General features: G+C 68.2%; 108 protein-coding genes, 2 pseudogenes and 1 riboswitch (2 of these 111 cut by a window edge). Of the genes and pseudogenes, 34 read left to right on the top strand and 76 right to left on the bottom strand.

The features are described 5' to 3' along the window. Nucleotides 1–441 carry the 3' portion of a class I SAM-dependent methyltransferase gene (locus HWX31_RS06605; RefSeq protein WP_174964001.1) on the top strand. The gene continues 279 nt to the left of window position 1, outside the view, so only the last 441 of its 720 coding nucleotides appear in the window; its start codon lies beyond the left edge, outside the window; it ends in the stop codon at nucleotides 439–441. 68 nt (nucleotides 442–509) lie between these two features. Here the strand turns inward: HWX31_RS06605 and HWX31_RS06600 are convergent, their stop codons facing one another. The 17 genes from HWX31_RS06600 to HWX31_RS06520 are packed head-to-tail and all read right to left on the bottom strand — an operon-like array spanning nucleotide 510 to nucleotide 16,959. After that, nucleotides 510–938 carry a hypothetical protein gene (locus HWX31_RS06600; RefSeq protein WP_059614355.1) on the bottom strand — a complete coding sequence of 143 codons (429 nt, stop codon included), beginning with the start codon at nucleotides 936–938 and terminating at the stop codon, nucleotides 510–512. A 34-nt stretch (nucleotides 939–972) separates the two neighbouring features. Further along, the gene (locus tag HWX31_RS06595) at nucleotides 973–2,193 is read right to left on the bottom strand and encodes a beta-ketoacyl synthase N-terminal-like domain-containing protein (RefSeq protein ID WP_174964002.1); all 1,221 of its coding nucleotides are present in this window, start codon (nucleotides 2,191–2,193) and stop codon (nucleotides 973–975) included. A 14-nt stretch (nucleotides 2,194–2,207) separates the two neighbouring features. Next, complete coding sequence (locus tag HWX31_RS06590) at nucleotides 2,208–3,437, bottom strand: beta-ketoacyl-ACP synthase (RefSeq protein WP_174964003.1); 1,230 nt, start codon at nucleotides 3,435–3,437, stop codon at nucleotides 2,208–2,210. After that, complete coding sequence (locus HWX31_RS06585) at nucleotides 3,437–4,162, bottom strand: 3-ketoacyl-ACP reductase FabG2 (protein ID WP_059614358.1); 726 nt, start codon at nucleotides 4,160–4,162, stop codon at nucleotides 3,437–3,439. Before HWX31_RS06585 ends, HWX31_RS06590 begins: the two co-directional genes overlap by 1 nt. Next, entirely contained in the window at nucleotides 4,159–4,662 is a 504-nt protein-coding gene (locus HWX31_RS06580) for a hotdog family protein (RefSeq protein ID WP_059730029.1), read from the bottom strand. The genes HWX31_RS06585 and HWX31_RS06580 overlap by 4 nt, the downstream gene beginning before the upstream one ends. Before the next feature lies 1 nt (nucleotide 4,663). Further along, entirely contained in the window at nucleotides 4,664–5,845 is a 1,182-nt protein-coding gene (locus HWX31_RS06575) for a beta-ketoacyl-[acyl-carrier-protein] synthase family protein (RefSeq protein WP_174964004.1), read from the bottom strand. Continuing rightward, nucleotides 5,842–8,247, bottom strand: coding sequence for an MMPL family transporter (locus HWX31_RS06570; RefSeq protein WP_174964005.1), 2,406 nt, complete (start codon nucleotides 8,245–8,247; stop codon nucleotides 5,842–5,844). The genes HWX31_RS06575 and HWX31_RS06570 overlap by 4 nt, the downstream gene beginning before the upstream one ends. After that, entirely contained in the window at nucleotides 8,247–8,885 is a 639-nt protein-coding gene (locus HWX31_RS06565) for an outer membrane lipoprotein carrier protein LolA (RefSeq protein ID WP_415493115.1), read from the bottom strand. The genes HWX31_RS06570 and HWX31_RS06565 overlap by 1 nt, the downstream gene beginning before the upstream one ends. Before the next feature lie 35 nt (nucleotides 8,886–8,920). Continuing rightward, complete coding sequence (locus tag HWX31_RS06560; RefSeq protein ID WP_174965314.1) at nucleotides 8,921–9,349, bottom strand: acyl-CoA thioesterase; 429 nt, start codon at nucleotides 9,347–9,349, stop codon at nucleotides 8,921–8,923. Beyond that, entirely contained in the window at nucleotides 9,346–10,935 is a 1,590-nt protein-coding gene (locus HWX31_RS06555) for an HAL/PAL/TAL family ammonia-lyase (protein ID WP_415493110.1), read from the bottom strand. Before HWX31_RS06555 ends, HWX31_RS06560 begins: the two co-directional genes overlap by 4 nt. After that, nucleotides 10,922–12,628: a glycosyltransferase family 2 protein gene (locus tag HWX31_RS06550; protein ID WP_174965339.1), complete on the bottom strand. Its 1,707-nt coding sequence runs from the start codon at nucleotides 12,626–12,628 to the stop codon at nucleotides 10,922–10,924. Before HWX31_RS06550 ends, HWX31_RS06555 begins: the two co-directional genes overlap by 14 nt. Then, complete coding sequence (locus HWX31_RS06545) at nucleotides 12,628–14,325, bottom strand: ApeI family dehydratase (protein WP_174965315.1); 1,698 nt, start codon at nucleotides 14,323–14,325, stop codon at nucleotides 12,628–12,630. Before HWX31_RS06545 ends, HWX31_RS06550 begins: the two co-directional genes overlap by 1 nt. Further along, nucleotides 14,322–14,954 carry a COG4648 family protein gene (locus HWX31_RS06540; protein WP_174965316.1) on the bottom strand — a complete coding sequence of 211 codons (633 nt, stop codon included), beginning with the start codon at nucleotides 14,952–14,954 and terminating at the stop codon, nucleotides 14,322–14,324. Before HWX31_RS06540 ends, HWX31_RS06545 begins: the two co-directional genes overlap by 4 nt. Then, nucleotides 14,954–15,205: an acyl carrier protein gene (locus HWX31_RS06535; protein WP_010092650.1), complete on the bottom strand. Its 252-nt coding sequence runs from the start codon at nucleotides 15,203–15,205 to the stop codon at nucleotides 14,954–14,956. The genes HWX31_RS06540 and HWX31_RS06535 overlap by 1 nt, the downstream gene beginning before the upstream one ends. Before the next feature lie 3 nt (nucleotides 15,206–15,208). Continuing rightward, nucleotides 15,209–15,508: a phosphopantetheine-binding protein gene (locus HWX31_RS06530; protein ID WP_174965317.1), complete on the bottom strand. Its 300-nt coding sequence runs from the start codon at nucleotides 15,506–15,508 to the stop codon at nucleotides 15,209–15,211. After that, on the bottom strand, nucleotides 15,483–16,277 hold the full coding sequence (locus HWX31_RS06525) for a lysophospholipid acyltransferase family protein (RefSeq protein WP_174965318.1): 795 nt from the start codon (nucleotides 16,275–16,277) through the stop codon (nucleotides 15,483–15,485). The genes HWX31_RS06530 and HWX31_RS06525 overlap by 26 nt, the downstream gene beginning before the upstream one ends. Beyond that, entirely contained in the window at nucleotides 16,261–16,959 is a 699-nt protein-coding gene (locus HWX31_RS06520) for a beta-ketoacyl synthase chain length factor (protein WP_174965319.1), read from the bottom strand. Before HWX31_RS06520 ends, HWX31_RS06525 begins: the two co-directional genes overlap by 17 nt. 726 nt (nucleotides 16,960–17,685) lie before the next feature. Here HWX31_RS06520 and HWX31_RS06515 point away from each other — a divergent pair. Next, nucleotides 17,686–18,117 (top strand): hypothetical protein, encoded by a 432-nt coding sequence (locus tag HWX31_RS06515; RefSeq protein WP_059614380.1) that lies wholly within the window; start codon nucleotides 17,686–17,688, stop codon nucleotides 18,115–18,117. 39 nt (nucleotides 18,118–18,156) lie between these two features. Here HWX31_RS06515 and ppx read toward each other — a convergent pair whose 3' ends face one another. Beyond that, nucleotides 18,157–19,674 carry an exopolyphosphatase gene (ppx, locus tag HWX31_RS06510; protein WP_059616256.1) on the bottom strand — a complete coding sequence of 506 codons (1,518 nt, stop codon included), beginning with the start codon at nucleotides 19,672–19,674 and terminating at the stop codon, nucleotides 18,157–18,159. 272 nt (nucleotides 19,675–19,946) lie between these two features. Here ppx and ppk1 point away from each other — a divergent pair, with 272 nt between their 5' ends. Further along, a complete protein-coding gene (gene ppk1 / locus HWX31_RS06505) occupies nucleotides 19,947–22,010 on the top strand; it encodes a polyphosphate kinase 1 (RefSeq protein ID WP_174965320.1) in 2,064 nt (687 codons plus the stop codon). Nucleotides 22,011–22,085: 75 nt separating this feature from the next. Here ppk1 and phoR read toward each other — a convergent pair whose 3' ends face one another. The 11 genes from phoR to HWX31_RS06450 all read right to left on the bottom strand — a co-directional run bounded on the left by phoR (nucleotide 22,086) and on the right by HWX31_RS06450 (nucleotide 34,334). Further along, entirely contained in the window at nucleotides 22,086–23,405 is a 1,320-nt protein-coding gene (gene phoR / locus HWX31_RS06500; RefSeq protein WP_059614384.1) for a phosphate regulon sensor histidine kinase PhoR, read from the bottom strand. Nucleotides 23,406–23,464: 59 nt separating this feature from the next. Then, nucleotides 23,465–24,166: a phosphate regulon transcriptional regulator PhoB gene (gene phoB, locus HWX31_RS06495; RefSeq protein ID WP_010092659.1), complete on the bottom strand. Its 702-nt coding sequence runs from the start codon at nucleotides 24,164–24,166 to the stop codon at nucleotides 23,465–23,467. A gap of 34 nt (nucleotides 24,167–24,200) precedes the next feature. Further along, complete coding sequence (gene phoU, locus HWX31_RS06490; protein ID WP_059614386.1) at nucleotides 24,201–24,905, bottom strand: phosphate signaling complex protein PhoU; 705 nt, start codon at nucleotides 24,903–24,905, stop codon at nucleotides 24,201–24,203. Between the two features lie 18 nt (nucleotides 24,906–24,923). Next, complete coding sequence (gene pstB / locus HWX31_RS06485) at nucleotides 24,924–25,772, bottom strand: phosphate ABC transporter ATP-binding protein PstB (RefSeq protein ID WP_174965321.1); 849 nt, start codon at nucleotides 25,770–25,772, stop codon at nucleotides 24,924–24,926. A gap of 15 nt (nucleotides 25,773–25,787) precedes the next feature. After that, complete coding sequence (gene pstA / locus HWX31_RS06480) at nucleotides 25,788–26,681, bottom strand: phosphate ABC transporter permease PstA (RefSeq protein WP_059749395.1); 894 nt, start codon at nucleotides 26,679–26,681, stop codon at nucleotides 25,788–25,790. After that, a complete protein-coding gene (pstC, locus tag HWX31_RS06475) occupies nucleotides 26,678–27,664 on the bottom strand; it encodes a phosphate ABC transporter permease PstC (RefSeq protein ID WP_174965322.1) in 987 nt (328 codons plus the stop codon). The genes pstA and pstC overlap by 4 nt, the downstream gene beginning before the upstream one ends. Before the next feature lie 94 nt (nucleotides 27,665–27,758). Further along, on the bottom strand, nucleotides 27,759–28,793 hold the full coding sequence (gene pstS / locus HWX31_RS06470; RefSeq protein ID WP_174965323.1) for a phosphate ABC transporter substrate-binding protein PstS: 1,035 nt from the start codon (nucleotides 28,791–28,793) through the stop codon (nucleotides 27,759–27,761). Between the two features lie 462 nt (nucleotides 28,794–29,255). Continuing rightward, nucleotides 29,256–30,611, bottom strand: a complete 1,356-nt coding sequence (gene glmM, locus HWX31_RS06465) for a phosphoglucosamine mutase (RefSeq protein ID WP_059614393.1) — start codon at nucleotides 30,609–30,611, stop codon at nucleotides 29,256–29,258. Between the two features lie 24 nt (nucleotides 30,612–30,635). Then, nucleotides 30,636–31,529, bottom strand: coding sequence for a dihydropteroate synthase (folP, locus tag HWX31_RS06460; protein ID WP_174965324.1), 894 nt, complete (start codon nucleotides 31,527–31,529; stop codon nucleotides 30,636–30,638). A gap of 79 nt (nucleotides 31,530–31,608) precedes the next feature. Beyond that, on the bottom strand, nucleotides 31,609–33,504 hold the full coding sequence (ftsH, locus tag HWX31_RS06455; RefSeq protein ID WP_174965325.1) for an ATP-dependent zinc metalloprotease FtsH: 1,896 nt from the start codon (nucleotides 33,502–33,504) through the stop codon (nucleotides 31,609–31,611). A 167-nt stretch (nucleotides 33,505–33,671) separates the two neighbouring features. Further along, nucleotides 33,672–34,334, bottom strand: a complete 663-nt coding sequence (locus HWX31_RS06450; protein ID WP_059749398.1) for an RlmE family RNA methyltransferase — start codon at nucleotides 34,332–34,334, stop codon at nucleotides 33,672–33,674. A 179-nt stretch (nucleotides 34,335–34,513) separates the two neighbouring features. On the opposite strand from HWX31_RS06450, the gene HWX31_RS06445 reads away from it, so the two are divergent. Then, on the top strand, nucleotides 34,514–35,041 hold the full coding sequence (locus tag HWX31_RS06445) for a YhbY family RNA-binding protein (protein WP_174965326.1): 528 nt from the start codon (nucleotides 34,514–34,516) through the stop codon (nucleotides 35,039–35,041). A 29-nt stretch (nucleotides 35,042–35,070) separates the two neighbouring features. Here the strand turns inward: HWX31_RS06445 and HWX31_RS06440 are convergent, their stop codons facing one another. From HWX31_RS06440 to gloB, 10 genes are all read right to left on the bottom strand, one after another. Further along, the gene (locus HWX31_RS06440) at nucleotides 35,071–35,529 is read right to left on the bottom strand and encodes a DUF4149 domain-containing protein (protein WP_059614399.1); all 459 of its coding nucleotides are present in this window, start codon (nucleotides 35,527–35,529) and stop codon (nucleotides 35,071–35,073) included. A gap of 14 nt (nucleotides 35,530–35,543) precedes the next feature. Continuing rightward, nucleotides 35,544–36,020 carry a transcription elongation factor GreA gene (greA, locus tag HWX31_RS06435; RefSeq protein WP_010092671.1) on the bottom strand — a complete coding sequence of 159 codons (477 nt, stop codon included), beginning with the start codon at nucleotides 36,018–36,020 and terminating at the stop codon, nucleotides 35,544–35,546. 117 nt (nucleotides 36,021–36,137) lie between these two features. Continuing rightward, nucleotides 36,138–39,392 (bottom strand): carbamoyl-phosphate synthase large subunit, encoded by a 3,255-nt coding sequence (carB, locus tag HWX31_RS06430; RefSeq protein WP_174965327.1) that lies wholly within the window; start codon nucleotides 39,390–39,392, stop codon nucleotides 36,138–36,140. A 65-nt stretch (nucleotides 39,393–39,457) separates the two neighbouring features. Further along, on the bottom strand, nucleotides 39,458–40,543 hold the full coding sequence (locus HWX31_RS06425) for a 5-bromo-4-chloroindolyl phosphate hydrolysis family protein (RefSeq protein ID WP_174965328.1): 1,086 nt from the start codon (nucleotides 40,541–40,543) through the stop codon (nucleotides 39,458–39,460). Beyond that, nucleotides 40,543–41,658: a toxic anion resistance protein gene (locus HWX31_RS06420; protein ID WP_174965329.1), complete on the bottom strand. Its 1,116-nt coding sequence runs from the start codon at nucleotides 41,656–41,658 to the stop codon at nucleotides 40,543–40,545. Before HWX31_RS06420 ends, HWX31_RS06425 begins: the two co-directional genes overlap by 1 nt. Before the next feature lie 115 nt (nucleotides 41,659–41,773). Further along, a complete protein-coding gene (leuE, locus tag HWX31_RS06415; protein ID WP_174965330.1) occupies nucleotides 41,774–42,433 on the bottom strand; it encodes a leucine efflux protein LeuE in 660 nt (219 codons plus the stop codon). Nucleotides 42,434–42,460: 27 nt separating this feature from the next. Next, nucleotides 42,461–43,606, bottom strand: a complete 1,146-nt coding sequence (gene carA, locus HWX31_RS06410) for a glutamine-hydrolyzing carbamoyl-phosphate synthase small subunit (protein ID WP_076474632.1) — start codon at nucleotides 43,604–43,606, stop codon at nucleotides 42,461–42,463. 411 nt (nucleotides 43,607–44,017) lie between these two features. After that, entirely contained in the window at nucleotides 44,018–45,244 is a 1,227-nt protein-coding gene (locus HWX31_RS06405) for an MFS transporter (protein WP_174965341.1), read from the bottom strand. 134 nt (nucleotides 45,245–45,378) lie between these two features. Beyond that, on the bottom strand, nucleotides 45,379–46,938 hold the full coding sequence (locus HWX31_RS06400; RefSeq protein ID WP_059659620.1) for a transglycosylase SLT domain-containing protein: 1,560 nt from the start codon (nucleotides 46,936–46,938) through the stop codon (nucleotides 45,379–45,381). Nucleotides 46,939–47,090: 152 nt separating this feature from the next. Beyond that, nucleotides 47,091–47,927 (bottom strand): hydroxyacylglutathione hydrolase, encoded by an 837-nt coding sequence (gene gloB, locus HWX31_RS06395; protein WP_174965331.1) that lies wholly within the window; start codon nucleotides 47,925–47,927, stop codon nucleotides 47,091–47,093. A gap of 18 nt (nucleotides 47,928–47,945) precedes the next feature. On the opposite strand from gloB, the gene HWX31_RS06390 reads away from it, so the two are divergent. The 3 genes from HWX31_RS06390 to dnaQ are packed head-to-tail and all read left to right on the top strand — an operon-like array spanning nucleotide 47,946 to nucleotide 49,958. Then, nucleotides 47,946–48,758, top strand: a complete 813-nt coding sequence (locus HWX31_RS06390; RefSeq protein ID WP_188217589.1) for a class I SAM-dependent methyltransferase — start codon at nucleotides 47,946–47,948, stop codon at nucleotides 48,756–48,758. Then, nucleotides 48,755–49,198 (top strand): ribonuclease HI, encoded by a 444-nt coding sequence (gene rnhA, locus HWX31_RS06385; protein ID WP_059614415.1) that lies wholly within the window; start codon nucleotides 48,755–48,757, stop codon nucleotides 49,196–49,198. The genes HWX31_RS06390 and rnhA overlap by 4 nt, the downstream gene beginning before the upstream one ends. Nucleotides 49,199–49,229: 31 nt before the next feature. Beyond that, nucleotides 49,230–49,958 (top strand): DNA polymerase III subunit epsilon, encoded by a 729-nt coding sequence (gene dnaQ / locus HWX31_RS06380; protein WP_174965332.1) that lies wholly within the window; start codon nucleotides 49,230–49,232, stop codon nucleotides 49,956–49,958. A 27-nt stretch (nucleotides 49,959–49,985) separates the two neighbouring features. Here the strand turns inward: dnaQ and HWX31_RS06375 are convergent, their stop codons facing one another. Then, nucleotides 49,986–50,318 carry a YnfA family protein gene (locus HWX31_RS06375; protein WP_029226596.1) on the bottom strand — a complete coding sequence of 111 codons (333 nt, stop codon included), beginning with the start codon at nucleotides 50,316–50,318 and terminating at the stop codon, nucleotides 49,986–49,988. Nucleotides 50,319–50,790: 472 nt separating this feature from the next. Here HWX31_RS06375 and proP point away from each other — a divergent pair, with 472 nt between their 5' ends. Then, entirely contained in the window at nucleotides 50,791–52,278 is a 1,488-nt protein-coding gene (proP, locus tag HWX31_RS06370) for a glycine betaine/L-proline transporter ProP (RefSeq protein WP_174965333.1), read from the top strand. Nucleotides 52,279–52,403: 125 nt separating this feature from the next. Here proP and HWX31_RS06365 read toward each other — a convergent pair whose 3' ends face one another. Then, nucleotides 52,404–52,610 carry a hypothetical protein gene (locus tag HWX31_RS06365; RefSeq protein ID WP_080400431.1) on the bottom strand — a complete coding sequence of 69 codons (207 nt, stop codon included), beginning with the start codon at nucleotides 52,608–52,610 and terminating at the stop codon, nucleotides 52,404–52,406. A gap of 160 nt (nucleotides 52,611–52,770) precedes the next feature. Next, nucleotides 52,771–53,400: a glutathione S-transferase gene (locus HWX31_RS06360; protein ID WP_174965334.1), complete on the bottom strand. Its 630-nt coding sequence runs from the start codon at nucleotides 53,398–53,400 to the stop codon at nucleotides 52,771–52,773. Between the two features lie 167 nt (nucleotides 53,401–53,567). Here HWX31_RS06360 and HWX31_RS06355 point away from each other — a divergent pair, with 167 nt between their 5' ends. Beyond that, entirely contained in the window at nucleotides 53,568–54,773 is a 1,206-nt protein-coding gene (locus HWX31_RS06355; RefSeq protein ID WP_174965335.1) for a polyhydroxyalkanoate depolymerase, read from the top strand. An 18-nt stretch (nucleotides 54,774–54,791) separates the two neighbouring features. On the opposite strand, the gene HWX31_RS06350 is transcribed toward HWX31_RS06355, so the two are convergent. The 11 genes from HWX31_RS06350 to madL form a co-directional block, all read right to left on the bottom strand. Further along, entirely contained in the window at nucleotides 54,792–55,460 is a 669-nt protein-coding gene (locus tag HWX31_RS06350; RefSeq protein ID WP_174965342.1) for a phosphoribosyltransferase, read from the bottom strand. A 142-nt stretch (nucleotides 55,461–55,602) separates the two neighbouring features. Beyond that, nucleotides 55,603–56,124: a TrmB family transcriptional regulator sugar-binding domain-containing protein gene (locus HWX31_RS06345; protein WP_174965336.1), complete on the bottom strand. Its 522-nt coding sequence runs from the start codon at nucleotides 56,122–56,124 to the stop codon at nucleotides 55,603–55,605. Nucleotides 56,125–56,207: 83 nt separating this feature from the next. Further along, nucleotides 56,208–57,146, bottom strand: coding sequence for an acyltransferase domain-containing protein (locus tag HWX31_RS06340; protein ID WP_174965337.1), 939 nt, complete (start codon nucleotides 57,144–57,146; stop codon nucleotides 56,208–56,210). Then, on the bottom strand, nucleotides 57,143–58,015 hold the full coding sequence (gene mdcB / locus HWX31_RS06335; RefSeq protein ID WP_175933881.1) for a triphosphoribosyl-dephospho-CoA synthase MdcB: 873 nt from the start codon (nucleotides 58,013–58,015) through the stop codon (nucleotides 57,143–57,145). Before mdcB ends, HWX31_RS06340 begins: the two co-directional genes overlap by 4 nt. Then, entirely contained in the window at nucleotides 58,012–58,695 is a 684-nt protein-coding gene (gene mdcG, locus HWX31_RS06330; RefSeq protein WP_415493109.1) for a malonate decarboxylase holo-[acyl-carrier-protein] synthase, read from the bottom strand. Before mdcG ends, mdcB begins: the two co-directional genes overlap by 4 nt. Next, the gene (mdcE, locus tag HWX31_RS06325; RefSeq protein ID WP_174965281.1) at nucleotides 58,670–59,377 is read right to left on the bottom strand and encodes a biotin-independent malonate decarboxylase subunit gamma; all 708 of its coding nucleotides are present in this window, start codon (nucleotides 59,375–59,377) and stop codon (nucleotides 58,670–58,672) included. Before mdcE ends, mdcG begins: the two co-directional genes overlap by 26 nt. After that, entirely contained in the window at nucleotides 59,364–60,299 is a 936-nt protein-coding gene (locus HWX31_RS06320; RefSeq protein ID WP_174965282.1) for a biotin-independent malonate decarboxylase subunit beta, read from the bottom strand. The genes mdcE and HWX31_RS06320 overlap by 14 nt, the downstream gene beginning before the upstream one ends. Next, nucleotides 60,296–60,613: a malonate decarboxylase acyl carrier protein gene (gene mdcC, locus HWX31_RS06315; protein ID WP_174965283.1), complete on the bottom strand. Its 318-nt coding sequence runs from the start codon at nucleotides 60,611–60,613 to the stop codon at nucleotides 60,296–60,298. The genes HWX31_RS06320 and mdcC overlap by 4 nt, the downstream gene beginning before the upstream one ends. 11 nt (nucleotides 60,614–60,624) lie before the next feature. Further along, nucleotides 60,625–62,271: a malonate decarboxylase subunit alpha gene (gene mdcA / locus HWX31_RS06310; protein WP_174965284.1), complete on the bottom strand. Its 1,647-nt coding sequence runs from the start codon at nucleotides 62,269–62,271 to the stop codon at nucleotides 60,625–60,627. 176 nt (nucleotides 62,272–62,447) lie between these two features. Continuing rightward, the gene (gene madM, locus HWX31_RS06305) at nucleotides 62,448–63,215 is read right to left on the bottom strand and encodes a malonate transporter subunit MadM (protein ID WP_059614834.1); all 768 of its coding nucleotides are present in this window, start codon (nucleotides 63,213–63,215) and stop codon (nucleotides 62,448–62,450) included. Nucleotides 63,216–63,226: 11 nt separating this feature from the next. Continuing rightward, complete coding sequence (gene madL, locus HWX31_RS06300) at nucleotides 63,227–63,622, bottom strand: malonate transporter subunit MadL (protein WP_010092696.1); 396 nt, start codon at nucleotides 63,620–63,622, stop codon at nucleotides 63,227–63,229. Between the two features lie 225 nt (nucleotides 63,623–63,847). On the opposite strand from madL, the gene HWX31_RS06295 reads away from it, so the two are divergent. Further along, on the top strand, nucleotides 63,848–64,696 hold the full coding sequence (locus tag HWX31_RS06295) for a LysR substrate-binding domain-containing protein (RefSeq protein ID WP_059766354.1): 849 nt from the start codon (nucleotides 63,848–63,850) through the stop codon (nucleotides 64,694–64,696). A 174-nt stretch (nucleotides 64,697–64,870) separates the two neighbouring features. After that, a complete protein-coding gene (locus HWX31_RS06290) occupies nucleotides 64,871–65,140 on the top strand; it encodes a DUF4148 domain-containing protein (RefSeq protein WP_059614438.1) in 270 nt (89 codons plus the stop codon). Nucleotides 65,141–65,162: 22 nt separating this feature from the next. On the opposite strand, the gene HWX31_RS06285 is transcribed toward HWX31_RS06290, so the two are convergent. Then, nucleotides 65,163–66,086: a 3-hydroxyacyl-CoA dehydrogenase NAD-binding domain-containing protein gene (locus HWX31_RS06285; RefSeq protein WP_174965285.1), complete on the bottom strand. Its 924-nt coding sequence runs from the start codon at nucleotides 66,084–66,086 to the stop codon at nucleotides 65,163–65,165. A 178-nt stretch (nucleotides 66,087–66,264) separates the two neighbouring features. Here HWX31_RS06285 and HWX31_RS06280 point away from each other — a divergent pair, with 178 nt between their 5' ends. Continuing rightward, nucleotides 66,265–66,705, top strand: a complete 441-nt coding sequence (locus HWX31_RS06280; protein ID WP_174965286.1) for an Hsp20/alpha crystallin family protein — start codon at nucleotides 66,265–66,267, stop codon at nucleotides 66,703–66,705. A gap of 16 nt (nucleotides 66,706–66,721) precedes the next feature. Further along, nucleotides 66,722–67,141, top strand: a complete 420-nt coding sequence (locus HWX31_RS06275; protein ID WP_059614445.1) for an Hsp20/alpha crystallin family protein — start codon at nucleotides 66,722–66,724, stop codon at nucleotides 67,139–67,141. Nucleotides 67,142–67,222: 81 nt separating this feature from the next. Here HWX31_RS06275 and HWX31_RS06270 read toward each other — a convergent pair whose 3' ends face one another. Further along, nucleotides 67,223–67,504: a TFIIB-type zinc ribbon-containing protein gene (locus HWX31_RS06270; protein ID WP_174965287.1), complete on the bottom strand. Its 282-nt coding sequence runs from the start codon at nucleotides 67,502–67,504 to the stop codon at nucleotides 67,223–67,225. Between the two features lie 49 nt (nucleotides 67,505–67,553). After that, nucleotides 67,554–68,306, bottom strand: coding sequence for a TerC family protein (locus HWX31_RS06265; protein WP_174965288.1), 753 nt, complete (start codon nucleotides 68,304–68,306; stop codon nucleotides 67,554–67,556). Nucleotides 68,307–68,414: 108 nt separating this feature from the next. Between HWX31_RS06265 and HWX31_RS06260 the strand changes: the two genes are divergently transcribed. Next, nucleotides 68,415–69,305, top strand: coding sequence for a LysR family transcriptional regulator (locus HWX31_RS06260; protein ID WP_059616014.1), 891 nt, complete (start codon nucleotides 68,415–68,417; stop codon nucleotides 69,303–69,305). Nucleotides 69,306–69,479: 174 nt separating this feature from the next. Beyond that, entirely contained in the window at nucleotides 69,480–70,595 is a 1,116-nt protein-coding gene (locus HWX31_RS06255; protein WP_174965289.1) for a DUF2242 domain-containing protein, read from the top strand. A 60-nt stretch (nucleotides 70,596–70,655) separates the two neighbouring features. Here the strand turns inward: HWX31_RS06255 and HWX31_RS06250 are convergent, their stop codons facing one another. Continuing rightward, complete coding sequence (locus HWX31_RS06250; RefSeq protein ID WP_174965290.1) at nucleotides 70,656–71,609, bottom strand: pyridoxal-phosphate dependent enzyme; 954 nt, start codon at nucleotides 71,607–71,609, stop codon at nucleotides 70,656–70,658. A gap of 127 nt (nucleotides 71,610–71,736) precedes the next feature. Between HWX31_RS06250 and HWX31_RS06245 the strand changes: the two genes are divergently transcribed. After that, complete coding sequence (locus HWX31_RS06245; RefSeq protein WP_174965291.1) at nucleotides 71,737–72,636, top strand: LysR family transcriptional regulator; 900 nt, start codon at nucleotides 71,737–71,739, stop codon at nucleotides 72,634–72,636. 37 nt (nucleotides 72,637–72,673) lie between these two features. Here HWX31_RS06245 and HWX31_RS06240 read toward each other — a convergent pair whose 3' ends face one another. Both HWX31_RS06240 and HWX31_RS06235 read right to left on the bottom strand, forming a co-directional pair. After that, nucleotides 72,674–72,811: a hypothetical protein gene (locus tag HWX31_RS06240; protein WP_010092727.1), complete on the bottom strand. Its 138-nt coding sequence runs from the start codon at nucleotides 72,809–72,811 to the stop codon at nucleotides 72,674–72,676. 417 nt (nucleotides 72,812–73,228) lie between these two features. Beyond that, nucleotides 73,229–73,396, bottom strand: coding sequence for a hypothetical protein (locus HWX31_RS06235; RefSeq protein ID WP_157379547.1), 168 nt, complete (start codon nucleotides 73,394–73,396; stop codon nucleotides 73,229–73,231). Between the two features lie 319 nt (nucleotides 73,397–73,715). On the opposite strand from HWX31_RS06235, the gene HWX31_RS06230 reads away from it, so the two are divergent. Then, entirely contained in the window at nucleotides 73,716–74,927 is a 1,212-nt protein-coding gene (locus HWX31_RS06230) for an MFS transporter (protein WP_174965292.1), read from the top strand. A gap of 33 nt (nucleotides 74,928–74,960) precedes the next feature. Here the strand turns inward: HWX31_RS06230 and HWX31_RS06225 are convergent, their stop codons facing one another. The 4 genes from HWX31_RS06225 to speB all read right to left on the bottom strand — a co-directional run bounded on the left by HWX31_RS06225 (nucleotide 74,961) and on the right by speB (nucleotide 79,667). Continuing rightward, nucleotides 74,961–76,031 (bottom strand): porin, encoded by a 1,071-nt coding sequence (locus tag HWX31_RS06225; RefSeq protein WP_174965293.1) that lies wholly within the window; start codon nucleotides 76,029–76,031, stop codon nucleotides 74,961–74,963. Nucleotides 76,032–76,189: 158 nt separating this feature from the next. Beyond that, the gene (locus tag HWX31_RS06220; protein ID WP_174965294.1) at nucleotides 76,190–77,623 is read right to left on the bottom strand and encodes a purine-cytosine permease family protein; all 1,434 of its coding nucleotides are present in this window, start codon (nucleotides 77,621–77,623) and stop codon (nucleotides 76,190–76,192) included. Nucleotides 77,624–77,899: 276 nt separating this feature from the next. Next, complete coding sequence (locus HWX31_RS06215; protein WP_174965295.1) at nucleotides 77,900–78,562, bottom strand: SOS response-associated peptidase family protein; 663 nt, start codon at nucleotides 78,560–78,562, stop codon at nucleotides 77,900–77,902. A gap of 145 nt (nucleotides 78,563–78,707) precedes the next feature. Beyond that, nucleotides 78,708–79,667 (bottom strand): agmatinase, encoded by a 960-nt coding sequence (speB, locus tag HWX31_RS06210; RefSeq protein WP_095399848.1) that lies wholly within the window; start codon nucleotides 79,665–79,667, stop codon nucleotides 78,708–78,710. Between the two features lie 129 nt (nucleotides 79,668–79,796). Between speB and HWX31_RS06205 the strand changes: the two genes are divergently transcribed. Further along, nucleotides 79,797–80,714, top strand: a complete 918-nt coding sequence (locus tag HWX31_RS06205) for a LysR family transcriptional regulator (RefSeq protein ID WP_174965296.1) — start codon at nucleotides 79,797–79,799, stop codon at nucleotides 80,712–80,714. Between the two features lie 66 nt (nucleotides 80,715–80,780). On the opposite strand, the gene HWX31_RS06200 is transcribed toward HWX31_RS06205, so the two are convergent. After that, nucleotides 80,781–82,349 carry a methyl-accepting chemotaxis protein gene (locus HWX31_RS06200; protein ID WP_174965297.1) on the bottom strand — a complete coding sequence of 523 codons (1,569 nt, stop codon included), beginning with the start codon at nucleotides 82,347–82,349 and terminating at the stop codon, nucleotides 80,781–80,783. Between the two features lie 275 nt (nucleotides 82,350–82,624). Between HWX31_RS06200 and HWX31_RS06195 the strand changes: the two genes are divergently transcribed. Both HWX31_RS06195 and HWX31_RS06190 read left to right on the top strand, forming a co-directional pair. Next, nucleotides 82,625–84,160: a catalase gene (locus HWX31_RS06195; RefSeq protein ID WP_174965298.1), complete on the top strand. Its 1,536-nt coding sequence runs from the start codon at nucleotides 82,625–82,627 to the stop codon at nucleotides 84,158–84,160. 105 nt (nucleotides 84,161–84,265) lie between these two features. Continuing rightward, nucleotides 84,266–84,907, top strand: coding sequence for an ankyrin repeat domain-containing protein (locus HWX31_RS06190; RefSeq protein WP_059616243.1), 642 nt, complete (start codon nucleotides 84,266–84,268; stop codon nucleotides 84,905–84,907). A gap of 52 nt (nucleotides 84,908–84,959) precedes the next feature. Here the strand turns inward: HWX31_RS06190 and HWX31_RS06185 are convergent, their stop codons facing one another. Together HWX31_RS06185 and HWX31_RS06180 are read right to left on the bottom strand one after the other, a co-directional pair. Further along, entirely contained in the window at nucleotides 84,960–86,072 is a 1,113-nt protein-coding gene (locus tag HWX31_RS06185; protein WP_174965299.1) for a S1/P1 nuclease, read from the bottom strand. A 323-nt stretch (nucleotides 86,073–86,395) separates the two neighbouring features. Then, nucleotides 86,396–87,295 (bottom strand): LysR family transcriptional regulator, encoded by a 900-nt coding sequence (locus HWX31_RS06180; protein WP_174965300.1) that lies wholly within the window; start codon nucleotides 87,293–87,295, stop codon nucleotides 86,396–86,398. Between the two features lie 369 nt (nucleotides 87,296–87,664). Between HWX31_RS06180 and HWX31_RS06175 the strand changes: the two genes are divergently transcribed. Both HWX31_RS06175 and HWX31_RS06170 read left to right on the top strand, forming a co-directional pair. Beyond that, complete coding sequence (locus HWX31_RS06175) at nucleotides 87,665–88,654, top strand: major royal jelly family protein (protein WP_244143663.1); 990 nt, start codon at nucleotides 87,665–87,667, stop codon at nucleotides 88,652–88,654. A 103-nt stretch (nucleotides 88,655–88,757) separates the two neighbouring features. Beyond that, complete coding sequence (locus tag HWX31_RS06170; protein WP_174965313.1) at nucleotides 88,758–89,555, top strand: glycine betaine ABC transporter substrate-binding protein; 798 nt, start codon at nucleotides 88,758–88,760, stop codon at nucleotides 89,553–89,555. A 255-nt stretch (nucleotides 89,556–89,810) separates the two neighbouring features. On the opposite strand, the gene HWX31_RS06165 is transcribed toward HWX31_RS06170, so the two are convergent. The 5 genes and pseudogenes from HWX31_RS06165 to HWX31_RS06145 form a co-directional block, all read right to left on the bottom strand. After that, on the bottom strand, nucleotides 89,811–90,053 hold the full coding sequence (locus HWX31_RS06165; protein WP_080403911.1) for a hypothetical protein: 243 nt from the start codon (nucleotides 90,051–90,053) through the stop codon (nucleotides 89,811–89,813). A 345-nt stretch (nucleotides 90,054–90,398) separates the two neighbouring features. Beyond that, entirely contained in the window at nucleotides 90,399–90,974 is a 576-nt protein-coding gene (locus tag HWX31_RS06160; RefSeq protein WP_174965302.1) for a hypothetical protein, read from the bottom strand. Between the two features lie 257 nt (nucleotides 90,975–91,231). After that, the gene (locus HWX31_RS06155) at nucleotides 91,232–92,077 is read right to left on the bottom strand and encodes a M48 family metallopeptidase (RefSeq protein WP_174965303.1); all 846 of its coding nucleotides are present in this window, start codon (nucleotides 92,075–92,077) and stop codon (nucleotides 91,232–91,234) included. Nucleotides 92,078–92,330: 253 nt separating this feature from the next. Then, nucleotides 92,331–92,441, bottom strand: a pseudogene (locus HWX31_RS06150) (IS5/IS1182 family transposase); the annotation flags it as partial. An 85-nt stretch (nucleotides 92,442–92,526) separates the two neighbouring features. Continuing rightward, nucleotides 92,527–92,806, bottom strand: a pseudogene (locus tag HWX31_RS06145) (tyrosine-type recombinase/integrase); the annotation flags it as partial. 683 nt (nucleotides 92,807–93,489) lie between these two features. Here HWX31_RS06145 and HWX31_RS06140 point away from each other — a divergent pair. The 7 genes from HWX31_RS06140 (at nucleotide 93,490) to HWX31_RS06110 (ending at nucleotide 100,718) form a co-directional block, all read left to right on the top strand. Continuing rightward, entirely contained in the window at nucleotides 93,490–94,518 is a 1,029-nt protein-coding gene (locus HWX31_RS06140; RefSeq protein ID WP_174965304.1) for a LacI family DNA-binding transcriptional regulator, read from the top strand. A 70-nt stretch (nucleotides 94,519–94,588) separates the two neighbouring features. Further along, nucleotides 94,589–95,617, top strand: coding sequence for an ABC transporter substrate-binding protein (locus HWX31_RS06135; protein WP_059632962.1), 1,029 nt, complete (start codon nucleotides 94,589–94,591; stop codon nucleotides 95,615–95,617). A 16-nt stretch (nucleotides 95,618–95,633) separates the two neighbouring features. Next, on the top strand, nucleotides 95,634–96,458 hold the full coding sequence (locus HWX31_RS06130) for an ABC transporter permease (protein ID WP_059659586.1): 825 nt from the start codon (nucleotides 95,634–95,636) through the stop codon (nucleotides 96,456–96,458). A gap of 10 nt (nucleotides 96,459–96,468) precedes the next feature. After that, entirely contained in the window at nucleotides 96,469–97,353 is an 885-nt protein-coding gene (locus HWX31_RS06125) for an ABC transporter permease (protein ID WP_174965305.1), read from the top strand. A 22-nt stretch (nucleotides 97,354–97,375) separates the two neighbouring features. Next, nucleotides 97,376–98,413, top strand: a complete 1,038-nt coding sequence (locus tag HWX31_RS06120; RefSeq protein ID WP_174965306.1) for an ABC transporter ATP-binding protein — start codon at nucleotides 97,376–97,378, stop codon at nucleotides 98,411–98,413. Between the two features lie 63 nt (nucleotides 98,414–98,476). Further along, nucleotides 98,477–99,301: a phosphodiesterase gene (locus tag HWX31_RS06115; protein WP_174965307.1), complete on the top strand. Its 825-nt coding sequence runs from the start codon at nucleotides 98,477–98,479 to the stop codon at nucleotides 99,299–99,301. A gap of 214 nt (nucleotides 99,302–99,515) precedes the next feature. Further along, entirely contained in the window at nucleotides 99,516–100,718 is a 1,203-nt protein-coding gene (locus tag HWX31_RS06110) for an MFS transporter (protein WP_174965308.1), read from the top strand. 22 nt (nucleotides 100,719–100,740) lie between these two features. Here the strand turns inward: HWX31_RS06110 and HWX31_RS06105 are convergent, their stop codons facing one another. Then, nucleotides 100,741–101,892, bottom strand: coding sequence for an EamA family transporter (locus HWX31_RS06105; protein ID WP_174965309.1), 1,152 nt, complete (start codon nucleotides 101,890–101,892; stop codon nucleotides 100,741–100,743). 298 nt (nucleotides 101,893–102,190) lie between these two features. Further along, a complete protein-coding gene (locus HWX31_RS06100; RefSeq protein ID WP_244143662.1) occupies nucleotides 102,191–103,813 on the bottom strand; it encodes an RICIN domain-containing protein in 1,623 nt (540 codons plus the stop codon). Between the two features lie 699 nt (nucleotides 103,814–104,512). Here HWX31_RS06100 and HWX31_RS06095 point away from each other — a divergent pair. After that, on the top strand, nucleotides 104,513–106,234 hold the full coding sequence (locus HWX31_RS06095) for a methyl-accepting chemotaxis protein (protein WP_175933880.1): 1,722 nt from the start codon (nucleotides 104,513–104,515) through the stop codon (nucleotides 106,232–106,234). Nucleotides 106,235–106,276: 42 nt separating this feature from the next. Here HWX31_RS06095 and HWX31_RS06090 read toward each other — a convergent pair whose 3' ends face one another. From HWX31_RS06090 to HWX31_RS06080, 3 genes are all read right to left on the bottom strand, one after another. Further along, the gene (locus HWX31_RS06090) at nucleotides 106,277–107,065 is read right to left on the bottom strand and encodes a molybdopterin-dependent oxidoreductase (protein WP_174966082.1); all 789 of its coding nucleotides are present in this window, start codon (nucleotides 107,063–107,065) and stop codon (nucleotides 106,277–106,279) included. Between the two features lie 27 nt (nucleotides 107,066–107,092). Then, nucleotides 107,093–107,725, bottom strand: a complete 633-nt coding sequence (locus tag HWX31_RS06085; RefSeq protein WP_076474675.1) for a cytochrome b/b6 domain-containing protein — start codon at nucleotides 107,723–107,725, stop codon at nucleotides 107,093–107,095. 105 nt (nucleotides 107,726–107,830) lie between these two features. Continuing rightward, entirely contained in the window at nucleotides 107,831–108,103 is a 273-nt protein-coding gene (locus HWX31_RS06080; RefSeq protein WP_174966083.1) for a pentapeptide MXKDX repeat protein, read from the bottom strand. A 257-nt stretch (nucleotides 108,104–108,360) separates the two neighbouring features. Next, nucleotides 108,361–108,478, top strand: a riboswitch (TPP riboswitch). A gap of 75 nt (nucleotides 108,479–108,553) precedes the next feature. Here HWX31_RS06080 and thiC point away from each other — a divergent pair. The 4 genes from thiC to HWX31_RS06060 form a co-directional block, all read left to right on the top strand. Then, on the top strand, nucleotides 108,554–110,485 hold the full coding sequence (gene thiC / locus HWX31_RS06075; protein ID WP_059614549.1) for a phosphomethylpyrimidine synthase ThiC: 1,932 nt from the start codon (nucleotides 108,554–108,556) through the stop codon (nucleotides 110,483–110,485). Nucleotides 110,486–110,737: 252 nt separating this feature from the next. After that, nucleotides 110,738–110,950 (top strand): glycine zipper 2TM domain-containing protein, encoded by a 213-nt coding sequence (locus HWX31_RS06070; protein WP_059659578.1) that lies wholly within the window; start codon nucleotides 110,738–110,740, stop codon nucleotides 110,948–110,950. A gap of 287 nt (nucleotides 110,951–111,237) precedes the next feature. Next, nucleotides 111,238–111,492, top strand: coding sequence for a hypothetical protein (locus HWX31_RS06065; RefSeq protein ID WP_174966084.1), 255 nt, complete (start codon nucleotides 111,238–111,240; stop codon nucleotides 111,490–111,492). Nucleotides 111,493–111,626: 134 nt separating this feature from the next. Next, nucleotides 111,627–111,966, top strand: partial view of a DMT family transporter gene (locus tag HWX31_RS06060; RefSeq protein ID WP_174966085.1) — the start only. 575 nt of this gene lie beyond the right edge of the window; only the first 340 of its 915 coding nucleotides appear in the window; the start codon lies at nucleotides 111,627–111,629; its stop codon lies off the right edge, out of view.

Below are 111,966 nucleotides of genomic sequence, written 5' to 3'. Positions count from 1 at the left end.
CGGCACTGCGGCACCACCGTCGACCTGCGCCGCGCCGACTGCGCGCAGCTGCCGCTGGCCGACGCGAGCGTCGACATCGTGTTCTGTCACCAGACCTTCCACCACCTCGTCGAGCAGGAGCGCGCGCTGGCCGAGTTTCGCCGCGTGCTGAAGCCGAACGGCCTGCTGCTGTTCGCCGAATCGACCGACGCCTACATCAAGTCGTGGGTCATCCGGCTGCTGTTCCGGCACCCGATGCACGTGCAGAAGAGCGCGGACGGCTACCTCGCGATGCTGCGCGACGCGGGCTTTTCGTTCGACGAGCTGAACATATCACTGCCGTACCTGTGGTGGAGCCGCGCAAAGGACTTCGGCCTGCTCGAGCGCATCGGCCTCTACACCCCCAAGCCCGGCAAGCGCCGCGAAACGCTCGTCAACGTGGTCGCACGCAAGCCCGCGTAACAGGCGCCCGCCTCCGGGCGGGCGCGTGCCCCGCGGGGCGTCGTCAGCATCGCTCCGCCCCGCGCGCGTTACTGCGCGTCGAGCACCACGACGTCGCCCGACACCGCGAGCGACCCGGCGCTGGGGCTCACGCCGCACGTGTACCGGGCCACCGAATCGGAACGCTGCTCGTGAAAGCGCGTCGTCACGTTGACGACCGCATTCCCGCCACGGCGCTTCGCATAATCGCGCAGACGGCCCAGCGCCTCGGCGAGCGCCTGATCGCACGTCGGCTGCTCCGCTTCGATCGCGCGCTTCACGCGCACCGATTCCGAGCGCGTTCCGATGGTCGTCTTCACCGCCGGATGCGCCTGCGCGCCGAAATACAGCTTCACGCCGGTCGCATCGTGCGCGGTCGCTTCCGCCGGCAGCGGCAGCGTGCGGACTACCGTGCCGCCGCAGCCCGCCAGCAGGGCCGCCGCGATCAACATGCCGGCCAGATGTCTCGTATGCTTCATCGTGCTTGTCCTCATCGCTCAGTCACGTTCAACTTCAATCGCCTTTCCAGGCGTCCAACAACAGGCCCGCGCAACTGCCGCCGAATCCGAACGAGACCGACAGCGCCCGCTCGATCCGCGCGTCGCGCGCGGTACGCACGAGCGGCATGCGGCCGACCGCGGGGTCGGGCGTCCCGTCGACGGCCGTGCCCGCGATAAAACCGTCGCGCATCATCAGGATCGTGTAGATCGCCTCGTGCGCGCCGCTCGCGCCGAGCGGATGGCCGGTCATCCCCTTCGTCGACGAGAACGCGGGCACGTCGTCGCCGAACACGTCCGCGAGCGCCGCCAGTTCCTCGACGTCGCCGAGCGGCGTCGACGGCGCGTGCGTGTTCACGTAGTCGGGACGCCGCGCGTCGCCCTCCATCGCCATCCGCATCGCGCGCGCGATCCCCGGCGCGTGCGGCGTCGCCATGCCCGCGTTGTCGGTGCACTGGCCGAAGCCGACCAGCTCCGCATGGATCCGCGCGCCGCGCGCGCGTGCGTGCTCGAGCGATTCGAGCACGAGGATGCCCGCGCCCGACGCGATCACGAAGCCGTCGCGGCCGATGCCGTAAGGTCTCGACGCCTGGTCCGGCGTGTCGTTGAATCGACCGGACAACACGCCCATCGCATCGAACATCAGCGTCATGTTGTCGTGCAGCGCGTCGCTGCCGCCCGCCAGCACGACGTCCTGGCAGCCGGACCTGATCAGCTGCATCGCCTGCCCGATCGCGAGCGCCGAGCTCGTGCACGCGGACGACGGCGAATACGCGACGCCTTCGATGCCGAACAGCTGGGCGATGCAGGCCGACGCGGTGCTGCTCATCGCCTTGGGCACGACGTAAGGCGGCGTCTTGTCGATGCCGCGCTGCGCGGCAATCGCCATCGCGTCGTCATAGGCGGCCATCGAGCCGATGCCGGAGCCGACGATCGCGCCCGCGCGCGGCGAACGCAATCGCGCGGGATCGAGCGCCGCGTCGTCGATCGCCTTCGCGGCCGCATGCGCGGCGAAGCGCGCGGTGTCGCCCATGAAGCGCTCGTGCTTGCGCGCGAACGGCAGCTCCGCCGCGACACTGGCGACGCCCGCGACCTGGCTGCGGAACCCGCGCGCGCGCCATGCATCGACGCGCGCGAGCGCCGAGCGGCCCGTGCGCAGCGCCGCCGACACGCCGTCGAGCGAATTGCCGAGGCACGACACGATGCCGAGCCCCGTGACGACGACGCGCGCAGGCATCGGGCGGCCGGCCGTCACGCGGCGATGCGCCGGAAGATCAACGACGTGTTGATCCCGCCGAACGCGAAGTTGTTGCTCATCACGAACTCGGCATCGATCTCGCGCGCCGCGCCGACGATGTAGTCGAGCGCCGCGCACGCGGGATCGACGTTCTCCAGGTTCAGCGTCGGCGCATACGCGTTGCGCTTCATCATCTCAATCGTCCACCACGCCTCGAGCGCGCCGCAGGCGCCGAGCGTGTGGCCGACGTAGCTCTTCAGCGAGCTGATCGGCATGCGCTCGCCGAACACCGACGCGGTCGCATGACTCTCGGCGATGTCGCCGCGATCGGTCGACGTGCCGTGCGCGTTCACATACGCGATCGCCGCCGGATCGAGCCCGGCGTCGCGCAGCGCGAGCCGCATCGCGATCGCCATCGTCTCGGCGGTCGGCTGCGTGATGTGCGCGCCGTCGGAATTGCAGCCGAAGCCGACCACCTCCGCATGGATCGTCGCGCCGCGCGCGATCGCGTGCTCGTATTCCTCGAGCACGAGCGTAGCCGCCCCCTCGCCGACCACGAGCCCGTCACGATCGACGTCGAACGGGCGCGGCGTCAGCCCGGCCTCGTCATTGCGCGTGCTGGTCGCGTACAGCGTGTCGAACACCGCGACCGCCGGGCCCGACAGTTCCTCCGCGCCGCCCGCGAGCATCAGCGTCTGCTTGCCGGTCGCGATCGCCTCGTACGCGTAGCCGATCGCCTGGCTGCCCGACGCGCACGCGGACGACGTCGGCACGATCCGGCCTTTCAGATCCCAGAACAGGCTGACGTTGACGGCCGTCGTGTGCGGCATCATCTGCACGTAGCTGTTCGACGTCACGTCGCGCATCGAACCCGTTTCGAGCATCGCGCCGAACGCGCGGATCGGCTCGACCGAGCCCGACGACGACCCGTATGCGACGCCCATCCTGCCGTCCTTGATCGACGGATCGTCCGCGAGACCGGCGTCGGCGAGCGCGAGCTCGCTCGCCCGCACCGCATACATCGACACCGGGCCCATCGAGCGCGTCTTCTTGCGCGGATAATGCGCGGGCTGCACGAAGCCCGGCAGCGGGCACGCGAGCCGCGTGTGCAGCGACTCGTAGCAATCCCACGCCGCGATGCGCTGCACGGCGTTGGCCGCGCCCTTCAGGCGCGCGTCGATCTCCGGCCACGTGTCGCCGAACGCGGTCACGCCGCCCATTCCCGTCACGACCACCCGCTTCATCAGATCATCCCGCCGTTGATGCCGATCACCTGCCGGGTGACGTACGACGCGCCGTCCGACATCAGGAAGCCGACGACCGACGCGACTTCGTCGGGTTGCCCGACGCGCCCCATCGGCACCGTCTTCAACGCATGCTCGAGCGGCACGTCGTCGAGCATGCCGGTATCGACGAGACCGGGCGCCACGCAGTTGACCGTGATGTTGCGCGACGCGAGCTCGACCGCGAGCGCCTTCGTCGCGCCGATCAGGCCGGCCTTCGCCGCGCTGTAGTTGACCTGCCCGCGATTGCCCATCACGCCGGACACCGACGCGATCGTCACGATGCGGCCGCCCTTGCGCAACCGCACCATCGGCATCGTCAGCGGATGGACGACGTTGTAGAAGCCGTCGAGCCCGGTCTCGATCACGACGTCCCAGTCCTCGTCGGACAGCGCCGGAAACGCGCCGTCGCGCGTCACGCCCGCGCTGCAGACAATCCCGTAGTACGCGCCGTGCGCGGCCACGTCGGCCTCGAGCAGTTGCCGGCAGGCCGCGCGGTCGCGCACGTCGAACTGCAGCACATCGGCCGCGCCGCCCTGTTCGCGGATGGTGTCGGCCACGGCTTGCGCCGCGTCGCGGCCGCTGCGGCAATGCACCGTCACCGCGAAGCCGTCCGCCGCCAGTCGCAGCGCGACGGCCCGGCCAATGCCGCGGCTCGCGCCGGTCACGAGAACTCGCCGAGTCATGAATTGAAGCTCCCTTCGATAAAAGACTGAAAATCGTCCGGCTGGTACACCTTGACGATCGCTTCCGCGCAGCATTGGCCGTCGGCATGGATCGCGCATTCGTATGCACCATGCCCTTCGTCGCCGCGCAGCAGTTCGCGCGCCGCGATCCGCAGCGTCGCCCCCGCATCGAACCCGGCCCGATGCGCGCTGTAGCGGTTCGCGCCGAGCAGCACGCCCGGCTTCGCGCGACCGCCCGCGTGCCGCGCCAGCAGCCCGACGTGCGCGGCGATCGCCTGCGCCATCAGCTCGATGCCGATCCACGCGGGCATCGCGCCGTCGTCGTCCGCGTACCACGCGTCGCGGCGCGCGGTCGCACTCACCTCGATCGCGGTTTCGGAACAGCGCTCGATCGTGTCGAGCAACAGCATCGTGCCGCGATGCGGCAGCACGTCCCGCACGTCGCACACGGCGATCTCCGCGCCGTCGTGCAAGGTTTCCATCAACGAACCGGTCTGCATGTCAGCGCCCCAGGATCAGGCTGGCATTGCTGCCGCCGAATGCGAACGAATTGCTCATCACGTACTGGCTTCCGGTGTGGCCGGCGAGCCGGCGTTCTTCCTGCACGAGATCCAGCGCCGGCAGCGCGGGGTCCGGCACGCCGTCCCACACGTGAACCGGCAGCGGCGTGCCGCGCGCAAGCGTCAGCCACGCGAACGCCAGTTCCGTCGCGCCCGCCGCGCCGAGCGTGTGTCCGGTCAGCGGCTTCGTGCCGCTCGCGGGCACGCCGCCGGGAAACACGCGCGCCATCACGCGCGCTTCCATCTCGTCGTTCAGGCGCGTCGCCGTCGCGTGCAGGTTCACGTAACCGAGCGCCGGCGGACTCACGCCCGCATCCGCGAGCGCTTGCCGCAGCGCATCCTCGGCGCCGCGCCCCTCCGGGTCCGGCGCGGAGATGTGATGCGCATCGCTCGATTCGCCGACGCCGGCCAGCCGGATCTCGCCGTCGTCGCGGCTCATCACGAACACGGCCGCGCCTTCGCCGATGTTGATCCCGCAGCGATTGGCGCTCATCGGGTTCGTGCGCGCGGGGCTGACCGACTCCAGCGACGCGAAGCCCTGCATCGTCAGCGCGCACAGCGAATCCGCGCCGCCGACGACGACCGCGTCGCACAGGCGCAGGCGCAGCAGCCGGCGCGCGGCCGCGAACGCCTTCGCGCTCGACGTGCATGCGGTCGACAACGTGTACGCCGGCCCGGCGACGCCGAGCGCCGCGCGCACGAACGGCGCCGCCGTGCCGATTTCCATCTGCCGGTAATCGAACGCCGGCGGCATCGCACCCGATACGGCGCGCTGCGCGAACGCCTCTTCCGCCGCGCTGATGCCGGAGGTGCTCGTGCCGATCACGACGCCGACGCGGCGCGGGCCGTAGCGCGCCACCGCCGCGTCGACGGCCGGCGCGATCTGCGCGAGCGCGGCGAGCAGCAGCCGGTTGTTGCGGCAATCGAAGTGCGCGAGCGGCTCGGGCGGCGCGACGTCGAGCGGCGCGCCGACGCGCCCGGCCCACGCGCCGCCGGGCGCTTCCGCGCACGGCCCCATGCCGGGCGAAACGCCGGCGCGCAATGCGCGGTCGACCGCGTCGACGGTGCCGCCGAGCGCATTGACCATGCCGAGCGCATGCAGATAGACGTGCGCGTGTTTCATGCGGTGGTTTCCTTCGGGGAGGGCATGGCGAGCGGCGCGAACAGCACCGAGAACACGATCCCCATCGCGAGGGTCGTGCCGAAGCCGCGCAACGCGGGCATCGCGCTCGCGCCGAGCATGCCGAACGACAGCAGCGTCGTCGCGGCGGAGAGCAGCACGCCGGTCCACACCGCGCCCAGGTTCGCGGCTTCCCGGATGCAGCCTTCGCGCAGGAAGACCGCATAGTTCGCGCCGACGCCGAGCACGAGCATCAGCGCAAGCCAGTTGAACAATGTGAGCGGGATGCGCAGATAACCGAATACCGCCAGCGTCAGGCCGATCGCGAGCACGATCGGCAGCGTCGTCGCGATCCCGCCGCGCACGCCGTAGCGCCACATCAGCAGCGCGGCGACCACGACGAGCGCGCCGCCCAGCCACCAGCCGCTGTCGACGCGGTACGCGCCGAACAGCTTCGACACGCCCGCCGCCTTGTCGACGTATGTGACGCCGAGCAGCCGGTGCGCGAGTGCGTCGAGCGCCGCGGCATCCGCCGCGTCGACCCGCTCGGGAATCGCCAGCGCCGCATATTCCGGCGCGCCCGCGCCGACGCCGCCGAGCCACAGATGCCGGAACGGCGCCGACCAGCGCGCGGCCAGCCAGCGCTCGACGTCGAGCGTCGCGTGCGCATCGCGCGCGAACGCGTCGACCCACGCCTGCGCGACGTCGTCGCGGAATCCCGCGCGCTCGAGCGTCGCGCGCAGCGCCACCGGCTCGGCGAACACGCGCGCGGCCAGCGCCGCGCGGTTCTGCGCCTGCCGCTTCGCCGACGGCACGAACGTCGCGAGCGACTGCACGCGGCCGACGCGTTGCGCATCCAGCGCCGTCACCAACGCTTCGGAGCGTTCGAGCACGTCCTCGGGCGTGCTGCCCTGGATCACGAAGAACTGCGCGGTGTTCGCCAGCCCGACCGCATCGCGGATCTCGCGCTCCTGGCGCGCGAGGTCCGGATCGCGCTGGGCGAGCAGATGAATGTCGTCGTCGCTCGTCAGCAAGAACCAGCCGGGCGCCGCGACCAGCGCGACGCCCAACGCCGCTGCCAGCGCGCGCCGGCCCGACAGCGCCGCCTGCCAGCGCTCGAGCGCACGCGCGGCGCACGCGAACACGCGTGACGGCGTGCGCTTCGGCGGCCGGGTCAGCATCAGCGGCAGGAAGCCCGTCACCGCCGCGAACGCCGCCGCGATGCCGACGATCGCGAAGCACGCGATCTGCTTGAGCGCCGGGAACGGCACCCACGTCAGGATTGCGTAGCCGAGCAGGCTCGTCGCCAGCGCGACGGCCAGCGCCGGCCGCACGGCGGCCGCGCCGCGCCGCGCATCCCATTGCCCGCCCGACGACAGGTACACGACGAAGTACTGGATCGAGTAATCGACCGCCTCGCCGATCAGGCTCACGCCGAACACCAGCGTCAGCAGATGCAGCTTGCCGAACACGGCAAGCGTGGCCGCGAGCGCGCAGACGATGCCGAACGCGGTCGACGCGAACGCGAGCACCAGCAGGCGCGGCGTGCGGAACACGCTCAGCAGCAGCAGCGCGATGCCGCCCAGCGACACCGCGCCGATCACGTGCACGTCGCGCTCCGCGCTCGCGCGCGCGGCCTGCGCATAGAACACGGCCCCGGTACGGGCGATCCGCACGTCCGGATACGCGGCGGCGAGCGACCGTTCCGACGCGGCCGTCGCGCCGCGCACGGCCTGCTGGATCTTGGATTCGTAGGCCGAGCCGGCGAGCGACGTCATCACGAGCACGCTCGTCGCGCCGTCGCGATGCGAGACCAGCATGCCGTCCTCCAGCGCGAGGCGGGAGGTCGCCAGCGGCAGGTCCGCCAGCCAGTGCTGGAGCCAGCCGAACGGATCGTCCGACACGGCGGTCGGCAGGCCGTCGACGGGCGGGCTGTAGAGCCGTCGCGTCAACGCATCGGCGAGCGCGGCGTCGCCGCGCCCGAGCGACGCGCGGTCGGCATCCGTCAGCAAGCCGAAGCGGGCCGGCAGGTAGGTCGCCGCGATCTGCGACGGATCGAACGGCGGCACCTCGACCGTGACCGAGCGAAACGCGCCGCTGTTCGCGAGCAGCGCGCCGAACTGCTTCGCGGCGGCCTTCGCGCGCGCCGCGTCGCGATCCGTCACGAGATAGACGGTGCGCTCGCCGAGCGCCGCCGACAATCGCTCGACCGCCTGCTCGGCGACCGGATTCGCCTCGGTCGCGGGCAACAGCGCCAGCAGGTTCGTCTGCAGCGGCGACGCTCCGGTGAAGCGCCACAGGCAATAGAGCCCGGCGACGAGCGCGACCAGCAGCCACGCGGCGCGCAGCGCCAGCCGCCGGGCGCGCCCGGCCGGCACGTCGATCGCGTCGCGCGTCGCGCTCATCAGCGCGCTCCGAGCCACGCGCGCTCGGCCGGCGCCGGCGCGTCCACCGGCGTCGCGCGCGCGAATTCGAGTTTCGTCACGTTGCCGTTCGCGAACGTCATGCTGAGCATGCCCAGATACGCGCCGCCGCTCATCTCCAGCACACGGATCGCCTGCGCGAGCTGCGGCTGGTTCGGCCGCAGCGTCATCCGCCAGCGCTCGCGCGTGCCGGTCGCGTCGACGTCGAACTGCGCATAGAGCGCCGACAGGTCGCCGCCGAGCATGTCGCGCATCATTCGCGACACCTGGGCGACGCCGCGGCCGCTCCCGCCCGCCGCGACGAGCCGTCCGTCCGCGCCCACCTCGCGCATGCCGCCGTCGGTGATCACGTAGGTCGCCTTGTACGGCGTATCGATCCGCCATACGACGCCGGACGCGCGGTCGAACAGCATCGATCCCGTGCTGACGAGCGGCTGCTTCATCGCCGCGAGCGTCTGGGTCTGCGTGAAGTCGGCGCGAATGGCGCCGACCCGGTTCAGCCGCGCGGCAATGTCGGCCACGAGCGCCGCGTTCGCCGCGCGCTGCGTGGCGGCCGACGCGGGTGCCGGCGCCGGCGCCGGTGCGCCGGCCTGCGCGGCGGCCGCGCAGGCGACCACCATCCCGGCCGCGGCGCACAGGCCGCGAAGTCGCGCGCTCATTTCCATCGCGCCTCCACCCGTTCGATCAGCGCCGCCGGCGACACGAACTGCGTTTCGTGCGTCTTGCCGTCGATCGCGAGCTGCACCGTATACCCCCTCGTCAGGCGCTCGCCCGACTGCGCGTCGACGATTTCGTAACCGATCTTCAGCCGGTTCTCGAATTCGAGCAGCGTCGCGCGCACATCGACGCGCTGGCCGTAGACCGCGGGCCGCACGTACTTCAGATGCGCTTCGACGACCGGCCACAGATAGCCGGATGCCTGCATCGCCGGATAGTCGTAGTCGATCGCGCGCAGCAGCGCCGCGCGTCCGGCTTCGAAATACTTCAGGTAATGGCCGTGCCAGCAGACGTTCATCGCGTCGACGTCGTGGAACGGCACTTCGACGGCGGCCGTCGCCGTCAACGGGGGACGCGGCGCGCTCATGCGCCCTCCCCGCCGATCGCGTCGCACGCGGCGAGCCGCGCGGTCAGCGCGCGCAGCTCGGCTTCGAGCGGCCGGTCTTCGACGACGAGCGGCGAGTGCCGGCTCACGTCGTCGACGAACGCGCGCAGCGGCGCCGACAGATGCGTGCCGGCGTTCTCCCGCATCCGCAGGCGCACCGCCTGGACGGTCGCGAGCACGTGAGCGGCCGCGACCTGCTCGGTCAGCTCCAGCACGCGCAGGCAGTCGCGCGCGGCGATCGTGCCCATGCTGACCTTGTCCTGGTTGTGCGACTCGGTCGAGCGCGAGAACACGCTCGCCGGCATCGTGTGCTTGAGCGCTTCCGCGGTCCACGCTGACGCGGAGATCTGCACGGCCTTGAAGCCGTGGTTGATCGGCGCGCGATCCGGCGCCGCGCCCGTCAGGTTGCGCGGCAGGCCGTTGCTGAACTTGTCGTCGACGAGCAGCGCGAGCTGGCGGTCCATCAGGTCGGCGAGATTCGCGACCGCGGTCTTCAGCGCATCCATCGCGAACGCGATGTGCCCGCCGTAGAAGTTGCCGCCGTGCAGCACGCGGCCGTCGTCCGGGTCGACCAGCGGATTGTCGTTCGCGCTGTTGAGCTCGTTCTCGACGTCGCGGCGCACCCAGCTCAGCGCGTCGCGCACGACGCCGATCACGTGCGGCGCGCAGCGCACCGAGTAGCGATCCTGCAGCCGGCGGGCGGGCGATTCGTCGCGGCCCGCGAGATCCGCGCGAATCCACGCGGCGGCCTCGGCCTGCCCGACGTGCGGCTTCGCGTCGAACAGCAGCGCGTCGAAATGGGCCGCGCGCCCGTCGAGCGCGACGGTCGTCAGCGCGGTGAGGCGCGCGGCGATCCGCGTCAGGTAGTCGGCCCGCGCGAACGCGAGACACGCGAGGCCCGTCATCACGGCGGTGCCGTTCATCAGCGCGAGCCCTTCCTTCGGCGCGAGCGTCAGCGGCTCGCGGCCGAGCGAGCGCCACACGGCCCGCGCGTCGCACTCGCCGCCGTCGTGGATCACCGTGCGTTCGCCGGCCAGCGCGGCGGCGACGTACGACAGCGGCGTCAGGTCGCCGCTCGCGCCGACCGACCCTTCCGACGGAATGCGCGGCAGGATCCGGTGATTCACCAGGTCGGCAAGGCGCTCGAGCAGCATCAGGCGCACGCCGGAGTAACCGTAGGCAAGCGAATTGAGCCGCGCGGCGACGATCGCGAGCGTCTGCTGCGCATCGAACCACGCGCCCATCCCGCAGCCGTGATAGCGCGTCAGCTGCAGCGGCAGCGCGTCGACGAGCGCCGCGGGCACGTCGACGACGCACGCGTCGCCGTACCCGGTCGTCACGCCGTAGACGGTCCCGCCGTTCGCGAGATGGTCGCGCAGCCATGCCGCGCCGCGCTCGATGCGCGCCTGCCACGCGGGGTCCGCATTGAGCGCGACGCTCGCGCCGTCGCGTGCGATCGCGATCACGTCCTCGATCGTCAGGTGCCGGCCGCCGATCACGACGGCCGCCCGGACCGTTTCGCGCCGGGCCACCTCGATCACACCATTCACCACGTCATGCTCGGCCACGCGGCCCTCCATCGGGCCGCGCCCAGAAATCGAAGAAGTTGAACCATTGATACGGCGCCTTGCGGCAATAGTGCTCGAGCCGCGCCGCATAGCGCTGCGCCCAGACGGCGACCTGCGCGGCCCGCTCGCGGCGCGGCAGCTCGATGCGGTCGGCGAACGGTTCGAAGTACAGACGGTATTCGCGCCCTTCCTTCAGGCAGAAGAACAGGTAGACCGGGCAGCCGAGCGCGTGCGCGAGGATGTACGGCCCCTGCGCGAACGGCGCGTGCGCATCGAGAAAGCGGGCGTCGACGGTCTTGCCCGCGTCGTGCGGCGGCACGCGGTCGCCGACGATCACGAGCAGTTCGCCCGCGTCGATGCGCGCCTGCATCATCATCGCGGTGTCGGGACCGAAATCCGCCACCTCGACGAGCTGCTCGCCGAACGCCGCGTTCGCCTGCGCGAGCACGCTGTTGAAGCGCTTCGCGTGGCTCGTGTAGACGATCGCGGTTACTTTCGCATGCGCGTCGCGCAGCGCCAGCGCGCGCGTCATCTCCAGGTTGCCGAGATGCGCGCCGATCACGAGCGCGCCGCGTCCGCTCGCCGCGAGCGCGTCGAACGCCGCCGCATCGTCGAACCGCACCGCGAGGCGATCGAGCCGGCCGGACCACGCGACGAACTTGTCGAATCCCGATTGCGCGAACGCGAGCATGTGCCGATACGCGGTGCGCCAGCCCGGCTTCGGCGCCGCCACGGCCGGGCACGCGTCGCGCAGACGCGCGAAATAGGCGTGCGACGCGGCGCGCGCCGCGCGGTTCGTCAACGCGAAATAGCCGACGATCGGGTACAGCCAGAGCGACGTGAAGCGCGTGCCGAACCAGCGGCAGCTCCATGCCAGCAACGCCATGCCGGCGCGACTGCCGCGTTCCGGCGTGCGCCACCATGATCGTGCGCGGCCGCCGGCGGCAACGCCCGGCCGCACGCACCGGCGCGCGAGCAGCCACGGCGCGCGCACCAGCATCCCGGCCACCAGCCGCGTATGGCTCGCGCTGATGCGCACGTTGTCCCACAGCACGTCGAAATGCGACACGCCGTCGGCCGGATAGACGACCCGCGTCGGAATCGTGCGGAACGCGAAGCCGCGCCAGTGAAGGCGCACCAGGATCTCGCTGTCGAAGTCCATGCGGGTCGGCATCGACACCGCATCGATCAGCCGGCACACGGCGTCGAGCGGATAGAGCCGGAACCCGCACATCGCATCGGGAATGTCGAGCGACAGCGTCTCGATCCAGACCCAGACGTGCGTCAGGTAGCGGCCGTACAAGCGCGCCTTCGGCACGCTGTGGTCGAAGCGCGGACGGCCGAGGATCACCGCGTCCGGCGCGTCCTGCGCGGCGGCGACGAACGCCGGCACGTCGGCGGCATCGTGCTGGCCGTCCGCGTCGATCTGGATCGCATGCGTATGGCCTTGCGCGCGCGCCGCGCGCAGCCCGGCCATCACCGCCGCCCCCTTGCCGCCGTTGACGGGCAGGCGCAACAGCGTCGTGCATCCCGCGTATTGCGCGGCGAGTGCGGCGAGCGTGTGCTGCGTCGCGGCGTCGCTGCCGTCGTCGACCACGATGATCGGCAGCCCGTGCACGGCGAGCCGCGCGAGCGTCCCGCCGATCGCGTCGCGATGGTTGTAGATCGGAATGACGATGCAGACGTCGATCATCACGCGCTCGCTCCGTACACGATCGTGCCGGACGTGCAATCGCGCTCGCCGCGCCGGAACACGAACTTCACGCAGCCGCGCGCCTGATCGTGCGCGATGCGCAGCGCGAGCACCGCGCCCGGCGGCACCGGAGCCTTGAATTTCAGATGATCGATCGAGCGAACCGTACGCAGCGCCGCGACCTCGCGGCGGGCGAGCCGCACCGCCCAGTCGATCTGCACGACGCCGGGCAGGATCGGCATGCCCGGAAAATGGCCGTCGAAGTGCGCGAGCGTGACGGGCACGCGCAGTTCGTAGTGCCATCCGTCGTCGTCGTGCCGTTCGGCGAGCAGCTCGAAGCCCTCCGGCGTCGGCGCGAACGCGGCGGCGATCGCCGCGGCCGGCAGCTTGCCGCGCGCGTCGAACGGCATCGCGCGCCGGAAACGCCAGTGCCGCGGCAACGCGGCGGCATCGAAGTACGCGCCGAGCGCATGGCGCAACGCGGCGGCGACCGCGACGCGGCCGTCCGCGCGCAACGCGAGCCGCCCCGCTTCGCTCAATACCGCGACCACGCCGACGCGCGCGCGCGACGCGCCCTCGACGACCGTCGCGGCCGCCTGCTCGACGAAGTCGTGCCGGACGATGCGCGCCTCGAGCTCGGGCAGCGAAACGCGCTTGCCGTCGAGCTTGACCACGCGATCGCGGCGGCCCGTCAGCTCGAAGCGGCCATGCGCGTCGAAGCGCGCCGCGTCGTCGGTGCGGTGCCAGCGGTCGTGGCCGAGATGCGCGGAGCGAACGCACAATGCGCCGTCGTCGTCGCAGCGCACGTCGATGCCCGGCATCGGCTGCCATGCCTGCGAGCGGTCCTGGCGCCGCCATGCGATGCCGCCCGTCTCCGTGCTGCCGAAGATCTCGAGCGGCGCGGCGCCGAACGCCGCTGCGTACACCGACGCCGCATCGGCCGGCAACGGGCCGCCCGACGAAAAGAACACGCGCGGCGCAATGCCCGGCATCGGGAATCCCGGCAGCGCGGGCCAGCGCATCAAATGCGACGGCGTCGACACCACGATGCCGTCGCCGTACGCGGCCAGCCGCCGCTGCAGCTGCTGCGGGTCGAGCGACAGCGCGCGGTCGAACGCGCGGCCCGCCGCCAGCGGCCACATGATCCTGAACAGCAGCCCGTAGATGTGATGATGCGGAACGCTCGACAGCGTCACCGCCGTGCCGACCCGCTCGGCCCACTCCCGCTGCAGGGTGCGCACTTCCGCGTCGAACTGGGCGAGCGACTTGCGCAGCGCCTTCGCGTGGCCGCTGCTGCCCGACGTGTACAGCGTGATGGCGGCGTCCGCGTCGATCGCGCGCGACGGAACCGGCACGCCATGCTCCGCGCGGCCGGGCGCGCATGCCGCAAGTGCGTCGTCGTCGAGCAGCATGTCGTACGCATGCGCGAGATCGCGGAGATAACCGGGCGCCGCGCTCGCCGGGATCACCGCTTCGCGTCCCGTCGCCGCGACGGCGAACAGCGCACAGGCGAATTCGTAGGGATCGTCGGTCGAAATCGCGACGCGGCGCGCGCCCGAGGACTCGACCACGCGCGCGATCGCGTCCGCGCGGGCGCGAAGCTCGGCCAGCGTGATGCGCGCGTCGCCGTCGCGGCAGACGACCGTGCCTGCGTCGACATCGGCATCGGCGCACAGGAGGTCGTGCAGCGCGATCATGCGGCCCCCGCGCCGGCCTGCCGGCCCGTCACGAACAGCCGGCGCCAGACCCATTCGCCGGCGATCAGCGCGCCGATCAGCACATAGGCGATCGCACCGTTGTAGAGGGCCCACGCGGCATGGCTCCAGTACAGCGCCGTATAGACGGAGAACGCGCCGTTCAGCACGAAGAACGCGCACCAGACCTGCGTGACGCGCCGCGTATAGCGCACGATGGCCGGCGCGGGATCGGGATGGCTCAGCCGTGCGAACTTCTCGATCATCGACGGGCCGCGCCGCAGCGTCGCGCCGAACGCGGCCAGCAGGCCGGCGCTGACGCAGGCCGGATACAGATGCAGCAGCCGCGCGCTGTCGGTCACAGCAATCGCGACCGACATGCCGGTCAATGCCGCCGCGACGCACCAGTCGAGCGTCGCGAGCCGGTTGAGCGCGGCGGCGAACGGCCCCTTCCCGACCGTGCGCTGCAGCCACAGCAGCGCGAGCAGCAGGCAGCCGACGTAGCGCGGCGCCAGCCCGTGCCACGCGCACAGGATCGCGAGCGGATAAGCCATCGCCAGCGCCGCCCGCGCCACGGCGCCGGCATAGCGCGGCAGCACGGGGCCGGTCGCACGCATGCGCGCCGCCGGCATCATTGCTTGCGGGCGAGCAGCGCGTGAACCGCGGCGATCACGTCGCCGACGGTGCGCACCGACTTGAATTCTTCCGGCTTGATGCGCTGGCCGGTCATCTCCTGCAGCTTGATGGCCAGGTCGACGGCGTCGATGCTGTCGAGATCGAGTTCCTCGAACAGATGCGTGTCGGGCGTCACGCGCTCCGGCTCGATCGCGAAATTCTCGTTGAAGATCGCGCGGATGCGCTCAAGGATTTCTGCGTCGGTCACGTGTCACTCCCCGGTTGCCGGAACGGCGTGGTTCGATTGCTGATGCGCCTGCTGGCTCGCGATGAAGGCGGCCAGCGTATTGATCGAGCGGAAATGCGCTTTGGTGCGCTCGTCGTTCGCGGCGATCGTCAGTTGGAATTTCTTGCGCAGCATGATGCCGACTTCGAGCGCATCGACCGAGTCGAGCCCGACGCCGTCCGTCGAAAACAGCGGTGCGTCGTCGTCGATGTCGTCGACCGTCATGTCGTTGAGATCGAGCATCTCGATCAGCAGCTGCTTAATGTGCAGTTTTAAAGTATCCATGCTGGAACAGGTGTTGGGTGATATGCGTTTCCACCGCGTGCGCGATGTTGCGCGCCGCGATCGACGGCGACTTGTCCTCGGGAATCAGCCGGTCCATGTCGATCGGCTCGAGCACCGTGATCCGCATGCGGAACGCCCGCGACGGCACGTGATACCAGCGCAGCTCCTTCGTGAATACCGGCGGATCGCAATCGATCAGGACCGGCTGGATGCGGCTGCGCGATTGAAGCGCCATGTGCGCGAAGCCGCGCGAAAATGCATGCAGGCGATTGGCGCCCGGGCTGCGCGTGCCTTCGGGAAAAATGATCATCGTGTAGCCGGCCGCCAGTTGCCGCGCGCCGGCATCGACCAGTTCGACCGCATCGGCATTGCTCACGTACTCGGCCGCGCGCACGATGCCCCAAAAACACGGGTTACCCCAATGGCCGCGCTTGACCACGCAGCAGGCCTTCGGCGTCAGTGACAGCAATACCATCACGTCGAGCCAGGTCGGGTGGTTGGCGACGACGATCGACGGCCCGCCGTCGCGCAATCGCGCCGAGCCGGACACCTCGAGCGTCATCACGCCGATGCGCTGCAGCACGGCGACCAGCATGCGGAAGAAATGATGGATGACGAGCGTCACGCCTCGTTGCCGCGAGCGCCGGTGCGGCCAGAGCGTGCCCGCGACGATCGCCAGCAGCGAGAACGCGGAGCCGCACAGCGCGAAGAAGCCGAGGCACGCGCCGGTCGCGAACAGCCGCCAGCCGTAGTCAAGCCGCGTGCGCATGCCAGCTCCATCGCCAGACCGAGTCGCCGTGCTGCCACGTCGCGCTCGCTTGCCCGCTCTGCCCGGACAAGCAGCGCCGGACCGCCGCGCTTTGCGTGGCGTCGGCGCCCTGCCCGCCGGCGCTCTCGGCACGCGCCGTCACGTCGCAGGTCAAATGGCCGCGCGCCGAACCTCGATCGAGCAGGATCGCGAGCGCTTCGCTTTCGGGATCGTCGTCGACAACGCCATAGACGGGATCGGCCGGTTCGTGCGCGTAGACGAGCAGCACCGGCGACGACGCGTCGGTTTCGTATTGCGCGAACGCTTCGAGCAACGCGTAGCCGAGCGTCTCCGGTCCGGCCGCGATCGCGCTGGCGGCGGACCGGTCGCCGCGCGCGATGCCGAACACGCCCGTGACGGCGTTGAGGACCGAAAGACTGAAGGCGGTCGGGGAAACCGGCTCGGCGGCCTGGATGTCTTCGAGAATGCCCGTCGTGCGCGCCAATTCGCCGTGACGCGACGCGAACACGACGCGCAATGCGCGATGTTCACCCGTGCAATCGTGAGCGGATTGCAACGCGAGCCGGGACAAGCGGCTCAATCGGCGGCGCACCATCGGATCGATAAATTCGACACCCGGCACCCCCGCGGTCGAAATCGACGTCCATCTGGCGATTGGCATGGTCCAATGCAAATCGGCCATTGTTGTTCTCGTTGAGGCTTGTTTCTCGGAAGGTGTTTCTTGTAACGATCGCCCCGCTCAGGAAAGCGCACGGCGCTTCGTCGCGGGCACGTCGGGCAGGATGAAGTCGACCGTTATCCCGATGCTCCTGTCCGCCCCCGTCAATGGGAACCGGGCCACCGAAAATACCGGGTTGATATCGACAACCGATTTATCAGGATTATTTACTTCGCATACCTAATACGCCGGCCTCCGCGCGGCGAGGACTTTAGCAGAATTCCCCCGAAAAAACAACGATCGGCATCCAATTCACGGCGAATTGTTAAAGCGATTTATCAAATTCGAATCGCGCCGCACGCCTGATGTGCCAAACTGCCTTAACGCTTTTACGGCAGGTCCGCGTATTTCTGAAGTGAGGAGCGATTCAAATTTCAGTGCGCGGGATTCCCGCCGTCAAGGCCATTCTTCGTGATTTAAATTGTCTGATGAAAATCGGTAAGGCCATGCCGGATGCAACCCTGACGGATCGACGGCATGAATCGGCCACTCGGATTATCTCCGACTCGACAGAATCGTAAGCAAATTGGAATTATTCCGAAAGCGAAAGGATTGCAAGGAAAACGGATCTCGCATCCCTTCGCTGCATGCGACCGCCACTCACGGCCTCCCGCCCGGTCCGCACCGGGAACCTGGCCACGCCATGCGCGGGATCACGCGATAATAGCCGGCAACAACCGACCCAATCGCATGAAATACCTCCTTCAGACCACCCTCTTCTGCGCGCTGCTGACGCTGGCGGCACCGGGCATCGCGTCCGCCAAATCGCTCGACGACGCGCTCGACTGTCATTCCAACGGCCACAAGTTCGTCGCGCCGCTACTCGCCGCCGGCGATATCGAGCGGGAGCCGATGCACGTCGAGTCGAATTCGGTCAACGCGTTCCACACCGAGCACGAGCTGACCGCCTACGGCTTCGGCGTCTACGTCGTGCTCGGCTACCAGGCGAACGACCCGATCTTCCGCCAGGGCAGCGGCACGCCGATCGGCGAATGGGCGTACGGGGTCGTGGTCAAGGGCATGAAGAGCTCGGTCGAGGCGGCCGTGCGCAAGGCGGGCAGCGACGCGACCGTCAAGCAGGCGTTCCCGTTCCTGACGGCAATCGTCTGCGCGTCGGACTGAACGCACCCGGCGCAGCCGCCCCGGGCCGCGCCGCCCGCGTCACGCGCCCGTGTACACCACGCGATACGGGATGCCGACCTTCTCCCATTCCGCCGCCTCCTGGCTGAGGCTGTAGTCGGTCAGCGGATTCTGCTCGACCCACGCGCCCGGCAGGCGCACTTCGTAGCCGCCCTTCTTCATCTGCGTGACCGAAATGTCCGGCAGCCCCGCATCCGTGCGGCGCCGGCACAGCAGCGCGGCCAGCCGCAGGCAGAACAGCAGCGGCCATTCGACCTCGCGCGTCTGCGACAGCTTGCCGAGCTTGCCCGCATGGCCGAGCACGAGCGCGGCGAGCCGCGCCTGGTCGGTGCGCGAGAAACCCGGCATGTCCGCGTTGCTCGCGATGTACGCGGAATGCTTGTGATACGCGCTGTGCGAAATCGACAGGCCGATCTCGTGCAGCGCCGCCGCCCAGCCGAGGAACATCCGGCTTTCCTCGCGGCGCTCGTCGTCCGGCTCGTCCTCGAGCTGGTCGTACAAGCGCACCGCCAGCGCGGCGATCCGCTCGGCCTGTGCGCGATCGACACCGTAGCGGCGCGTGAAGCCCTCGACGGTCACCGCGCGCATGTCCTCGTGCTGCGCGCGGCCGAGCAGGTCGTACAGCACGCCGAGGCGCAGCGCGCCGTCGGTCGTGTCGACGTAGTCGACGCCGAGCTCCTCGAACACCGCGAGCATGATCGCCAGCCCGCCCGCGAGCACCGGCACGCGGTCGGGCTTCAGCGCGACGAGCTTCAGCCGGTTGACGTTCTCGGACTTGATCAGCGCGCGCTTCAGGCGCTCCAGCCCGCCGCGCGAAATCCCGTGCGACACGCCGGGATCGTTGAAGCCGTTCGCCTCGACGAGCTCCGCGAGCGCGCGCGCGGTGCCCGACGAGCCGATCGCCTGGTCCCACCCCGCCTTCTTGTACTCGCCCGAGATGATCTGGATCTCGCGCTTCGCGGCGAGCTCGGCCTGCCGCATCGTGTATTCGTCGACGTTGCCGGCCGGGAAGAACGCGCGGCTGTGGCTCACGCAGCCGATGTACAGGCTTTCCATCACGAGCGGCGTGTAGTGCGAGCCGATGATGAATTCGGTCGAGCCGCCGCCGATGTCGACGACGAGCCGCTTGCCGGCGCTCGCCGGCACCGAATGCGCGGCGCCCGCATAGATCAGGCGCGCCTCTTCGCGGCCCGCGATCACCTCGATCGGGAAGCCGAGCGCCGCTTCGGCCTCGACGAGAAATTCGCCCGCGTTCTTCGCGACGCGCAGCGTGTTGGTCGCCACCGCGCGTACGTGATCCGGATGGAAATCGCGCAGCCGTTCGCCGAATCGCTTGAGCGCCTCCCAGCCACGCTCCTGCGACGCGCGATCGAGCATCTTGTCGCTCGACAGGCCCGCGGCCAGCCGCACCGGCTCGCGCAGCGCGTCGACAGGATAGATCTGGCTGCCTGCCGGCGTCTCCTCGATGCGCCCGACGATCAGCCGGAAGCTGTTCGAGCCGAGATCCACGGCAGCCAGCAAGTGGGGGGTCGTAACCATCAGAAGGGGCTCCGTGCGCATGCGCCGGCGGCAACCGCCGCCGCGATGCAATGATTCAAAGGCGACATTTTAAGCGTGGAACGCGCGCCGGTGTCACGTTCGCCGGGCATGCCCCCGCAGCATTGTATATAGGCGAAACATTTATGAGACGAAAGGTTTCCGGCGTAGAATTTGCCGATACCTAACGACCCGTGTCATCAGCACGTCATCGCACCGTGAGAGTTTCCGAGCGTCCTTTCGAGTCGTTGCCCGATCAGCCCCCTACTCCGCCGATGTCCGTCCGCTACCCGCTTCTCAATCGTGAACTCGGCATCCTGGGATTCAACGAGCGCGTGCTCGCACAGGCGGCCGACCCGCATGTTCCGCTGCTGGAGCGCCTGCGCTTCGTCTGCATCACGAGCAGCAACCTGGACGAATTCTTCGAAGTGCGGATGGCCGGCCTGCAGGAGCAGATCCGCGACAATCCCGGCGCGCTCACGCCCGACGGCATGTCGCTGCAACACGCTTACGACCTCGTCGTCGAGCGCGCGCAGCGGCTCGTGCACCGGCAGTACACGATGCTCCACGAAACGGTGCTGCCGGCGCTCGAACAGGAAGGCATCTACTTCCACAGCAGCGACACGTGGAACGACGAGCAGACCGAGTGGGCGCGGCGCTACTTCTTCGACGAGCTGCTGCCGGTGCTGACGCCGATCGGCCTCGATCCCGCCCACCCGTTTCCGCGCGTGCTGAACAAGAGCCTGAACTTCGTCGTCGAGCTCGAGGGCCGTGACGCGTTCGGCCGCCAGGCCGTGCTCGGCATCGTGCAGGCGCCGCGCGCGCTGCCGCGCGTCGTGCGCATGCCGCAGCCGCTGTCCGGGTTCGAGCACGGCTTCGTGCTGCTGAGCTCGTTCATGCAGCGCTTCGTCGGCGAGCTGTTCCCGCAGCTCGTCGTGAAGAGCTGCAACCAGTTCCGCATCACGCGCAACAGCGAACTATTCGTCGACGAAGACGAAATCACGAACCTGCGCGTCGCGCTGCAGGGCGAACTGCCCGCGCGCCACCTCGGCAACGCGGTGCGCCTCGAGGTGTCCGCCGACACGCCGCCGCACATCGTGCGGCGCCTGCTCGAGGAAGGCGGGCTCAGCGAGAAGGATTGCTATCGGGTGATCGGCTCGGTGAACCTCGTGCGGCTGATGCAGATCCCCGATCTCGTCGACCGGCCGGACCTGAAATTCGCGCCGTTCACCGCGTCGATCCCGTCGCGAATCGCGAATGCGCCGACGATGTTCGACGCGATCGACGACGGCGACATCCTGCTGCATCACCCTTACGAGAGCTTCCAGCCCGTGCTCGAACTGCTGCAGCAGGCGGCGCAGGATCCGAGCGTCGTCGCGATCAAGCAGACGATCTACCGCACCGGCACCGACTCGCCGCTGATGGACGCGCTGATGGAAGCCGCGCGCAACGGCAAGGAAGTGACCGTCGTCGTCGAGCTGCTCGCGCGCTTCGACGAGGAAACCAACATCAACTGGGCGTCGCAGCTCGAAGCCGTCGGCGCGCATGTCGTGTACGGCGTCGTCGGGCACAAGTGCCACGCGAAGATGATGCTGATCGTGCGGCGCGTCGTGCAGGGCGGCAAGGCGTCGCTGCGCCGCTACGTGCACCTCGGCACCGGCAACTACCATCCGCGCACCGCGCGCCTCTATTCCGATTTCGGGCTGATGACGGCCGACCAGAAGATCTGCGAGGACGTGCATCACGTGTTCCAGCAGCTGACCGGCATCGGCGGCGAGCTGACGCTGCACGAGCTGTGGCAGTCGCCGTTCACGCTGCATCCGCGCATCATCGACGGCATCCGCGCCGAAACCGAGAATGCGCGCGCCGGCAAGCGCGCGCGCATCGTCGCGAAGATGAACGCGCTGCTCGAGCCGTCGGTGATCGCAGCGCTGTACGAAGCGTCGCAGGCGGGGGTGAAGGTCGACCTGATCGTGCGCGGCGTCTGCGCGCTGAAGCCGGGCGTGCCGGGGCTGTCGGACAACATCACGGTGCGCTCGATCGTCGGCCGCTTCCTCGAGCATCACCGCATCTACTATTTCCACGCGAACGGCGCGGAAGACGTGTACCTGTCGAGCGCGGACTGGATGGACCGCAACCTGTTCCGCCGCGTCGAGGTCGCGTTCCCGATTCGCGAGCGCAAGCTCAAGCGCCGCGTGATCGCGGAGGGCCTGTCGGTGTTTCTCGGCGACAACCAGTCGGCATGGCTGATGCAAAGCGACGGCCACTATCGCCGCCGCCGCGCGGGCAAGACGATACGCAACGCGCAGCTCGGCCTGCTCGCGAAGTTCTGCCCGTAGCGATAACGCGCGGCGCGCGTACGAAAAAAAACCGCAGCCCGGCAACAGGCTGCGGTTTTTTTCATCTCCGCCGGATCAGGCCTCGAACGCCGCCGGCCTCACGGTAACGGTTCGCAGCGCCGGAAAGCGCGCGGTAAACGTGCTGCCGCGCCCTTCCTCGCTCTGGATGTACAGGTGCGCGTCGTGCCGCTGCAGCACGTGCTTGACGATCGCGAGCCCGAGGCCGGTGCCGCCCGTGTCGCGCGACCGGCTGCGGTCGACGCGGTAGAAGCGCTCGGTCAGCCGCGGCAGGTCGGCCGCCGGTATGCCGAACCCGCTGTCGGTCACCGAGAACACTGCCTGCGCGCCTTCGCGCCGCCACGACACGACGATCTTGCCGCCCTCCGGCGTATAGCGGATCGCGTTGATCACGAGGTTCGCGAACGCGCTGAAGATCTCCGTCTGCGCACCGGCGACCGCCAGCGTGTCGTCTAGCGTGAACGAGATGTCGTGATGCCCGTTCGACAGCGACTGCGCGTCTTCCTTCAGATGGTCGAACACGGAGCGCATGTCGATCGCACGGTCGGCGGCCGGCTTGCCTTCGCCTTCGAGCTTCGCGAGCACCAGCAGGTCGGTGACGATGTGCCGCATCCGCGACGCCTGCTGCTCCATCAGGTCGAGGTAGCGTGCACGGTCTTCCTCGTTCAGCGGCAGTTCGCGCATCGTCTCGAGGAAGCCCGACAGCACGGTGAGCGGCGTCTTCAGCTCGTGCGACACGTTCGCGACGAAGTCGCGCCGCATCGCGTCGGTGCGCTCGAGCTCGGTGATGTCCTGCGTCAGCAGCAGCTTGCGGTTCTCGCCGTACGGGAACACCTGCACCGCGAGCACGTTCTGCCGCGCGTCGCCCATCCCGTGCATCACGAGCATCTCCTCGTAATGCTGCGAATTCAGGTAGCGGACGAAATCCGGATGCCGGACGAGATTCGTGACGTGCTGGCGCAGGTCGCGCTTCGCATCGAGGCCGAAATGCACTTCGGCGATCGCGTTGCACCATTCGATCGTGTCGTGCTCGTCGAGCATCGCGACGCCGTTCGGCGACGCCTGGATTGCCTGGATGAAGCGAGAATGCTGCTGCTCGACCTGCCGCACCTGCGCATGCCACTGCTTCGCGAGCTTGTGCAGCCGGTAGTAGATCTCGCCCCAGATGCCGGGCGCGCTCGGCACTTCGCCGTATACCGGCGCGTCGAGCAGCCGCCACAGGCGCTGCGTATGAAACGTGCTGAAAAACCCCTGTGCGGCCAGCATCACGGCCGCGAACACGAGTCCGGCCGTCGGGCCGGCGATGAAGCCGACCAGTGCGCTGATCAGCACGAGCAACACGAGCGACACCAGAAAGCGCGCCCAGATGATGTTCATGATTCAGCGTCCGAAAAGTTGAAGTGCCTGCGCGGCGCACGATGCGCCGCCCATCTGCATCACGCGTGCTTCGCGAGCCGGTAGCCGCTGCCGCGGACCGTTTCGATCATCGCATCGCAACCCGCCGGCTTGAGGGCCGCGCGCAATCGCTTGATGTGCACGTCGACGGTGCGTTCCTCGACGAACACGTGGTCGCCCCACACCTGGTCGAGCAGCTGCGTGCGGCTGTGCACGCGCTCCGGGTGGGTCATGAAGAAGTGCAGCAGGCGGAACTCGGTCGGGCCGAGATCGAGCTTGATCTCGCTGCCGTCCGCGTGCGCGGCCACCCGGTGCGTGGCCGGGTCGAGGCGCAGCCCGTTGATCGACACGACGTCCTCGGTCAGCTGCGGCGCGCGGCGGCGCAGCACCGCCTTGATGCGCGCCATCAGCTCCTTCGGCGAGAACGGCTTCGTCACGTAGTCGTCCGCGCCGATCTCGAGGCCGAGCACCTTGTCCTGCTCGTCGCCGCGCGCGGTCAGCATGATGATCGGGATGTGCTTGGTCCGCTCGTTGTTGCGCAGGTCGCGCGCGAACGCGATGCCGGACTTGCCCGGCAGCATCCAGTCGAGCAGCACGAGATCGGGCAGCACGTCGCTGATCAGGTTGGCCGCCTGCTCCGCGTTGTACGCGCGGATCGGGCAGTGTCCGGCATGCTGGAGATTCACCGAGATCAGCTCGGATATCGCGGGTTCGTCTTCGATGACGAGAATGTTGCTGGGCATCGGCACCTCGTTGTTCGCCTTGTACCTTGACGTGTTAGCTGTTGGCTTCGCGATCGAGCGTGTCGCGCGGCTGGTGCCGCACGTCGGTGCCCTTCACGATGTAGATGATGAATTCGGCGAGGTTCTTCGCGTGGTCGCCGATCCGTTCGATCGCCTTCGCGATGAACAGGTATTCGAGGCCGACCGAGATCGTGCGCGGGTCTTCCTGCATGTACGACACGAGCTTGCGCACGAACGCGCGGAATTCCTGGTCGATCTCCTTGTCGTCCTTGACGATCTGCGCGGCGGCGACCGTGTCGAGCCGCGCGAACGCGTCGAGCGCGCGGCGCAGGATCGTCACGGCCATCTCGCCGGACACCTTGATCTCGGCGATGTTGACCGCGCGCGCGGCCGGTTCGTCGATCAGGCGGCGCACGCGTTTCGCGATCTTCTCCGCCTCGTCGCCGGCGCGCTCGAGGTTCGTGATCGTCTTCGAGATCGACATCAGGAGGCGCAGGTCGCGCGCGGCCGGCTGGCGGCGCGCGATGATGTTGCCGCACTCCTGGTCGATCTCGACTTCCATCGTGTTCAGGATCTCTTCGTTCGCGATCACCTTCTCGGCCGCAGCGCGGTCGAATTCGTTCAGCGCCTGCATCGCGCCCGTGATCTGCGCCTCGACGAGCCCGCCCATCTCCAGCACCTTCGACGACACGGCATTGAGATCGGCGTCGAACTGGCTCGACAAATGTTTATCCGACATGGCTGTTGTTCTCCGTCATCAACCGAAGCGGCCGGTGATGTAGTCTTCCGTTTCCTTGCGTACCGGCTTGATGAAGATCTTCTCGGTCTCGCCGAATTCGATCAGCTCGCCCAGGTACATGTAGGCCGTATAGTCCGAGCAGCGCGCCGCCTGCTGCATGTTGTGCGTGACGATCACGACCGTGTAGTCGCTCTTCAGCTCCGCGATCAGCTCCTCGATGCGGCCCGTCGAGATCGGGTCGAGCGCCGAGCACGGCTCGTCGAGCAGCAGCACTTCCGGACGGATCGCGATGCCGCGCGCGATGCACAGACGCTGCTGCTGGCCGCCGGACAGCCCGTAGCCGCTCTGGCCCAGCTTGTCCTTCACTTCGTTCCACAGCGCGGCCTTCGTCAGCGCCCACTCGACGCGGTCGTCCATTTCCGAACGTGTGAGCTTCTCGAACATTTTCACGCCGAATGCGATGTTGTCATAAATCGACATCGGAAACGGGGTCGGCTTCTGGAACACCATGCCGATCCGCGCGCGCAACAGCGAGATGTCGCGCTTGGTGGTCAGCAGGTTCTCGCCGTCCATCAGGATCTCGCCTTCGGCGCGCTGCTCCGGATAGAGCGCGTACATCTTGTTGAACGTGCGCAGCAGCGTCGACTTGCCGCAGCCCGACGGGCCGATGAACGCCGTCACCTTCCCTTCGGGAATGCGCAGGTTGATGTTCTTCAGCGCGTGGAACTTGTTGTAGAAGAAGTTGAGGTTGTTGACCTCGATCTTCGCGTTCAGCGGCGCGAGCGGACTGCCGTCCGTCGCGCCGTGCGTACCGGCCGGCGCGGCGACACGTTCGATGGGATTCAGGTGGCTTTCTGCCATGTTCATCGGATTGCTCCGCCGTTACTGTTTCGAGAAGATCGAACGCGCGAGGACGTTGAGTCCGAGCACGCCGAGGGTAATCAGGAACACGCCCGCCCAAGCGAGCGACTGCCATTCCGCGAACGGGCTCATCGCGAACTTGAAGATCGTGACGGGCAGGTTCGCCATCGGCTGGCTCATGTCCCACGAGAAGAACTGGTTCGACAGCGCGGTGAACAGCAGCGGCGCCGTTTCGCCGGCAATCCGCGCGACCGCGAGCAGCACGCCCGTGATGATGCCGCCCACCGATGCGCGCAGCGTGATCTTCAGCACCATCCGCCACTTCGGCGTGCCGAGCGCGAAAGCTGCTTCGCGCAGCGCGTTCGGCACGAGCTTCAGCATGTTCTCGGTCGTGCGGATCACGATCGGGATCTGCAGCAGCGCGAGCGCGATCACGCCGGCCCAGCCGGAGAAGCGGCCCGACTTCGCGACGACGAGCGCGTAGACGAACAGGCCCACGACGATCGACGGCGCCGACAGCAGGATGTCGTTGATGAAGCGGATCGTGCTCGCGAGCGGGTTCGTCTTGCCGTATTCGGCGAGGTAGACGCCCGCCAGGATGCCGATCGGCGTGCCGACCAGCGTGCCGAAGCCGACCAGCAGCAGGCTGCCGACGATCGCGTTCGCGAGGCCGCCGCCCGCGGTGTTCGGCGGCGGGGTCGATTCGGTGAACATCTGCAGCGACAGGCCGCCGATGCCGAGGCTCAGCGTCGTGTAGAGGATCCACACGAGCCACATCAGGCCAAACAGCATCGCGCCGAGCGACGCGGTGAGCGCGATCGCATTGACGATCTTGCGCTTGCGCTGGAGCCGGCTGCGCATCGCGTCGAGCACGGCGCCGTCCGGGCCGGGGAAGTTCAGTACGGGCTCGCTCATTTCTTGCCCTCTCCTTTCTCGAGACGCAGCAGCAGCAGTTTGGAGATGGCCAGCACGATGAAGGTGATCACGAACAGGATCAGGCCCAGCTCCATCAGCGCGGCCGTATGCAGGCCGGGCGACGCTTCGGCGAACTCGTTCGCGAGCGCCGACGTGATGCTGTTGCCGGGCGAGAACAGCGACACGTTGTCCAGCAGGTTCGTGTTGCCGATCACGAAGGTCACGGCCATCGTTTCGCCGAGCGCGCGACCGAGGCCGAGCATCACGCCGCCGATCACGCCGGTCTTCGTATAGGGCAGCACGATCTTCCACATCACTTCCCAGGTCGTGCAGCCGATCCCGTACGCCGATTCCTTCAGCAGCACGGGTGTGACCTCGAACACGTCGCGCATCACCGACGCGATGTACGGAATGATCATGATCGCGAGGATCACGCCGGCGGCGAGAATGCCGATGCCGATCGGCGGGCCGGCGAACAGCGCGCCGAGCACCGGCACGCCGTCGAACAGGCGGCCGACCGGTTTCTGGAAATAGGCGGCGAAGATCGGCGCGAACACGAGCAGCCCCCACATCCCGTAGACGATCGACGGGATCGCGGCGAGCAGCTCGATGGCGATGCCGAGCGGGCGGCGCAGCCAGACCGGCGACAGCTCGGTGAGGAACAGCGCGATGCCGAAGCTGACCGGCACCGCGATCACCAGCGCGATGACCGACGTCACGATGGTGCCGTAGATCGGCACGAGCGCGCCGTAGACATCCGCATTGGGATCCCATTCGGACTGCCACAGAAAGGCGAGGCCGAACTTCTGGATGGTCGGCATCGACGCGATGATCAGCGAGACGATGATGCCGCCGAGGAGCAGCAGGGTGACGATGGCGGCGAGCCGGGCGAGGCCGCCGAACAGGATGTCGCCGAGGCGGCCGGGCGCATGCTGCTGCGCGTTGCCGGCGGACCGGGAGGACACGTATGGAATATCAGACATGGGCGCCTGCTTCTGAATGCCGGGCGCCTTGACGCCCGGCCTTACCGCACACACTGCCCGGCCTGCGCGGCCGGGCAGCGAACCGCTGTGACGCTTACTCCGTGGCGACCGGCTTGCCAGCCGTGTCCGTCACCTTGACCTTCCACTGCTTGCGGATTTCCGCTTCGACCGCCGGCGGCAGCGAGATGTAGTCGAGGCTGTCAGCCGCCTTCTCGCCGTTCTTGAACGCCCAGCTGAAGAACTTCAGCGTTTCCGCGCCCTGCTCCGGCTTGTCCTGCTTCGCGTGCAGCAGCACGAACGTCGCGCCGACGACCGGCCATGCTTCCTTGCCCGGCTGGTTCGTCAGGATCTGGTAGAACGACTTCGACCAGTTCGCGCCGGCGGCGGCGGCCTTGAAGGTTTCCGTCTTCGGCTCGACCACCGTGCCCGTCGAGTTCTTCAGCGCGGTGTAGACCATGCTGTTCTTCTTCGCATACGCCCACTCGACGTAGCCGATCGCGCCCGGCAGGCGCTGCACGAATGCCGCGACGCCGTCGTTGCCCTTGCCGCCCGTGCCGGTCGGCCAGTTGACCGTCGTGCCTTCGCCGACCTTCGACTTCCACTCGTCGTTGACCTTCGACAGGTAGTTCGTCCAGATGAAGCTCGTGCCCGAGCCGTCCGCACGGCGCACGACCGCGATGTCGGTATCCGGCAGCTTGACCTTCGGGTTCAGCGCGGCGATCGCCGGGTCGTTCCACTTCTTGATCTTGCCGAGGTAGATGTCGCCGAGCACCGGGCCCGACAGCGTCAGCTCACCCGCCTTCACGCCCGGCACGTTGATGACCGGCACCACGCCGCCGACCACCGTCGGGAACTGGAACAGGCCGTCCTTCGCGAGCTCGTCGTCCTTCAGCGGTGCGTCCGAACCGGCAAAATCGACCGTCTTCGCATTGATCTGCTTCAGGCCGCCCGACGAGCCGATGCCCTGGTAGTTGATCTTCGCGCCGCCGGACTGCTGGTAATCCGCAGCCCATTTCGTGTAGATCGGCATCGCGAACGTGCTGCCTGCGCCCGTGATGTCGGCGGCGTGCGCAGCGACAGCGAAAAGTGCGCCAGCCAGGCCGGCAATCGCGGTTTGCATCAATTTCATGAGACCTCCAGTGTGTGAGCGGATGACTACGGCACCGCGAAGGTTAGGGGCTCCTCATGACGGTAATGTGACAATCGATGAAACTGGCGTGACAGTAACATGACTACTTGAAAGGCAACACAGGAGGGTAAGACGGACGGGCGCGGGCAACGCCGGCACCGGGAGAATAGGCAATAAATGCCGGGAAGGGAAAGGCGGAAAATGTGCGTCCGGTCCCGCTTCGACAGCGGTCGATCAGGCGGGCGGATTGTACCCCACCCGCACTTGCGCGCGGTACGTCCGGACCGGACACGCCGCGCTCGGGGATTCAGGGGTCGGAAGAGGACTTCGGCGCGGTGTTGGGTTCATGGCGCCAACGTGGCGGCCGGATGGAGGGTCCGCACTTTGGCTGGCTGCATCGCACGGCCGACAGGCAACCGGCGGCCATGTGCACATGCACCGGCCGCCGGCCGCCGACCGGATTCAGGCAGTCGCGGCGCGCACCGCGTCGGCGATCGCCTCGGCGTGACGGCTCGCGTCCGCCGCCTGCTCCGCCTCGACCATCACGCGCAGCACGGGCTCGGTGCCCGATGCACGGATCAGCACGCGGCCGCTGCCGGCCAGCGCCTGTTCCGCGCCGTCGATCGCGGCGCGGATCGACGCATTGCCCTTCCAGTCCGCGCCGGGCTTCATCCGCACGTTGATCAGCTTCTGCGGGAACAGCGTGACGCCGTCGAGCATCTGCGCGAGCGTGCGGCCGCTGCGCTTCAGCGCCGCGAGCACCAGCAGCGCCGACACGATGCCGTCGCCGGTCGTATGCCGGTCGAGCGACAGGATGTGGCCCGACCCTTCCGCGCCGAGCTGCCAGCCGTGCTCGCGCAGCTGCTCGAGCACGTAGCGGTCGCCGACCGCCGCCCGCACGAACTGCACGCCCTCGCGTTGCAGCGCAACTTCGACGGCGAGATTCGTCATCAGCGTTCCCACCGCCCCTTCGACTTGACCGTTAGTTGCAATCCTGTCCTTGACCAGCACGTACAGCAGCTCGTCGCCGTTGAACAGCCGCCCGGTCGAGTCGACGATCTGCAGACGGTCCGCGTCGCCGTCGAGCGCGATGCCGAGATCCGCGTGATTCGCCCGCACCGCGCGCACCAGCGCATCGGGCGCGGTCGCGCCGACGCCGTCGTTGATGTTGAAGCCGTTCGGCGCGACGCCGATCGGGATCACGTCCGCGCCCAGTTCGTGGAACACGTGCGGCGCGACCTGGTACGCAGCGCCGTGCGCGCAGTCGACGACGAGCTTCATCCCGCGCAGGTCGAACGCCGCGGGGAACGTGCTCTTGCAGAACTCGATGTAGCGGCCGGCCGCATCGTCGAGGCGGCGCGCCTTGCCGAGCCCGTCCGACGGCGCGCACTCGAGCGGCTTGCCGAGCCATGCCTCGATCGCGGCTTCGGTTTCGTCGGGCAGCTTGTTGCCGTCCGCGGAGAAGAACTTGATGCCGTTGTCGTGATACGGATTGTGCGACGCACTGATCACGACGCCCGCCGACAGGCGCAGCGCGCGCGTCAGGTACGCGACGCCCGGCGTCGGCATCGGGCCGGCCAGCATCACGTCGACGCCGGCCGCGGAGAAGCCCGCCTCCAGCGCCGCCTCGAGCATGTAGCCCGACACGCGCGTGTCCTTGCCGATCAGCACGGTCGGACGCGCACCCGCCGCGACGTCAGCCGAGCCGGCCAGCACCTTGCCCGCCGCGTAGCCGAGCCGCAATACGAAATCGGGCGTGATCGGCGCTTCGCCGACGGTGCCACGGATGCCGTCCGTACCGAAGTATCGACGTCCCATAATGAATGTTCCTCCTCTTTTGACTTATCGATGCCGCGCGGCTCCGCGCACGGCATTCCAGATCTTCAGCGCATCGACCGTTTCCGCGACGTCGTGCACCCGCACGATCGCGGCGCCCCGCTCCACCGCGCACAGCGCGGCCGCGACGCTCGCCGCGACGCGCTCGGCCGGCGGCTTGCCGCCGATCACCGCGCCGAGCATCGACTTGCGCGACATCCCCGCGAGAATCGGGTATGGCCGGCCGTCGGGCCGCGCGGGCGTCGTGTCGGGCAGCGCGGCGAGCAGCGCATAGTTGTGTTCGATCACCGCCTTGCCGAACCCGAAACCGGGGTCGACGCAGATGCGTTCCGCCGCGACGCCGGCATCCATCAACGCTTGTGCACGCTCGGCGAGAAAATCGCGCACGTCGGCGACCACGTCTCGATAGTCGGGCTCGTGCACCTGCATCGTCTGCGGCTCGCCGAGCATGTGCATCGCGCACAGGCCGCAGCTGCCGTCGCGCACGGCGTCGATCGCGCCTGCCTGGCGAAAGCCCCAGATGTCGTTGATCAGGTCCGCGCCGGCGGCCAGCGCCGCGCGCATCACGGCCGGCTTGTAGGTATCGATCGACAGCGGCACGTTCAGCGGGCGCAATGCCTCGACCAGCGGAATCACGCGCGCGAGCTCCTCGTCGAGCGGCACCGGCGGCGCGCCCGGGCGGGTCGATTCGCCGCCGATGTCGAGGATGTCGGCGCCCTCGGCGAGCATCCGCTCGGCCTGGCGCAGCGCATCGTCACGGGCGAGGAAGCGGCCGCCGTCGGAGAACGAGTCGGGTGTCGCGTTGAGGATGCCCATCACGAGCGGGCGTTCGAACGTCAGCGTGAAGCGGCCGCACTGCAGCGGCGACGGAATGAATGAGGGAGATGCGGGATCGGACACGAGCGACCAACGTGGAAATGAATGCAAAACGGGCCGGTGTGAAAGCCACACCAGCCCGTCAACGGTACGACAGCGGGAATCAGGCCGGCGACGCGGGCGCCGGCGCGTTGCCCGGCTTGACCTCGGTGCCGGTACCGCCCGACGATGCATCGCCGCCGATGGTCGGCGAGCTCTTCGGCGAGCGCGGCGGACGGCCTTCCATGATGTCGTTGATCTGATCGGCGTCGATCGTCTCCCACTCCATCAGCGCGGCGGTCATCGCCTCGACCTTGTCGCGGTTCTCCTCCAGCAGGCGGCGAGCGAGGCTGTACTGGTCATCCAGCACGCGGCGGATTTCCGCATCGACCTTCTGCTGCGTCGCTTCCGAAATCGTCCGCGTGAAGCCGCGGCCGAACGGGCTTGCATCGCTCTCGTCGTCGGCATAGACCATCGGGCCGAGCGCGTCGGTCATCCCGAACCGGGCCACCATCGCACGCGCCGTCTGCGTCGCCTTGTTGAAGTCGTCCGACGCGCCGGTGCTGACGAGGTTCATGAACAGCTCCTCGGCCACGCGGCCACCGAACAGGATCGCGAGGCGGTCCAGCAGGTAGTCCTTCGAATACGTCTCGTTGTCGTGCTCCGGCAGCTGCCACGTGACGCCCAGCGCACGGCCGCGCGGAATGATCGTGACCTTGTGCACCGGATCGGCCTTCGGCAGCAGCTTCGCGATCACCGCGTGGCCCGACTCGTGGTACGCGGTCGCGCGCTTCGCTTCCTCGCGGATCACCGCGGACTTGCGCTCCGGACCCATGAAGATCTTGTCCTTCGCGTCCTCGAAGTCCTGCATCTCGACGATGCGCTTGCCGCGACGCGCGGCGAACAGCGCCGCCTCGTTGACGAGGTTCGCGAGATCGGCGCCCGAGAAGCCCGGCGTGCCGCGCGCGATCACTGCCGCGTCGACGTCGTTCGCGATCGGCACCTTGCGCAGGTGGACGCGCATGATCTGCTCGCGGCCGCGGATGTCCGGCAGGCCGACGTAGACCTGGCGGTCGAAACGGCCCGGACGCAGCAGCGCCTTGTCGAGCACGTCCGAACGGTTGGTCGCGGCAATCACGATCACGCCCGAATTCGCTTCGAAGCCGTCCATCTCGACGAGCATCTGGTTCAGCGTCTGCTCGCGCTCGTCGTTGCCGCCGCCCATGCCGGCGCCGCGATGACGGCCGACCGCGTCGATTTCGTCGATGAACACGATGCACGGCGCGTGCTTCTTCGCCTGCTCGAACATGTCGCGCACGCGGGCCGCACCGACGCCGACGAACATTTCGACGAAGTCGGAGCCCGAGATGCTGAAGAACGGCACCTTCGCTTCACCCGCGATCGCGCGGGCGAGCAGCGTCTTGCCGGTGCCCGGAGGGCCGACCAGCAGCACGCCGCGCGGAATGCGGCCGCCGAGCTTCTGGAATTTCTGGGGATCGCGCAGGAAGTCGACCAGCTCGGACACTTCCTCCTTCGCTTCGTCGCAGCCCGCGACGTCGGAGAAGTTGACCGCGTTGTTGTTCTCGTCGATCAGCCGCGCACGCGATTTGCCGAACGAGAACGCGCCGCCTTTGCCGCCGCCCTGCATCTGCCGCATCATGTAGAACCAGAAACCGATGATCAGGATCGTCGGCCCGAGGTAGTACAGCGCGGACATCAGCGCGTTCGGCTCGTCGTCGGCCTTGCCGCTGACCTGCACGCCATACTTCATCAGATCGCCGACCATCCAGATGTCGCCGGGCGACACGATCTGGTATTTCTGGCCATCAGCCGGAGTGACGGTGAGGTTGCGCCCCTGCACGACGACAGTCTTGACCTTGCCGTTCTTGGCGTCGTCCATGAACTGCGAATAGGACACGCCTTCCTGGACGCGGGGCTTGTCGAACTGCTTGAACACCGTAAACAGCACCAGTGCGATCACCAGCCACACTGCTGCCTTCGAAAACATATTGTTGTTCAAAGCACCACTCCTTCACTCGTAGACGAGCGCCTACATTTTCCTTGCGGCGCCCCTCAGGCATTCTAATCCAGTCCGACCACCCCTGCCATAAGCATTGACAACCGTCGCGATAGCGAACGGCTTGTCTGGCAAGGGCCGGAGCCCGTTTGCGGCCCCCCGGCTCCGCGTCAGCGCGGATGCTTCAGGTGCCGCCCCAAGATGAACGTTTCGGACGATTTGTCGCGGGACGCCTTGGGCTTGCGCGGCGCGACAATCTTAAACTGCTGTTTGAATTTCTCGACAATCTGGCTGTAGCCGCTGCCGTGGAAGCACTTCACCAGCAGCGCGCCATCCGGCTTCAGATGATTCTGCGAGAATTCGAGCGCGAGATCGCACACGTGCTCGATGCGCGCCGCATCCGCGGAGGCGACCCCTGACAGGTTGGGGGCCATGTCGGAAATTACAAGGTCCACCGGCCGGCCTTCGAGGACGGCCTCCAGTTGATGCAGCACCTCGTCCTCGCGAAAGTCGCCCTGGATGAAGTGCACGTCGGCGATCGGCTCCATCGGCAGCATGTCGAGCGCGACGATCGTGCCGTCGATCCCGCCTTCGCGCGCCGCGTCGCGTTTCTTGCCCTGCGCGAGCTTGTTGCGCGCGTACTGGCTCCAGCTGCCGGGCGCCGCGCCGAGATCGACGATCACCTGGCCGGGACGAATCAGCTTGTCCTGTTCGTCGATTTCCTTCAGCTTGTAAGCGGCGCGCGCGCGATAGCCCTCCCGCTGCGCCATTTTGACGTACGGGTCGTTGATGTGGTCATGCAGCCAGTGCTGGTTGAAGCGGTTCTTTGCCATTCGAGAGAGAGATTACTGCCATTTGCTTCGTGAAGCCGCGCTTTTGGCGGATAATACGCGTCTTCTTCGCGCGGCTGCGGCCTCAATCAGGCCCAAGCCGCGATTTTACGTGGTTTCGGCGCGCGGCTCACACGGCGGATGCCGGTGTTGCGCGCCCTTATTTTTGAATTCGACATTCCATGCCAGCCCTTTCGCTTTCTCCCGCCGAGCGCTCCGCGCTGCGCTCCGAAGCCCATGCGCTCAAGCCCGTCGTGCTGATCGGCGCAGAGGGGCTCACCGACGCGGTCCTGAAGGAAATCAAGGTGCACCTTGACGCGCACCAGCTGATCAAGATCCGCGTATTCGGCGACGAGCGCGACGAACGCATCGCGATCTACGACGAAATCTGCGACCGGCTGAACGCCGCGCCTATCCAGCATATCGGCAAGCTGCTCGTGATCTGGAGGCCCGAGGAAGCCGCGCCGGCGCCGGCTCGCGGCCGCCGCAGCAGCGCCCTGCCGAGCGCGGCCGAAGCCGCCGCCGACAAGAAGGGCCGCGCGCCGCGTACCGTGAAGGTCGTCAAGGTGTCGCCGAACGCGAGCCCGGTGCGTCGTCCGAAGCCGCAGAAGGTGACGGTGCGCGGCAACGAGCGCGTGACCGCCGGCGGCACCGTCAAGCGTGCGAAAAAGCGTCAGGCGAGCACCAAGCGGCCGTTCCAGGACAAGTAAGCCCTTCCGGGCGCCCGGCGGAGCGACGCTTACGCGTCGCGCGCCGGCAAGCGCCAGATCAGCATCAGCCCGAGCACGCTCTCGACCAGGTAGAACAGGCTCGAGACGCCGTGCAGCATCCCGAACCGGCTCGCATACGGCGAGTTCGCGATATCGGTGCCCGCGTCCATCGCGGCCACGCGCAGCGCGTTCATGAACGGCTGCAGCGCAAAATACCCGATCAGCACGCAGCCGACCATCGCCGCGAGAATCCAGCGCACTCGCCGGTATTCGTCGCAGCCGCGCCGCACCTGCTGGTTCGACAGCACGAGCAGCAGCACGCCGCACACCACGCCGAGGACCGCCTCGATGCGGAACAGCTGGGCGGCAACCGAGCCGGCCGTCATGCGCTCCAGCGAACGAAACAGCACGGGCGCGACCGCATACCCGATCGTCAGCAGGCTGCCGACCCACACGGCCGACAGCAGACGGAACACGCGATGCGGCATCGTGTCGCTCCGCGTCAGATGTAGCTGACCGAGATGATTTCGTACTCGCGCACGCCGCTCGGCGCCTGCACGGCCGCGACGTCGCCTTCGGACTTGCCGATCAGCGCGCGCGCGATCGGCGAGCTGACCGAGATCAGGCCGTGATCGAGGTCCGCCTCGTCGTCGCCGACGATCTGGTATTTGACGGTATCGCCCGATTCGAGATCCTCGAGCTCGACCGTCGCCGCGAACACCACGCGGCCGTCGGCATCCAGCGAGGACGGATCGATGATCTGCGCGGCCGACAGCTTCGATTCGATTTCCGCGATGCGGCCCTCGATGAAGCCCTGCTTTTCCTTGGCTGCGTCGTATTCGGCGTTTTCGGACAGGTCGCCCTGCGCGCGCGCCTCCGCAATCGCATTGATCACGGCCGGCCGCTCGACGGACTTGAGGCGCTGCAATTCATCGCGCAATTGGTCTGCGCCACGCTTTGTCAACGGAATGGTGCTCATAAACGGCTCAATCAATAAAACGGCTATAAAAAAAATCACCGCGATTAAGCGCATTCCCGATACACCGGGAACGCCGCTTAATCGCGGCACGTGTTGCTTCGACAGGTAACTGACCGCTTAGTTTAGGCGAGCGTGAAGACCTTGTAAATCATAGACTTCCAGGTTCTTCAGGTAGCGCAGGCCTTCGACGGCAGCGCGCGCGCCCGACATCGTCGTGTAGTACGTGACCTTGTGCGCCTGCGCGCTCATCCGGATCGAACGCGAATCGGCAATCGCCTGGCGGGTCTCGTCGACCGTCGTGAAGACGAGCGCGATTTCGCCGTTCTTGATCATGTCGACGATGTGCGGGCGGCCGTCCTTCACCTTGTTGACGACCTTCACCGGCACGCCGGCCGCTTCGATCGCGGCAGCCGTGCCCTTCGTCGCGACGATCGGGTAGCCGAGGTCGTGCAGCATGCGCGCGACTTCGACCGCCTTCGGCTTGTCCGCGTCCATCACGGTCAGCAGCACCGTGCCCGACTCCGGCAGGCGCGAGCCCGCCGCGAGCTGCGACTTGAACAGCGCCTCGCCGAACGTCTGGCCGACGCCCATCACTTCACCGGTCGAACGCATTTCCGGCCCGAGCACCGGGTCGACGCTCGGGAACTTCACGAACGGGAACACCGCTTCCTTCACGCTGAAGTACGGCGGCTCGACTTCCTTCGTCACGCCCTGCTGCGCGAGCTTCTGGCCGACCATCGCGCGCGCCGCGATCTTCGCGAGCGGCAGGCTGGTCGCCTTCGACACGTACGGCACCGTGCGCGACGCGCGCGGGTTCACTTCCAGCACGTAGATGATGTCTTCCTTCGAGCCGTCGGCCTGCGGCACCTGCTGGATCGCGAACTGCACGTTCATCAGGCCGACCACGTTCAGCGCCTTCGCCATCGCGGCCGTCTGGCGCTTCAGCTCGTCGACGGTCGCCTTCGACAGCGAGTACGGCGGCAGCGAGCATGCCGAGTCGCCCGAGTGGACGCCCGCCTGCTCGATGTGCTCCATCACGCCGCCGATGAACACGGCCTCGCCGTCGCAGATGCAGTCGACGTCGCATTCGATCGCGTCGTTCAGGAAGCGGTCGAGCAGCACCGGCGAATCGTTCGACACCTTCACGGCCTCGCGCATGTAGCGCTCGAGGTCGCGCGGCTCGTGGACGATTTCCATCGCGCGGCCGCCGAGCACGTACGACGGGCGCACGACGAGCGGGTAGCCGATTTCGGCCGCCAGCGCGAGCGCTTCGTCTTCGGCGCGCGCGGTGCGGTTCGGCGGCTGGCGCAGGCCGAGGTCCTGCAGCAGCTTCTGGAAGCGTTCGCGGTCTTCGGCCGCGTCGATCATGTCCGGCGACGTGCCGACGATCGGCACGCCGTGCGCCTCGAGATCGAGCGCGAGCTTCAGCGGCGTCTGGCCGCCGTACTGGACGATCACGCCGACCGGCTTTTCCTTGTCGACGATCTCGAGCACGTCTTCCAGCGTCAGCGGCTCGAAGTACAGGCGGTCGGACGTGTCATAGTCGGTCGACACCGTTTCCGGGTTGCAGTTGACCATGATGGTTTCGTAGCCGTCCTCGCGCATCGCGAGCGCCGCGTGCACGCAGCAGTAGTCGAACTCGATGCCCTGGCCGATCCGGTTCGGGCCGCCGCCCAGCACCATGATCTTCTTGTTGTTCGTCGGCTGCGCCTCGCACTCTTCCTCGTAGGTCGAGTACATGTAGGCCGTCTTGGTCGCGAACTCGGCCGCGCAGGTGTCGACGCGCTTGTAGACCGGGCGCACGTTCAGCTCGAGACGGCGCGCGCGCACGTCGGCCGGCGTCGCGCCGAGCAGCTTCGCGAGGCGGCGGTCGGAGAAGCCGCTCTGCTTCAGGTAGCGCAGCTCGTCGAACGACAGCGACGCGACCGTGCGGCCCGCGAGCGCCTTTTCCTTCAGGATGATCTGCTCGATCTGCGCGAGGAACCACGGATCGATCGCGGTTTCCGCGAAGATCTCCTCGGCCGTCATGCCGATGCGGAATGCGTCGCCGACGTACCAGATGCGGTCCGGGCCCGGCTCGTGGATCTCGATCGCGATCTCGTCGCGGTCGGTCGACTTCTCGTCGAGACCGTCGACGCCGACTTCGAGGCCGCGCAGCGCCTTCTGGAACGACTCCTGGAACGTGCGGCCGATCGCCATCACTTCGCCGACCGACTTCATCTGCGTCGTCAGGCGCGAATCCGCTTCGCGGAACTTCTCGAACGCGAAGCGCGGAATCTTCGTGACGACGTAGTCGATCGTCGGCTCGAACGACGCCGGCGTCTGGCCGCCGGTGATCTCGTTCTTCAGCTCGTCGAGCGTGTAGCCGACGGCCAGCTTCGCCGCGACCTTCGCGATCGGGAAGCCGGTCGCCTTCGACGCGAGCGCCGACGAACGCGACACGCGCGGGTTCATCTCGATCACGACCATGCGGCCGTCCTTCGGGTTGATCGAGAACTGCACGTTCGAGCCGCCGGTGTCGACGCCGATCTCGCGCAGCACCGCGAGCGATGCGTTGCGCAGGATCTGGTATTCCTTGTCGGTGAGCGTCTGCGCCGGCGCGACCGTGATCGAGTCGCCGGTGTGCACGCCCATCGGGTCGAGGTTCTCGATCGAGCAGACGATGATGCAGTTGTCGGCGCGGTCGCGCACGACTTCCATCTCGTATTCCTTCCAGCCGAGCAGCGACTCTTCGATCAGCAGCTCGCGCGTCGGCGACAGGTCGAGGCCGCGCCGGCAGATCTCTTCGAACTCTTCACGGTTGTACGCGATGCCGCCGCCCGAGCCGCCGAGCGTGAACGACGGACGGATCACGACCGGGTAGCCGCTGCCGCCGGTGGCCGCCATGATCTCGGCGTGCACCTGGGTCGCCTCTTCCATCGAGTGCGCGACGCCCGACTTCGCGGAGCCGAGACCGATCTTGGTCATCGCGTCCTTGAACTTCTGGCGGTCTTCCGCCTTGTCGATCGCTTCCGGCGACGCGCCGATCAGCTCGACGCCGAACTTCTCGAGCACGCCGTGGTGGTGCAGGTCGAGCGCGCAGTTCAGCGCGGTCTGGCCGCCCATCGTCGGCAGGATCGCGTCCGGGCGCTCCTTCTCGATGATGCGCGCGACGACTTCCCACGTGATCGGCTCGATGTAGGTCACGTCGGCCGTGTTCGGGTCGGTCATGATCGTCGCCGGGTTGCTGTTGACGAGGATGACCTTGTAGCCCTCCTCACGCAACGCCTTGCATGCCTGCGCGCCCGAGTAGTCGAACTCGCACGCCTGGCCGATGATGATCGGGCCGGCGCCGATGATGAGGATGCTGTTGATGTCTGTGCGTTTTGGCATGGCTCTGTCAATCAATAAATAAACGTTAATGCTGCACGTCGCGGCCGGCTCGCCGGCCGCCGGCTTTACAGGGAAGGCGCACGCGCCTCCCGCTGCTCTGCCTGCTTCAAATCTTGCTGCAAGAGGCGAAGCGTCGTCTGGAGTCCTGCCAGATCGCTCTCCACCATCTGGTTCTGCACCTTCTCGAACTGTCCGCACAGCCCCTGAAGGCCCGCCTCGATTTCACGCATGCGTTCCGTTCGGGTCGGATTCGATTCGGTCAATCCGCCTAGCTTGACGAAGTACTGGCTGAGCGTGATCGCGGTCGGTATCTGCACCGCGAGAAAATGGTTCAGCAAACTGTACTTCTCCGGCTCGGCGTTCGCCATCTCCCAAATGCGCTCGCTGATTTCCATCAGCTTGTTCCATTCGTCCTCGACCATGCTGCCGCGCAGTCGCGGACGCATCTCGCGCATGCCGGACAGGTGCGCCTTGAACATCTCCGCGGAATACCCGGCAGGCTGCACGGCCGGGTCCGTCTTGAGCTCGGGCTTGGGTTCGGGTTCAGGCTCTGCCGCCTGAAGCTCGGACAGCGACGCAAGCGGCAACGTCACCCAATCCTGCAGCACATACTCCCGAATCCAGGCCATCTGTGCGGGAAGCCCACGGTAATAACTGCGCAAACACTTCAAGACACTGTTTGTATTCGGCGTGGTCAGCATGTTGCGGCACGCCCAGACCACCAGCGCGACCGGGAACACGGCCCACACTACGCTCATCTGCACCGACGGCAAAAAATATGCGCACGCGATCACGAACATGAGCGAAATATCGATGGGAATCAGCAGGTACACCACGCGAAACCGCAGTGTGCCAAACGACCACATCGCACCGATCGACATGCACGCGCCCACGGTCAGCGCCAGCACCGCCGTCCACATAAAAAAGCTGTCGGGCAACGCGTGTCCGGTGTCGTCGCTCAGCTTGTCCACCAGGCCCAGGTTGGCGACGAGCCATGCCGCCCCCTTCCCGATCCCTGCTCCCCATGCAACGGAACCGAGCGCCGTGAATCCTTGCAACACCCCCCACATCAGGACGCGGAACACGAACCGCCCGGAGCGAGGAGGCTGCGGGGGCACGGACCATCGAGCGCCTGTGTTCCAGCGCAGCATTACGCCTCCGCCGCCTGACGCGCGAGCGAGGTCCGCAGATCGGTTTCGAGCTTCTTCAGCTCGACCTCGACCGCCGCGCGGTTCTTGCGGCCCTCCGCCTGGATCTCCATCACGTCGCTGACCGTGCGCAGCAGCAGTTCATTCGCATGCCGCACCGACTCGATATCGATCACGCTGCGCTGGCTCGCCTGCTCGATCGACGTCGCGCTCCGGTGCAACTGCTCGGCGTTCTTGCGCAGCAGCTCGTTCGTCATGTCGACCACGGCCTGCTGCGTCTCGTACGCCTGCTTCTGCCGCTCGAGCGCAAGCGCGGTGACGAACTGCGCCTTCCACGCGGGAATCGCCGTGTGAATCGCCGTATGGATCTTGTCCATCAGCAGCGCGTCGCCGTTCTGCACGATGCGGATCTGCGGCAGGCGCTGCAGCCCGACCATCCGCGCGAGCTTCAGGTCGTGCACCTTGCGCTCGAGCCGATCGATGTTGCGCACCAGATCCTGAACCTTCTCCTGCTGCAGCGCGCGTTCGTCGTCCGACAGGCCGGCCATCGCCGCCTGCATCTCCGGCAGCCGGGCTTGCCGGAACTCGGCGACGTACTGCTCGCCCGCCGCGATGTAGGTGTCCAGGTTCTTCACGTACTGGACGCCGTTCGCGTGGATGTCGTCCAGCATCGCGATGTCGCGGCGCATCGCCTCCCGCCACACCTCGAGCTTCAGCGCCACCTCGTTGATCTGGCCGGCCACATCCTCGTAGCGGCGCACGAAGCGCTCGACCGCCCGCTGCGCGGTGCCGAGCATCCGTGCGACGAAGCCCTGCTTCTGCAGCGATTCCGGATCCAGCGAGCGTATCTGGTCCTGCAGATTCGACAGCAGCGCCCCTGCCTCGCCGACATCCTTGCCCTTCACGTCCGCCAGGATGCGATCCGAATACGCGCTGAGCTCGCGCATCGCATCGTCGCCGAACGACAGCACGGCGGTGGACGACTCGATGTCGATCGACGTCCGGATCCGCGCGACCGCGCCGTCCGTTTCGTTGCGCGGCACGACCGCCTCCGCCGCGCGCGGCACGACCGCCGCGAGTGCGGCCGTCGGATCGATCGATGCGGTGCTGTCGTTCAATGGATTGCTTCCTGGCGTGTCAGTCAAAATGGTTTCCCCGGAATGTTGGTCGATTCTTCTTATTGATCCGACACCCGACGAGCAAGCGCGAAGGCGTTCGCTCGCCGGGCTGCGCTCAGTTCATCGTCGCGAGCGCAAGCTTCACCGAAAAGCCGATGAACAGCCCGCCCACGCTGCTCGCCGCACCCGCCGCGAGCTTGCGGCGGCGGCGGAAATGCGCGGCGAGCCGCGCGCCCGCGAAGATCAGCGTGCTCAGGTACAGGAAGCTCGCGCACTGCGCGATCGCCCCGAGCACGACGAACGGCAGCGCGGGATGCGGGAACGCCGGATCGACGAACTGGATGAAAAACGAGATGAAGAACAGGATCGCCTTCGGGTTCAGGAGGCTCACGACCAGCGCCTTGCGGAACGGCTCGTCGCCGTCGACCGCGCGCGGCGCGTCGGCCACCGCACCGGCCGGCGCGCGCAGCTTGCGCCACGCGCCGCGCAGCATCCCGGCGCCGATGTAGAGCAGATACGCGGCGCCGCCGTACTTGACGACCGAGAACAGCAGCGGATTCGCCTTCAGCAGCGATGCGACGCCCGCCGCGGACAGCACCATCAGCACCGCGTCGCCGACGAACACGCCGCAGGCCGCGCGATAGCCGGCCTTCACGCCGCGCTGCGCCGCGAGCGACAGCACGTACATCGAGTTCGGCCCCGGCAACAGGATGATGAAGACCACGCCGATGACGTAGGTCCAGAGATCCGTGATGCCGAGTGCGTGACCGAACATGATGCGAGCCTCCCGCGCGTGGGTCAGTTAAGCGCTGCGCTGCTTCGCCGCGTCCATCAGCGCGGTGAAGCGGTCGAACAGATAGCCGATGTCGTGCGGGCCCGGCGACGCTTCCGGGTGGCCCTGGAAGCAGAACGCCGGCTTGTCGGTCAGCTCGAAGCCCTGCAGCGTGCCGTCGAACAGCGACACGTGCGTCGCACGCGCGTTGGCCGGCAGCGAATCGGCGTCGACCGCGAACCCGTGGTTCTGCGACGTGATCACGACGCGGCCGTCAGCCAGATCCTTGACCGGGTGGTTCGCGCCGTGGTGGCCCGTCTTCATCTTGAGCGTCTTCGCGCCGACCGCGAGGCCCATGATCTGGTGGCCGAGGCAGATGCCGAAGGTCGGCACGCCGCGCTCGATGAATTCCTTGGTGGCCGCGATCGCGTAGTCGCACGGCTCCGGATCGCCGGGGCCGTTCGACAGGAACACGCCGTCCGGATTCAGCGCGAGCGCTTCCGCCGCGCTCGCCTGCGCCGGCAGCACCGTCACGTGGCAGCCGCGTTCCGCGAGCATGCGCAGGATGTTGTACTTGACGCCGAAGTCGTACGCGACGACGCGGTATTTCGGCGCCTCCTGCATCCCGTAGCCGCTGCCGAGCTTCCACTCGGTCTGCTTCCATTCGAACGGCTTGGTGGTCGACACGACCTTCGCGAGGTCCATGCCGGCGAGGCCCGGGAACGAGCGCGCGAGCTCGATCGCCTTCGCCTCGTCGGTCGAGCCGGCGAGGATGCAGCCGTTTTGCGCGCCCTTGTCGCGCAGGATGCGGGTCAGCTTGCGGGTATCGATGCCGGCGATCGCGACGACGCCTTCGTCGCGCAGGTAGTCGCCGAGCGTGCGATCCATGCGGAAGTTCGACGCGAGATCGGGCAGGTCGCGCACGATCAGGCCGGCGGCATGGACTTTCGTCGCTTCGACGTCCTCGGCGTTCACGCCGACGTTGCCGATATGCGGATAGGTGAGCGTAACGATCTGGCGCGAGTAGCTCGGGTCAGTCAGGATTTCCTGATAGCCGGTGATCGCGGTGTTGAACACGACTTCGCCGATCGTGTGGCCAGCGGCACCGATCGAATAACCACGAAAGACCGTGCCGTCGGCGAGTGCAAGCAAAGCGGGAGAAAAAGACGGCAACACGGGAGGCTCCTTGGGGAACACCCTGCTGCCGACCTGTTTACCCTGCCGCGCAAGCGTCGCGCTGCGTGGACGCGCGCGTCGGCTTGCGTCACGCACCCGGCGGTGTCGAGTCGCGAAACCGGCGCGCAGCGCGCGAGGGCTCGCGGCATCGCCCGACAGGCGGCGTGCAGCGGATGAACGGGATGAATGAGGTAGGCGCTAGGGTGCGAGGTTGATCAGCACAAACTTTCAAATTATAGCGTGGAAATGGTCCTCTTTTCAATGCCGGAGGCCGCCGATCCCTCGGGATTGATCACGCATCGATGCCCCCTTCCGGGCTCGGCAATCAGCGACGCGGCGCGGTGGATCGATCACGCGCCCTTTTTTCTTTTTCAATTGCCCGGGAACCGCGCCACGCTCCAGCGTACCCCTCTATCGGCTCGCTTGACCAGAGGCGGCCATCTGCACAGGCCATACGTACCAGACCGCGCTTGCGATCTGCAGCACGAGCAGCACGCTCCACGCGGCGAGGTGCGCGGCGGCCGGATAGCGGCCGTCGACCGCCGGCCAGTGCGACAGCACCGCGCCGACGCCGATCTGGAACGCGAAGATCAGCACGAAGATCACGAGCGTGAGCGTCGTGTTCGCGCGGCCGATCAGATGCGCCGGGAAGTGGCCGGCCATCACCGCGTAGGTCAGGATTCCGACCCCGCCGAACATCCCGTACGCGGCCCACAGCGCCGCCGCCGGCAGCGGCGCGCGCACGACGATCGCGACCTGCGTCGCGACGAACAGCGCCATGCCGACGCCGCAGAACGCATAGACGGACACGCCGCGCCGCTCCAGTGCACGCGCGGCGGCGCCGAACCCGACGCAGCCGGCCATCATCGCGAAGCCGAGCACCGACACGAGGCGCGCCGCGTGCTGCGCATCGAAGCCGGCGACGTCGCGCAGGTACGGCCCGACCCACAGCGACTGCATCGCGTAGAACACGCCTTGCGTGACGATCGAGAACGACCCGATCTTCCAGAACGCGCGGCTCGACAGAATGTGCCAGGTGCCCTTGAACTGGCTGACGAGCCCACCCTGATGGCGCCCCTGCTTCGGATTGGGCGCACCGAGCCAGATCGCGGCCGCGATCGCGAGCGTCATCACCGCGAGCCCGGCGCACACCGCGCGCCAGCTCGTCCAGCCGAGCAGCCAGGTGATCGGCGAGCCGACCACCACGCCGCCGAACCCGCCGACCGCCATCACGAGCCCGTTGACCAGCGGCAGCCGGCCGATCGGGAAATGCTCGGCGAGCGCCTTGAACGCCGCGCCGAGGCACACCGATACGCCGACCCCGATCAGCAGCCGGCCGACCATCATCGCGCCGAGCCCGTGCGCGGCGCCGAACACCGCGGCGCCCGCGGCCGCGAACAGCAGCATGCCGGCCGCCACGCGGCGCGAGCCGAAATGGTCGAGCAGCACGCCGGCCGGGATCTGCGCGCCGGCGAAGCCGAGGAAATAGAGACTGGTGAGCAGGCCGAGATCGGCGGCCGACAGCCCGAGGTCGTGCGTGACGAACGGCGCGAAGCCGAGATTGACGCCGCGAAACACATAGGACACGAAATACCCGAGCGCGAACAGCCCGAGTACCCTCACCTGCACCGACGACATGACTTCTCCCTTCATTCCTTTTCATATCGCGCGGCCACGTACCGCGCACAAACGAAAACGCCGTCACCTCGGTGACGGCGTTTCGTCGGATGATACGGCATCCGGGCCGCGCGGGCGACCGCCCGCGCGCCGGCTTACTTCTTCTTGCCCTTGTGGGCCGCGGCCGCCTTCGGCGCGGCCTTCGCCTTCGCCGCCGGCTTCGCGGCACCGCGCTTCGCGCCGCGCGCGGCCTTGCCGCCGGTGGACAGGCTCGCGCGCTCGACGTGCGCGCCGCCGACCGACGTCGCGATCTTCTCGGGTCCCGGCTCCGCCGGCAGCGAGCGGCCGACCGGCACGTGCAGCACGAGCGCCTGGCCCGGCATCGCGAGATCGCGATGCGTGCGGTTCCACGCCTTCAGCTGGCCGACCGACACGCCGTAGCGGCTCGCGATCGCCGCCATCGACTGCTTGCGACGCACGCGGATCAGCATCTTGCGCGTGTCGGGCACGTCGGGCTCCATCGCCAGCACGCCGTTTTCGGCGACGTCCGCGCTGATGTCCTCGTCATCGTCGTCGCCGCGCGGCACCACGATCGTCGAGCCCGGCTTCAGGCGCATGCCGGCGGGAATCTTGTTCACCGACATCAGCGTATCCGCGTCGACGCCGATCTTCTCGGCGATCGCCGCCGGACGCGCGCGCTCGGTGACCGTATAGGTGGTCCACGTCGACAGCTGGCCGCCGTACGACTTCAGGCTCTTCTCGAACGCCGACGCGTTGTCGAACGGCAGCAGGATCTGCGGCTCGGTCGCGCCGAGGATCACCGGCTTCGCGAACGACGGGTTGAGCGACTTGAATTCGTCGAGCGGCAGGTTCGCGAGCTTCGCGGCGACCGTCACGTCGATGTCGCGCGACGTCGTGACCGTCACGAAATACGGGTGGTTCGGGATGTCCGGCAGCGCGAGGCCGTACTGCTGCGGATTCGCGATGATGTTCTTGACCGCCTGCAGCTTCGGCACGTAGTTGCGCGTCTCGTTCGGCATCCGCAGGCTCAGGTAGTCGGTCGGCAGGCCGGCCGCCTGGTTGCGCGCGATCGCGCGCTGCACGTTGCCCTCGCCCCAGTTGTAAGCGGCCAGCGCGAGATACCAGTCGCCGAACATGTCATGCAGGCGCGACAGGTAGTCGAGCGCCGCGCTCGTCGACGCGAGCACGTCGCGCCGCTCGTCCTGCCACATGTTCCGCTTCAGGTTGTACGTGCGGCCGGTGCCCGGCATGAACTGCCACATGCCCGCCGCCTTCGCGACCGACAGTGCCTGCGGGTTGTAGGCCGACTCGATGAACGGCAGCAGCGCGAGCTCGGTCGGCATGTGGCGCGACTCGAGCTCCTCGACGATGTGGTACAGGTACTTCTGCGAACGCTCGGTCATGCGCTGCACGTAATCCGGGCGCTGCGTATACCAGGTGGTCTGCATGTCGACGAGGTCGGTCTGCAGGTCGGGCATCTGGAAACCGCGGCGGATGCGCGCCCACAGATCGGAGTCGGCGCTGGTCAGATCGCCGACCGACTGCTTGTCGACGTCGACGGTTTCCTTGGCGGTGGCGGACTTGCGCAGGTAGGTGGACGTCGCCTCGGCATCGGCGGCGGAATTGGCGACAGGTCCCTGGCTCGCACACGCGGCGAGCAGCAGGACCAGCATCGCGCTCAATAAAAGTCGCATGAAAATCTCGGCTTCCGACGGCTGAAAATTGCAGGCGATACTACGGAAGTGCGTGCTTCACGTCAATAAAAACACCGAAAACTCAGCCAAATCCGATATTTGGAGCAAATTTTACAGACTCTGGATGAGCTTTGGAGTCCTCCGAAAAACTTTCATCGGAACCGGTTTTTCCACTCCCGCAGCAGCCTGAACGCGGTCAGGCGATCCGGCACCGATTCATGCAGCTGCGCTTCCAGCGTCGCGTGAATCTCCGCGCTGTCCGCGCGCAGGAACGGATTCACCGCGCGCTCGTGCGCGATCGTGGTCGGCAGCGTCGGCACGCCGCGCGCCCGGCGCTCGGCCGCCTCGTCGCGCCACGCCGCGAGCGCCGCGTTGCCCGGCTCGCACGCGAGCGCGAAGCGGATGTTCGACAGCGTGTACTCGTGCGCACAATGCACGCGAGTGTCGCCCGGCAGCGCCGCGAGCGCGTCGAGCGACGCGAGCATCTGCGCGGGCGTGCCCTCGAACAGGCGGCCGCAGCCGCACGAGAACAGCGTGTCGCCGCAGAACACGTGCGGCGCCGCCGCGCCTTGGCCGGCCGCGCCTTGGCCGGCCGCGCCTTTCCCCGCCTGCTGGAAATATGCAATATGGCCGCGCGTATGCCCGGGCACGTCGAGCACGTCGAACGCCAGCGCGGGCGCGTCGAGCGTCACCCGGTCGCCGCCGCGCAGCGGGTGCGTGACGACGCCGATTTCCTCGCCGGCCGGGCCGTAAACGGCAAGCGGCGCATCGTCCGGCTGGCCATCGATCAGGTCGGTGACACCACCGACATGGTCGGCATGGTGGTGGGTGAGTAAAATAGCGGTCAACCGCCAGCCTCTTTCGGAGAGAGCCCGGCGCACCGGAGCGGCTTCGCCCGGATCGACGGCGATCGCTTCGCTGCCGTCCGACACGAGCCAGATGTAGTTGTCCTCGAATGCCGGTACCGGCATGTATTCCAGCTCGTTCATGGGCGCGCAATCATCGCTATGTCTGATCGACAAATTATAGACTGGCCTGCCTGGACCGACTCGCCTCCCGGCCGCTACGTGCTGGGCTGGGAGCAGGCGCAGCTCGACCGCGTCGTGTCCGACGTATTCGGGTTCCACGCGCTGCAGCTCGGGCTGCCGCAGCTCGACGCGCTGCGCGAGAACCGCATGCCGTATCGCGGCCTCGTGCTCGATCCGGCAAGCGGCGCGAGCGCGCCCTACCAGTATCCGTGGGCGCGCGAGGCGCGCGCGCCCGAACATGCGCCGGCCGATCGCAGCACCACGTGGTGCGACCTGCTCGACCTGCCGTTCGAGTCGCAGAGCGTCGACCTGATCGTGATGCCGCATACGCTCGAGTTCACGTCCGACCCGCACCGCCTGCTGCGCGAAGCCGAACGCGTGCTGATGCCGGAGGGGCAGCTCGTGATCACCGGCTTCAATTCGCTCAGCCTGTGGGGGATGCGGCAGTCGTTCGGCAAAATGGCGAACCGGCCGTTCGTGCCGGCCGCGCGCGACCAGATCGCGTTCATCCGGCTGAAGGACTGGATCAAGCTGCTCGGCTTCGACCTCGAACGCGGCCGCTTCGGCTGCTACCGGCCGCCGCTCGCCTCCGACCAATGGCTCGCCCGCTACGGCTTCATGGAAGCCGCGGGCGACCGCTGGTGGCCAATCTTCGGCGCCGTCTACATGGTGACGGCCGTCAAGCGCGTGCGCGGCATGCGGCTCGTCGGCCAGATCAAGGTGAAAAAGCCCGTGCTCGCGCCGGGCCTCACGCCGGCGGCCTCCCCGACCACCCATCAAGAACAGTCATGACTACCGATACCATCGACATCTATACCGACGGCGCCTGCAAGGGCAACCCCGGCCCCGGCGGCTGGGGCGCGCTGCTGCGCTACGGCGACCGCGAAAAGGAAATGTTCGGCGGCGAGCCGAACACGACCAACAACCGCATGGAGCTGATGGCCGTGATCGCCGCGCTCGAAGCGCTGAAGCGCGAATGCCGCGTGGTCGTGCATACCGATTCGCAATACGTGCAGAAAGGCATCAGCGAGTGGATCCACGGCTGGAAGAAAAAGGGCTGGGTCACCGCGTCGAAGACGCCCGTGAAGAACGCCGATCTCTGGAAGCGGCTCGACGCGCTCGTCGCGCAGCACCAGGTCGAATGGCGCTGGGTCAAGGGCCACGCCGGCCACCCGGAGAACGAGCGCGCCGACGCGCTCGCGAACCGCGGCGTCGAATCGCTCGCGGCCTGACCGCGCTCCCGTTTCTGCTGATTTTTCCGACATGCGCCAGATCATTCTCGATACCGAAACCACCGGCCTGAACCCCCGCACGGGCGACCGCCTCATCGAAATCGGCTGCGTCGAGCTGCTGAACCGGCGGCTCACCGGCAACAACCTGCACTTCTACGTGAACCCCGAGCGCGACAGCGATCCGGGCGCGCTGGCGGTGCACGGCCTCACGACCGAATTCCTCAGCGACAAGCCGAAGTTCGCGGAAGTCGTCGACCAGATCCGCGACTTCGTCAAGGACGCCGAGCTGATCATCCACAACGCGCCGTTCGACCTCGGCTTTCTCGACGCCGAATTCGCGCGGCTCGACCTGCCGCCGTTCACCGAGCATTGCGGGGGCGTGATCGACACCCTCGTGCAGGCCAAGCAGATGTTCCCCGGCAAGCGCAACTCGCTCGACGCGCTGTGCGACCGCTTCGGCATCAGCAACGCGCACCGGACGCTGCACGGCGCCTTGCTCGACTCGGAGCTGCTCGCCGAGGTGTACCTCGCGATGACGCGCGGCCAGGACAGCCTCGTCATCGACATGCTCGACGACGACGCGGCCGGCGGCGGCGCGGCGAACGGCCAGCGCGTGTCGCTCGCGTCGCTCGACCTGCCGGTGCTGGCCGCGAGCGAAGACGAGCTTGCCGCGCACCACGCGCAGCTCGACGGCCTCGACAAGTCGGTCAAGGGCACCTGCGTGTGGCGCCGGACGCCGGCAGCCGGCGACGCGTCGTAACCCCACCAGCGCGTCGCGGCCGCGCGCTCACGCGCGCGGCTGCAGCGCGATGACGGCCATCCCGGCCAGCGCGAGCGCCGCGCCGGCCGCGTCCCAGCGGGTCAGCGCGACCCCGTCGACCGCGCGCAGCCACACCAGCGCAACCGCGATATACACGCCGCCGTACGCCGCATAGGTGCGCCCCGCCGCGCTCGGATGCAGCGTCAGCAGCCACGCGAACAGCGCGAGCGACACCGCCGCGGGCGCCAGCAGCCACACCGGCCGCCCGGCCTTCAGCACGAGCCACGGCAGGTAGCAGCCGACGATTTCGGCCAGCGCGGTGGCGGCGAACAGCGCCGCGACTTTCATCAGTTCAGACATCCCCCGGATCCTCATCGTTTCGGCCCTTCCGGCGGGGTCGTTTCGGCCCCGCCGCGCGCCGCCGATCATACCCGAGCGAGCCCCGCCACACGGGCATTTAGCGGCAATTTGCACGATCATCCGTCATCGTGCTATCATGTCGCTTGTTTCAACATTCAATCTCTGTCATTTCGATTTTGAGGGAAGTCCGTCCGCATGCTGCGGGCCGGTGCTTCGCTCGGAATTGCATCCACAGGAAAGCGCGCCCGTCGGGCCTGTTTTTCTCGTTTCGCCGCCCTTACCGGGCGCCTGCCGCACGCATCACGCGGCTTCTTCTTCATGAGCGCCATGTCGCAACGGCCCGCCGGGCCCGCGTCGAAGCAGCCCCTTCCGCAGTAAGCGCTTAATGGCCTGCCCCGACGCGCCGCGTGCGACACCGCGCTCGCCGGCAAACCGTGTCGGACGCTCGCGTCCGGCGCAGTCAAAGGAGTGCATGACCTTGACCGCAACACACGTCAGCCCGACCGCTGCTGCTTCCACCCCGCCGTCCGACGGCGCCCCGCTCGCCGCCGACGACATTACCGTCGTCGACCAGAGCCTCCTCAAGCGCGCCGTCAGCGCGATGGCCATCGGCAATGCGATGGAATGGTTCGACTTCGGCGTCTACAGCTACATCGCCGTCACGCTCGGCAAGGTGTTCTTCCCGTCCAGCAGCCCGTCCGCGCAGCTGCTCGCGACCTTCGGCACGTTCGCCGCGGCGTTCCTCGTGCGCCCGCTCGGCGGCATGGTGTTCGGCCCGCTCGGCGACCGCATCGGCCGCCAGCGCGTGCTCGCGATGACGATGATCATGATGGCCGTCGGCACGTTCGCGATCGGCCTGATCCCGAGCTACGCGTCGATCGGCATCATGGCGCCCGTGCTGCTGCTCGTCGCCCGCCTCGTGCAGGGCTTCTCGACCGGCGGCGAATACGGCGGCGCCGCGACCTTCATCGCCGAATTCTCGACCGACAAGCGCCGCGGCTTCATGGGCAGCTTCCTCGAGTTCGGCACGCTGATCGGCTACGTGCTGGGCGCGGCCGTCGTCGCGCTGCTCACCGCTTCGCTGTCGCAGGAAGCGCTGCTGTCGTGGGGCTGGCGCGTGCCGTTCCTGATCGCGGGCCCGCTCGGCCTGATCGGCCTCTACATCCGGATGAAGCTCGAGGAAACGCCCGCGTTCAAGCGCCAGGCCGAGGCCCGCGAAGCGCAGGACAAGGCCGTCCCGAAGGCGCGCTTTCGCGAGACGCTGTTCGCCAACTGGCGCGCGCTGCTGCTGTGCGTCGGCCTCGTGCTGATCTTCAACGTGACCGACTACATGGTGCTGTCGTACCTGCCGAGCTTCCTGTCGTCGACGCTGCATTTCGACGAATCGCACAGCCTCGTGCTGGTGCTGATCGTGATGGTGCTGATGATGCCGATGACGCTCGCCGCCGGCCGCCTGTCCGACCAGGTCGGCCGCAAGCCCGTGATGCTCGCCGGCTGCGTCGGCCTGCTCGCGCTGTCGATCCCGTCGATGATGCTGATCCACACGGGCACCACGGCGGCCGTGTTCGGCGGCCTGCTGATGCTCGGCGTGCTGCTGTCGTGCTTCACCGGCGTGATGCCGTCGGCGCTGCCGGCGCTGTTCCCGACCGAAATCCGCTACGGCGCGCTCGCGATCGGCTTCAACGTGTCGGTGTCGCTGTTCGGCGGCACGACGCCGCTCGTGACCGCATGGCTGGTCGACACGACCGGCAACCTGATGATGCCCGCGTACTACATGATGGGCGCCGCGGTGATCGGCATCGTGTCGGTGCTGGCGCTGGCCGAAACCGCCCGCCAGCCGCTCAAGGGCTCGCCGCCGGCCGTCGCGACGCACCGCGAAGCGCATCAGCTCGCGCGCCAGCTGCGCGACGACGAAGACGACGCGGGCCTGTACAACGTGGCCGCCACCGCCCGCGCGTAAGCGCGTTGCCCAAAACGACGGGCCCCGGCATTGCCGGGGCCCGATCGAACGGCCGGTCACCCGGCCCGAACGCCCGACCGGCTGTACGCCGGCCGGGCTTTTTCATGCTTGCCGCGCCGCCGCGCTCATGCGTGCGCGTCGCAATGACGGCAGAAGATCAGCGCGCGCGAGCGCGACACCGCCGCCTGCGCGCCGCGCGCCGCGACGATCAGGCCGACCTGACCGAGATTGAAATCGCGCTCGACCATCAGCTGCGTCAACGCGGCCAGCGGCAGCACGAAGGACGGGTGGTACAGGCTCGATTCGATCAGGGCTTTCATCGTCAACTCCATCAGGCAACGCGATATCCGATGGAGTGAATTCTAGGGACGGCCGAGGTCCGGATAAATCGCCTGAAAACGAAGTCACTTGTCGGCTGCGGGAAACAATCGGCGTGACCATCGCCGGATCAGCCGCGCGACGGGGGAACCATGCTCCCCCCACATGCGCGCACTAGGCGAGCGGCGTCTCGACGAACGCCGGCAGCGCCTCCGCGCGCGCCGAATGCGCGGCGAGCGCCGGGAAACGGGCCGGATCGATGCGGGCCAGCGCCGGATAGTCGGCCGCCATGAACTGCGTGAAGCGCCACGCGACCGCGACCGTTACGTCGGACTGCATCACGCGTGCGCCGCCGAGCCAGCCGTCCACGCCCGCGACCTGCTTTTCCAGCTCGCCGTACGCTGCCTCGAGCTGGCCGAGCACGCGGTCGAGCCACGGCTGGTGCTGCTTGTCGGCCGGACGCAGGCCGTGCTCGTAGACGACCTGCACCGTCTTCTCGGCCGCCGCCAGCGCGAAGCCGACCGGCACGAGCGCGCGCAGCCGCGCGTCGGGCGCCTCGGGCAGCAGGCGCCGCTCCGGTGCGACGAGGTGATCGAAATAGTCGATGATCAGGGACGAATCGACCAGTATCGCGCCGTCGTCGGTGACGAGCGTCGGCGCCTTGACGACCGGGTTGATCGTCTTGAACGTGTCGAATTGCCGGAACACCGACACCGACTGGTGTTCGAACGGCAGGTCGAGCAGCTTCGCCGAGATCGCGGCGCGCCGCACGAAGGGGGAATCCAGCATGCCGATCAGCTTCATCGCAACAACTCCGCTTGAGGGAATGGGACCGACGACTGTAGCAGCGTCCGGTGCATGCGCATAGGCCGGCGCCGGCCGCGCGGCGCGAACCCGGTACAAACGCGCCCCCCGCCGCGCGCGAACTTGACCATAATGCAGATTCGCCCATCGCCACCGGAAGGTCCGCCATGTGGTATGCCCTGTTCGAACAGCAGCGGCAATGGCTGCGCGCGTGGCGCGCGGCCACCCGGGACGCATTCGACGCGTGGCCGGCCGCGACGCTGCCGCACGCCTCGTCCTCCTGCTACGCCGACCTGTTCGAGCCCCTGCTCGGCCCGCCGGCCGACCCTCCGCCATTCGCGATCGGGGCGGGCGACGTCGCCGAGCGCATCGACGCCCAGACGCCGTTCTGCAGCCTGCGCCGCTTTTCGCGCGACCGGCGAGCGGCCCGCGCCGTGCTGCTGTGCGCGCCGCTCGCCGGCCATGCGGCCGTGATGATGCGGGAGACCGTCGAGGCGCTGCTCGACGACGGCGACGTCTGCATCACCGACTGGGCCAACGCACGCGACGTGCCGCCCGCCGCGGGCCGCTTCGGCCTCGACGAATACGTGGCGATGCTCGATGCGTTCGTCGACGCGCTCGCGCAGGACGGCCGGCCGCTGCACGTCGTCGCCGTCTGCCAGGCCACGTTCCCGGCGCTGGGCGCACTCGCGCTGCGCGCGCAGCGCGGGCTCGCGCCGCCGGCGAGCGTCACGCTGGTCGGCGGGCCGCTCGACGCGCGGTGCAATCCGAGCACGCTCGGCATCGCGGCCGCGTCGCACTCGATCGACTGGTGCCGCCGCCGTCTGATCGACGTCGTGCCGGCCGGGTTCGCCGGGCAGGGCCGGCACGTGTTTCCGACCTACCTGCAGCAGGCCGAGATCGCGATCGTCTACCCGCACCGCTACCTGTCGCTGCTCGACCGCTACACGCAGGCGGCGTGGCGCCTGGATGCGCGCGCGATGACGGACGCGCGGCGCGCGCTGCACGAATACACCGCGCTGCTCGACATGCCCGCCGAATACTTTCTGGATACCGTCGACATCGTGTTCCAGCGCGCGTGCCTCGCGCAGCGCACCTGGCGCGTGCACGACGTCCCGGTCGACCCGGCCGCGCTGCGCGCCACGACGCTGCTGACCGTCGAAGGCACCCGCGACGCGGTCACCGGCGCCGGGCAGACGCATGCCGCGCATGCGCTCTGCCGCAGTCTCGCGCCGGGCGAGCGGCATCGGCTCGACGTCGACGGATGCGATCACTATGGGTTGTTCACGGGCGCGCGCTGGCTCGACGACGTGCATCCGGCACTGCAGGCCGTGTTCGCGCAGGCCGAGAAGCCGCGCGCGACGCGGCACTGAGCCGGCACCAAGCCGGCATCAATCGGACGCGGCCCCGCCTTCCGGCGCGCGGCGGGCCGCGTCGAGCAGCACGCGCACCTCGTCGTCGCTCGTCTGCTCGAAATGCGTGTAGAACTGGCTGATCCCGAAGAACGACAGCGGACGCGACACCACGACGAACGCATCGGCCAGATCGTCGAACTTGCGCTGCACGCCGGCCGGCGCGACCGGCGCCGCGGCCACCACGCGGGCCGGGCGGCGCTCGCGCAGCGCCTGCAGCGCGACCCGCATCGATGCGCCGGTCGCAATGCCGTCGTCGACGACGATCACCATGCGCCCTTCCACCGGCACCGGCGGCCACGCGCCGCGATACAGCGCCTCGCGGCGCTGCAGCTCGACGGTTTCGCGCGCGATCACATCGGCGAGCTGCGCGTCCGACACGTCCATCGACGCGATCACCGAGCGCTGCAGATAGATCGCGCCGCCGGTCGCGATCGCGCCCATCGCGAGCTCGGGGTCGTACGGCACGCCGAGCTTGCGCACGACCAGCACGTCGAGCGGCGCATCCAGCGCGCGGGCAACCGGAAACGCGACCGGCACGCCGCCGCGCGGCAACGCGAGCACCACGACGTCGGTGCGCCCCGCGTACTCGTGCAATGCATCGGCGAGCTGGCGGCCCGCATCGGCGCGATCGAGAAAACGATCCATCACGATCCGCCCCTTTCGTTCGCCGGCGCCCGGTCGCGCATGCGCTGCGATCACACCGACGTTACGTCAATGAGCATGGTGCATGCGATCCGGCAATTCAAGCGTGCCGACAGGGATTGCGCGCGACGACGGCGTCGGCGCGTCAGAGCCCGCCCGCGCGCCGGTACAGGCGCCAGAACGATTGCGCATAGGATTGCGCGAGCTCGGGCGCGCGCTCGAACACGTTCACCGTTTCGGCGTGCGCCGGCGCACTGTCGGACGGCGCCGTCAGCGCGACGCTGTCGTCGGCGATCACGAACCGCGGCGCGGGTGCGTCGCGCCGCATGTCGATCGCGACGTCGATGCCCGCGCCCTTCAGGAAGCCCGCGCCGCTGTACTTGCCGGCCTGCACCGTGCGCACCAGCACGACCCGCACCTCGAGCCCGCGCCCGCGCGCGTCGTGCAGCGCGCCGGCCACCGCAGGCGGCACGTACGCGTAACCGGCCAGCAGCACGCGGCGCTGCGCGTGCCGGATCAGGTCGACGGTCGCGTCGGCCGCGGCGTCGTCATACGAAAAATACGCGCCGACCGACGCGGCGTCGGACGGAATCGGGGTGGCGTATGCGGTCGCCGCGCAGCACAGCGCGGCGAAGAGGAAAGCGGCGGATCTCATGGCGGGCGCCATTGTAGCGACGCCAATTCGCGTGGCAAGCGCGCACTGCAACGCTGCTGCGCCGGCGCAACACGGCGCGCCGGCAACGGGCGCGCTCAGCCTGCCGAGACGCGCGCGAGCCAGTGCGTCGCGCCGTCGATCGAACGGAAATCGGCGAGGCTGCGCGCCGGCAGCGCCGGATACGTGCCGGCCGCCATCTCGGCGAGCGCGCGGCCCGGGCCAAGTTCGAGAAAGGCCGTCGCGCCGGCCTCCACGCAAGCGGCGAGACAGGCCGCCCATTCGACCGGCTCGGCGATCTGGCGCGCGAGCTTGTCGAGCCCGTCGGCGGCGTCGAGCACCGACGTGCCGTCGATGCCCGCGAACAGCCGCGCACCCGGCAGCGGCCGCCGCACGCGCACCGCGGCCAGCGATGCGCGAAACGCCGGCACCGCCGCCGCGAGCCGCGGCGTATGCGACGCGATGTGCACGCCTACCGGCGTCACGCGCAGCGCGCCGTCGCGCGCCGCGTCCGCGGCCGCCGCGTCGACGTCGTCGCGCCGGCCGGCGATCACGAACGCGTCGCCCGGGTTGGCGATCGCGATCGCCGCGCCGTGGTCCGCGCACAACCGCGCGAGATGGGCGCGCGGCAGGCCGCGCACGAATGCCATCCGTTCGTCGCCGCCGCTCGCGGCGTCCATCGCGCGGGCGCGCGCGTCGGCGAGGTCGAGCGCGTCGTGCGGATCGATCAGGCCCGCGACGCTCCACGACGCGACTTCGCCGACGCTGTAGCCCGCGATGCAGCGCCGGCGCGGCCACGCGGCTTCGAGCAGCGCGGCGGCGGCGAGCGCCTGCAGCGTGCACAGGATCTGCGCCGCGCGGTTTTCGTGCAGCGCAAACGGGGCGGCATCGCGCACCCACGTGCGCGGATCGCCGCCGAGCAGCCGGCCCGCGTGCGCGAACAGCGCGTCGACCTGCTGCGTGACGCCGGCGCCGGTCAGGTCGAACATGTCCGCGCGCTGGCCGCCTTGCCCGGAACACAGGATCGCGAGCGTCATCGCACCGCCTCGTCGCGCTCCAGCGCGTCGACGAACACGCTCATCGCGAGCAGGTCGGCCGCGCCGCCCGGGCTCAGCCGCCGCGCGACGAACGCGCGATGCGCGGCGGCCGCGCGGCTGCGCCAGTCGGGCGCGCGCACGCCGCCGCGCGCGACGAACGCGCGCGCGGTCGCCCGCGCGAACGCGAGGCCTGCCTGCCCGCCCCGATGCAGCAGGTTCGTATCGTCGAGCGCGGCGATCAGCGCGAAGCACGCGTCGACGCGCGCCGCTTCCGGATCGTCCGGCACGTCGCGCGCCGCGCGGCGCAGCGCGGGCAGCCCGACGCGATACACGCTGTCGAACCCGCCGGCCGCTTCGCCGCGCGCGCCGCCGACGCCGTAGCGGCGGCTCGCGCGTTCGCCGTGGCTGCCGGGCAGCCGCGGCCCGCCGACGATGTCGGCGCCCCAGCGGCCCGCAACCGACGCGCCGAGCGTCAGGCCCTGCGGCGCGGCGCCCGGCCGGCCGCGACGGCCCGCCGCCGCGCACAGCAGCCCGAGCCCGAAGATCGCGCCGCGATGGGTGTTGACGCCGCCCGTCGCGGCGAGCATCGCGTGCTCGGCGCGCAGGCCGATCTTGCGCAGCGCGGCCATCTCCGCGTCGCGCGCGCCCGCGTCGGCCAGTTCCGCGAAATACGGCCGCAGCACGGCCGCGCTGCGCGCGAAGGTCGACGCGTCCATGTCCGCATGACTGCCGGCATCGACGTGGCTGACGAGCCCCGGTTTCGGATAGGTCTCGATCTCGAGCAGCAGGCTGCGCTCGGCGAGCGCCGCGATGCGCTCGGCATCGGATTGCGCCGCCGGCAGCGCGCGCGGCAGCGCCACGGCGCTCATTGCACGCTCCCGGCGAGGAAGGCGGCGGCCGAACCGAGCGCGACGCCGCCGGCCGTCTTGATCGCGACGTCCGGCAAGCCGGCGTGCAGCTCGCGCCAGTTGACGCCCGCGCCGTCGTCGCGCAGCAGTTCGCCGTCGACGCGCATCGGCGCGCGCGCGTCGATCGCCGCGAGTCCGTCGAGCAGCGTCGCGGCGTGCGCCGCGCCCGGCAGCGGGAAAAACACGTCGAGATCCGATGCGCCGGTCAGGTAAGGCTCGCCCGTCAGCGCCTGCCACGCGAGGCTGCCGAACACGCGCCCCTCTACGCCGCAGCGCGCACCGAGCGCATCCAGGTCGAGCAGCGGTTGCCGCCATGCGTCGGGCGCGGCGCCGAGCACCGCGGCGAATGTCGGCGGCGCCCCGACCGATGCCAGCGCATCTGCGCCGACACTGAGCGCGATGCGCCGCTTGCCCGCCGACGGCGGCAGCGGGATGCCGAGCGGCACGCCACTGCCGTCGATTTCATCGGGCAGCGCGCGACGCACGACGAGCGGCCAGCCGCGCTCCGCCCATCGGCATACGGGCGCGTCGGCGGCGAGCGCCGCGTCGCGCGCGAACAGCGCCGCCCACCCCGCCGCCGTCAGCGTGACGAGGGTATGGCGCCGCAGCGGCGCGTCACTGCGCGGCACGAGCGAGCTCATGGACGCGCTGCGCGACGTCTGCGGCGACCGGTCGGCCGCGCGCGGCGCGCCGGTCGACGCGGTCGGCCGGCCGGTCGAGCCATTCGGCGACCTGCGCATCGAGCCCGCGGGCCGGATCGAGCACCGCGTCGACCGCGCCCATCTTCACGAGGTTGTCGAGCCCCGGCGCGAACACCGGCGTCGAGCGCGCCTTCTCCTTGAGCACGTCGAGCGGCAGCTTCGTCACGCGCGCCATCGACGGCAGGTCCATCACTTCCGGATCGGCGCCCGGCACCGCGAGCAGCACGCGCGTCGCGAGCGCGGTCGCGATGAACGCGCCGGCGGCCGTGTGGCCATACAGCAGGCCGATGGTCCGGTGCCCGGCGAGGTCGGCGTGCATCAGGCACTTCGCGAGATGCGACAGGCCTTCGTTCAGGCCCAGCAGCTCGTCGCGCTTGCTCATCCGCTGGCTGTCGCTGTCGACCAGCACGAGGATCGGCGTCGCGCCACCGCGCTCCAGCGTGGCGAGCACGTGCGACGCGAGCCGCAGCGCCTCGTCGATGCCGAACGGCAGCCGGTCGGCGACGCCGATCACGTCGATGCGCGTGCCGGCCAGCTCCGCGTGGCCGGACAGCAGGCCGCCGTCGCGCACGACCGCGTGACCATGCGGAAACAGCGACATGAGGACTTCATCGAGCGTCATGCGTGGGCTCCTGGAGTTGGTCGGCAAGCGCGGCGAACGCGGCGTCCGGCATGCCGGGAATATCCTCCGGCGCGCTCGCGCCGAGCGTGCGCCACACGTCGAGCGCATCGGCGCACGCGCCGAATCGCGCGACCCGCGCTTCGAGCCGCGCCTGCTCCGCGCGCAGCATCGCCGCGTCGAACGCCGGCGCGCGGCCGATCAGCTCGAGCGCGGCCGCGCGAAACGCATCGGGCGTATCGGCGACGTAGCGGTCCGCGCCGCCGATCAGCCGCCGGTGCTTGCCGCCCATCGTGCGCCAGATCAGCGCGCGGTCCTTCGCGTCGAATTCCTCGACGCCGCGATGGGTCTCGATCACTTCCGGCCCGGACACGCTGATGCGGCCCTGCTCCGACACCGCGAGCGCCGAGCAGCACGCGGCAAGCAGCCCGCCGCCGCCGTAGCAGCCCGCGCGCCCGCCGATCAGCCCGATCACCGGCACGCCGGCCGCGCGCGCGTCGACCAGCGCGCGCATGATCTCGGCGATCGCGAGCTCGCCCGCGTTCGCTTCCTGCAGCCGCACGCCGCCGGTGTCGAACAGGATCAGCACCGGCACCGTGCCCAGCTCGCGCGCGGCGCGCAGCAGGCCCGTGAGCTTCGCGCCGTGCACTTCGCCGAACGCGCCGCCCATGAAGCGGCCTTCCTGCGCGGCGACCAGCACCGGCTTGCCGTCGAGCAAGCCGCGCCCGACGGTCATCCCGTCGTCGAACTGCTGCGGCAGGTCGAACAGCGGCAGGTGCGGGCTCGTCACGCGCTCGGCCGGACCGAGGAATTCGGTGAAGCTGCCCGCGTCGAGCAGGCCGTCGACGCGCTGCCGCGCGGACGCCTCGTACCAGCTCGACGCGTTCGCGACGAACGCGGGCGCGTCGTGGATCACGTCGCTCATGCGGCCTCCCCTTCGATCGCCCGCACCGCCTGCGCGAGCCGCAGCGACACCATGTCGGGCCGCGCGCCGCCGTCGTTGATCGACAGCTTCAGGCCGCCCGGCGCGCGCCGCTCGACGAAATCGGACACCACCGCCTGCCAGACCGCGCCGAAGCCGACTGCCGCAGTGCGGATGTCGATCTCGCATTCGTTGCCCGGCAGCACCCGTTCGACCAGCACTTCGAGATTGCCGGACGCGACCACGCCGACGAGCGCCGTGGCCAGTTCGCCCTTCGCGCGCGCACGCGCGGTGAAGCGATAGTTCAACCGTTCCATTGCCCTCTTCCTTACCAGTTGCGGAACCGCGCCGGCGGCGCATACAGCCCGCCCGACCAGTGCACGAGATCCTTGATCGAGCGCGCGGCGAGCCAGCGGCGGTCCGCGTCGAGCGGATCGATGCCGAGATCTTCCGGGCGCCGGATCACGCCGCGCTCGCGCAGCCGCTCGACCATCTTCCGGTCGCGGCCGCGGCCGACTTCCGTATAGCCCGCGACGCCGCGAATCGCCTGCTCGCGCTCGTCCCTGTCGCGGCACATCAGCAGGTTCGCGATCCCTTCCTCGGTGACGATGTGCGTGACGTCGTCGCCGTACACCATGATCGGCGCGAGGTCGAGCTGCAGCTTGTCGGCGAGCTTCAGCGCATCGAGCTTCTCGACGAACATCGGCACGTTCTTGTCGCCGAAGGTCTCGCCGATCTGCACGACGAGCTTGCGGCCGCGCCGCAGCGCCGCCGGCGTGTCGGGATCGGCCTCCTCGCCCGCTTTCAGCCACGGCTCGCTCGGATGGCGCCGCCCGCGTGCGTCGCTGCCCATGTTCGGCGCGCCGCCGAAGCCGGCGATGCGCTCGGCCGTGACCGTCGACGAATGGCCGGACAGGTCGATCTGCAGCGTCGAGCCGATGAACATGTCGCACGCGTAGAGGCCGGCCGTCTGGCAGAACGCGCGGTTCGAGCGCAGCGAGCCGTCGGGGCCCGTGAACCATACGTCGGAGCGCGCGCGGATGTAGTCGTCCATCCCGACTTCGGAGCCGAAGCAGTGGATCTGCTCGACCCAGCCCGATTCGATCGCGGGAATCAGCGTCGGGTGCGGATTGAGCGCCCAGTGCGTGCCGACCTTGCCCTTCAGCCCGAGCTTCTCGCCGTAGGTCGGCAGCAGCAATTCGATCGCCGCGGTGTTGAAGCCGATCCCGTGGTTCAGGCGCTTGATGCCGTACGGCTGGTAGATGCCCTTGAGCGCGAGCATCGCGGTCAGGATCTGGGTCTCGGTGATCGCGGCCGGGTCGCGCGTGAACAGCGGCTCGACGTAGAACGGCCGCCCGGCCTCGACGACGAAATGCACGCGGTCGCCCGGGATGTCCACGCGCGGCACCTTGTCGACGATGCGGTCGACCTGCGCGATCACGATGCCGTCCTTGAAGGCGGTAGCCTCGACGACGGTCGGCGTGTCCTCGGTGTTCGGGCCCGTGTACAGGTTGCCGTCGGCGTCGGCGCTGACCGCGGCGATCAGCGCGACCTGCGGCGTGAGGTCGATGAAGTAGCGCGCGAACAGTTCGAGATAGGTGTGCACCGCGCCGAGCGCGATCTTGCCGCCGAACAGCAGCTTCGCGATCCGTTGCGACTGCGGGCCCGAATACGCGAAATCGAGGCGCTTCGCGATGCCCCGCTCGAACACGTCGAGATGCTCCGGCAGCACGACGCCCGACTGCACCATGTGCAGGTCGTGCACCTTCGCGCTGTCGACGTCGGCGAGCGCCGTCGCGAGCAGGTCGGCCTGCTTCTGGTTGTCGCCTTCGAGGCAGACCCGGTCGCCGGGCCGCAGCACGGCTTCCAGCAATGCCACGGCGTCGCGCGCGTCGACCCGCTTGCCGTGCGCGAGGTGCGCGCCGGCCGCGAGGCGTGCATCGCGCGCAAGTCGCGCGTGATTCCATCCCGTCATAGAGTTCTCCTGCTCCGAGGGTTCAGCGGCATTCTAAGCCGGCCGCCGCCGTCGATTGATGATGATGTCCAATGCGACCCAGAGGCCGCCGCGATGGATGCGGCTGAGGGCCCGTTCCCGCTCATAACGGGCTTGCGCTGGCCGCGAACGAATTTTAGAAATCAGGGGAACGTGCCCTACGCGCCGACCAGCGCGCGCGTCGCGAAGAACAGCACCGACGGCCCGAGCAGGCAGCCGACGCCGGTGTGGAACGTCGCGACCAGCGCGCCGTACGGCACGAGCCGGCGGTCGGTCGCGGCGAGGCCCGCGCTCACGCCGCTCACGGTGCCTGCGAGGCCGCCGAAGATCATCGCGGAGCGCGGCGTCTTCAGCCCCATGAAACCGGCCGCGAGCGGCGTGCCGACCATCACGATGATCGCCTTCACGAGCCCGGTCGCGATGCTGAGCGCGATCACGTCCGAGCTCGCGCCGATCGCGGCGCCGGTGACCGGCCCGACGATGTAGGTGACCGCGCCCGCGCCGATCGTCGTCATGCTGACCGCGTCGGTATAGCCGAACGCGCGGGCGACGCACGCGCCGACGATGAACGGCAGCACGGTGCCGAGCAACAGCGACAGCACGCCGACCATTCCGGCCTTTCGCGCCTCGGTCGGCTGCACTTCGAACGCGGTCGCGACGATCGCGAAATCGCGCAGCATCGCGCCGCCCATCAGGCCGACACCGGCGAACAATGGCACGTCGGCAATGCCCTTCTCGCCGCCGGTGAACGCGCCGCCGGCATACGCGAGCGCGAGGCCGATCAGGATCGCGATCGCCGAGCCGTGCACGCGGCCGAACGTGAGCTTGTGCGACGCGATCGACGCGATCCACATGACCAGGCCGACGAGCGCGAACGACGCGACGAGGCCGTTATGGGCAACCGTTCTTTCGAGCATCTGCAGCATCGCGGCCTCCGTCATTGCTGGTCGAATTGCGGGACGACGGCGAACGCCGTATCGTCGCGGCCGGTGCGCGCGAGCACCGCGATGCAGCCCGCGCAGATCACGACCGCGCCGACGGCGGCCAGCAGCGCGACCGGCCCGCCCTTCAGCGCGGCGACGACGTTCTGGTTCGCGGCCATCGCGACGACGACCGGGATGTACATCGCGCCCCAGAAGCCGACGCCCGCCTCGGTCTCCTTCGGCAGCCAGCCGCGGCGGTGCAGGTAAAGGCGCAGGCCGATCAGCAGCAGCATCGCGATGCCGACGCCGCCGACGTTGGTCTTCACGCCGATCGCGGCGCCCAGCAGGTCGCCGAGGAACAGCCCGGCCAGATGGCAGAACGCAAGCAGCGCGGTTCCGTAGATGATCATGAGTCTCGTCTCCTTCCAGGTGTCTGCCGCGGCGGTGCGCCGCGGCCCCGGCGGCTCGTCGTGCGAGCGCATTCTCGGGCGGTCGATGGGATGATGCGGCTTCGGGTCCGCGCCCGGATGCCGTAGACTGCCCGAAGCAGCCGCCGGCGTGGGCGTGAGTCGATACTAGCGCCGCAAAATCCGGCCATTTATGAAGTTGTCGAAACCGATTCAGTGGGTTTAGCAATGCGTCCGTTACCGCCCGAGCTGCTGCGCAGCTTCGTCGCCGTCGCCCAGTCCGGCAGCTTCACCGCCGCGTCCGAGCGCGTGAGCCTGTCGCAGTCCACCGTCAGCCAGCACATCCGCCGCCTCGAGGAATTGCTCGACCGGCCGCTGTTCGAGCGCGACACCCGCAACGTGCGCCTGTCGCAGCACGGCGACGCGCTGTTGCGCTACGCGGTGCGCATCCTCGAGCTGATGGACGAGGCCGTCACGTCGGTGTGCGGGCCGCCGCTGTCGGGCAAGGTGCGGCTCGCGATGTCGGAGGATTTCGCGTCGGCGCACCTGACCGCCGCGCTCGCGAGCTTCGTGCAGCGCAACCCGGACGTCGAGCTGGCGATCGCGACCGGGCTGTCCGGCGACCTGTTCGACGCGCTCGACGAAGGCCGGCACGACCTCGTATTCGCGAAGCGGATCGCCGGCAGCCGGCGCGGCCGCGTGATCCGCAGCGAGCCGCTGTACTGGTGCACCGGCCCCGAATCGCGGATCACCGGCCACGAGACGGTGCTGCCGCTCGCGCTGCATCCGGAGCCGAGCGTGTCGCGGCGCCGCGTGCTCGAAACGCTCGACGCGATCGGCCGGCCGTACCGGATCGCGGTAGTGAGCAGCAGCGTCGCGGTGCTGCGCGCGGCCGCCAGCGCGGGGCTCGGCGTCAGCGCGTTCGCGGGCTACGTGATCCCGACCGGGCTCGCGCGGCTCGACGCGGGGCTGCCCGAGCTCGGCGAGCTCGAATACGTGATCGACCGCCCCGCCGCCGCATCGCGCTCGACGCTCGCGCTGGAGGCGACGCTGGTCGCCGCCGCGGCCGGGCTGTAACGCGGGGTCGCAACGCGCCGGCCGGGCGGCCCGCTCCACGCCCGCCGTTCGCTGACAATCCTGCCCGGGACGCGTCAGCGTCCGCGCAGCACCCGCTCGCGACAATGGAACCCATCGGAACGCACGGCCCCGCGCCGCCCGTCCGTTGTCCCGTCCCCTCTTTCGGAGCGCCCCATGAACCTCATGCGATTCGTCGTCGCGGCCGCCGCCGCCGCGCTGCTGTCCCCTGCGTTTGCCCAGACCGATGCGACGCCGCCCGCGCAGGGCAGGACCCGCGCGGAAGTCCTCGCCGAACTGAAGCAGGCTTATCTCGAAGGCGATCTGCCGACCACCGACGCCGACTATCCGCCGAGCGACGCGACCCGTGCGCGCAACCGCGAACGGCTCGACGCGGTGCGGCCCGCATGGGCGATGCAGGCGCAGCAGCCGGCGTCGCAGCAGTAGCTGCAGCGCGCGCGGCAACCGCTCAGGGCAGGAAGCTGCGCCGCCGCGCGTCGATCAGCTCGACGAGCAGCCGGTCGCGTTCGGCGGCGAGTTCCTGCATCGAGCGCGCGCCCTGGATCGCGCGGAGTTCGTCGATCAGCTTGCGGTCGACGTCGGGATCGAACGACGGCGTGCCGAGATCGTCCCACCAGCTCGTCATCGGGCCGGACAGATGCTCGAGGAAGTGCGCGATCCCGCCCGCGCCGCCGCCGAGGTGATAGGTCAGGGCCTGCCCCATCAGTCCCCAGCGCAGCCCGGGGCCCCATGCGACCGCCTTGTCCGCGTCGGCGACGCTGACGACGCCCTCGCCGACGAGGTGGTACACCTCGCGGAACAGCGCGGCCGCAAGCCGGTTCGCGACGTGGCCGGCCATCTCCTTGTTGAGGACGATGGTCTCCTTGCCGAGCGCGTCGTAGAACGCCTTCGCGCGCGCGATCGCGTCCGGGGCGGTCGCCGCGCCGCCGACCAGCTCGACGAGCGGGATCAGGTGCGGCGGGTTGAACGGATGCGCGATCAGGCAGCGCTCCGGATGCTTCTCGCACGCGGTCTGGATGTCGGACATCTTGAGGCCCGACGAGCTCGATGCGATCAGCACGTGCGCCGGCAGCACGTCGTCCATCTGCCGGTACAGCGCGCGCTTCAGGTCGAGCCGCTCGGGGCCGTTCTCCTGCACGAAATCGACGCCGTCGAGCGCGCGCGACAACTCCGCGTCGAACACGAGCCGCTGCGTCAGCGCCGCGGCCTCGTCGCCGAGAAACGCGGCGAGCGCGTCGCGCAGCCGCGTGTCGGCGTCCGGCGCCGGATCGGTCGCGACGACGTCGAATCCCTTCGACAGATAGAAAGCCGCCCAGCTCGCGCCGATCACGCCGGCGCCGACGACGGCGATGCGTCCGATGTTCTTGTTCATGTCGTTGAGTCTCCTTGGATGGCGCGGCGATTGTCGCATCGAATCGAGCGCGCGCATCTGACGCGGACCACTTGAAATGCGCGGCGGCGGCCACTAATTACGTGCCGTGAGCGCAGCCGCGCACCATGCGCTGCGCATTTCGATGGCATGAAGCCCGTCTGTTACGGAGGACACGCGTATGAACGGTTTCCCATTCGGCACCGACATCTTCAACGAGCTGGCCCGCATGCAGCGCCAGATGACGGACCTGTTCGGCGAATCGCCGGCGAGCATCCGCGCGGCGCGGCAAGGCGCGTTCCCCGCGCTCAACGTCGGCGCGACCGACGATGCGATCGAGATCGTCGTGTTCGCGCCGGGCATGGCCGCGGCGGACTTCGCCGTGTCGATCGACAAGGATCTGCTGACGATCGGCGGCGAACGCAAGCCGGCGCCGCGCAACGACGGCGACGACGTGCGCACGTATGCGCAGGAGCGCTTCCACGGCGCGTTCCGCCGCGTCGTCGAGCTGCCGCGCAACGCCGATCCCGACAACGTGAGCGCGCGCTACGAGAACGGCTGCCTGCTGATCCGCATCGGCCGGCGCGAAACGTCGAAGCCGCGCGCGATCGCGGTCCACTGATCAAGAGGAGAACGACATGAACATCAGCCAGCCAGTCGCCGAACGTCAATCGGCCAACGTCCAACCCGGCGCCGCTGCCACGGCCGCGGCCGCGCGTGCGCCCGCGATCGCGCCGGCCGTCGACATCGTCGAGGACCGCCACGGCGTCACGCTGCGCGCGGACCTGCCCGGCGTGCCGCGCGAAAACCTCGACGTGAAGGTGCATGACAACACGCTGTCGATCGACGCGCAGGTGCACATCGACCTGCCCGCCGAGCTGCGGGTCCGGCACGCCGAACTGCGTGCGCCGCGTTTTGCGCGCGCGTTCACGCTGAGCCCGGATCTCGATACGTCGAACATCGTCGCGAACCTGCGCGACGGCGTGCTGACGCTGACGATCCCGCGGCGCGAAGCGGCGCAGCCGCGCCGCATCGAGGTCGCGGCCGGCAACGCGTGACGCCGTAGCAGCACGCATGTGACATGCCCCGTCAGGCACACGGCCTGACGGGGCAACTTTTCATCGCGGGCCGGCGCGCGCTCAATCGAAATCGAAGATGTCGAACACCGATTTCTTGCGGCGGTGCGGCTCGTGGCGGCGGTCGTCGTCGCGCGCTCGCCGGTCGCGGCCCCACGCGTCGTCGTGGTCGCGCTGCGCGCGTGCGTCGCGATGCGCGGGCGCGTCGTCGACGCCGCGCGTGATCAGCTTGTCGAGCTCGCCGCGATCGAGCCACACGCCGCGGCATGCGGGGCAATAGTCGATCTCGATCGACTGACGTTCGGCAATCAGCAGGTCGGGAGTCTTGCAGACCGGGCATTTCATGATGGGTCTCCTTGTCGGACGGGTGAGGAATCGGGATGGCGCCGCGCGTTCAGTGCCCGGACGCCTGCGCCGCACGCTTCGCCTTCGCGCGCCGCGCCAGCATGTTCATGCCCTCGACGAACGCCGAGAACGCCATTGCCGCGTAGATGTAGCCCTTCGGCACGTGCGAGCCGAAGCCTTCGGCGATCAGCGTCATGCCGATCACGACGAGGAACGACAGCGCGAGCATCACGATCGTCGGGTTGCGGTCGATGAAGCGCGCGAGCGGCTGCGCGGCGAACAGCATCACGGTCACGGCGGCGATCACCGCGACGAACATGATCGGGATGTGCTCGGTCATGCCGATCGCGGTCACGATGCTGTCGATCGAGAACACGATGTCGAGCATCAGGATCTGGCCGACCGCCGCCCACATCGTCAGGCCGGGCGCGCCGTTCGACGCGCCGGCGCCGCCGTCGCGCGACACGTGATGATGGATCTCGGTGGTCGCCTTCCAGACGAGGAACAGGCCGCCCGCCAGCAGGATCATGTCGCGCCACGAGTACGCATGGTCGAACAGCGAGAACACCGGCTCGGTCAGGCGCGCGATCCACGCGACGGTGCCGAGCAGCGCGAGCCGCATCACGAGCGCAAGGCCGATGCCGAGCCGCTGCGTGCGGGCGCGCTGCGCTTCGGGCAGCTTGTTGCTGAGGATCGAGATGAAGATCAGGTTGTCGATGCCGAGCACGACTTCCATCACGACGAGCGTCAGGAGCGCGGCCCAGACGGCGGGATCGGCGGCAAGCGTCAGCAGATAGTCCATGAGGTTCGGGAAAACGAAGGTGGAAAACCCGATTATCGGCATCCGCGAAATTCGGAAAAATCAGCGACAATCTGATCTTTGGTTCGGTTTTTTCGATATATCGATCCGATGCTGAATTTTCGACATCTGTACTACTTCTGGGTCGTCGTGAAGGAAGGCGGCTTCGCGCGCGCGGCCGAACGGCTCGACATGGCGGTGCAGACGATCAGCGCGCAGGTGCGCGAGCTGGAGAAGTCGCTCGGCCATCAGCTGCTGGGGCCGGCGGGACGCGGCGTCGCGATGACCGACGCCGGCCGCGCGGCGTTCGCGCGCGCGGAGGCGATCTTCGAGCTCGGACGGCGGATTCCCGACGAGGTGCGCGCCGCCGCGAGCCAGCCGACGGTGCGGCTCGCGGTCGGCCTGTCGGACGGCATCTCGAAGCTGGCCGCGCACGCGATACTCGCGCCGGTGCTCGACACGCCCGCGCTGCGGCTCCTGTGCCACGAGGGCGAGCACGACGCGCTGCTCGCGGAGCTCGCGCTGCACCATCTCGACCTGGTGCTCGCCGGCCAGGGCGCGCCGCCCAACGCGAACCTGCGGGTGACGAGCGAGCGGCTCGTCGCGTCGCCGGTCGACTGGTACGGCCCCGCGGCGCTCGTCACGCAGGCCGCGCGCCAGCGCTTTCCACAGTGCCTCGCCGAGTTGCCGCTGTTGCTGCCGACCGCGCATTCCGCGCTGCGCGAGCGGCTCGACCGCTGGCTGGAGGCGGAACGCATCGTGCCGCGCATCGCCGGCGAATTCGAGGACAGCGCGCTGATGGCGGTGTTCGCGGCGCGCGGCCTCGGCGTGTTTCCGTTGAGCGAGCTGGGCGCGAACGATGCGTCACTGCTGAGGGGGGTGCGGCGGCTCGGGCGCGCCGGCGACGTGACCGAGGAGATCCACGCGATCCGCTCGCGGCGCGGCGAGCAGCATCCGCTGACGGCGCGCTTGCTCGCGGTCGCGCGCGATGCGCGGCGCTGACGCAAGCGCGACGTCAAACGAAACTATAATAGCGCCCCGGCCTCGCGAGATTGCCTCGCGCCTGCCTGACAGCTTCTGCCGGCCGCGCGCTTGCGCGCCCGGCAACCATCCGACCTTCGCGCAATGCGCGCGCAGTCCCGGCGCGGCAACCGGCCGAGCCTTTTGAAAGACGCCATGCACAACCGAATTCGACTGTTCCCCGTTTCGTGCGCGCTCGCGGCTGCGACCGTGCTGGCGGCGTGCTCGTCGCCGCCCAAGCCGATCTATCAGCAGGAGCAGTTCGACGTGACAAGCAGCCCGTACTCGCACACGTTTCACGCGAAATCCGACGCGACCTGCGAAGCCGCGCGCCGCGCGCTGCTGAGCCAGGGCTATGTCGCGTCGTCATCCCGCTCCGACGCGATCGACGGCAGCAAGAATTTCCAGCCCAGCAACGACATGCACGTCGTGATCGAGTTTCACGTCGTGTGCGCGGACGCGAACGCGGACGGCACGTCGAGCATCGCGTACGTGAATGCGGTGCAGGACCGCTACACGCTCAAGAAGTCCAACACGTCGGCGAGCGTCGGCCTCAGCGTGTTCGGCTCGCTGTCGCTGCCGATCGGCTCGAGCGACGACGCGCTCGTGAAGACCGCGAGCGAGACGATTCCGGCCGGCGTGTTCTACGAGCGCTTCTTCAATCTCGTCGACCATTTCCTGAAGGTCGATCCGACCCGCCGCGACCGCGCGACCGTCAAGGCCGCGGAGAAGGAGCACGTCGCGCCGCTGCCCGAGCCCGCGCCGACGCCGCAGGGCGAACCGATCAAGATGACGACGCCGGCCGTGCCGACGCCGGCCGCGCCGCCGGTGCCCGCGTCCGCTGCCGTGCCGGCGTCCGGCGCGCCGGGTTCCGCGGCGGCGGTTCCGGCGGTGCGGGCGTCCGCTCCGGGACAGGCATCCGGTGCGGCGGCCGCGGCGGCTTCGGCAGTCGCGCCGGCCTCTGCCGGCTCGCCCGCGTCGGCTCCGGTTTCCGCGTCGGCCTCCGCTTCCGCATCGGCGGCCACGTCTGCGTCCAAGCCGGCTTCCGCACCAGCGGCCGCGCCGGCTCCGGCATCCGCGGCTGCACCGGCGTCCACGCCGGCTCCGGCATCGGCTGCTGCCCCTGCGTCCGCGCCCGCCTCGGCGCCCGCTCAGGCCCCCGTCCCCGCACCGGTCTCGACCACGCCGGCCGACAAGGCGCCCGCGCCCTCGCCCGTCACGACCATCGAGGCCGCTGCGCCGGTATCGTCAGTCGCGCGCCGCGCAAGCTGAATCACGTCCGGTCGACGCCCGCGCCGCCGCTCGCGCGGCGCGGCGTCACGCAAACGCCCGTCACCGCCCCCTTTCCGTTTCGCGCCCCCGCCCGTCATCGCCGCGGCTGTTCAACGCGTGCAGGTGCTCGACCGTCGCCGTCACCCCGCCGCAGACGATCACCGCGATGCGCGACGCGGCGGCCAGCGCGGGCGTCGTCATGTCGAGCGCGGCCAGCGCGGCCCCGCACGCCGGCTCCACCACGATCCGGTGCTCGTCGAGGAACCGCAGCGACGCGGCCACCGCTGCCGCATCGGACACGACGACGGTGTCGATCGCGTGCCGCGTCGCCCACTCGAGCGCGGCGTCGCACGGCCGCTTCGCGCCGAGCGACGTCGCGACGCTGGTGATTGCCGCCAATTCGACGGGCCGCCCCAGCGCAACCGAGCGCGCATAGCAGTCCGCGCCTTCGGTCTCCACCGCGACGACCGGCACGTCGCGCCAGCCGTTGCGCGCGAGCCCCTCGAGCACGCCGCACAGCAGCCCGCCGCCGCCGACCGCCAGCACGACCGCATCGGGCTTCGGCCCCGCCGCCGCCATCTCGTCGATCATCGTCGCGTGGCCCTGCCACAGCACCGGATCGTCGAACGGGTGCACGAACGCGTCGTGCGGGCCGAGCACGGACTGCGCGTACGCATTCGCCTCCGCCCAGGATGCGCCATGCACGACCAGCTCCGCGCCTTCGACGCGGATCAGCTCGCGTGCGCGCGCAGACGTGCTTTCCGGCACCACCACGAGCACGGGCACGCCGAGTTCGCGGCCCGCATACGCCACCGCGATGCCCGCGTTGCCGCCCGACGACGACACGAACCGCCGGGCGCCGGCGGCGCGCCGCGCGTCGCAGACCGCGCCGACGCCGCGCAGCTTGAACGAGCCGGACGGCTGCATCGCCTCGATCTTGAGCAGCACGTCCTTGCCGAGCCGGCGGGATGCGGCCTGCGAACGAAGATAGGGGGTCTGGATATGAAGCGGCATGGGAATGAGGCGCACACGGATGAAATGACGCCGTTCATGCTACGCCGCGCACGTCATGCTTTCCAATACCATCGAATGCCGGCTGCTATGCTTCGCAGGCATATCTTCATCGACGGACAGGAGCCGCATGCGACAAGTCGAATTACGCCATCTCCGCTACTTCGTCGCGGTCGCGGAAGCCGGCAGCGTGATGGCGGGCGCCCGCGCGATCGGGATCGTGCAGCCCGCGCTGTCCCGGCAGATCCGCGAGCTCGAGGACGCGATCGGCACCCCGCTGCTGGTCCGCCGCGCGACCGGCGTCGCGCTCACGGCGGCCGGTGCGAGCTTCCTGCGGGATGCGACGCGCCTGCTCGCCGACCTGCGCGACAGCCGCGAACGCGCGCTGCGCTGCGCGGCCGGCGAACTCGGCGAGCTGCGGCTCGGCGTGCTGCCGAACTATTTGCCGCTGCCGGTGGTGTCGAACGTGCTCAAGGCGTTCCGGGATGCATGCCCGCACGTGAAGCTGTCGATCGCGCCGATGCTGTCGGCCGAACAGGCGGCCGCGATCGCGCGCGGCGAGCTCGACGGCGGGATCATGGCGTGGCGCCGGGACGAAGCAGCGCAGCTCGCGGGCGTGCGGCTGCTGAGCGACCGGTTCGTGCTCGCGATGCCGTCCACGCCGAGCCGCCGCGTGCGCGCGCCGGCCCGGCTGACCGAACTCGCCGACGCGCCGTTCGTCTGGTTCGATCCGCAACGGTCCGCCGCACACCACCGGTTCCTGATCGAACAGTGCCGGCGGGCGGGCTTCACGCCGCGGATCGCGCAGGTCGGCAGCGACGTCCCGACGCTGATCGGGCTCGTCGCGGCCGGGATGGGCTGCGCGTTCGTGCCGGAGAGCGCGGCGCCGTCGTGTCCGGGCACCGTGCGGCTGGTCGCGCTCGACACGCTCGCCGAACGCTTCGACGTCGAATTCGTGTACGACGGCCACGCGGTCTCGCCGGTCGTGCGGCAGTTCCTCGCGGCGCTGCACGCGACGGCCGGCGCGTGAACGCGACGATGCCGCGGCCGATACGTCCCGGCCTTCGTCAGCTGAAGAACATCGCCACCAGATGCCGCAGGTAGTCCGGGATCTGCGCAACGACCTGCCGGACGTCGACGTCCGACAGGTAAAGCAGCACCGACAGCGGGCCAAGCCACAGCACTGCGACCACGAAATCCCTCATTGCCTTTCTCCCACCGGCCGGATGGCCGTTCCGATGGCACCTCGTTGATATTCGCGCCCATCGTTCGCCTGCCTCCGCGTGCGCGTCGCCGGAAGCCTGTCGTCGCCGGGATGTCGATCCGTTGCGGTCCTCCGTTCAATCCTTCTCTTTACGCTCGATGATGTAGCAGGTTCCATGCCACCGGTCGGCAACCGCACGCCGCATGCGCCGTGGACGCGCAACCGAGCCGCCGTGCGCAGGCGGCCCTTACGATCGGTTGCGGGGATGAAACAGGCGCACGCTCGAACGAGGCGAAAAACAGCGTGCTGCCGTCAGCGTCGCGCGTTCGTCCCTCCCGGCCACGCACCGCGCCAAGCCGACATTTTTCTTACGGTTCGGCGCAATATGGCCAGCCGCCCATTGCGCCGCCGAAATGTTTCAAAAACGAAACGCGCAGGCGCGGCGGGCGCGTCGCATGCCGTGTTGGCGGCATCCGGCCCGATCATCCGGAAAGTACCCGACGCGGATCGATCCGCTCTGCCGGCGGCCACCGCGATATCGGCCGCTTTTCAGTTTCACGACGCCGGCAACCTGATTGTCGGACATTTGAAATATCCCTCGAAAATCAGTCACCGCGCGCTATTTCAAATTGTTATATCTCGAAATATACTGCGCGCGCATCCATTCCTCGTGCCTATGAGAGGATGCCTTGACGCCTCGGTCACGGTCCGCCCGTTTCCGAGGCTTTTTTACGGGCGCGGACGCGGGACCCGGCTTTCATTGTTGATTCAAAATCAAAATAATTTCGATCGATCGCGGCTTTTTCCGCAAAAGTAAAGCGCGCACACTGCGTCTTGCCATCAAACGACCGGCCGGATCAGGCTATGCCCACCCCCGCTGCCGCCCGCACCCAGGAGCCCCTTACGTGAACCACCCGACCTCCCCTGCGTCACGCACGGGCGGCAGCGCCGCGCTGCCGCTCTTCGCACTCGCCGCCGGCGCGTTCGGCATCGGCACCACCGAGTTTTCGCCGATGGGCCTGCTGCCCGTGATCGCCGACGGCGTCCACGTGTCGATCCCGACCGCCGGCATGCTGATCAGCGCGTATGCGATCGGCGTGATGGCCGGCGCACCGCTGATGACGCTGCTGCTCGCGCGCTGGCCGCGGCGCGCCGCGCTGATCGCGCTGATGAGCATCTTCACGATCGGCAACCTGCTGTCGGCGCTCGCGCCGAACTACACGACGCTGCTGCTCGCGCGACTCGTCACGAGCCTGAATCACGGCGCGTTCTTCGGGCTCGGCTCGGTGGTCGCCGCGAGCCTCGTGCCGCGCGAAAAGCAGGCGAGCGCGGTCGCGACGATGTTCATGGGCCTCACGATCGCGAACGTCGGCGGCGTGCCGGCCGCGACGTGGCTCGGCCACGCGATCGGCTGGCGGATGTCGTTCGCGGCGACCGCGGGCCTCGGCCTGATCGCGATCGCGGGCCTGTTCGCCGCGCTGCCCAGGGGTGAGGCCGGCAAGATGCCGAACCTGCGCGCCGAACTCGCGGTGCTCACGCGCCCGGTCGTGCTCGGCGCGCTCGCGACGACGGTGCTCGGCGCCGGCGCGATGTTCACGCTGTATACCTATGTCGCGCCGACGCTCGCGAACCTGACGGGCGCGACGCCCGGCTTCGTGACCGCGATGCTGGTGCTGATCGGCATCGGCTTCTCGATCGGCAACCTCGCGGGCGGCCGGCTTGCGGACCGCTCGCTCGACGGCAGCCTGATCGGCTTCCTGTTGCTGCTGATCGCCGTGATGCTCGCGTTCCCGGCGCTCGCCGCGACACAGGCGGGCGCGGCGGTCGCGCTGCTCGTGTGGGGCGTCGCGACGTTCGCGGTCGTGCCGCCGCTGCAGATGCGCGTGATGCGCGCCGCGTCCGAAGCGCCGGGGCTCGCGTCGTCGGTCAACGTCGGCGCGTTCAACCTCGGCAATGCGCTCGGCGCGGCGGCCGGCGGCGCGGCGATCTCGGGCGGGTTCGGCTATGCGGCGGTGCCGGTGGCCGGCGCGCTGATCGCGCTCGCCGGGCTCGCGCTCGTCGCGCTGCAGGTCGTGCAGCGTCGGCGCGCCTCGCTCGCGACGAACGCCGTTCGTTGACCGGCTGCCGCAAGCGCGCGACGCGGGTTGCGCTCAAAACCGATGCACGATGCCGAGCTGCACGCCGCGCGCGTTCGCGCCCGGATACGCGAGCGGCAAGCCAGGGTTCGCCGCGCCGGCGAGCGTGTAGCCTGCCTGGTTGCGGTTGCGCAGGTACGACAGCGCGCCGTAGAAACTGGTGCGCTTCGACAGGTCGTACTCGTACATCAGGCCGACCTGGTCCGCGTTGCTCCCTTGCGACGACTGGTCGTGCAGGTACGCATAGCCGAGCGCAAGGTAGTTCGCCGGATTCAGCTGATATTTGACCGACAGCCCGTAGACGCGCGAATCGATGCCGATGTCGTCCCACTTCACCGCCGAGAACCCGCCGTAGACGGTCGCCTTGCCGATCGCGTACGACGCGCCGGCCATGATCGTGCGATCCGTGGTCGCCGCCGTGGCGCTCCTGAGCCATTGGCCCGCGACGAACGCCGCGAACGCCCCGTGCTCGTAGGTCACGTCGAACTGCCGGCTCGATCCGGCCGAGCGCACGCCGCCCGCGTCGCCGAAGCCGACATACACGCCCGCCTGAAAGCCGGCGATCTCCGGGCTCCGGTACGACACGGTATTGCTCGTGCGGAACGCGAAGACCGTCAGGTTGTCCATGCCGGACGCCTGGGTCACGCCGCCGAACGCGTCCTGGCCGCCCTGGTCGTTGAAGAGCGGCGAATTCTGGCGGCCCGCGCGCAGCTTGCCCCATTGCCCCGCGACGCCGACCCATGCCTGCCGGTTGAACATGCGGCTCGAATCCGCGAGCGTGCCGTTATTCGGATTGAAGCCGTTTTCCAGATCGAACTCGATCTTCTGCCCGCCGCCGATGTCCTCGGCGCCCTTCACGCCGAACCGGCTGCCCCACTGGCCGCCCGAGCCGATCGCCGCCGTATAGCCGTTGCCGGTGTTCACGTATTGCGCGAACTCGTCGATCACGCCGTACAGCGTGACGCCGTCGCCGGCCAGCGCCGCGCCCGAGCATGCGAAGGTGGCGGCCGCGCACGCGGCATGGAGGCCGGTGCGCGCCGGCGGCAGGCGCAGCGAGGCCGCGCGATGTTTCATCAATTTAGTCATGCTATCCATTTCGACGGAACGCACGCCGACGCGGAACGCGATCGGCGCACCGTGCCATCATCGAATGAGCTGGGAGATCCGGCCGGCGGAGTGCCGCATCGCGCGGCGCGGCCGGATCGGGGAATGAGGGTGTCCGGCCGGAACCGAACGCCCGCTCGTCAGTGCTGGATCTCGCCGCGTTCGAGCGGGAGGATCAGCCGTTCGGGAATCTGGCGGCGCGACGCGCGCGCGCCGATGTAATACAGCACGGCGGGCACGAGCAGCCCGAGGATCCACGAGATGTCGGTGCCGCCCAGCGCATCGACCAGCGGACCCGTGTAGATGTGCGTCGACATGAACGGCAGCTGCACGAGCACGCCGACCACGTAGATCGTGATCGCCATCACGTTCCAGCGCCCGTAGCGGCCGTCCGGATTGGACAGCGCGGGCACGTCGTAGCGCGACTTCGTGAAGCAGTAGTAGTCGACGAGGTTGATCGCGCTCCACGGCGTGAAGAACGCGAGCAGGAACAGGATGAACGCGGTGAATTCCTTCAGGAACGAGTGGCGGCCGGCCAGCGCGAGCAGCGTCGACACGCAGATCATCCCGAAGATGTACACGAGGCGGCTCTTCGACGACACCGCGCCCTTGCCGCGAAAGCCGCTGACGATCGTCGCCATCGACATGAAGCTGCCGTACGCGTTGAGCGCCGTCACGGTCACCTTGCCGAACGCGATGCTGAGGTACAGCAGCGCCGCGACGGCGCCCGTCGAGCCGAGCCCGACGATATAGGCGACCTCGTGATGCGCGAACCGGCTGCCGGCCAGCGCCGCGGCGAACACGCCGAACACCATCGCCGCCTGCGCGCCGAGCACCGACCCGAGGCCCACCGCGAGGAACGTGCGCACCGACGACGTCGAGCGCGGCAAATAGCGCGAATAGTCGGCGACGTACGGCCCGAACGCGATCTGCCACGACGCGGACAACGACATCGACAGCAGGAAGCTCGCGAGCGAGAAATGCCGGTTCGCGAGCAGCGCGCCGATGTCGTGATTCGCGAACAGCTGCGCGAACATGTACACGAACGCGACGATGCCGACCACGCTCGCGATGCGGCCGACGAAGTGGATCGCCCGATAGCCGCACACGGTCAGGCAGACGATCACGGCGGCGAACAGCAGGATGCCGGTCGCGTCGTCGACGTGCAGCAGCTGCGCGACCGCCTGCCCCGCCAGCACCGAGCCGCTCGCGGAAAAGCCGACGTACATCAGGCACACGAGCACGATCGGGATCATCGCGCCATACACGCCGAACTGCACGCGGCTCGAGATCATCTGCGGCAGGCCGAGCTGCGGCCCCTGCGCGCCGTGCAGCGCCATCACCGCGCCGCCGATCAGCTGCCCGAGCAGCAGCGCGACCAGGGACCAGAACACGTCGCCGCCGAGCACGACCGCCAGTGCGCCCGTCACGATCGCCGTGATCTGCATGTTGGCGGACAGCCAGAGCGTGAACTGGCTGAGCAGCCCGCCGTGGCGCTCGGCGTCGGGGATGAAATCGATCGAACGGACTTCGATCAGGCTGCCGCCGGCTTTCCCGCTGGAATTGATTGACACGGAGTTATCTCCAAATTGCTCAGGATTACAAACACATCCATCGATACAACGCACCTGCCGAGCCGCCCTTAACGGCTCGTCGAGGCGGCACTTGGTCGAACGCCGTGGATCGCCGGCCTGCGCCACGCACGCACGGTCAGCACGCTGGCGCGTCGACACGCACGCGTGCCGACATTGCCTGCGGATCATCTTGTATATACAACTTGTGGGAAATCCGGAATTACCCGAGATCGGCCAAATATCGAATTTGTCCGACCGGTCGTCGGAACGCCGCCGCTATTTCGGATTCGGCTCCGCCGCCATCTCGCCGGCCGGCAGCAGTTGCAGCATCAGGCGCGCGGCGTCGGCGTTCGTCGTGTGCAGCCATTCGTCGTAGTCGCCGCCGCGCAGGATCACGACGCCCCGCTTCTCGTCGCCGGGCCGGTGCATCCGCGCGAACACCGGGTGAGCGTCGGCGTTGACCGTCAGCATCGCCATGCCGATCACCGGCTGGCCGTCGTCGCGCGCATAGCGCCGCCAGATGCCGGCGACACAGTACGCGTGCCAGCCGGCGAGGCCGATCCGGTGCCAGACGTTGCGGCCCGTTTCATAGCACGGCTCGCAGACCCAGCGCGCCGGGATCAGGCAGCGCTGGCCGTCGCGCCATGCCTTGCCGTACAGCCGCGACGTCCCGACCGTCTCGGCGCGCGCGTTCATCGTGTCGAGCTTCTTCTGCTTGCGGCCGCCGTCGTCGACGCGCTCCGGCTGCATGCACTTCGGCCAGAAGCCGAACACCGCCTTCATGGCCGCGACGCCGTCGCCGTCGGCGCACACGATCGGCGCCGCGTAGTCCGGATACACGTCGGGCTCCCACGGATCTCGGCGAAACAGGTCGCCGATGCCGAGCTTCAGTTCGCTGATGCCCGGATCTTCGTCCGGCGCGCGGTAGTTGGTGCACACGGAAGGGGCCTGTCGCGGAACGGGAATGCCTTCATCTTAGGACGCCGCGCGCCGGCCGTCGCGCCCCGTCTTTCGTCATACGCGGCATGCTTCGGGAAGCGCGGCCCGGGACATCCCGGGCCGCCTGTCCGGATTGCCTCGGCCCTCAACCTTGCGGTCGCGCCTGCCGATGCCGCCACGCATAGAGGCACACCATCTCCATCGCGATCGTCGCCCCCGCGAGCGACGTGATCTCGGCGTGATCGTACGGCGGCGACACTTCGACCACGTCCATGCCGACCAGGTTGATGCCGCGCAGGTGACGCAGGATCTCGAGCGCCTGATGGCTCGACAGGCCGCCCGACACCGGCGTTCCCGTGCCCGGCGCAAAGGCCGGATCGAGGCAGTCGATGTCGAACGTCAGGTAGACCGGATGATCGCCGACGCGTTCGCGAATGCGCGCGGCAACCGCCTCGGGCGTCGCGCGATGCACCTGCCGCGCGTCCACGATGTCGAACCCCATCGGCTCGTCGTTGGTCGTCCGGATGCCGACCTGCACCGATCGCCCCGGCACCACCAGCCCCTCGTTGGCCGCGTGGAAGAACATCGTCCCGTGATCGATCCGCTTCCCGTCCGGATCGGGCCAGGTGTCGGTATGCGCGTCGAAATGCACGAGCGACAGCGGCCCGTGGCGCTTCGCATGCGCCTTCAGCAGCGGATAGGTGATGAAGTGGTCGCCGCCGAGCGTGAGCATCGCGCAGCCGTGCTTCAGGATCTCGTCCGCGTGCCGCTCGATCGCGTCCGGCACCGATTCGGGCCGCCCGGCGTCGAATGCGCAGTCGCCGTAGTCGACCGCCGCCAGCACGTCGAACGGGTCGAACTCCCACGGCCACGGACGCTCCCACGCGATTCCCGTCGACGCGACGCGCAGCCCGCGCGGGCCGAAGCGCGTGCCGGGCCGGTGCGTGACGGCCGCATCGAACGGCACGCCGGTGAAGACCAGGTCGACGCCCGCGAGATCGCGGCTGTAGCGGCGGCGCATGAAGCTCGTCGCGCCGGCGAAATTGGCTTCGACCTGGGTGCCGTACAGGCTCGAACGGGTAAAGGCGAGATCGCTGCTGCTCATCGGGCGGGTTCCTTTCATCAGACGGAGGCGGGTCGCGCGTGCGACGTGAACCCGGATTCTGCAGCGCCGCCATCCAACGAAAAACATGAACTATCATAAGTTGACTTTAACGAATCGCGATGTATCACCATGCTCACCCAATTGAGAGACATGGACCTGCAGTTGCTCAGGCTGTTCGTGACGATCGTCGAGAGCGGCGGGTTCAGCGCGGCGCAAGGCCGGCTCGGCATGGCGCAGTCCACGATCAGCACGCAGATGGCGAAGCTCGAGACGCGCGTCGGGTTTCGGCTGTGCGAACGGGGCAAGAGCGGGTTCCGGCTGACGCCCAAGGGCGAGCGCGTGCTGCAGTCGACGCGCCGGCTGCTGCAGGCGCTCGACACCTTCACGCGCGACACGCAGGAGGTGTCCGACACGCTGCTCGGCGAACTGCGCATCGGAATGTCCGAGCGGCTCGCGCCGGACGTCGTCGAATCGATCGCGCGGGCCGTCGGCCGCTTCCGCGAGCGCGCGCCCGACGTGCTGATCGAAATGGCCGCGCTGCCGCCCGACGAGCTCGAAGGCAAGCTGGTCAAGGACGAGGTCCAGCTCGCGATCGGCTATTTCTCGGGGCGCCACGCCGGGCTGAACTACGCGCCGCTGTTCGTCGAGCAGCAGGCGCTGTTCTGCGGCGCCGCGCATCCGCTCTTCACGAAGCCGACGGTCAGCGTCGACGACATCGCGCAGGCGAGCACGGTCGCGCGCCTGTACCGGATGACCACGCCGGCCTCGCGGCTGCGCGGCCGGCCGCCCACCGCGTTCTCCGAGAACGTCGACGCCGACGTCGTGTTCGTGCTGTCCGGCGCGCACCTCGGCTTTCTTCCCGACCATATCGCGGCGCCGTGGGAGTCGGCCGGGAAGATGCGCAGGCTCCTCGCGAACAGGATGAGCTACGCGATCGAGTTTCAGCTCGCGACGTCGAAGAATGCCGACGACAACGAGGTGCTCGACGTGTTCCGGCGCGAGCTGGCCGATCAGTTCCGGACGCCGGCGAGGCGGGCGTCGAAATAGCGCGTGAGCGCGCGCCGGTACGCATCGAGTCGATCAGCGTGGCCCATTCGTCAACGACGATCGCCGTCAGCCGGCGGGCACGGCATCTTCGACGCGGAACAGCGACACGGCCGCGTACAGGCGCTCGCTTTGCGTTTCGAGCGACGCGGCCGCCGTCGACGCCGACTCGACGAGCGCGGCATTGTGCTGGGTCGCCGCCTCCATCTGCGTGACGCTCGCGTTCACCAGTTCGATGCCGGTCGTCTGCTCGCGCGACGCGAGACTGATGTCGGCCATGATCGCGTTCACGCTGCCCACCGCTTTCAGGATCTCGTCCATCGTCGTGCCGGCGCGCACGACCAGTTCGCTTCCGTCGTGGACGTTGCGGGTCGACGCGGCGATCAGCTCCTTGATTTCCTTCGCCGCGGCGGCCGAGCGCTGCGCGAGCAGCCGCACCTCGCTCGCGACCACCGCGAAGCCTCTGCCCTGCTCGCCCGCGCGGGCGGATTCCACCGCCGCATTCAGCGCCAGGATGTTGGTCTGGAACGCGATGCTCTCGATCACGCCGACGATGCCGACGACGCGCGTCGAGCTGTCGGCGATCGCGTCCATCGTCCGGATGACCTGACGCACGACGTCGCCGCCGCGCGTTGCGATGTCCGACGCGCGCGTCGCCAGCGTGCTCGCATCGTGCGCGTTGTCCGCGTTCTGGCGCACGGTTGCCGTCAGCTGCTCGATGCTCGCGGCGGCCTGCTGCAACGATTCGGCCTGATCGCCGGCACGCATCGACAGGTCGCGGTTGCCGTGCGCGATCGCGCGCGCATCCAGCCTGATCGCGTCGGTCCCGGTCCGGACCTGGCGCACCACCGCCACGAGTCCCTGCCGCATCTCGTTCAGCGCATCGAGCAGGCGATCCATCTCGTTGCCGCGTCCGGCCGCGGCGCGCCCGGTGAGATCGCCCGCCGCGATCTTCGCGAACGACTCGACCGCGGAATCGATCGGCGTCACGATCGCCCGCGTCAACGCGCGATGGGCGAAGATGCCCGCGACCAGCGCGATCAGCCCGGCCGCGCCGAACGCCCATAGCGTCATGCGAAAGCGCACGGCCGCGTGCTCGAAACGCGCGCGCTGGCGCTGCACCTGGAATTCCTCCAGCGCGGTGAGGGCCTGCTGATACTCGTCGAACCACGCGGCCGGCATCTCGCGCTGGGTGCTCAGGAAATCGACGAGGTTCTCGTCGTCGAGCTGCCTGAGGCCTTTCGCGAACGCCTGCGACAACAGCCGGTCGCGCTTGCCGGCCAGCGCATCGAGCAGCTTGCGCTCCGGCGCGTCCGGCTCGTGAAGCGACCGGTATGCCGCCAGCTCGCGGTTGCTCGCGTCGAGCAGCGCGTGGAGCCGCTTGATCTCGGCGGCGGCCGGCTTGCCCGCGCTGATCAGCTGCTCGACGTCGGCCATGCCCACCCGGAACATCAGCAAGCGCTCGGAGCTCGTCTTCAGGTGCACGACGGCGGCCGTGTCGTCGCGGTACATCGCGTCGATCGCCGCGTTGCTGGTGACGAGCGCCAGCACGGCTGCCGCAATGACCGACATCAGCAGGAACGTGCAGCCGGCAATGGTGGCGGCGAGTCCGCCGCGAATCGTGACGTTTCTGAACATGTTCGCCAATCAGGCTCGCGCGCGGCATCGGCGCACGCGAAGCGTCTCAAGAGGAATCGGAACAGACTCGATGACCGGTCGTGCCGCGGCACGCCGTCAACAGGGCTATCGGTCGCCCGGTCGCGTGTCTGCATTGCGGATGCGACGCCGTTCTGCCCGATTGCGACTTTTGCCTATCGCGTCCTTAACGAGATTCAATTGGCGAATCGTCTGACGAACCTTTTACATTGGCGGCGTTGCTTCGCAACCCACCTCAGTCAAGGAACATCAACGACATGTCACACACCGCGAACCGGCTTCTGCAAGGCGTGATCGCCGCCACCTGCGTCGCGCTGAGCGCCTCTCCGCACGCCGCCGAACTCACGCGCGACAACGGCGCGCCCGTCGGCGACAACCAGAACTCGCAGACGGCCGGACCGAACGGCCCCACGCTGCTGCAGGACTCGCATCTCATCGAGAAACTCCAGCGCTTCGATCGCGAGCGCATCCCCGAGCGCGTCGTGCACGCGCGCGGCACCGGCGCGTTCGGCGAATTCGTGCCGAGCGCCGACCTCAGCGACCTGACGACGGCCAAGGTCTTCACGCCCGGCACCAAGACGCCCGTGTTCGTGCGCTTCTCGACCGTGATGGGCTATCGCGGCTCGCCCGAGCAGGCGCGCGACCCGCGCGGCTTCGCGGTGAAGTTCTATACCGAGCAGGGCAACTGGGATCTCGTCGGCATCAACCTGCCGATCTTCTTCATCCGCGACGCGATCAAGTTCCCGGACTTCGTCCATGCGAACAAGCCGAGCGCGGTGACCGGCGTGCAGGACCCGAACCTCGCGTTCGACTTCTTCGCGCACGCGCCCGAGGCGACCAGCATGCTGACCCGGCTGTATACGGACGAAGGCATGCCCGACTCGTACCGGCACATGGACGGCTACGGCGTGCACGCGTTCAAGCTCGTCAATGCCGACGGCAAGACGACCTACGTGAAGTTCCGCTGGAAGAGCCGGCAAGGCATGCACGGGCTCCGTCCGCAGGACATTCCCGGCTCGATCGGCGCGGACTGGAACCTGATGACGAACGACCTGTACGGCGCGCTGAAGGCCGGCCAGTATCCGAAGTGGGATCTCACGATCCAGGTGCTGAATCCGTCCGAGCTCGACAAGTTCGACTACAACCCGCTCGACGACACGAAGGTCTGGGCCGGCATCCCGGAACGCACGATCGGCACGCTGACGCTGAACCGCGTGCCGGACAACTACTTCGAGTCGACCGAGGAATCGGCGTTCGCGCCGTCGCGGATGGTGCCCGGCATCGAGCCGTCGGAAGACCGGATGCTGCAGGGCCGGATGTTCTCGTATGCGGACACGCAGATGTATCGCCTCGGCGCGAACTTCAACCAGTTGCCCGTCAACCGTCCGCGCGTCCCCGTCACGAACAACAACCAGGACGGTGCGATGAACTTCGGCGACCGCAAGGGTGAAGTGAACTACGAGCCGTCGACGCTGAACGAGCTCGCGCAGAACCCGCGCTACAAGTCCGTCGCGACGCCGCTGTCGGGCGCGACGCAGCAGGCCGCGATCCACAAGACGCTGAACTTCCGGCAGGCGGGCGAGTACTACCGCGCGCTGCCCGCGCAGAGCCGGCAGGATCTCGTGACCGCGCTGTCGGGCGACCTGAATCACGTGACGAACGATGCGAACAAGTACGCGATGCTGTCGTACTTCTACAAGGCCGATGCGGACTACGGCACGCGCCTCGCGCGTGCGACGCACGCGGACGTGGCGCGCGTGAAGTCGCTCGCCGACAAGCTCGTCGAGAACTGATCGACTGATCGACTGATCAACGTGATGCAGCGAAGGCCGCAATACGGCTTTCGCTTTCCAATCCGTCCGATCGCGCCGCGTGGCGACACGCGGCGCTGACTGCTGATGAAGAATCGATTCCGAACCGCCCTCTTGCGCACGCTCGCGATCGCGTGCACCGCCGTGCTCGCCGCGTGCGCGCAGACCGCGCCGCCCGCCGCCGTTCCGCATCCGGACGCGCACGCCGACCTGCGCCGCTACGACGACGCATGGTTCGCCGCCGCGCGCCTCGGCCGCATCGACATCCTGCAGGCGCTCGTCGACGCGCATTATCCGATCGACGCGACGACGCGCGAAGGCTATACGGCGCTCATTCTCGCGGCCTACCGCGACCAGCCGCACGCGCTCGACTACCTGCTGCGAGCCGGCGCGGACCCGTGCGTCGGCGACCGCCACGGCAACACCGCGCTGATGGGCGCGCTGTTCAAGGGCGAGACCGCGATCGCGAAACGGCTGATCGACACCCGCTGCCCGATCGATCAGACCAATCATGCAGGCGAAACCGCCTTGTCGTTCGCGGCGCTGTTCGGCCGGCTCGACCTGCTGCCGGTGCTCGTCGCGCGCGGCGCGAATCCGGACCACGTCGATGCGCTCGGCCGCACCGCGCTGCAGAATGCGATCCTGCAGGGCAACGATGCGGCCGTCGCGGCGCTGGAAGCAGCGGGCGCGACGCCGAATGCCGATGTGACGCTGCGGATGCGGCCTTGATGGCCGGCACATGCGCGCGGCGCCTGCCCTGCGATCGCGCGTCGGCTGCGCGTCAGCCCGAGCAGGCCTTGCCGCCCGCCGCACGATAGCCGTCCGCCTTCGCCTGGGCTTCGGACATGTAGACGCCGCTCCTCGTGTTGCCGTAGTACGGCGAGCCGGGACAGTGATACACGCCGGAATCCGTGTTCACCCACACCTGCACCGCGCCGCCGCCCGACGAGCCCGGCGCCTGCAGGTTGGCTGCGTTCAGCACCATCGCGAGCCGCACGCCGGCACGGCTCAACTGCAGCGCGACGTCCTGCTGCGCGGTCGCGACGTAGTCGGCGGACAGCGCATAGGTGCCCGAACTGTTCGGCGCCGGCAGCATGCCGTACGCATCCCGCTTCGCGATGTCGAACGCCTCGAGCGACCAGTCGCGCGGCGTCTGCGACTGCCAGGTCGCGAGCTGGCTCGACGTGATGTTGCCGATCAGCTGCGTCGCGATCGTGCCGGCGTCGCTGCCCAGCCCCTTGAGAAACGCCGTGTCCCAGTAGCTGTGCAGCTTCCCTGACGCGATGCCCGGCGCGGACACCGTCTTGTCGTTGCCGCCGCGGTCGTTGTCGTCGCTCGAATGCAGCGGCTGGTGCAGGTCGCCGACGAAATGCAGCAGGAACTGCAGCGCGAGCAGACGCTCGGCGTCGCTGGTCTGCGGCGATGCGAGCTCCTTCGTGAACTGGTCGATCTTGTCGACCACGCACGCGTTCGCGGGGCCGGCCGATGCCGGCGTGTCGACCGGCAGCGGCGGATGGCCGTTGCACGCGGCGTCGATGTCGCCGTTGCCGATCTCGGTGTCGACGAAATGCCAGTTGGCGGTGTCCGAGTGCGTGGTGCGATAGCGATCGGCCCAGGTCGCCTCGCCGGCGATGTCCGTCGCGGTCAGGCCGGTCGCGTCGTTCGCGAGCATCGCGTTGACCGCGGCGCGCGTCGTGGTGCTCAGATAGTGATCGGCGATCTTCGCGACGATCTGGTGCCCTTCGTCGCCCCACGCGAACGCACGCGGAGCGATCGTCAGGAGCAGCGCGCCGCACGCCAGGTAACGGCGTGCGCGGTCGAAGCGGCGACGGCGCGGCTGGCGGTTCGGCAATTCGGTCGGTACGGCTTGGGCCCTCGGTCGATGCATTGTCATTGTGCGTTTCTCCGGAGTTCCTGGATTGAGAAACGGCGCCCGATGCGGGCGACCGTCATCGTCATGACGACCAGAACGCGGGTCGGCGTGCCTCCTTCCTGCATGCCTGCATCCATGGCATGACCGACGCGCAGCAGCGCAACGCAGCCTCGACCGACGCGCACTGTCCGCCCCTACGCACCGGCAAGCCGGTGTACAACCAACGCGGCAATATACGCCGGGAACGTGACAGTAGTCGCGTTCCGCTTCTCACGATTTGAGAACGAAGCCGGCTTTCGAGTAGTGCGTCTTCATCGAATTCCGACCGACCCCGACGCCGTTGCTTACGCGAGATAAGCGGCGATCCGGGATTGCAGAAAATCGCGCAGCGCATTGACCGTCGGCGACAGCATCGTCCGATGCGCGCAGACAAGATGCAGCGGCGCCCTTTCCCCGTCGAATTCCGTCAGCGCCGCTTCGAGCCGGCCGGCGCGAAGATCCTCCAGCACGTCGAGCCTGGACTTGTATGCAATTCCGCGCCCTGCCACTGCCCAGCGCCGGACCAGCTCCCCGTCGTCGCTGCTGCGGTTGCCGCGAACACCGACCACGCTCGCGTCGTCGTCGCGGAAGAACGTCCAGCGATCGTGCAGCGCGTCGCTCAGCGTGAGCCGGAGACAGTTGTGCGCCGCCAGATCGGCTACCGTTTCGGGGCGGCCGTGGCGCGCGAAATACTCGGGCGATGCGCATAGCACGCGCCGGTTGTCCGGTGCGAGCGGGAGCGCCACGAGCGTCGAATCCTCGGGTACGCCGTAGCGTATCGCGAGGGCGATCGGCGTGCGGAACATGTCGGTCACGTGGTCCCCGATGCGGACCTGCAACGACACGCCCGGATATTGCTGCTGGAATTCGTCGAGCCATTCGAGCAGGACGCTGCGGCCGAGATCGGACGGCATGGAAAGCGAGACCGCGCCGCCGATCGTCTTGCGACCATGCGCCATTGCGTTATGCCCCGCCTCGACCTGCTCCACGATCGCGCGTGCGTATTGCACATAGCGCTCGCCGTCCGGCGTGAGCCGCAAGCTTCGGGTCGAGCGGGCCAGCAGGCGCGTGCCGAGTTCGCCTTCGAGCCGCTTGAGTCCCGCGCTGGCGACGGCCGGCGTCAGATCCAGCCGGCGTGCCGCGGCCGAAAGGCTGCCGTTGTCCACGGCGAAAAGAAAAATCTGCAAGTCTTCCAGTTTGATCATCTTGGTGAGGGGTCTCGCCTCGTGCGTCGTTCCGGCCGCCTGCCCGATTGCACCGGCACGCGCGCCGAAATCGGATATCGGTCATTTTCAAAATTATCACGAAGCTGATTGCGCCGCCCGCGCCTGTTTCGGCGCATCGCGCACGACCATAATTCGCCGCAACCGGGCATCCGCCGCATCGCGATCATGCGATTTCATACATTCTCCGGAAACGAAATGCCTCGCCTCTTCAGAAGTCGCTCATTGGCGGCGCTTATTGCCGCCGCATTGAGCAGCAGTGTCCCGTGTGCCGATGCCGCGACCATTTCCGCGCCCGCCCATGCGGCAGCGCCCCAGCCGAAACTCGTCACCGTGCGGCAAAGCACGCGGATGCCATGGAATGCGGTCGCCGTCGACGCGCGCGGCCGCATCATCGTCAGCGCGCCGCGCTGGACCGGCAATACGGGGCCGGCGGTCGCCACGGTCGCGACAAACGGGACGCTGACACCGTACCCCGATCGCGAGTGGAACAGCTGGACGCCAGGCGGCGACGCTATGCGCGCGTTCGTCAGCGTGAACGCGATTCACCGGGACGCGCACGGGGACCTGTGGATCGTCGACACCGGCTCGCCCGATTTCGGCGGCACGCCGGTCGCGGGCGGCGCCAAGGTCGTTCACATCGATCCGCGCACCGACACGGTGATACGGGTCTACACGTTTCCGAAGGAAGCCATCCGCGCCCATACCTACGTCGACGATATCCGTATCAACGGACATCACGCGTATCTGACCGACGCCGGTGAGGGCGCGATCCTCGTGCTCGACCTCGACGACGGCGGCGTGCGGCGGCGCTTCGACGGGCAATCGTTTACTCGCGCTCGCGCCGGCGACCGGATCGTCGTCAATGGCAAGGCGCTCACGTCCGACGACGGTCAGGCGCTGACGGTGAACGCCGACCCTCTCGAACTCAGTCCCGACGGCCGGTACTTCTATTTCGGCCCCCTGTCGGGGCCGATGTCCCGGATCGAGACGCGCTTGCTCGACGACGATACGCTCGGCGACGACGAACTGGCCCGGCACGTCACGACGTGGTTCGACAATCCGCCGGTCGGCGGCACCGCGATGGGCGCGGACGGCAGCCTGTACTACACGCCGCTGGCTGACAACTCGCTGATGCGGCGTGCTCCGGACGGCACGATTTCGATGCTCGCGCGCGACGAGCGCCTGCGCTGGACCGATGCACCGTTCCTCGACGGCAACGGGCGCATCTATCTCCCGGTGCCGCAAATCGACGGCGCCCCTGCGTTCAATCACGGCCGCTCGACCGTCCGTTTTCCGGTCGCGCTCTATCGGCTCGACCTTCCCGACGGATTGCGGTAAGGACGAAGAACATGCGCCCCTGCGCCGATGAGGCGGCACGGCGCGAGCCACCCGACGTCCCGGCAGGCGAGTCGTGCCGGGCGTCATATCCGGAATACCTATGATGACAACGCAAGCAGAAGTACGTCTCGCCACGATCGATCTCTCCTTTCATCGCGCGGCATCGGGCGTCGTTCGCTCGATACTCGCGAGCCACGGCGTATCCGTGGTCGAGATCGTCGCACCGCATGAGAAGGCGTTCGAACATCTGCGCGACGGCACGGCGGACATGCTGTGCAGCGCGTGGCTGCCGGACAGCCATGGCGTCTATTTCGACCCGATGGCCGAACAGTTCGAGAAGGTCGCGGTGCTGTACCACCCCTACGCATACTGGGGTGTCCCGGCCTACGTGCCTGGCGACGTGATCGCGACGATCGACGACCTGCGCAAACCCGATGCAGTCGCGCGAATGGAAAAGCGCATCCAGGGCATCGGGCCCGGCGCCGGGATCAGCCGGTTTTCGCGAACCGCGGTGGCCCGCTATGGCCTCGCGGAGCTGGGCTATCACTTCGAGAACGGCACGCTCGACGAGTGCGTCGGCGCGTACGAGGAAGCGGTCCGGCTCCGCAAGTGGGCCGTGGTCCCGCTTTGGGAGCCGCAGTTCCTGCACGAGAAGCACGAGATCCGACGCCTCGAGGATCCATTAGGCATCCTCGGCGGCGCGGACGAGGCTACGCTCGTCGCCCGGCACAGCCTGATGCAAAAGCTGCCCGACGGCGCGGTGCGCGACCTGCGGAATGCAACCATCGGCAATGCGGAAGTCTCGCGTCTGGACTACCTCATCTCGCGGGACAATCTTGATCCGCTGGATGCGGCGCGAACGCTGACGCGCGGGGCCGCTTCATCGTTTCACTGCTCTTGAACCACCCCGATGAGCGTGTGTCCATCGGCACCAGTCGTGGTGATCCAGATTCCTGAGCAATTCCGCGCGACGATGCACGCGGCGATAGTGGTTCGCTGCGGCACGCGCCACGAGAGCCAGCACGAACGTTCCGACCACAATCCCGATCCATGATCCGTCCATGGTTGCCTCCGTCATTGCGTCCAATCCAGGGCGACGATCGACGCTCGCCTCCTCGAACAGCCGAAGCCGGTCTTGCCGAACTGCCCGCTGCGCCTAGCGAATTCGCGAGACCGCGTTCAGGACTGCGTGCCCTTCGGCGGTCACCTCGATCCGCCGAAAATCCGAAACCATCGGATCGATGGCGATCAGTTGACGCTCCAGCAACGTGAGAAGCTCCTCACGGTCGGAGCCGATCTGGTCCGGCGCATTCCTGACCATCAACAATGTGGTGATTTCGTGCGGACTTAGCATGGTGAGCACAGGATCCTTGCATTGAAACAGTCTGGACATTTGCATATGCGCTGACGAATCGCACTCCTACATTTCGGTGTTGGCGGCAATACGACAACTCGCAACATCCCTACATGACCGCCGCCCAGGTCGACGCCATCCGCGACAAATCGGGCAGATTCCGACTATCTCTCGCGGAAACTCAATGCAGGCACGGAATAAATATTCTATCTCGCAAGTAATGAATCTGGTGCGCCGCGCCGTAGGTAGATGCCCTGAACTGGAAACGTTACCGGCGGCGTCGATTGAGCAGATACGTGAAATGACGTGATGATCCGGCGGTCTGCTTGCGGGCTGACGCGAGGAATGGCCTCATCGGCCGGCGGGTCGCCGGGAACATGCGGGAAAAGCCTAATGACGCCCCACCGCATCATCCAACGAATTGCAGAAATCCTTGATGACGCCCCGGGCCACCTCGAATTGTTGAATGAATGACTTGATCAGCCCGGTGTCCTTCAGCTTTTCTATCGTGACCTCCGGTTTCGTACCGATTCCCGGATCTGCCTTGATGGCGCGACTCGGGCCATTTCCGGCGGTATTCTGGGCAAAATCGAACGAGCCGAGCAGGATGGCTTCGACCATCGCCGCGGCCAGTCGATCTGTCTCGATGTACTCGACGTGAACGCCATCCAGGCTCTTTGCTCCCTTGGGGAGGCCATGCTCCAACGTTACGCCGGATAACAGCTCACGAATCTTGCCTTTTTCGGACGACACGTGCTCGTTCAATCGCAGGCTGATCGGTCGAGTGGTACATCCAACGTATGTCGGCACCATCTCGCCGCCGGAATTGAGCCGGAGCCAAAGCGTATATGCGCCGGCACCCCTGATTTCAGGAATGTCATCGGCGTTCATGACCGTACAACTTCTTGAACCGAGCGCCTTGAGGATGAACAGGAGTTCCTTTGAAGCTTCTTCTGCAGCGGCCATGATTGCCTCCGTTGGTGTGAGAACCAAGGCTAAGGCAGGGCGGCGATCAGATGAATGAGGCGGACGTTCGCTTCACGTCACGGGAAGAACGTTCGAACGGTGAAACGCCACTGAAACAAAAAACCCGCGAAACGTCGACCGTTCGCGGGATTCATGCGTTCGCCGGATTCGCATGGAAGCGATCCTGGTGCGGGACCGGTCATGCACGATATAAAAATCGCGCGACGACCCAATCCATCGAGTTCAAGCGCCTGCAACTACTGCTGGATTGCGGGCTTTTCCAAATTGAAGGCCGGCTTTCCATCACCCACGTCGCCAGCATATCTTGACCATGCATCGATTGCAGAAACACGTCGCGTCAGACGCGGATGCGTCCTGCAAATCTCGACAAGAAAGCCGGAAATCGGAGGTACGCTATCCTCTTGCGCAGCGAACGCCTCGCAATTCATGGATTCATTCAGTCTTTGACACCCGCATCCAAGCATTTGCAACGCACTTCGGGATGCATGGGCATCTTTCGACAGGTACGCCCCGATGCTGTCGCAGGTGTACTCTCTCGCCCTCGAGTACGCCTTGCCCAAAAATGGAACAATGTGCGCCGGAAGTTTGACGAAATTCATCCATGGGTTCAGATGCCCGGCGGCATGATGCCCAATTTCGTGCCCGATCACGAAACGCACCTGGGCATCATTATTTGCCTGAACGAGTGCCGATGTCAGAAAGACATAGCGACCGCCCAGGATGCGTCGGGCAAATGCATTAAACAATCCATTCGAGTTGTATATAAAAGTCTTCGGCGGCTCACTGAGACCAACCTCCTTCGCTGCGGCCACCACCATCGCATGAATCTGAGGAAACTGGGACGGACCAAGCAGCATCATGTTTCCAAATGCGATCGCGCGGTACATCACACCGGCAATCCAACGGAACGCCATAAAGGCGACGGCGTATCCAACGTACATATGAATCGCTTGCCCAAATTTCGGGTGCTCCCAGTAGTCCGCCACCAATTTCGCGACCACCACCCAGAGAACGGCTCCAATTACAACCATGAGCCAGTGATACGCACGTTCCCTCTTGTTTTGAAGCTCTCTAACGTTCATTGAAATACCCCCATTTTTTTGACATTTCGTTTTCAGACTTCATCGACGCTCGATTTTCAGCCTCAAATACATGCGCATATCTCAGTATTGAAGATCGACGGCATCAACGTGTGCTGCACGTCTGTTATCGACTGCACTAGCGATTGCACCTCTTCGGGAATTTCCGCTGCGTAAAGACAGCCCGCCACGCTAACAGACGCAGGGCGCCCATTATTCTACTCGGCTTCATCGCTCATCTCCTTTAGAGACGGTTTCATAAAGACTGCCGAGTCCGCTGCAAGGTATTCCAGCAGATCAAGCAGCGGCCGAGTTTGAGAAAGGCTTCATGGTTGTCGGCACGTCGCACGAAACGGATTTCTCGTCGCGATATGCCGCATCGAGGCGCGGCGATGCGCAGCTCGTTCAGCCTTCCCCTTCGGACTACGCGCGTAAATCACCTCGCGGCGCTACTTGATGAACTTCGTGCGGTTGCAGGCCGAGCCAAGGTTATCCGTAACCGTGTGCGCGAGTTGGTGCTCGATCACCTCCGGCTTCTGCTCAAGCTCCTCATGCAGGATCGTTCGCGCCATCGCGCGGAATCCATGCCCGGTGATCTCGGTACGGGTGTCGTAGCCTAGGCGCCGCAGCGCCGCGTTGATTGCAGCCTCGCTTATTGGCCGTTTGCGATCCCGCGCACCAGGGAACACGTGTTTTCGTGACGAGATACCGCCATTCGCCCTTGTCGAGGTCGAGATGCATGTGCCCCAACGAAACGCCATGAAACGAAAAAAACCCGTCAGACGAGGGTTCTGAGCGGGGTTCCGAGACTGCATGAGATACAGCGGGATAAACCATTGGTGCCGGGGACCGGACTCGAACCGGCAAGCCAGTTAAGGCGGCGGATTTTCGTCACACTGCTTCTTTCGAAGCCGGCCTCGTCTGGGCGACGCCGTTCGTGCGCTGGACTATGCCTTCGCCATCGCGTGCGGGCTCGCTGGGTTGCCCGTGCGCCTTAGGCGCCCCCCGTCTAGTCTCTACACCTTCCTCGCGTGCGCCGCGAGGCTTGGCTCGGCGTTGCCTCGATGCCGTGCATCAGGGGTTTCACCGAATTTGAAGGGTTCTGCACCGGCCGTTTCCGGCCGGGCACTCAATCTTTTAAGTCCGCTATGTTTACCAATTTCATCACCCCGGCAAGGGCGGACGGGATTCTACCACTGCTCGCGCGCGCGGTCCGCATTTGACCCCGTCGAGGGCATCCGCTCCAGCGCGAACAACACCATCCGCCGATACAATACGTGCGCTGCCCCACGCCGCATCCTTCACACGATTGCGCAAGCGCGCCCGCCGATTCGCCCCCAAATCGTGCGTCATCGGACGGTCATAAACGTTCTCGATAATTTCCTCGCCGAAAACGTTTACATCGTGCTTTCCTCATGCCCCCGACCATCAAGGATGTGGCCGCACTCGCCGGCTTCTCGATCGCCACCGTGTCGCGCGCGCTCAACGCGCCGCATACCGTCAGCCCCGCGACGCTCGCCGCGATCCGCACGGCCATCGATACGCTGAAGTTCCGCCCGAGCCCGCTCGGCCGCCAGTTGCGCGGCGAGCGCACGCGATTGATCGGCGTCGTGCTGCCGACGCTCGCGAACCCGGTGTTCGCCGACTGCCTGCAAGGCATCGACGAGCTCGCAACCGCGGCCGGCTTCAAGCTGATCCTGATGACGACCGAGTACGACGAGGCGCGCGAGCGCCACGCGATCGAAACGCTGCGCGAGCAGCGCGTCGAAGGGCTGATCCTGACCGTCGCCGATGCCGACACGCATCCGCTCCTCGACATGCTCGACCGTGACGGCCCGCATTACGTGCTGATGCACAACGACACGCAGCACCGCCCGTCGGTGTCGGTCGACAACCGCCGCGCCGCCTACGACGGCGTGCGCATGCTGACGGCGCGCGGCCATCGCCGCGTGCTGATGCTCGCCGGCTCGCTCGCCGCGTCGGACCGCGCGCGGCAGCGTCATCTCGGCTGTGCGCAGGCGCTCGAGGAAAGCGGCGTCGCGCCGCTGCCGCCCGTCGAAGTCGACTTCAACGCGCCCGAGCTGCCCGACGCGGTGCTCGCGCACCTGACCGCGCGCGCGACGCGTCCGACGGCCCTCTTCTGCAGCAACGATCTGCTCGCGATGGTCGTGATGCGCGGCCTCAGGCGCGCGGGCTTCTCGGTGCCCGACGACATCTCGGTGCTCGGCTTCGACGGCATCGCGATCGGCGAGCTGCTCGCGCCGCCGCTCGCGAGCGTCGCGACGCCGAACCGCGACATCGGCCGCCATGCGTGGCTGCGCCTCGTCGAAAGCATCGGCGGCGCGACCATCGAACGCACGTCGCGGATCCTGCCGCACACGGTCCGCGAAGGCGCAACGGTCGCGACGATCACGCCGGCCGACCTGCGCGTACGCGAAGCCTGATTGCACTGATCGCACCACCACACGACACGCGCCCCCGTCGCGCCCCACCCGCTCACCCGGAGACCACACCGTGACATTTCGACTGACGTCCCTGCTGCGCGCGCTCGCCGCGCCGCTCGCCTGCGCCGCGCTTCTCGCGGGCGCACCCGCCGCGCACGCGGAAGACACCGCGATCTGCTACAACTGCCCGCCCGAATGGGCCGACTGGGCCGCGCAGATCGCGGCGATCAAGCAGAAGACCGGCGTGCGCGTGCCGTTCGACAACAAGAACTCGGGCCAGGCGATCGCGCAGCTGATCGCCGAACAGAAGAGTCCGGTCGCGGACGTCGTCTATCTCGGCGTGTCGTCGGCGTTCCAGGCGAAGGACAAGGGCGTGATCGCGCCGTACAAGCCCGCGCACTGGAACGACGTCCCGGCGAACCTGAAAGACCCGCAGGGCTACTGGTTCGCGATCCACTCGGGCACGCTCGGCTTCTTCGTCAACAAGGACGCGCTCGAAGGCAAGCCGGTGCCGCGCTCGTGGGCGGACCTGCTGAAGCCCGAATACAAGGGGATGGTCGGCTATCTCGATCCGTCGAGCGCGTTCGTCGGCTACGCGGGCGCGGTCGCCGTCAACCAGGCGCTCGGCGGCAGTCTCGACAACTTCAAGCCGGGCCTCGACTGGTTCCGCAAGCTGAAGGCCAACGCGCCGATCGTGCCGAAGCAGACCGCCTACGCGCGCGTGCTGTCGGGCGAGATTCCGATCCTGCTCGACTACGACTTCGACGCATACCGCGCGAAGTACAAGGATCACGCGAACGTCGAGTTCGTGATTCCGCAGGAAGGCACGATCGCGGTGCCGTACGTGATGAGCCTCGTGAAGGGTGCGCCGCATGACGCGAACGGCCGCAAGGTGCTGGATTTCGTGCTGTCCGACGAAGGCCAGAAGCTGTGGGCGAACGCCTATCTGCGCCCGGTGCGCGCGCAGGCGATGAGCGCCGACGTCGCGTCGAAGTTCCTGCCGGCGAGCGACTATGCGCGCGCGAAGGCCGTCGACTTCGGCAAGATGGCCGCCGGCCAGCAGGCGTTCGGCCAGCAATACCTGCAGATCATGCAGTGACGGCGGGACGCGACCGATGCTCGACCTGACTTTCCCGCTGCGCTGGCGCATCGCGCTCGTCGCGCCCGCGCTCGCGGTGTTCGCAGCGTTCTGGCTGCTGCCGATGGTGGCGCTCGCGCAGGTGTCGGCCAACGGCGCGTTCTTCACGCAATACGCGGCGCTGCTCGGCAACGCGCGCTACATGAAAAGTCTCGGCGAGACGGTCGCGCTGTCGGCGGCCGTCACGCTCGCGACGCTCGCGCTGTCGACGATCGCAGGCCTCTTGCTCGCGCGCCGCGAGTTCGCCGGCAAGCGCGTGCTGCTCGCGCTGCTCACCTTCCCGCTCGCGTTTCCGGGCGTGGTCGTCGGCTTCATGGTGATCATGCTCGCGGGCCGGCAGGGGCTGATCGGCATGCTGTCCGCGAAGCTCGCCGGCGACAAGTGGGTGTTCGCCTATTCGGTCGCGGGCCTGTTCGCGGGCTACCTGTACTTCTCGATCCCGCGCGTGATCGTCACCGTGATCGCCGCGGCGTCGAAGCTCGATCCGTCGCTCGAGGAAGCGGCGCGCTCGCTCGGCGCGTCGCCGTGGCGCATCCTGTGCGACATCGTGCTGCCGGCGCTCGCGCCGGGCCTGATCGCGGCCGGCGCAATCTGCTTCGCGACCGCGATGGGTGCCTTCGGCACCGCGTTCACGCTCGCGACCGACCTGAACGTGCTGCCGATGACGATCTATACCGAATTCACGCTGAACGCGAACATCGCGACGGCCGCCGGCCTGTCGATCGTGCTCGGCGTCGTCACGTGGGCCGTGCTCGCGCTCGCGCGCCAGTTCACCGGCCACACCGCGGCCGCGGCCGCCTGAGGTCCATTCGATGCATTCGCTTTCCGATTCCTCCGCCCCCGCCCCTGCCCGCGCGAACGGCGCCGCGCAGCGCGCGCCGCGCGTGACCGGCGCACGCGCGATCGCCGCGCTGCAATGGCTCGTCACGCTGCTGCTGGGCGCGTTCCTGATCGTCCCCGTCGTGATGTCGGTGCTCGCGGGGCTGACCGTCAACTACTTCCGCGGCCTGTCGAGCGGCCTCACGCTGCGCTGGCTCGAACAGGTGTGGCAGCAGTATCACGGCTCGGTCGTGCTGTCGCTCGTCGTCGCGTTCGCGACACTCGCGATCGTGCTCGCCGTCGGCGTGCCGGCAGGCTACGCGCTCGCGCGCAGCAAGGGCCGCTTCGCACGCGTGATCGAGGAAGCGCTCGTGCTGCCGGTCGCGCTGCCGGGGCTCGCGTCCGCGCTCGCGCTGCTCGTCGTCTACGGCGGCTTCACCGCGTTCCGGATGAGCCCGTGGTTCATCGTCGCCGGCCACGTCGTGTTCACGCTGCCGTTCATGGTGCGCGCGGTCGCGGCCGTCGCGGCGGGCGCCGACCTGCGCACGCTCGAGGAAGGCGCGGCGAGTCTCGGCGCGTCGTTCGTCACGCGCTTCGTCACGATCGTGCTGCCGAACCTGCGGCCCGGCATCGTCGCGGGCGCGCTCGCGGTGCTCACGCTGTCGATCGGCGAGTTCAACCTCACGTGGATGCTGCACACGCCCGACACGAAGACGCTGCCGGTCGGCCTCGCCGACACCTACGCGTCGCTGCGCCTCGAAGTCGGCAGCGCGTACACGATCCTGTTCCTGCTGATGACGCTGCCGCTCCTCGTCGCGATGCAGTGGCTCGGCGTCGATCCGTCCGGCACGCGCGCGGTCAAGCGCGCGAAACGTTGAACCGGCTGAACCCGTCACTCACATGAAACTCGATTCGATCCCGATCACCCTGACCCGCTGCGCGAAAACCTTCCGCGGCACCCGCGTACTCGAGCCGCTCGACCTGTCGATCGGCGCGGGCGAGACGCTCGTGCTGCTCGGGCCCTCGGGCTGCGGCAAGACCACGACGCTGCGCCTGATCGCCGGCCTCGACACGCCGGATGCGGGCGGCGCGATCCTGTTCGGCGGCGACGACGTCACCCGGCTTCCGATCGAGCGCCGCCAGGTCGGCATGGTGTTCCAGAACTACGCGCTGTTTCCGAACCTGACGGTGCGCGGCAACGTCGGCTACGGGCTGAAGATCCGCAAGACCGAGCCGCGCGTGCTGCGCGAGCGCGTCGACGACCTGCTCGCGATGATGCGGCTCGACGCGCACGCGGAGAAGCCGATCGACCAGCTGTCCGGCGGCCAGCGCCAGCGGGTCGCGCTGGCGCGCGCGCTGGCGGTGCGGCCGCGCGTGCTGCTGCTCGACGAGCCGCTGACCGCGCTCGATGCGAAGCTGCGCGACGCGCTGCGCCGCGAGATGAACGCGCTGCTGCGCGAGCTGGGCGTGACGACCGTCTACGTGACGCACGACCAGGCCGAGGCGATGGAGCTCGGCGACCGCATCGTCGTGATGAGCGCGGGCCGCATCGAGCAGATCGGTACGCCGCGCGACATCTACTACCGGCCCGCGAACCGCGCGGTCGCGCAGTTCATCGGCACGCTGAACCGTATTGCGGGAGAATGGCGAGACGGTGCGCTCGTGACGACGGGCGGCGCGCTCGTCACGCCGCACGCCGCCGACGAATGGTTCTTCCGGCCGGAAGACGCGCAGCTCGCCGATCCCGCGCATGCGCCGCTGCGCGGCGCGGTCAGCGGCTGCGCGTTCCTCGGCGAGCGCACCCGGCTCACGATCGAGCACGCGGCACCCGACGCGCTCGTGATCGACGTGCCGGGCCGCATCGAGCTCGCGCGCGGCACGGCCGTCGGCATCGCGATCGCGGCCGACGGGCTGATCGCGCTCGGTGCCGCCGCTTGAGCCGCTTGCGGCGCGTGCCGCACCTGACGCCCCCCACAATAAACCGATGATCCGAGGAACACGATGTTGCTTGCCCAAATCAGCGATCTCCACATCAAGCGGCCCGGTCAACTCGCCTACCAGCGCGTCGACACGGCCGCCGCGCTCGCGCGCTGCATCGCGCGCCTGAACGCGCTCGCACCGCGCCCCGACGCGGTGCTCATCACCGGCGACCTGGTCGATTTCGGCCGCGACGACGAATACGCGCAGTTGCGCGACCTGCTCGCACCGCTCGAGATTCCCTATTACCTGATGGTCGGCAACCACGACGACCGCGCGGCACTGCGCCGCGCGTTCGCCGATCGCCCCGAATGGCAGGACGGCGAGTTCGTGCAGTACGCGTTCGACGTCGGCGCGGTGCGCGTGCTCGCGCTCGATTCGCAGGTGCCCGGCGCGAGTGCGGGCGACCTGTGCGACGCGCGCCTCGCATGGCTCGCCACGCAGCTCGACGCCGCGCGCGATCGGCCCGTGATCGTCGCGCTGCATCACCCGCCGTTCGCGTCCGGAATCGGCCACATGGATGCGCTGCGGCTCGCGCCCGCCGCCGCCGCGAAGCTCGACGCGCTGCTGCGCGGCTACCCGAACGTCGAACGCGTGCTGTGCGGCCACGTGCACCGGACGATGTTCGCGCGCTTCGGCGGCACGATCGCGTCGGCCGTGCCGGCGCCCGCGCACCAGGTCGCGTTCGACCTGCGCGATAACGCGCCGTCGGCGTTCCGGCTCGAGCCGCCCGCGTTCGCCGTGCATCGCCATACGCCGGATGCCGGCATGATCACGCATCACGTGTACATCGACGAAGGCGACGGCCCGTATCCGTTCTACGAGCCGACGGGCGAGCTCGTCGACTGAGCGCGGCCGCGGCGGCAGTTCCGGCGCAGTGGCGGCCCTCGCCGCCGCTCGCACCGCCGCCGGGCCTGTGTGCGCGCTCGGCCCGGCGAGGCCGTGACCGGCACGTTTCGCACGGCTCCGGTATCATCGGCTGCCCCGACCGATGCCCGGCCCGCGCCGGCGCCAGCCGCCGCGCCCGCGCGGGTCACGTCATACCCGAGCGCCCCGTATCGCCATGTCTTCCGTAGCCCCCGACCGTCCGACCGACGCCGCCTCGCCCCACTATTCGCGCAGCCTGCTGTTGCTGCTCGCGACGATCGCGGGCGTATCGGTCGCGAACATCTACTACAACCAGCCGCTGCTCGACAGCTTCCGCGCAGCGTTTCCGGACCACGCATCGTGGATCGGCGCGGTGCCGACCGCCACGCAGCTCGGCTATGCGGCCGGGATGTTCCTGCTCGCGCCGCTCGGCGACCGCTTCGACCGCCGCCTGCTGATTTTGCTGCAGATCGCCGGCCTGTCGGTCGCGCTGGTCGCGGCGGCCGCCGCGCCGTCGCTCACGGTGCTCGCCGCGGCGAGCCTCGCGATCGGCGTGCTCGCGACCATCGCGCAGCAGGCGGTGCCGTTCGCCGCCGAAATCGCGCCGCCCACCGCGCGCGGGCAAGCGGTCGGCACCGTGATGAGCGGCCTGTTGCTCGGGATCCTGCTCGCGCGCACGGCGGCCGGCTTCGTCGCCGAATACTTCGGATGGCGCGCGGTGTTCGGCGCGTCGGTCGCGGCGCTCGTCGCGCTTGCCGCGGTGATCGTGCTGCGCCTGCCGAGGAGCTCGCCGACATCGACGCTGCCGTACGGCAAGCTGCTCGGCTCGATGTGGCATCTCGCGGCCGAGTTGCGCGGGCTGCGCGAAGCATCGCTGACGGGCGCCGCGATCTTCGCGGCATTCAGCGCGTTCTGGCCGGTGCTCACGCTGCTGCTCGCCGGCGCGCCGTTCCATCTCGGGCCGCAGGCGGCAGGCCTGTTCGGCATCGTCGGCGCGGCGGGCGCGCTCGCCGCGCCCTATGCGGGCCGCGTCGCCGACAAGCGCGGACCGCGCGCGATCATCTCGCTCGCGATTGCGCTGGTCGCGCTGTCGTTCGTGATCTTCGCGCTGTCCGGCGCGAGCATCGCCGGGCTCGTGATCGGCGTGATCGTGCTCGACGTCGGCGTGCAGGCCGCGCAGATCTCGAACCAGTCGCGCATCTATGCGCTGAAGCCCGACGCGCGCAGCCGCGTCAACACGGTGTACATGGTGTGCTATTTCATCGGCGGCGCGCTCGGCTCGTCGGCCGGCGTCGCCGCGTGGCGCGCGTTCGGCTGGACCGGCATGTGCGCAGCGGGGCTGGTGTTCGCCGCGCTCGCCGGCGCGTGCCACCATCGGGGCGGCAAGCGCGGCGGCTAAGCGGCAGCCGCGCGGGTCGCCGTCACGCGTCGGCCGCCGGGGCGCCGGGCACCGGCTTGATGCTCGACGCGGGCGCTGACGCATAGGTCGCTGCCGGCATCGGCTCGGGTGCGGACGTCGGCATCGTCGCCTGCGTCGATGCCGGTGCTGACTTCGTTGCAGATGCCGTGGCGGGCTCCGGCGCGGATGCGGATTCGGTGGACGCTGTCACGGGCGTCGAGACGCTCGCCGAAGCCGTCTGCGACACGCGCCGCCGCGCCGGGTCGAACACGAACGACAGCCCGACGCTGCCGAGGATCGCGACCGTCGCGATCACGGTCGCCATCGTCACGGGCTCGCCGAGCATCAGCGCGCCGATCGCGACCGCGACGATCGGGTTCACGTACATGCAACTGCTCGCGATGATCGGGCTCGTATGACGGATCAGGTAGCCGTATGCGACGTACGCGGCCATCGTGCAGAACACCATCAGGTACAGGAACGCGAACACCGGCCCCGCCGCGAGATGCTCGATGCGCTCGCCGAGCAGCCACGCGGCGAGCGTCGACATCAGGCCGCCGAGGCCGATCTGCAGCGACGTGGACAGGAACAGGTCGGACGGCAGCTTGAGCCGCGTCGACAGGTGCGCGCCGCCCGCCCAGAACAGCGCGCCGGCCAGCACGCAGATCGTGCCGAGCGCCGAGTTCGTGGCCGCCGCGCCGCCCGAATTCAGCACGAGGATGCCGACCATCCCGAGCGCGACGGCCACCCATTCGCCCTTCGTCACGGGCCGCCCCGCGACGGCCGCGATCACGGTCGCGAACAGCGGCACCGTGGCGACCATCACCGCGGCCGAGCCGCTGCTGACCGTGCGCATCCCGAGCGCGATCGTGCCGGACGACAGCGCGACGAGCATCGTGCCGACGATCGCCGTGTTGCGGATCTCGACGAGCGTCGGCCATTCCGGCTTGCGCCGCAGCGCGAAGATGAACAGGCCGATGCCGCCGAGCAGGTTGCGCAGCCCCGACAGCAGCAGCGGCGGGAACGACTGCAGCGCGAAGTGCAGGCCGCTGTAGGTCGAGCCCCACACGAAGTAGATGAATACGAGCGCGAGCGCGACGCGTCCGCCGCGGCTTTGCGGCAGGCGGATCGGGTGGCGGGCGAAGAAATCGAGGAGACGGTCGAGCGGCGTCATCGTTCAGCCTGCCCGCACGGCGCGCCGCGTGCTCCGCTGAAAGACGCCGGAAGGACCGGCAAACGGCCCGGACAGGACCAGGACGGCGGGAGCGAACGTGCGGAACGACATGACGATGCGAACGGCGACGAAGTAAGCCGGCGGAGCCGGCGGCAGAGGGACGGAAAACGTGTGCCACCGCTGCGATGGCGCATGCTCGGCATTATGGCATCAAGGATTCGAAAGGAAGCGGGCGTCCCGCTTGAAAGGTTGCCGACTGACGTTTCGGCGCGACACCCGGGGCTCGCGCGGCGCGCAGTCAGCGAACCGTCTCGACCTGCACCACCGCGCCGCCGTCATCGGCTGACAGCACGGTGATGCGCCGCCCGGACACCGTGTCGACGAGCGACTTGCCGGGCATCAACGGCGCGTCCTTCATGCCGTCGTTGCTGTCCGGCGTCGCATCGACGAGCGTGTTCTGAATGCTGCGGCCCGGATAGCGGACGATCCGCACGGCCACGCCATTGACGAACGGCGACGTGTCGGGCCAGTCTTCATACGTGCCCTTCGCTCCCCACGGACGACGAAATTCGAGCAGCAGGTAGGAGCCGTCGCCGCGCGGCAGGCGATAGCCCTGCTTGCCCGGCAGCGCGCTCCAGAGCGGGGCCAGGCGGTACGTACCCGGCGTCACGAGCAGCGGCACGTCGGCTTCGTCGAGCCACCCCGCGAACAGCTGGTAATCGACGGGATACATGCGCCGGCCGCCGCCGCCCAACGTATCGGCCGGATCGTCGATGCCGCCCGTCACGCAGTCGGCGCCGAGCATGACGGCGCCGCCCTCGATCGGGCAATTCCGCAGCGAATCCGGGTGCCCTGCGCCCAGCCCGTGACCGAATTCGTGCGCCCACATCCAGTACGCGTGGCCGGAGCCGTTCGACAGAATCCATTGCCCCGGCCGCGCCGCCAGTCCGGCGAATTTGCATTCGCTGGAGCGCGGGAAGTCGACGAACAGGTAGTCGAACGCACCGGGATCGACGCCTCGCACCCGCGCGGCGGCCCTCGCCTGATCGAGGATGGCGCCCGAATTGCAGCCGGCCGGGAACGCGCCGAGATCGACGTCCGTCAGCATCGTGCCGCCGAGCGTCAGTTTGCCGCGCGACGCCAATCCGACATAGTGCGCGAGCGAACCGAAATTCGCGCCGTCGCCAAAGACGGCCTTGCGGATCGGCTCCGCAGGATTCGCCGTCTGGTCCGTGAAATGCGCCGACATCAACAGCACCCGGCGATCGCCCGTCACGATTCGCACCGGCGACGGCACGTCGCCGTCATAGGTCCAGCGCGCGGCAGGCTGCTCGACAGCCGGCAGCATCGCGAGCGTGCCGTCCGTCGATTGCAGCGAAACGCGCTTGCCGATATCCGACCAGTGCTTGTTCCGCATCGCGAACGAACCGTCTGCGTCGAAGTCCGCTTGCCACAGCCGTGTCGTTGGATAATCGGTGCCATCGCAAGGCCACATGTTGACCGTGCCCGGATTCGACGGAGCCGCGCGCAAGCAGACGTCCCTGCCCTGCGATTCCGCGAGCACGTTCCTCACCTGGAAATAGCCGCTCGGGGTCCGCACCATCCGCCAGCGCTGCGCGTCCGCTCCCGAACACGACTGGAATCCGACGTACGTGCCGTTGCTCGTCGAAATCGCCAGGCAGAGATTCTCGCCGGTTGCGAGGTTTCTGATGGCGAGGCTCGCGTCGGCAGGTGCGGGCGGCTCGGGCGGCGGCTCGGGCGGATTCGGCGCCGGTGGCGGCTCGGCTGCCTCCGGCGGCTCGGGCGACTGCGGATATACCGGATCCGGAGGCGCCCCCGGCTCGTCGGACGCCGCGACGGTATCCGCAACGACCTCTTGCTCCTGCGGCACCGCCTTTTCCTGCTCGACGACGGCGGGCACGTCGGAACCATCCCCTCCACAGGCCGACAACGTCACACCCGCGACCGCGCAAAGCAAACTGAACGACCAGACACGCCGGAATACGACAAGACTCATATTCGATGACCAACCATGTAACGACTTGACAGGGAAACCGCGCGCGACCCGACCAGCCGGGCAGGTACGCCCGGTCTTCCGATTCGCAGTGCAGAAAAACGAGATGGACTTCACTGCGTCTCGATGCGGTTTGATCGACGCGTGCCGCGGCAACGGGTGCGGCACCAGCGGCGAGTGCGAACGCGTCTCGACCGCGGAGAGCCAATGCTAGATTCCTGACGATGCGCGAACAATCAGACATGTCCGAAATTCGTCAGCCTCCGTCACGCCGGCCCGGCAACCGGCAACCGAGAACGCATGGAACGACATGAGAGTGCGAACTGCGACGAAGTGAACCGGCGTGGCCGGCGGCAGGGAGACGCCCATTCGCACGCAACCCATTCGAAAGCTGTTTGGGCGCTATATGAAAGGCTGTTGACTGACGTTTTCTCGCGAGATCGATTATTTGACCCTGTTGGTTCAATTTTCCTAATGAACCGATTCCCGTTGCCGTATACCCGGCCATCACCCCGCCCACATGATGGGATTTCAGCTTAATAAACTGACAAATGCATCGATGCGGGCCCGGGAAGCAACAGGTTTTTCTCACATGGGTAGCTGGGTATGAACAAGCTGACAGGCACCATCAAGCTCAAGATCGCGATCGCATTCGGCGCTTGCGTGATCGTGATGATCGCGATCGGACTGGGAGGAATACGGGGGCTCGCCACGCTGAGTTCCGACATGAGTGCGATGTATACCGACAGCACCGTGCCGATCGAGGACCTGGCGAGCACCCAGGCGGGCGCGCTGCAGATGCGCCTCGGCCTGGCGCAGCTGGTCACGACGCGTGACGCGGCCGAGGTGAAGAACCTCGTCGATCGCATCCGCGAGCGCGAGAAAAAGATGCTGGCCGCGTGGAACGACTACTACCCGGCAAAGGTAACGGCCGACGACGAGCGCAAGCTCGCGGACCGCATCGCCGGCCAGCTCGGCGATTTCCGCGCGCTCGCGTCGACCGCGCTCGGCGCGGCCGAAGCGGGCAACGCCGACGCAACGGCGGCGGCGATCGACAAGATCCGCCCGCTCGGCACCGCGCTCACCGACAGCATCGACGAGGACATCGCGATCAACGCGAAGCAGGTCAAGGAAGCGGCCGACCAGGGCAATGACACGTTCCACACGCTGCTGTGGGTGTTGCTCGGTATCGTCACGATCGGCGTGGCCGCCGCGATCGGCGCGTGGCAGTATCTGCAGCGCGCGATCACGCAGCCGCTCGGCATCGCGATGAACGCCGCGCAGCGCATCGCCGAAGGCCATCTCGAGAACGCGATCGAGATCCGCACGAACGACGAATTCGGCCGCCTGCTGGTCGCGCTGCGCCAGATGGACACGCATCTCGCGGAGATCGTGCGCGGGATCAAGGCGTCGAGCGAGTCGATCTCGGTTGCGTCGAGCGAGATCGCGGCCGGCAACATGGACCTGTCGTCGCGCACCGAGGAACAGGCCGCATCGCTCGAGGAAACCGCCGCGAGCATGGAAGAGCTGACCGCGACGGTCAAGCAGAACTCGGACAACGCGCGCCAGGCGACGACGCTCGCGGCCAATGCGTCGGAGGTCGCCGACAACGGCAGCGAGGTCGTGCAGCGAATGCTCGTGACGATGACCGAAATCAGCACGAGCTCGTCGAAGATCGCCGACATCACGGGGCTGATCGAAAGCATCGCATTCCAGACCAACATCCTCGCGCTGAACGCCGCGGTCGAGGCCGCGCGCGCCGGCGAACAGGGCCGCGGCTTCGCGGTGGTCGCGGGCGAGGTGCGCAGCCTCGCGCAGCGCGCGTCGAGCGCCGCGAAGGAAATCAAGGAGCTGATCCAGCGCTCGGTCGAGACGGTCCGCGACGGCTCGGCGCAGGCGGAAGCGGTCGGCCGCACGATGGGCGACGTGCAGCAGGCGATCCGCCGCGTCGCGGACATCAACGCGGAGATCTCGGCCGCGTCCGAGGAGCAGAGCCGCGGGATCGAGCAGGTCAACATCGCGGTCGGCCAGATGGACGAAGTCACGCAGCAGAACGCGGCGCTCGTCGAACAGGCGTCCGCCGCCGCGCAGTCGCTCGAACAGCAGGCCGGGCAGCAGAAGCGCGCAGTCTCGGTGTTCAAGCTCGCAGACGGCGGCGCGACCGCGCCGGCCGCGGCACTCAAGGCGCCCGCTCCCGCCCCGCGCGCAGCGGCTGCGCGCCCGGTCGCGCGGCGCGCCGCCGCCCGCCCGGCGCCCGCACCTGCGGCTGCGTCGGCCGCACCGGCACTCGCCACGGCAGGCGGCGCGGACGACTGGGAAACCTTCTGACCGGCGCACGTGGCGCGCGGCACACGCCGTGCGCCGCGCCGCTTACGACCCGCCGAACCAGTTGTACCCCTGGTCGACCCAGTACCCGCCCGGATACGTGTTGGTCACGAAGATCTCCATGATGTGCTTCGGGTTCTTGTAGCCGAGCTTGGTCGGCATCCGCAGCTTCATCGGAAAGCCGAATTCGGGCGGCAGGCGATGCCCGTCGTACTCGAACGTCAGCAGCGTCTGCGGATGCAGCGCGGTCGGCATGTCGATGCTCTCGTAGTAATCGTCCGCGCATTTGAAGCCGACGTACTTCGCGCTCGTATCCGCGCCGACGCGCCGCAGGAACGCGCCGAACGGCGTGCCGCCCCAGCGCCCGATCGCGCTCCATCCTTCGACGCAGATGTGCCGCGTGATCTGCTCCGCATGCGGCAGCGCATACAGCTCGTCGAGCGTCCACACGCGCTTGCCGCTCACGCGGCCGGACAGCGCGAGCCGGTACGTCGCCGCATCGACGTGCGGCACCTCGTCGATCCCGTAGTACGCGTTGAACGGGAACGGCCGCGTCAGGTCCGCTTCGGTATAGGTCGGCGCGAGCCGGTCCGGGTTGAACAGCCATGCCTGCACGCGGTCGTTCATCCGCGACACCTTCTCGAGAAACGCGTTGACCGACGCATCGTCCTGCAGCGTGCAGCCGGACAGCATCGCGAGGCCGCCGAGCGTCAGGATGCGGCGGTTGAACAGGCGCCGCGACGGCATCGCGAGCTCGCGCCGCACGTCGAGCGCGAGCGCCTGCCGGTCGAGCGTCCAGCGCGCACGTGCGCGCGTGTCTTCGGGTTCGGACATGATGATCTCCTTGGTCGCGCGGGCCGTTCAGCGGCCGCGCAGCATCGCGAGCAGCGAGCGCGGCACCAGCAGCGCCATCGCGACGTGCACGACGAAGAACGCGACGAGCACCGACATCGCCCAGAAATGCACGACGCGCGCGTTGTCGTAGCCGCCGAGCAGCGTGCGCAGCAGCGGAAACTGCACCGACTTCCAGATCACGAGACCGGACAGCACCAGCACCACGAGATCGACGATCGCGGTCAGGTAGGCCGCGCGCTGCACCGCGTTGTAGACGCTCAGGTCGTCGTGCGACAGCTTGCCGTGCAGCGCGGCGCGCAAGTCGCGCCACACCGCGGCGGGCGTGACCGGCCAGAACTTGCGCGCGATGCGTCCGGTCGCGATCGCCATCGTCAGGTAGAAAATCCCGTTGCCCGCGAGCAGCCACATCGCCGCGAAATGCCATTGCAACGCGCCGCCGAGCCAGCCGCCCAGCGTGATGCCGTGCGGGAACGCGAACGGCGGATAGATCGGCGACGCATCGTAGATGCGCCAGCCGGACAGCACCATCACGATCGCGGCGAGCGCGTTGAGCCAGTGGCTCACGCGCACCCACGGCGGGTGAATCGAGCGCGCGGGCGGCGTTGCGGCCGCCGGCCCGGTGGCGTGAACGGTTTGCATGATGACGACTCCTCCAGTGGCGCGGCTGCCGCGCCGGCCGGGCGGCGCCCGCTGTCGCGAACGCATGACCGGGCGGGCGGCACATGCCGCGCGCGAACCATCCCGTCAGTTGGACGGGCTCATCTTGTCGTCCTGCTTCGGCTTGCCCATCTCGTCGTGCGACATGGCGCCCTTCTTCATCGCGTCTTTCTTCATCGCGTGCTTCGGCTTCTTCATGCCGTCCTTCTGCATCCCTTCGTCCTTCGACATCGCTTCGTGGCCCATCGCGTCCTTCGACATCGGCGCCTGATCCTTCGACATCGCGTCGTTCTGCGCATAAGCGCCCGTCACCGCGAACGCGAGGCCGGCGACGCAGGCTGCCATCAGTGCTTTTTTCATGACATCACTCCAGTACATGGGTTTAAGGAGCCGAATAGACGGACGACGCGGCGCCATATGACAGGCCGTCGCAAAATTTTTTTTCGCGACGCGCGCAGCCGCGCGATGCTGCGCTGCGCCGTCGGGTCCGCGCGGCCGCCGCCCCGTGCTCGGCGCGCGCCGTGCCGCCGCCACGCGCCGCGCGATGCCGCGGCCGTGCATCCGGCACGGATCTGTCCCCGGTTGAAACCGCCGCGAAGCCGGTGTATCGTGTGCGCTTGCTAACGCGGGGGTCCTGCAATGAGCCCGGTCAATAAACCGGCAATTGCGGGTGAGAAATACCCTTTGAACCTGATCTGGATAATGCCAGCGCAGGGAAGCGTACGGGCTTCGCCGTCATCCCTCTGACGAAACCCGCCGCCTCACGAATCTCGTCTCCTGCTTAGCTAGCGCCCCACATCAGGAGATCGCATGAACGCCAATCCGAAGTTTCTGTCCGCCGACGCGCACGTCGATGCTGCTGCCGTCGCGCCGCTGCCGAATTCGCGCAAGATTTACGTGACGGGGTCGCAGCCCGACATCCGCGTGCCGATGCGCGAGATCACGCAGTCCGACACGCCGACCGGCTTCGGCGGTGAAAAGAATCCGCCCATTTACGTCTACGATACGTCGGGCCCGTACACAGATCCAGAAGCAAAGATCGACATCCGCGCGGGCCTGCCCGCGCTGCGCCAGCGCTGGATCGAAGCGCGCGGCGACACCGAGACGCTGTCGGGCCTCACGAGCGATTACGGCCGCGAACGCGCGGCCGACCCGGCCACGGCCGACCTGCGCTTCCCGGGCCTGCACCGCCACCCGCGCCGCGCGCAGGCCGGCAAGAACGTCACGCAGATGCACTATGCGCGTCAGGGCATCATCACGCCGGAAATGGAATACATCGCGATCCGCGAGAACCAGCGCCGCGCCGAGTACCTGGAAAGCCTGAAGGCGAGCGGCCCGAACGGCGCGAAGCTCGCCGCGATGATGGGCCGCCAGCATGCGGGCCAGGCGTTCGGCGCCGCTGCATTCGGCCCCAATGCGCTCACCGGGATCACGCCGGAATTCGTGCGCTCGGAAGTGGCGTGCGGCCGCGCGATCATCCCCGCGAACATCAACCACCCGGAATCCGAGCCGATGATCATCGGCCGCAACTTCCTCGTGAAGATCAACGCGAACATCGGCAACTCGGCCGTCACGTCGTCGATCGGCGAGGAAGTCGACAAGATGACGTGGGCGATCCGCTGGGGCGGCGACACGGTGATGGACCTGTCGACCGGCAAGCACATCCATGAAACGCGCGAGTGGATCATCCGCAACAGCCCGGTGCCGATCGGCACGGTGCCGATCTACCAGGCGCTCGAGAAGGTCAACGGCAAGGCCGAGGACCTGACCTGGGAGATCTTCCGCGACACGCTGATCGAGCAGGCCGAGCAAGGCGTCGACTATTTCACGATCCACGCGGGCGTGCGCCTGCAGTACGTGCCGCTCACCGCGAACCGGATGACGGGCATCGTGTCGCGCGGCGGCTCGATCATGGCGAAGTGGTGCCTCGCGCATCACAAGGAAAGCTTCCTGTACGAGCACTTCGAAGAGATCTGCGAAATCATGAAGGCGTACGACGTGAGCTTCTCGCTCGGCGACGGCCTGCGCCCCGGCTCGATCTACGACGCGAACGACGAAGCGCAGCTCGGCGAGCTGAAGACGCTCGGCGAGCTCACGCAGATCGCGTGGAAGCATGACGTGCAGGTGATGATCGAAGGTCCGGGCCACGTGCCGATGCAGCTGATCAAGGAAAACATGGATCTGCAGCTCGACTGGTGCAAGGAAGCGCCGTTCTACACGCTCGGGCCGCTGACGACCGACATCGCGCCGGGCTACGACCACATCACGTCGGGCATCGGCGCCGCGATGATCGGCTGGTTCGGCACCGCAATGCTGTGCTACGTGACGCCGAAGGAGCACCTCGGCCTGCCGAACAAGGACGACGTGAAGGAAGGCATCATCACGTACAAGCTCGCCGCGCACGCCGCCGACCTCGCGAAGGGCCACCCGGGCGCGCAGGTGCGCGACAACGCGCTGTCGAAGGCGCGCTTCGAGTTCCGCTGGGAAGACCAGTTCAACCTCGGCCTCGATCCGGACAAGGCGCGCGAATTCCACGACGAGACCCTCCCGAAGGATTCGGCGAAGGTCGCGCACTTCTGCTCGATGTGCGGCCCGCACTTCTGCTCGATGAAGATCACGCAGGACGTGCGCGAGTTTGCAGCGCAGCAAGGCGTGTCCGAAACCGAAGCGCTGAAGAAAGGGATGGAGGTCAAGGCCGTCGAGTTCGTGAAGACCGGCGCCGAGATCTATCACCGGCAATGAGCGTCCCGATGGGCGTCCCGATGAACGTCCAATAAGCGCCGGATCGCTCCGCGATGCACGAAGCCCGCTTTCGAGCGGGCTTTTTTTGTGCACGTTGCGTACCCGCCGGCATCCGGGAAACAAATCATTACGAAAGCGCGAACACCCTAACAAGTCCTTACAACAGCTTCCCGGAGCGGCGCGTAGATTGGTTGCAAGCGCGGCCACCGATCGGGCGCGCGCCCTCCGTTCACAACATCAAGGACAACGATCATGAACTCGATCCGACGTATTGGGGTGTACGCATTGCTCGTCGCGACGATGGCCAGCCTGACGGCATGCGACTCGATGACGAGACGTCAGCGCGACACGGCCATCGGCGCGGGCGTCGGCGGCGTCGCCGGTGCGGCGATCGGCGGCAATGCGCTGTCGACCCTCGGCGGCGCGGCCGCCGGCGGCATCATCGGCAACCAGGTCGGCAAGTAGGCCCGTCGCGCCCTCGCGGCGCGCAGGCCGAGCCGGACCGGACGGCGCTACCCGCTTGCGGCAGCGCCGTTTTCGCATGCGCGCCGGCGGCGTGGGCCGCGTGGATGACGGTGCGATGTGGAGTACGTAGCATCTTGTGCATTGCGCAATGCGATGTCCGCGGCGGTTCCCTCAGCGGTTTCCGTACCGGTACGCGAAATGATCCGTTACCGTTTTGCATACCCTGTCACGCACACGCAACCTAAGCTAAAGCATCGGCGCTTCGCCTGCCTCGCCGGGGAGACATCATGACCAGAACCTTCGTCGCAGCGGCGCTCGCGTGCGCGTCTCTCGCCGGCTGCTACTACCCGTACGGCTACTATCCGTCCGGCTATTACGCGGCGGCGCCGGTCCAGACCGCGCCGGTGTATGTCGAGCCCGCGCCCGCCTACTACTATCCGGCGCCCGCCTATGCACCGGCCTGGGGCGGCTGGTGGGGGCCGGCGGTATCGCTCAATTTCGGCTTCGGCGGGCGCGGCGGCGGCTGGCATCATCACCACTGAAGGCCGCGCGCGACGGCTCGCGAGCCGTCGCGAATCTACCGTTTCTTGTCATTTCATCCAATCGTGAAACGTCGGCCGGGATACGCGGTGTAAGATGCAGCGCATCCCCTTCCCTGCCCTGCGCGTCACGACCGATGTCACCTAAAAATGCCTGCCTGCTGACCGTGCTCGCCGCCCTGTGGGGCGCGTCGTTCCTGTTCATCCGAATCGGCGTCGCCGAGTTCGGCGTCGCGCCGCTGATGGTGCTGCGCGTCGGCATCGGCGCGCTGTTCCTGCTCGGGCTCGCGCTGACGCGCATTGCGCCCGCCACGCTCGGCGCGCAACTGCGCCGCCATGCATGGCCGCTGTTCGTCGTCGGTGCGCTCAACTCCGGCGCGCCGTTCTGCCTGTTCGCGTTCGCGGAACTCACGCTGTCGGCCGGCGTGACGTCGGTGATCAACGCGACGACGCCGCTGTGGGGCGCGCTCGTCGCGT

Origin of the sequence: Burkholderia ubonensis, assembly GCF_902833085.1 — a bacterium.
In the GTDB taxonomy this organism is placed as follows: domain Bacteria; phylum Pseudomonadota; class Gammaproteobacteria; order Burkholderiales; family Burkholderiaceae; genus Burkholderia; species Burkholderia ubonensis.
The sequence above is the reverse complement of the archived record's forward strand: the minus strand, read 5'-3'. Positions and strand labels throughout refer to the sequence as shown.

Excerpts from the sequence above, each read along its gene's own strand:
- HWX31_RS06600 (WP_059614355.1), bottom strand. The coding sequence starts at position 938 with ATGAAGCATACGAGACATCTGGCCGGCATGTTGATCGCGGCGGCCCTG.
- HWX31_RS06595 (WP_174964002.1), bottom strand. The coding sequence starts at position 2,193 with ATGCCTGCGCGCGTCGTCGTCACGGGGCTCGGCATCGTGTCGTGCCTC.
- HWX31_RS06590 (WP_174964003.1), bottom strand. The coding sequence starts at position 3,437 with ATGAAGCGGGTGGTCGTGACGGGAATGGGCGGCGTGACCGCGTTCGGC.
- HWX31_RS06585 (WP_059614358.1), bottom strand. The coding sequence starts at position 4,162 with ATGACTCGGCGAGTTCTCGTGACCGGCGCGAGCCGCGGCATTGGCCGG.
- HWX31_RS06580 (WP_059730029.1), bottom strand. The coding sequence starts at position 4,662 with ATGCAGACCGGTTCGTTGATGGAAACCTTGCACGACGGCGCGGAGATC.
- HWX31_RS06575 (WP_174964004.1), bottom strand. The coding sequence starts at position 5,845 with ATGAAACACGCGCACGTCTATCTGCATGCGCTCGGCATGGTCAATGCG.
- HWX31_RS06570 (WP_174964005.1), bottom strand. The coding sequence starts at position 8,247 with ATGAGCGCGACGCGCGACGCGATCGACGTGCCGGCCGGGCGCGCCCGG.
- HWX31_RS06565 (WP_415493115.1), bottom strand. The coding sequence starts at position 8,885 with ATGGTGGTCGCCTGCGCGGCCGCCGCGCAGGCCGGCGCACCGGCGCCG.
- HWX31_RS06560 (WP_174965314.1), bottom strand. The coding sequence starts at position 9,349 with ATGAGCGCGCCGCGTCCCCCGTTGACGGCGACGGCCGCCGTCGAAGTG.
- HWX31_RS06550 (WP_174965339.1), bottom strand. The coding sequence starts at position 12,628 with ATGATCGACGTCTGCATCGTCATTCCGATCTACAACCATCGCGACGCG.
- HWX31_RS06545 (WP_174965315.1), bottom strand. The coding sequence starts at position 14,325 with ATGATCGCGCTGCACGACCTCCTGTGCGCCGATGCCGATGTCGACGCA.
- HWX31_RS06540 (WP_174965316.1), bottom strand. The coding sequence starts at position 14,954 with ATGCCGGCGGCGCGCATGCGTGCGACCGGCCCCGTGCTGCCGCGCTAT.
- HWX31_RS06530 (WP_174965317.1), bottom strand. The coding sequence starts at position 15,508 with ATGGATACTTTAAAACTGCACATTAAGCAGCTGCTGATCGAGATGCTC.
- HWX31_RS06525 (WP_174965318.1), bottom strand. The coding sequence starts at position 16,277 with ATGCGCACGCGGCTTGACTACGGCTGGCGGCTGTTCGCGACCGGCGCG.
- HWX31_RS06520 (WP_174965319.1), bottom strand. The coding sequence starts at position 16,959 with ATGGCCGATTTGCATTGGACCATGCCAATCGCCAGATGGACGTCGATT.
- HWX31_RS06515 (WP_059614380.1), top strand. The coding sequence starts at position 17,686 with ATGAAATACCTCCTTCAGACCACCCTCTTCTGCGCGCTGCTGACGCTG.
- ppx (WP_059616256.1), bottom strand. The coding sequence starts at position 19,674 with ATGGTTACGACCCCCCACTTGCTGGCTGCCGTGGATCTCGGCTCGAAC.
- ppk1 (WP_174965320.1), top strand. The coding sequence starts at position 19,947 with ATGTCCGTCCGCTACCCGCTTCTCAATCGTGAACTCGGCATCCTGGGA.
- phoR (WP_059614384.1), bottom strand. The coding sequence starts at position 23,405 with ATGAACATCATCTGGGCGCGCTTTCTGGTGTCGCTCGTGTTGCTCGTG.
- phoB (WP_010092659.1), bottom strand. The coding sequence starts at position 24,166 with ATGCCCAGCAACATTCTCGTCATCGAAGACGAACCCGCGATATCCGAG.
- phoU (WP_059614386.1), bottom strand. The coding sequence starts at position 24,905 with ATGTCGGATAAACATTTGTCGAGCCAGTTCGACGCCGATCTCAATGCC.
- pstB (WP_174965321.1), bottom strand. The coding sequence starts at position 25,772 with ATGAACATGGCAGAAAGCCACCTGAATCCCATCGAACGTGTCGCCGCG.
- pstA (WP_059749395.1), bottom strand. The coding sequence starts at position 26,681 with ATGAGCGAGCCCGTACTGAACTTCCCCGGCCCGGACGGCGCCGTGCTC.
- pstC (WP_174965322.1), bottom strand. The coding sequence starts at position 27,664 with ATGTCTGATATTCCATACGTGTCCTCCCGGTCCGCCGGCAACGCGCAG.
- pstS (WP_174965323.1), bottom strand. The coding sequence starts at position 28,793 with ATGAAATTGATGCAAACCGCGATTGCCGGCCTGGCTGGCGCACTTTTC.
- glmM (WP_059614393.1), bottom strand. The coding sequence starts at position 30,611 with ATGGGACGTCGATACTTCGGTACGGACGGCATCCGTGGCACCGTCGGC.
- HWX31_RS06450 (WP_059749398.1), bottom strand. The coding sequence starts at position 34,334 with ATGGCAAAGAACCGCTTCAACCAGCACTGGCTGCATGACCACATCAAC.
- HWX31_RS06445 (WP_174965326.1), top strand. The coding sequence starts at position 34,514 with ATGCCAGCCCTTTCGCTTTCTCCCGCCGAGCGCTCCGCGCTGCGCTCC.
- HWX31_RS06440 (WP_059614399.1), bottom strand. The coding sequence starts at position 35,529 with ATGCCGCATCGCGTGTTCCGTCTGCTGTCGGCCGTGTGGGTCGGCAGC.
- greA (WP_010092671.1), bottom strand. The coding sequence starts at position 36,020 with ATGAGCACCATTCCGTTGACAAAGCGTGGCGCAGACCAATTGCGCGAT.
- carB (WP_174965327.1), bottom strand. The coding sequence starts at position 39,392 with ATGCCAAAACGCACAGACATCAACAGCATCCTCATCATCGGCGCCGGC.
- HWX31_RS06425 (WP_174965328.1), bottom strand. The coding sequence starts at position 40,543 with ATGCTGCGCTGGAACACAGGCGCTCGATGGTCCGTGCCCCCGCAGCCT.
- leuE (WP_174965330.1), bottom strand. The coding sequence starts at position 42,433 with ATGTTCGGTCACGCACTCGGCATCACGGATCTCTGGACCTACGTCATC.
- HWX31_RS06405 (WP_174965341.1), bottom strand. The coding sequence starts at position 45,244 with ATGTCGTCGGTGCAGGTGAGGGTACTCGGGCTGTTCGCGCTCGGGTAT.
- HWX31_RS06400 (WP_059659620.1), bottom strand. The coding sequence starts at position 46,938 with ATGCGACTTTTATTGAGCGCGATGCTGGTCCTGCTGCTCGCCGCGTGT.
- gloB (WP_174965331.1), bottom strand. The coding sequence starts at position 47,927 with ATGAACGAGCTGGAATACATGCCGGTACCGGCATTCGAGGACAACTAC.
- HWX31_RS06390 (WP_188217589.1), top strand. The coding sequence starts at position 47,946 with ATGTCTGATCGACAAATTATAGACTGGCCTGCCTGGACCGACTCGCCT.
- rnhA (WP_059614415.1), top strand. The coding sequence starts at position 48,755 with ATGACTACCGATACCATCGACATCTATACCGACGGCGCCTGCAAGGGC.
- dnaQ (WP_174965332.1), top strand. The coding sequence starts at position 49,230 with ATGCGCCAGATCATTCTCGATACCGAAACCACCGGCCTGAACCCCCGC.
- HWX31_RS06375 (WP_029226596.1), bottom strand. The coding sequence starts at position 50,318 with ATGTCTGAACTGATGAAAGTCGCGGCGCTGTTCGCCGCCACCGCGCTG.
- proP (WP_174965333.1), top strand. The coding sequence starts at position 50,791 with ATGACCTTGACCGCAACACACGTCAGCCCGACCGCTGCTGCTTCCACC.
- HWX31_RS06365 (WP_080400431.1), bottom strand. The coding sequence starts at position 52,610 with ATGGAGTTGACGATGAAAGCCCTGATCGAATCGAGCCTGTACCACCCG.
- HWX31_RS06360 (WP_174965334.1), bottom strand. The coding sequence starts at position 53,400 with ATGAAGCTGATCGGCATGCTGGATTCCCCCTTCGTGCGGCGCGCCGCG.
- HWX31_RS06355 (WP_174965335.1), top strand. The coding sequence starts at position 53,568 with ATGTGGTATGCCCTGTTCGAACAGCAGCGGCAATGGCTGCGCGCGTGG.
- HWX31_RS06350 (WP_174965342.1), bottom strand. The coding sequence starts at position 55,460 with ATGGATCGTTTTCTCGATCGCGCCGATGCGGGCCGCCAGCTCGCCGAT.
- HWX31_RS06345 (WP_174965336.1), bottom strand. The coding sequence starts at position 56,124 with ATGGCGCCCGCCATGAGATCCGCCGCTTTCCTCTTCGCCGCGCTGTGC.
- HWX31_RS06340 (WP_174965337.1), bottom strand. The coding sequence starts at position 57,146 with ATGACGCTCGCGATCCTGTGTTCCGGGCAAGGCGGCCAGCGCGCGGAC.
- mdcB (WP_175933881.1), bottom strand. The coding sequence starts at position 58,015 with ATGAGCGCCGTGGCGCTGCCGCGCGCGCTGCCGGCGGCGCAATCCGAT.
- mdcG (WP_415493109.1), bottom strand. The coding sequence starts at position 58,695 with ATGAGCTCGCTCGTGCCGCGCAGTGACGCGCCGCTGCGGCGCCATACC.
- mdcE (WP_174965281.1), bottom strand. The coding sequence starts at position 59,377 with ATGACGCTCGATGAAGTCCTCATGTCGCTGTTTCCGCATGGTCACGCG.
- HWX31_RS06320 (WP_174965282.1), bottom strand. The coding sequence starts at position 60,299 with ATGAGCGACGTGATCCACGACGCGCCCGCGTTCGTCGCGAACGCGTCG.
- mdcC (WP_174965283.1), bottom strand. The coding sequence starts at position 60,613 with ATGGAACGGTTGAACTATCGCTTCACCGCGCGTGCGCGCGCGAAGGGC.
- mdcA (WP_174965284.1), bottom strand. The coding sequence starts at position 62,271 with ATGACGGGATGGAATCACGCGCGACTTGCGCGCGATGCACGCCTCGCG.
- madM (WP_059614834.1), bottom strand. The coding sequence starts at position 63,215 with ATGCTGCAGATGCTCGAAAGAACGGTTGCCCATAACGGCCTCGTCGCG.
- madL (WP_010092696.1), bottom strand. The coding sequence starts at position 63,622 with ATGATCATCTACGGAACCGCGCTGCTTGCGTTCTGCCATCTGGCCGGG.
- HWX31_RS06295 (WP_059766354.1), top strand. The coding sequence starts at position 63,848 with ATGCGTCCGTTACCGCCCGAGCTGCTGCGCAGCTTCGTCGCCGTCGCC.
- HWX31_RS06290 (WP_059614438.1), top strand. The coding sequence starts at position 64,871 with ATGAACCTCATGCGATTCGTCGTCGCGGCCGCCGCCGCCGCGCTGCTG.
- HWX31_RS06285 (WP_174965285.1), bottom strand. The coding sequence starts at position 66,086 with ATGAACAAGAACATCGGACGCATCGCCGTCGTCGGCGCCGGCGTGATC.
- HWX31_RS06280 (WP_174965286.1), top strand. The coding sequence starts at position 66,265 with ATGAACGGTTTCCCATTCGGCACCGACATCTTCAACGAGCTGGCCCGC.
- HWX31_RS06275 (WP_059614445.1), top strand. The coding sequence starts at position 66,722 with ATGAACATCAGCCAGCCAGTCGCCGAACGTCAATCGGCCAACGTCCAA.
- HWX31_RS06270 (WP_174965287.1), bottom strand. The coding sequence starts at position 67,504 with ATGAAATGCCCGGTCTGCAAGACTCCCGACCTGCTGATTGCCGAACGT.
- HWX31_RS06265 (WP_174965288.1), bottom strand. The coding sequence starts at position 68,306 with ATGGACTATCTGCTGACGCTTGCCGCCGATCCCGCCGTCTGGGCCGCG.
- HWX31_RS06260 (WP_059616014.1), top strand. The coding sequence starts at position 68,415 with ATGCTGAATTTTCGACATCTGTACTACTTCTGGGTCGTCGTGAAGGAA.
- HWX31_RS06255 (WP_174965289.1), top strand. The coding sequence starts at position 69,480 with ATGCACAACCGAATTCGACTGTTCCCCGTTTCGTGCGCGCTCGCGGCT.
- HWX31_RS06250 (WP_174965290.1), bottom strand. The coding sequence starts at position 71,609 with ATGCCGCTTCATATCCAGACCCCCTATCTTCGTTCGCAGGCCGCATCC.
- HWX31_RS06245 (WP_174965291.1), top strand. The coding sequence starts at position 71,737 with ATGCGACAAGTCGAATTACGCCATCTCCGCTACTTCGTCGCGGTCGCG.
- HWX31_RS06240 (WP_010092727.1), bottom strand. The coding sequence starts at position 72,811 with ATGAGGGATTTCGTGGTCGCAGTGCTGTGGCTTGGCCCGCTGTCGGTG.
- HWX31_RS06235 (WP_157379547.1), bottom strand. The coding sequence starts at position 73,396 with ATGTCCGACAATCAGGTTGCCGGCGTCGTGAAACTGAAAAGCGGCCGA.
- HWX31_RS06225 (WP_174965293.1), bottom strand. The coding sequence starts at position 76,031 with ATGACTAAATTGATGAAACATCGCGCGGCCTCGCTGCGCCTGCCGCCG.
- speB (WP_095399848.1), bottom strand. The coding sequence starts at position 79,667 with ATGAGCAGCAGCGATCTCGCCTTTACCCGTTCGAGCCTGTACGGCACC.
- HWX31_RS06205 (WP_174965296.1), top strand. The coding sequence starts at position 79,797 with ATGCTCACCCAATTGAGAGACATGGACCTGCAGTTGCTCAGGCTGTTC.
- HWX31_RS06200 (WP_174965297.1), bottom strand. The coding sequence starts at position 82,349 with ATGTTCAGAAACGTCACGATTCGCGGCGGACTCGCCGCCACCATTGCC.
- HWX31_RS06195 (WP_174965298.1), top strand. The coding sequence starts at position 82,625 with ATGTCACACACCGCGAACCGGCTTCTGCAAGGCGTGATCGCCGCCACC.
- HWX31_RS06190 (WP_059616243.1), top strand. The coding sequence starts at position 84,266 with ATGAAGAATCGATTCCGAACCGCCCTCTTGCGCACGCTCGCGATCGCG.
- HWX31_RS06185 (WP_174965299.1), bottom strand. The coding sequence starts at position 86,072 with ATGACAATGCATCGACCGAGGGCCCAAGCCGTACCGACCGAATTGCCG.
- HWX31_RS06180 (WP_174965300.1), bottom strand. The coding sequence starts at position 87,295 with ATGATCAAACTGGAAGACTTGCAGATTTTTCTTTTCGCCGTGGACAAC.
- HWX31_RS06175 (WP_244143663.1), top strand. The coding sequence starts at position 87,665 with ATGCCATGGAATGCGGTCGCCGTCGACGCGCGCGGCCGCATCATCGTC.
- HWX31_RS06170 (WP_174965313.1), top strand. The coding sequence starts at position 88,758 with ATGACAACGCAAGCAGAAGTACGTCTCGCCACGATCGATCTCTCCTTT.
- HWX31_RS06165 (WP_080403911.1), bottom strand. The coding sequence starts at position 90,053 with ATGCAAATGTCCAGACTGTTTCAATGCAAGGATCCTGTGCTCACCATG.
- HWX31_RS06160 (WP_174965302.1), bottom strand. The coding sequence starts at position 90,974 with ATGGCCGCTGCAGAAGAAGCTTCAAAGGAACTCCTGTTCATCCTCAAG.
- HWX31_RS06155 (WP_174965303.1), bottom strand. The coding sequence starts at position 92,077 with ATGAACGTTAGAGAGCTTCAAAACAAGAGGGAACGTGCGTATCACTGG.
- HWX31_RS06140 (WP_174965304.1), top strand. The coding sequence starts at position 93,490 with ATGCCCCCGACCATCAAGGATGTGGCCGCACTCGCCGGCTTCTCGATC.
- HWX31_RS06130 (WP_059659586.1), top strand. The coding sequence starts at position 95,634 with ATGCTCGACCTGACTTTCCCGCTGCGCTGGCGCATCGCGCTCGTCGCG.
- HWX31_RS06125 (WP_174965305.1), top strand. The coding sequence starts at position 96,469 with ATGCATTCGCTTTCCGATTCCTCCGCCCCCGCCCCTGCCCGCGCGAAC.
- HWX31_RS06120 (WP_174965306.1), top strand. The coding sequence starts at position 97,376 with ATGAAACTCGATTCGATCCCGATCACCCTGACCCGCTGCGCGAAAACC.
- HWX31_RS06115 (WP_174965307.1), top strand. The coding sequence starts at position 98,477 with ATGTTGCTTGCCCAAATCAGCGATCTCCACATCAAGCGGCCCGGTCAA.
- HWX31_RS06110 (WP_174965308.1), top strand. The coding sequence starts at position 99,516 with ATGTCTTCCGTAGCCCCCGACCGTCCGACCGACGCCGCCTCGCCCCAC.
- HWX31_RS06105 (WP_174965309.1), bottom strand. The coding sequence starts at position 101,892 with ATGACGCCGCTCGACCGTCTCCTCGATTTCTTCGCCCGCCACCCGATC.
- HWX31_RS06095 (WP_175933880.1), top strand. The coding sequence starts at position 104,513 with ATGAACAAGCTGACAGGCACCATCAAGCTCAAGATCGCGATCGCATTC.
- HWX31_RS06090 (WP_174966082.1), bottom strand. The coding sequence starts at position 107,065 with ATGTCCGAACCCGAAGACACGCGCGCACGTGCGCGCTGGACGCTCGAC.
- HWX31_RS06085 (WP_076474675.1), bottom strand. The coding sequence starts at position 107,725 with ATGCAAACCGTTCACGCCACCGGGCCGGCGGCCGCAACGCCGCCCGCG.
- HWX31_RS06080 (WP_174966083.1), bottom strand. The coding sequence starts at position 108,103 with ATGAAAAAAGCACTGATGGCAGCCTGCGTCGCCGGCCTCGCGTTCGCG.
- thiC (WP_059614549.1), top strand. The coding sequence starts at position 108,554 with ATGAACGCCAATCCGAAGTTTCTGTCCGCCGACGCGCACGTCGATGCT.
- HWX31_RS06070 (WP_059659578.1), top strand. The coding sequence starts at position 110,738 with ATGAACTCGATCCGACGTATTGGGGTGTACGCATTGCTCGTCGCGACG.
- HWX31_RS06065 (WP_174966084.1), top strand. The coding sequence starts at position 111,238 with ATGACCAGAACCTTCGTCGCAGCGGCGCTCGCGTGCGCGTCTCTCGCC.